Source organism: uncultured Dysosmobacter sp. (genome assembly GCF_947631635.1).
Taxonomy (GTDB): domain Bacteria; phylum Bacillota; class Clostridia; order Oscillospirales; family Oscillospiraceae; genus Oscillibacter.
This window is the reverse complement of sequence record NZ_CANRMB010000001.1, coordinates 57672-168894: the sequence shown is the minus strand read 5'-3', so window position 1 is coordinate 168894 and position 111223 is coordinate 57672. Positions and strand designations below refer to the sequence as shown.

Annotated in this window: 127 protein-coding genes, 4 tRNA genes and 2 riboswitches (1 of these 133 running past the window's edge); of the genes, 69 read left to right on the top strand and 62 right to left on the bottom strand. The window is 55.2% G+C overall.

Translation table 11 applies throughout. From position 1 onward, the window contains the following. Window positions 1–236: 236 nt before the first annotated feature. From Q0Z71_RS00880 to Q0Z71_RS00865, 4 genes are all read left to right on the top strand, one after another. Window positions 237–1895, top strand: coding sequence for a ribonuclease J (locus Q0Z71_RS00880; RefSeq protein ID WP_298016806.1), 1659 nt, complete (start codon window positions 237–239; stop codon window positions 1893–1895). Between the two features lie 726 nt (window positions 1896–2621). Beyond that, window positions 2622–2861, top strand: a complete 240-nt coding sequence (locus tag Q0Z71_RS00875) for a hypothetical protein (protein WP_298016803.1) — start codon at window positions 2622–2624, stop codon at window positions 2859–2861. A 59-nt stretch (window positions 2862–2920) separates the two neighbouring features. Next, window positions 2921–3487: a DUF305 domain-containing protein gene (locus tag Q0Z71_RS00870; protein ID WP_298016799.1), complete on the top strand. Its 567-nt coding sequence runs from the start codon at window positions 2921–2923 to the stop codon at window positions 3485–3487. After that, window positions 3478–3618, top strand: coding sequence for a hypothetical protein (locus Q0Z71_RS00865; RefSeq protein WP_298016796.1), 141 nt, complete (start codon window positions 3478–3480; stop codon window positions 3616–3618). The genes Q0Z71_RS00870 and Q0Z71_RS00865 overlap by 10 nt, the downstream gene beginning before the upstream one ends. Window positions 3619–3662: 44 nt before the next feature. Here Q0Z71_RS00865 and Q0Z71_RS00860 read toward each other — a convergent pair whose 3' ends face one another. The 3 genes from Q0Z71_RS00860 to Q0Z71_RS00850 form a co-directional block, all read right to left on the bottom strand. Next, window positions 3663–4613, bottom strand: a complete 951-nt coding sequence (locus Q0Z71_RS00860; RefSeq protein ID WP_298016794.1) for an SPFH domain-containing protein — start codon at window positions 4611–4613, stop codon at window positions 3663–3665. After that, the gene (locus Q0Z71_RS00855; RefSeq protein ID WP_298017290.1) at window positions 4613–5056 is read right to left on the bottom strand and encodes an NfeD family protein; all 444 of its coding nucleotides are present in this window, start codon (window positions 5054–5056) and stop codon (window positions 4613–4615) included. Before Q0Z71_RS00855 ends, Q0Z71_RS00860 begins: the two co-directional genes overlap by 1 nt. A gap of 160 nt (window positions 5057–5216) precedes the next feature. Then, on the bottom strand, window positions 5217–5786 hold the full coding sequence (locus Q0Z71_RS00850; RefSeq protein ID WP_298016791.1) for a hypothetical protein: 570 nt from the start codon (window positions 5784–5786) through the stop codon (window positions 5217–5219). Between the two features lie 247 nt (window positions 5787–6033). Between Q0Z71_RS00850 and Q0Z71_RS00845 the strand changes: the two genes are divergently transcribed. From Q0Z71_RS00845 to Q0Z71_RS00810, 8 genes are all read left to right on the top strand, one after another. Continuing rightward, on the top strand, window positions 6034–7143 hold the full coding sequence (locus tag Q0Z71_RS00845) for a class I SAM-dependent RNA methyltransferase (RefSeq protein ID WP_298016788.1): 1110 nt from the start codon (window positions 6034–6036) through the stop codon (window positions 7141–7143). 6 nt (window positions 7144–7149) lie between these two features. Beyond that, window positions 7150–7800, top strand: a complete 651-nt coding sequence (locus tag Q0Z71_RS00840) for a hypothetical protein (protein WP_298016785.1) — start codon at window positions 7150–7152, stop codon at window positions 7798–7800. Between the two features lie 14 nt (window positions 7801–7814). Next, window positions 7815–8741 (top strand): diacylglycerol kinase family protein, encoded by a 927-nt coding sequence (locus tag Q0Z71_RS00835; RefSeq protein WP_298016783.1) that lies wholly within the window; start codon window positions 7815–7817, stop codon window positions 8739–8741. 163 nt (window positions 8742–8904) lie between these two features. Continuing rightward, complete coding sequence (locus tag Q0Z71_RS00830; protein WP_298016781.1) at window positions 8905–9189, top strand: co-chaperone GroES; 285 nt, start codon at window positions 8905–8907, stop codon at window positions 9187–9189. A 187-nt stretch (window positions 9190–9376) separates the two neighbouring features. Next, window positions 9377–11002, top strand: coding sequence for a chaperonin GroEL (gene groL / locus Q0Z71_RS00825; protein ID WP_298016779.1), 1626 nt, complete (start codon window positions 9377–9379; stop codon window positions 11000–11002). Window positions 11003–11147: 145 nt separating this feature from the next. Then, window positions 11148–11224: transfer RNA gene (locus tag Q0Z71_RS00820), tRNA-Met, on the top strand. A gap of 47 nt (window positions 11225–11271) precedes the next feature. Next, window positions 11272–11346, top strand: a tRNA-Glu gene (locus Q0Z71_RS00815). A gap of 60 nt (window positions 11347–11406) precedes the next feature. Next, a tRNA-Val gene (locus Q0Z71_RS00810) sits at window positions 11407–11483 on the top strand. Between the two features lie 263 nt (window positions 11484–11746). On the opposite strand, the gene Q0Z71_RS00805 is transcribed toward Q0Z71_RS00810, so the two are convergent. The 6 genes from Q0Z71_RS00805 to Q0Z71_RS00780 all read right to left on the bottom strand — a co-directional run bounded on the left by Q0Z71_RS00805 (window position 11747) and on the right by Q0Z71_RS00780 (window position 15676). Beyond that, complete coding sequence (locus Q0Z71_RS00805) at window positions 11747–11923, bottom strand: hypothetical protein (protein ID WP_298016776.1); 177 nt, start codon at window positions 11921–11923, stop codon at window positions 11747–11749. A gap of 17 nt (window positions 11924–11940) precedes the next feature. Beyond that, on the bottom strand, window positions 11941–12825 hold the full coding sequence (locus tag Q0Z71_RS00800; protein WP_298016774.1) for an SDH family Clp fold serine proteinase: 885 nt from the start codon (window positions 12823–12825) through the stop codon (window positions 11941–11943). Window positions 12826–13006: 181 nt separating this feature from the next. After that, window positions 13007–14164, bottom strand: a complete 1158-nt coding sequence (locus Q0Z71_RS00795; RefSeq protein ID WP_298016771.1) for a site-specific integrase — start codon at window positions 14162–14164, stop codon at window positions 13007–13009. Next, window positions 14164–14481, bottom strand: a complete 318-nt coding sequence (locus Q0Z71_RS00790; protein ID WP_298016769.1) for a DUF6809 family protein — start codon at window positions 14479–14481, stop codon at window positions 14164–14166. The genes Q0Z71_RS00795 and Q0Z71_RS00790 overlap by 1 nt, the downstream gene beginning before the upstream one ends. A 149-nt stretch (window positions 14482–14630) precedes the next feature. Beyond that, on the bottom strand, window positions 14631–15323 hold the full coding sequence (locus Q0Z71_RS00785) for a CAP domain-containing protein (protein WP_298016767.1): 693 nt from the start codon (window positions 15321–15323) through the stop codon (window positions 14631–14633). 146 nt (window positions 15324–15469) lie between these two features. Further along, window positions 15470–15676 carry a helix-turn-helix domain-containing protein gene (locus Q0Z71_RS00780; protein ID WP_298016765.1) on the bottom strand — a complete coding sequence of 69 codons (207 nt, stop codon included), beginning with the start codon at window positions 15674–15676 and terminating at the stop codon, window positions 15470–15472. 216 nt (window positions 15677–15892) lie between these two features. On the opposite strand from Q0Z71_RS00780, the gene Q0Z71_RS00775 reads away from it, so the two are divergent. Both Q0Z71_RS00775 and Q0Z71_RS00770 read left to right on the top strand, forming a co-directional pair. Further along, entirely contained in the window at window positions 15893–16267 is a 375-nt protein-coding gene (locus Q0Z71_RS00775; RefSeq protein ID WP_298016763.1) for a hypothetical protein, read from the top strand. A gap of 30 nt (window positions 16268–16297) precedes the next feature. Then, on the top strand, window positions 16298–16684 hold the full coding sequence (locus tag Q0Z71_RS00770) for a Fic family protein (RefSeq protein ID WP_298016761.1): 387 nt from the start codon (window positions 16298–16300) through the stop codon (window positions 16682–16684). A gap of 71 nt (window positions 16685–16755) precedes the next feature. On the opposite strand, the gene mobP3 (Q0Z71_RS00765) is transcribed toward Q0Z71_RS00770, so the two are convergent. The 4 genes from mobP3 (Q0Z71_RS00765) to Q0Z71_RS00750 all read right to left on the bottom strand — a co-directional run bounded on the left by mobP3 (Q0Z71_RS00765) (window position 16756) and on the right by Q0Z71_RS00750 (window position 20236). Next, window positions 16756–18720 carry a MobP3 family relaxase gene (gene mobP3, locus Q0Z71_RS00765; RefSeq protein WP_298016758.1) on the bottom strand — a complete coding sequence of 655 codons (1965 nt, stop codon included), beginning with the start codon at window positions 18718–18720 and terminating at the stop codon, window positions 16756–16758. Continuing rightward, entirely contained in the window at window positions 18708–19127 is a 420-nt protein-coding gene (locus tag Q0Z71_RS00760; protein ID WP_298016756.1) for a hypothetical protein, read from the bottom strand. The genes mobP3 (Q0Z71_RS00765) and Q0Z71_RS00760 overlap by 13 nt, the downstream gene beginning before the upstream one ends. 558 nt (window positions 19128–19685) lie before the next feature. Then, the gene (locus Q0Z71_RS00755; RefSeq protein ID WP_298016754.1) at window positions 19686–20012 is read right to left on the bottom strand and encodes a helix-turn-helix domain-containing protein; all 327 of its coding nucleotides are present in this window, start codon (window positions 20010–20012) and stop codon (window positions 19686–19688) included. A gap of 62 nt (window positions 20013–20074) precedes the next feature. Beyond that, complete coding sequence (locus Q0Z71_RS00750; protein ID WP_298016752.1) at window positions 20075–20236, bottom strand: hypothetical protein; 162 nt, start codon at window positions 20234–20236, stop codon at window positions 20075–20077. Window positions 20237–20664: 428 nt separating this feature from the next. On the opposite strand from Q0Z71_RS00750, the gene Q0Z71_RS00745 reads away from it, so the two are divergent. After that, the gene (locus Q0Z71_RS00745) at window positions 20665–21633 is read left to right on the top strand and encodes a DUF6076 domain-containing protein (protein ID WP_298016750.1); all 969 of its coding nucleotides are present in this window, start codon (window positions 20665–20667) and stop codon (window positions 21631–21633) included. Window positions 21634–21826: 193 nt separating this feature from the next. On the opposite strand, the gene Q0Z71_RS00740 is transcribed toward Q0Z71_RS00745, so the two are convergent. The 17 genes from Q0Z71_RS00740 to Q0Z71_RS00660 all read right to left on the bottom strand — a co-directional run bounded on the left by Q0Z71_RS00740 (window position 21827) and on the right by Q0Z71_RS00660 (window position 35339). After that, window positions 21827–22651, bottom strand: a complete 825-nt coding sequence (locus Q0Z71_RS00740) for a TCP-1/cpn60 chaperonin family protein (RefSeq protein ID WP_298016748.1) — start codon at window positions 22649–22651, stop codon at window positions 21827–21829. A gap of 20 nt (window positions 22652–22671) precedes the next feature. Next, on the bottom strand, window positions 22672–23946 hold the full coding sequence (locus Q0Z71_RS00735) for an FAD-dependent oxidoreductase (RefSeq protein WP_298016745.1): 1275 nt from the start codon (window positions 23944–23946) through the stop codon (window positions 22672–22674). 19 nt (window positions 23947–23965) lie between these two features. Next, on the bottom strand, window positions 23966–25474 hold the full coding sequence (locus Q0Z71_RS00730; RefSeq protein ID WP_298016742.1) for a tripartite tricarboxylate transporter permease: 1509 nt from the start codon (window positions 25472–25474) through the stop codon (window positions 23966–23968). Between the two features lie 14 nt (window positions 25475–25488). Next, window positions 25489–25947, bottom strand: a complete 459-nt coding sequence (locus Q0Z71_RS00725; protein ID WP_298016739.1) for a tripartite tricarboxylate transporter TctB family protein — start codon at window positions 25945–25947, stop codon at window positions 25489–25491. A gap of 54 nt (window positions 25948–26001) precedes the next feature. After that, window positions 26002–27030: a tripartite tricarboxylate transporter substrate binding protein gene (locus Q0Z71_RS00720; RefSeq protein ID WP_298016736.1), complete on the bottom strand. Its 1029-nt coding sequence runs from the start codon at window positions 27028–27030 to the stop codon at window positions 26002–26004. Window positions 27031–27117: 87 nt separating this feature from the next. After that, window positions 27118–28146 carry a LacI family DNA-binding transcriptional regulator gene (locus Q0Z71_RS00715; RefSeq protein ID WP_235230031.1) on the bottom strand — a complete coding sequence of 343 codons (1029 nt, stop codon included), beginning with the start codon at window positions 28144–28146 and terminating at the stop codon, window positions 27118–27120. 724 nt (window positions 28147–28870) lie between these two features. Continuing rightward, the gene (locus tag Q0Z71_RS00710) at window positions 28871–30037 is read right to left on the bottom strand and encodes a site-specific integrase (protein WP_298016732.1); all 1167 of its coding nucleotides are present in this window, start codon (window positions 30035–30037) and stop codon (window positions 28871–28873) included. A gap of 84 nt (window positions 30038–30121) precedes the next feature. Continuing rightward, a complete protein-coding gene (locus tag Q0Z71_RS00705; RefSeq protein WP_298016729.1) occupies window positions 30122–30340 on the bottom strand; it encodes a hypothetical protein in 219 nt (72 codons plus the stop codon). A gap of 20 nt (window positions 30341–30360) precedes the next feature. Continuing rightward, on the bottom strand, window positions 30361–30771 hold the full coding sequence (locus Q0Z71_RS00700; RefSeq protein WP_298016726.1) for a helix-turn-helix transcriptional regulator: 411 nt from the start codon (window positions 30769–30771) through the stop codon (window positions 30361–30363). Then, window positions 30761–31168 carry a hypothetical protein gene (locus tag Q0Z71_RS00695; RefSeq protein ID WP_298016724.1) on the bottom strand — a complete coding sequence of 136 codons (408 nt, stop codon included), beginning with the start codon at window positions 31166–31168 and terminating at the stop codon, window positions 30761–30763. Before Q0Z71_RS00695 ends, Q0Z71_RS00700 begins: the two co-directional genes overlap by 11 nt. Window positions 31169–31426: 258 nt before the next feature. Continuing rightward, on the bottom strand, window positions 31427–31660 hold the full coding sequence (locus tag Q0Z71_RS00690; protein ID WP_298016722.1) for a hypothetical protein: 234 nt from the start codon (window positions 31658–31660) through the stop codon (window positions 31427–31429). A 32-nt stretch (window positions 31661–31692) separates the two neighbouring features. After that, window positions 31693–32022: a hypothetical protein gene (locus Q0Z71_RS00685; protein ID WP_298016720.1), complete on the bottom strand. Its 330-nt coding sequence runs from the start codon at window positions 32020–32022 to the stop codon at window positions 31693–31695. Between the two features lie 33 nt (window positions 32023–32055). Further along, a complete protein-coding gene (locus tag Q0Z71_RS00680) occupies window positions 32056–32844 on the bottom strand; it encodes a type I restriction enzyme HsdR N-terminal domain-containing protein (RefSeq protein WP_298016717.1) in 789 nt (262 codons plus the stop codon). Between the two features lie 66 nt (window positions 32845–32910). Then, window positions 32911–33567, bottom strand: a complete 657-nt coding sequence (locus Q0Z71_RS00675; protein ID WP_298016715.1) for a LexA family transcriptional regulator — start codon at window positions 33565–33567, stop codon at window positions 32911–32913. 415 nt (window positions 33568–33982) lie between these two features. Beyond that, entirely contained in the window at window positions 33983–34375 is a 393-nt protein-coding gene (locus tag Q0Z71_RS00670) for a hypothetical protein (protein WP_298016713.1), read from the bottom strand. A gap of 11 nt (window positions 34376–34386) precedes the next feature. Next, window positions 34387–34719, bottom strand: a complete 333-nt coding sequence (locus tag Q0Z71_RS00665; RefSeq protein ID WP_298016709.1) for a hypothetical protein — start codon at window positions 34717–34719, stop codon at window positions 34387–34389. Window positions 34720–35012: 293 nt separating this feature from the next. Further along, entirely contained in the window at window positions 35013–35339 is a 327-nt protein-coding gene (locus tag Q0Z71_RS00660) for a hypothetical protein (protein WP_298016706.1), read from the bottom strand. A gap of 99 nt (window positions 35340–35438) precedes the next feature. Between Q0Z71_RS00660 and Q0Z71_RS00655 the strand changes: the two genes are divergently transcribed. The 33 genes from Q0Z71_RS00655 to Q0Z71_RS00495 all read left to right on the top strand — a co-directional run bounded on the left by Q0Z71_RS00655 (window position 35439) and on the right by Q0Z71_RS00495 (window position 59780). Continuing rightward, complete coding sequence (locus Q0Z71_RS00655) at window positions 35439–35654, top strand: helix-turn-helix domain-containing protein (protein WP_298016704.1); 216 nt, start codon at window positions 35439–35441, stop codon at window positions 35652–35654. Between the two features lie 13 nt (window positions 35655–35667). Beyond that, window positions 35668–35883 (top strand): hypothetical protein, encoded by a 216-nt coding sequence (locus Q0Z71_RS00650; RefSeq protein ID WP_298016702.1) that lies wholly within the window; start codon window positions 35668–35670, stop codon window positions 35881–35883. Window positions 35884–35917: 34 nt separating this feature from the next. Further along, window positions 35918–36520: a helix-turn-helix transcriptional regulator gene (locus Q0Z71_RS00645; RefSeq protein ID WP_298016699.1), complete on the top strand. Its 603-nt coding sequence runs from the start codon at window positions 35918–35920 to the stop codon at window positions 36518–36520. Between the two features lie 94 nt (window positions 36521–36614). Then, on the top strand, window positions 36615–37364 hold the full coding sequence (locus Q0Z71_RS00640; protein ID WP_298016697.1) for a hypothetical protein: 750 nt from the start codon (window positions 36615–36617) through the stop codon (window positions 37362–37364). Continuing rightward, window positions 37354–38715, top strand: coding sequence for an AAA family ATPase (locus Q0Z71_RS00635; protein ID WP_298016695.1), 1362 nt, complete (start codon window positions 37354–37356; stop codon window positions 38713–38715). Before Q0Z71_RS00640 ends, Q0Z71_RS00635 begins: the two co-directional genes overlap by 11 nt. Continuing rightward, entirely contained in the window at window positions 38712–38900 is a 189-nt protein-coding gene (locus Q0Z71_RS00630) for a hypothetical protein (protein WP_298016693.1), read from the top strand. The genes Q0Z71_RS00635 and Q0Z71_RS00630 overlap by 4 nt, the downstream gene beginning before the upstream one ends. A gap of 27 nt (window positions 38901–38927) precedes the next feature. Further along, entirely contained in the window at window positions 38928–39695 is a 768-nt protein-coding gene (locus tag Q0Z71_RS00625) for a ParA family protein (RefSeq protein WP_298016691.1), read from the top strand. A 2-nt stretch (window positions 39696–39697) separates the two neighbouring features. Next, entirely contained in the window at window positions 39698–40687 is a 990-nt protein-coding gene (locus tag Q0Z71_RS00620) for a DUF3102 domain-containing protein (RefSeq protein WP_298016689.1), read from the top strand. Then, window positions 40684–41025 (top strand): hypothetical protein, encoded by a 342-nt coding sequence (locus Q0Z71_RS00615; protein ID WP_298016687.1) that lies wholly within the window; start codon window positions 40684–40686, stop codon window positions 41023–41025. The genes Q0Z71_RS00620 and Q0Z71_RS00615 overlap by 4 nt, the downstream gene beginning before the upstream one ends. Before the next feature lie 9 nt (window positions 41026–41034). Next, the gene (locus Q0Z71_RS00610; RefSeq protein WP_298016685.1) at window positions 41035–42858 is read left to right on the top strand and encodes a PcfJ domain-containing protein; all 1824 of its coding nucleotides are present in this window, start codon (window positions 41035–41037) and stop codon (window positions 42856–42858) included. A 255-nt stretch (window positions 42859–43113) separates the two neighbouring features. Continuing rightward, window positions 43114–43365, top strand: coding sequence for a hypothetical protein (locus Q0Z71_RS00605; RefSeq protein WP_298016682.1), 252 nt, complete (start codon window positions 43114–43116; stop codon window positions 43363–43365). A 242-nt stretch (window positions 43366–43607) separates the two neighbouring features. Next, on the top strand, window positions 43608–44006 hold the full coding sequence (ssb, locus tag Q0Z71_RS00600) for a single-stranded DNA-binding protein (protein WP_298016679.1): 399 nt from the start codon (window positions 43608–43610) through the stop codon (window positions 44004–44006). Continuing rightward, on the top strand, window positions 44003–44512 hold the full coding sequence (locus Q0Z71_RS00595; RefSeq protein WP_298016677.1) for a hypothetical protein: 510 nt from the start codon (window positions 44003–44005) through the stop codon (window positions 44510–44512). The genes ssb and Q0Z71_RS00595 overlap by 4 nt, the downstream gene beginning before the upstream one ends. Further along, window positions 44509–44832 (top strand): hypothetical protein, encoded by a 324-nt coding sequence (locus Q0Z71_RS00590; RefSeq protein WP_298016675.1) that lies wholly within the window; start codon window positions 44509–44511, stop codon window positions 44830–44832. The genes Q0Z71_RS00595 and Q0Z71_RS00590 overlap by 4 nt, the downstream gene beginning before the upstream one ends. Further along, window positions 44825–45535: a hypothetical protein gene (locus Q0Z71_RS00585; RefSeq protein WP_298016672.1), complete on the top strand. Its 711-nt coding sequence runs from the start codon at window positions 44825–44827 to the stop codon at window positions 45533–45535. Before Q0Z71_RS00590 ends, Q0Z71_RS00585 begins: the two co-directional genes overlap by 8 nt. Before the next feature lie 88 nt (window positions 45536–45623). Beyond that, on the top strand, window positions 45624–45824 hold the full coding sequence (locus Q0Z71_RS00580) for a cysteine-rich KTR domain-containing protein (RefSeq protein ID WP_298016670.1): 201 nt from the start codon (window positions 45624–45626) through the stop codon (window positions 45822–45824). A gap of 119 nt (window positions 45825–45943) precedes the next feature. Beyond that, on the top strand, window positions 45944–46375 hold the full coding sequence (locus Q0Z71_RS00575) for an HNH endonuclease signature motif containing protein (RefSeq protein WP_298016668.1): 432 nt from the start codon (window positions 45944–45946) through the stop codon (window positions 46373–46375). 261 nt (window positions 46376–46636) lie between these two features. After that, window positions 46637–47149 carry a P27 family phage terminase small subunit gene (locus Q0Z71_RS00570; protein WP_298016665.1) on the top strand — a complete coding sequence of 171 codons (513 nt, stop codon included), beginning with the start codon at window positions 46637–46639 and terminating at the stop codon, window positions 47147–47149. 3 nt (window positions 47150–47152) lie between these two features. Further along, a complete protein-coding gene (locus Q0Z71_RS00565; protein WP_298016662.1) occupies window positions 47153–48928 on the top strand; it encodes a terminase large subunit in 1776 nt (591 codons plus the stop codon). 36 nt (window positions 48929–48964) lie between these two features. Further along, window positions 48965–49144 (top strand): hypothetical protein, encoded by a 180-nt coding sequence (locus tag Q0Z71_RS00560; RefSeq protein WP_298016660.1) that lies wholly within the window; start codon window positions 48965–48967, stop codon window positions 49142–49144. Beyond that, a complete protein-coding gene (locus Q0Z71_RS00555; RefSeq protein ID WP_298016658.1) occupies window positions 49141–50424 on the top strand; it encodes a phage portal protein in 1284 nt (427 codons plus the stop codon). The genes Q0Z71_RS00560 and Q0Z71_RS00555 overlap by 4 nt, the downstream gene beginning before the upstream one ends. Window positions 50425–50455: 31 nt before the next feature. Then, window positions 50456–51229 (top strand): head maturation protease, ClpP-related, encoded by a 774-nt coding sequence (locus tag Q0Z71_RS00550; protein ID WP_298016656.1) that lies wholly within the window; start codon window positions 50456–50458, stop codon window positions 51227–51229. Between the two features lie 15 nt (window positions 51230–51244). After that, complete coding sequence (locus tag Q0Z71_RS00545) at window positions 51245–52441, top strand: phage major capsid protein (protein WP_298016654.1); 1197 nt, start codon at window positions 51245–51247, stop codon at window positions 52439–52441. 14 nt (window positions 52442–52455) lie between these two features. Continuing rightward, on the top strand, window positions 52456–52893 hold the full coding sequence (locus Q0Z71_RS00540) for an SH3 domain-containing protein (RefSeq protein ID WP_298016651.1): 438 nt from the start codon (window positions 52456–52458) through the stop codon (window positions 52891–52893). 3 nt (window positions 52894–52896) lie between these two features. Continuing rightward, window positions 52897–53226, top strand: a complete 330-nt coding sequence (locus Q0Z71_RS00535; protein WP_298016649.1) for a head-tail connector protein — start codon at window positions 52897–52899, stop codon at window positions 53224–53226. A gap of 9 nt (window positions 53227–53235) precedes the next feature. After that, entirely contained in the window at window positions 53236–53583 is a 348-nt protein-coding gene (locus Q0Z71_RS00530; protein WP_298016647.1) for a phage head closure protein, read from the top strand. Next, window positions 53580–53912 (top strand): hypothetical protein, encoded by a 333-nt coding sequence (locus Q0Z71_RS00525; protein ID WP_298016645.1) that lies wholly within the window; start codon window positions 53580–53582, stop codon window positions 53910–53912. The genes Q0Z71_RS00530 and Q0Z71_RS00525 overlap by 4 nt, the downstream gene beginning before the upstream one ends. A gap of 2 nt (window positions 53913–53914) precedes the next feature. Then, window positions 53915–54352 carry an HK97-gp10 family putative phage morphogenesis protein gene (locus Q0Z71_RS00520; protein ID WP_298016641.1) on the top strand — a complete coding sequence of 146 codons (438 nt, stop codon included), beginning with the start codon at window positions 53915–53917 and terminating at the stop codon, window positions 54350–54352. Between the two features lie 11 nt (window positions 54353–54363). Continuing rightward, on the top strand, window positions 54364–54951 hold the full coding sequence (locus Q0Z71_RS00515; protein ID WP_298016638.1) for a hypothetical protein: 588 nt from the start codon (window positions 54364–54366) through the stop codon (window positions 54949–54951). Window positions 54952–55009: 58 nt separating this feature from the next. Continuing rightward, on the top strand, window positions 55010–55525 hold the full coding sequence (locus Q0Z71_RS00510; RefSeq protein ID WP_298016635.1) for a hypothetical protein: 516 nt from the start codon (window positions 55010–55012) through the stop codon (window positions 55523–55525). Between the two features lie 4 nt (window positions 55526–55529). Continuing rightward, entirely contained in the window at window positions 55530–57161 is a 1632-nt protein-coding gene (locus Q0Z71_RS00505; RefSeq protein ID WP_298016632.1) for a hypothetical protein, read from the top strand. Next, the gene (locus tag Q0Z71_RS00500) at window positions 57158–57541 is read left to right on the top strand and encodes a hypothetical protein (RefSeq protein WP_298016628.1); all 384 of its coding nucleotides are present in this window, start codon (window positions 57158–57160) and stop codon (window positions 57539–57541) included. The genes Q0Z71_RS00505 and Q0Z71_RS00500 overlap by 4 nt, the downstream gene beginning before the upstream one ends. Beyond that, the gene (locus tag Q0Z71_RS00495) at window positions 57534–59780 is read left to right on the top strand and encodes a hypothetical protein (protein ID WP_298016625.1); all 2247 of its coding nucleotides are present in this window, start codon (window positions 57534–57536) and stop codon (window positions 59778–59780) included. Before Q0Z71_RS00500 ends, Q0Z71_RS00495 begins: the two co-directional genes overlap by 8 nt. 51 nt (window positions 59781–59831) lie before the next feature. Here Q0Z71_RS00495 and Q0Z71_RS00490 read toward each other — a convergent pair whose 3' ends face one another. Further along, a complete protein-coding gene (locus Q0Z71_RS00490) occupies window positions 59832–60218 on the bottom strand; it encodes a type II toxin-antitoxin system HicB family antitoxin (RefSeq protein WP_298016622.1) in 387 nt (128 codons plus the stop codon). Window positions 60219–60247: 29 nt separating this feature from the next. Then, entirely contained in the window at window positions 60248–60421 is a 174-nt protein-coding gene (locus Q0Z71_RS00485) for a type II toxin-antitoxin system HicA family toxin (protein ID WP_298016619.1), read from the bottom strand. A gap of 58 nt (window positions 60422–60479) precedes the next feature. Here Q0Z71_RS00485 and Q0Z71_RS00480 point away from each other — a divergent pair, with 58 nt between their 5' ends. The 9 genes from Q0Z71_RS00480 (at window position 60480) to Q0Z71_RS00440 (ending at window position 66225) form a co-directional block, all read left to right on the top strand. Next, complete coding sequence (locus tag Q0Z71_RS00480; protein WP_298016616.1) at window positions 60480–62198, top strand: hypothetical protein; 1719 nt, start codon at window positions 60480–60482, stop codon at window positions 62196–62198. Beyond that, on the top strand, window positions 62195–63460 hold the full coding sequence (locus Q0Z71_RS00475) for a glycine-rich domain-containing protein (RefSeq protein WP_298016613.1): 1266 nt from the start codon (window positions 62195–62197) through the stop codon (window positions 63458–63460). The genes Q0Z71_RS00480 and Q0Z71_RS00475 overlap by 4 nt, the downstream gene beginning before the upstream one ends. Window positions 63461–63470: 10 nt before the next feature. Then, window positions 63471–63728, top strand: a complete 258-nt coding sequence (locus tag Q0Z71_RS00470; protein ID WP_298016610.1) for a hypothetical protein — start codon at window positions 63471–63473, stop codon at window positions 63726–63728. 55 nt (window positions 63729–63783) lie between these two features. Continuing rightward, window positions 63784–63942 (top strand): hypothetical protein, encoded by a 159-nt coding sequence (locus Q0Z71_RS00465; RefSeq protein WP_298016607.1) that lies wholly within the window; start codon window positions 63784–63786, stop codon window positions 63940–63942. A gap of 106 nt (window positions 63943–64048) precedes the next feature. After that, the gene (locus Q0Z71_RS00460; RefSeq protein ID WP_298016603.1) at window positions 64049–64303 is read left to right on the top strand and encodes a hypothetical protein; all 255 of its coding nucleotides are present in this window, start codon (window positions 64049–64051) and stop codon (window positions 64301–64303) included. Next, on the top strand, window positions 64300–64689 hold the full coding sequence (locus tag Q0Z71_RS00455) for a hypothetical protein (protein ID WP_298016599.1): 390 nt from the start codon (window positions 64300–64302) through the stop codon (window positions 64687–64689). The genes Q0Z71_RS00460 and Q0Z71_RS00455 overlap by 4 nt, the downstream gene beginning before the upstream one ends. A 340-nt stretch (window positions 64690–65029) precedes the next feature. Beyond that, window positions 65030–65347, top strand: coding sequence for a hypothetical protein (locus Q0Z71_RS00450; protein ID WP_298016596.1), 318 nt, complete (start codon window positions 65030–65032; stop codon window positions 65345–65347). Then, window positions 65340–66023 carry a lysozyme gene (locus tag Q0Z71_RS00445; protein WP_298016593.1) on the top strand — a complete coding sequence of 228 codons (684 nt, stop codon included), beginning with the start codon at window positions 65340–65342 and terminating at the stop codon, window positions 66021–66023. The genes Q0Z71_RS00450 and Q0Z71_RS00445 overlap by 8 nt, the downstream gene beginning before the upstream one ends. 39 nt (window positions 66024–66062) lie before the next feature. Continuing rightward, window positions 66063–66225 (top strand) — tRNA-Ser (locus Q0Z71_RS00440). Window positions 66226–66452: 227 nt separating this feature from the next. On the opposite strand, the gene Q0Z71_RS00435 is transcribed toward Q0Z71_RS00440, so the two are convergent. The 12 genes from Q0Z71_RS00435 to Q0Z71_RS00380 form a co-directional block, all read right to left on the bottom strand. Beyond that, the gene (locus tag Q0Z71_RS00435; protein ID WP_298016590.1) at window positions 66453–67610 is read right to left on the bottom strand and encodes a site-specific integrase; all 1158 of its coding nucleotides are present in this window, start codon (window positions 67608–67610) and stop codon (window positions 66453–66455) included. Continuing rightward, window positions 67610–67918, bottom strand: coding sequence for a DUF6809 family protein (locus Q0Z71_RS00430; RefSeq protein ID WP_298016587.1), 309 nt, complete (start codon window positions 67916–67918; stop codon window positions 67610–67612). Before Q0Z71_RS00430 ends, Q0Z71_RS00435 begins: the two co-directional genes overlap by 1 nt. A 134-nt stretch (window positions 67919–68052) precedes the next feature. Next, complete coding sequence (locus tag Q0Z71_RS00425) at window positions 68053–68265, bottom strand: helix-turn-helix domain-containing protein (RefSeq protein ID WP_298016584.1); 213 nt, start codon at window positions 68263–68265, stop codon at window positions 68053–68055. A gap of 110 nt (window positions 68266–68375) precedes the next feature. Further along, on the bottom strand, window positions 68376–70133 hold the full coding sequence (mobP3, locus tag Q0Z71_RS00420) for a MobP3 family relaxase (protein ID WP_298016581.1): 1758 nt from the start codon (window positions 70131–70133) through the stop codon (window positions 68376–68378). Continuing rightward, window positions 70121–70450 (bottom strand): hypothetical protein, encoded by a 330-nt coding sequence (locus Q0Z71_RS00415; RefSeq protein ID WP_298016578.1) that lies wholly within the window; start codon window positions 70448–70450, stop codon window positions 70121–70123. Before Q0Z71_RS00415 ends, mobP3 (Q0Z71_RS00420) begins: the two co-directional genes overlap by 13 nt. A 348-nt stretch (window positions 70451–70798) precedes the next feature. Next, complete coding sequence (locus tag Q0Z71_RS00410) at window positions 70799–70966, bottom strand: hypothetical protein (RefSeq protein ID WP_298016575.1); 168 nt, start codon at window positions 70964–70966, stop codon at window positions 70799–70801. A 368-nt stretch (window positions 70967–71334) separates the two neighbouring features. Beyond that, window positions 71335–71496 carry a DNA-binding protein gene (locus Q0Z71_RS00405; protein WP_298016573.1) on the bottom strand — a complete coding sequence of 54 codons (162 nt, stop codon included), beginning with the start codon at window positions 71494–71496 and terminating at the stop codon, window positions 71335–71337. 329 nt (window positions 71497–71825) lie between these two features. Next, entirely contained in the window at window positions 71826–72983 is a 1158-nt protein-coding gene (locus Q0Z71_RS00400) for a molybdenum cofactor guanylyltransferase (protein WP_298016570.1), read from the bottom strand. Beyond that, window positions 72980–73426 (bottom strand): hypothetical protein, encoded by a 447-nt coding sequence (locus Q0Z71_RS00395; protein ID WP_298016566.1) that lies wholly within the window; start codon window positions 73424–73426, stop codon window positions 72980–72982. Before Q0Z71_RS00395 ends, Q0Z71_RS00400 begins: the two co-directional genes overlap by 4 nt. Next, complete coding sequence (locus Q0Z71_RS00390; protein ID WP_298016563.1) at window positions 73423–74148, bottom strand: hypothetical protein; 726 nt, start codon at window positions 74146–74148, stop codon at window positions 73423–73425. The genes Q0Z71_RS00395 and Q0Z71_RS00390 overlap by 4 nt, the downstream gene beginning before the upstream one ends. After that, a riboswitch (molybdenum cofactor riboswitch) is annotated at window positions 74127–74236 on the bottom strand. Its footprint overlaps the gene before it by 22 nt. 46 nt (window positions 74237–74282) lie before the next feature. Next, window positions 74283–77159 (bottom strand): DMSO/selenate family reductase complex A subunit, encoded by a 2877-nt coding sequence (locus tag Q0Z71_RS00385; RefSeq protein ID WP_298016560.1) that lies wholly within the window; start codon window positions 77157–77159, stop codon window positions 74283–74285. Further along, window positions 77149–78894 carry an FAD-dependent oxidoreductase gene (locus Q0Z71_RS00380; protein ID WP_298016557.1) on the bottom strand — a complete coding sequence of 582 codons (1746 nt, stop codon included), beginning with the start codon at window positions 78892–78894 and terminating at the stop codon, window positions 77149–77151. Before Q0Z71_RS00380 ends, Q0Z71_RS00385 begins: the two co-directional genes overlap by 11 nt. A 482-nt stretch (window positions 78895–79376) precedes the next feature. Between Q0Z71_RS00380 and Q0Z71_RS00375 the strand changes: the two genes are divergently transcribed. From Q0Z71_RS00375 to Q0Z71_RS00340, 8 genes are all read left to right on the top strand, one after another. Further along, entirely contained in the window at window positions 79377–80414 is a 1038-nt protein-coding gene (locus tag Q0Z71_RS00375) for an AraC family transcriptional regulator (RefSeq protein ID WP_298016554.1), read from the top strand. 157 nt (window positions 80415–80571) lie between these two features. Beyond that, complete coding sequence (locus Q0Z71_RS00370) at window positions 80572–81189, top strand: pyridoxamine 5'-phosphate oxidase family protein (RefSeq protein WP_298016549.1); 618 nt, start codon at window positions 80572–80574, stop codon at window positions 81187–81189. A 15-nt stretch (window positions 81190–81204) separates the two neighbouring features. Then, window positions 81205–82425 carry a PLP-dependent aspartate aminotransferase family protein gene (locus Q0Z71_RS00365; protein ID WP_298016546.1) on the top strand — a complete coding sequence of 407 codons (1221 nt, stop codon included), beginning with the start codon at window positions 81205–81207 and terminating at the stop codon, window positions 82423–82425. Between the two features lie 62 nt (window positions 82426–82487). Then, on the top strand, window positions 82488–84014 hold the full coding sequence (locus tag Q0Z71_RS00360) for an AbgT family transporter (RefSeq protein ID WP_298016543.1): 1527 nt from the start codon (window positions 82488–82490) through the stop codon (window positions 84012–84014). A 48-nt stretch (window positions 84015–84062) separates the two neighbouring features. Next, window positions 84063–85241 carry a M20 family metallopeptidase gene (locus tag Q0Z71_RS00355; protein ID WP_298016540.1) on the top strand — a complete coding sequence of 393 codons (1179 nt, stop codon included), beginning with the start codon at window positions 84063–84065 and terminating at the stop codon, window positions 85239–85241. A gap of 84 nt (window positions 85242–85325) precedes the next feature. Beyond that, complete coding sequence (locus tag Q0Z71_RS00350) at window positions 85326–86504, top strand: Na+/H+ antiporter NhaC family protein (protein WP_298016536.1); 1179 nt, start codon at window positions 85326–85328, stop codon at window positions 86502–86504. A gap of 216 nt (window positions 86505–86720) precedes the next feature. Next, a complete protein-coding gene (locus Q0Z71_RS00345) occupies window positions 86721–87617 on the top strand; it encodes a DMT family transporter (RefSeq protein ID WP_298016533.1) in 897 nt (298 codons plus the stop codon). 451 nt (window positions 87618–88068) lie between these two features. Further along, window positions 88069–88284, top strand: a complete 216-nt coding sequence (locus tag Q0Z71_RS00340) for a hypothetical protein (RefSeq protein ID WP_298016531.1) — start codon at window positions 88069–88071, stop codon at window positions 88282–88284. A gap of 544 nt (window positions 88285–88828) precedes the next feature. Here the strand turns inward: Q0Z71_RS00340 and Q0Z71_RS17045 are convergent. The 6 genes from Q0Z71_RS17045 to Q0Z71_RS00315 all read right to left on the bottom strand — a co-directional run bounded on the left by Q0Z71_RS17045 (window position 88829) and on the right by Q0Z71_RS00315 (window position 95312). Then, the gene (locus Q0Z71_RS17045; protein WP_363316663.1) at window positions 88829–88969 is read right to left on the bottom strand and encodes a transposase; all 141 of its coding nucleotides are present in this window, start codon (window positions 88967–88969) and stop codon (window positions 88829–88831) included. 503 nt (window positions 88970–89472) lie between these two features. Further along, window positions 89473–90213 (bottom strand): SDR family NAD(P)-dependent oxidoreductase, encoded by a 741-nt coding sequence (locus Q0Z71_RS00335; RefSeq protein WP_298016528.1) that lies wholly within the window; start codon window positions 90211–90213, stop codon window positions 89473–89475. 20 nt (window positions 90214–90233) lie between these two features. Further along, entirely contained in the window at window positions 90234–91601 is a 1368-nt protein-coding gene (lpdA, locus tag Q0Z71_RS00330; RefSeq protein ID WP_298016525.1) for a dihydrolipoyl dehydrogenase, read from the bottom strand. Between the two features lie 11 nt (window positions 91602–91612). Beyond that, window positions 91613–93217 carry a 2-oxo acid dehydrogenase subunit E2 gene (locus Q0Z71_RS00325; protein ID WP_298016522.1) on the bottom strand — a complete coding sequence of 535 codons (1605 nt, stop codon included), beginning with the start codon at window positions 93215–93217 and terminating at the stop codon, window positions 91613–91615. Window positions 93218–93252: 35 nt separating this feature from the next. Further along, window positions 93253–94329 (bottom strand): alpha-ketoacid dehydrogenase subunit beta, encoded by a 1077-nt coding sequence (locus Q0Z71_RS00320; protein ID WP_298016519.1) that lies wholly within the window; start codon window positions 94327–94329, stop codon window positions 93253–93255. A 5-nt stretch (window positions 94330–94334) separates the two neighbouring features. Further along, entirely contained in the window at window positions 94335–95312 is a 978-nt protein-coding gene (locus Q0Z71_RS00315) for a thiamine pyrophosphate-dependent dehydrogenase E1 component subunit alpha (protein WP_298016516.1), read from the bottom strand. A gap of 241 nt (window positions 95313–95553) precedes the next feature. On the opposite strand from Q0Z71_RS00315, the gene Q0Z71_RS00310 reads away from it, so the two are divergent. Further along, window positions 95554–96630, top strand: coding sequence for a LacI family DNA-binding transcriptional regulator (locus Q0Z71_RS00310; RefSeq protein ID WP_298016513.1), 1077 nt, complete (start codon window positions 95554–95556; stop codon window positions 96628–96630). Between the two features lie 68 nt (window positions 96631–96698). On the opposite strand, the gene Q0Z71_RS00305 is transcribed toward Q0Z71_RS00310, so the two are convergent. The 5 genes from Q0Z71_RS00305 to Q0Z71_RS00285 are packed head-to-tail and all read right to left on the bottom strand — an operon-like array spanning window position 96699 to window position 101634. Continuing rightward, entirely contained in the window at window positions 96699–97196 is a 498-nt protein-coding gene (locus Q0Z71_RS00305; RefSeq protein ID WP_298016510.1) for a TRAP transporter small permease, read from the bottom strand. 22 nt (window positions 97197–97218) lie between these two features. Then, window positions 97219–98280 carry a TRAP transporter substrate-binding protein gene (locus Q0Z71_RS00300; RefSeq protein ID WP_298016506.1) on the bottom strand — a complete coding sequence of 354 codons (1062 nt, stop codon included), beginning with the start codon at window positions 98278–98280 and terminating at the stop codon, window positions 97219–97221. A gap of 47 nt (window positions 98281–98327) precedes the next feature. Further along, window positions 98328–99605 carry a TRAP transporter large permease gene (locus Q0Z71_RS00295; protein WP_298016502.1) on the bottom strand — a complete coding sequence of 426 codons (1278 nt, stop codon included), beginning with the start codon at window positions 99603–99605 and terminating at the stop codon, window positions 98328–98330. Window positions 99606–99644: 39 nt separating this feature from the next. Beyond that, window positions 99645–100478: a sugar phosphate isomerase/epimerase gene (locus Q0Z71_RS00290; RefSeq protein ID WP_298016499.1), complete on the bottom strand. Its 834-nt coding sequence runs from the start codon at window positions 100476–100478 to the stop codon at window positions 99645–99647. A 28-nt stretch (window positions 100479–100506) separates the two neighbouring features. Continuing rightward, window positions 100507–101634 carry a GNAT family N-acetyltransferase gene (locus Q0Z71_RS00285; protein ID WP_298016497.1) on the bottom strand — a complete coding sequence of 376 codons (1128 nt, stop codon included), beginning with the start codon at window positions 101632–101634 and terminating at the stop codon, window positions 100507–100509. 1109 nt (window positions 101635–102743) lie between these two features. Between Q0Z71_RS00285 and Q0Z71_RS17040 the strand changes: the two genes are divergently transcribed. The 3 genes from Q0Z71_RS17040 to Q0Z71_RS00280 all read left to right on the top strand — a co-directional run bounded on the left by Q0Z71_RS17040 (window position 102744) and on the right by Q0Z71_RS00280 (window position 103402). After that, a complete protein-coding gene (locus Q0Z71_RS17040) occupies window positions 102744–102878 on the top strand; it encodes a HEPN domain-containing protein (protein WP_363316658.1) in 135 nt (44 codons plus the stop codon). Window positions 102879–103137: 259 nt separating this feature from the next. Next, window positions 103138–103257 (top strand): nucleotidyltransferase domain-containing protein, encoded by a 120-nt coding sequence (locus Q0Z71_RS17035; protein WP_363316662.1) that lies wholly within the window; start codon window positions 103138–103140, stop codon window positions 103255–103257. Between the two features lie 22 nt (window positions 103258–103279). Continuing rightward, entirely contained in the window at window positions 103280–103402 is a 123-nt protein-coding gene (locus Q0Z71_RS00280) for a hypothetical protein (RefSeq protein ID WP_298016494.1), read from the top strand. A gap of 1287 nt (window positions 103403–104689) precedes the next feature. Here Q0Z71_RS00280 and Q0Z71_RS00275 read toward each other — a convergent pair. The 7 genes from Q0Z71_RS00275 to Q0Z71_RS00245 all read right to left on the bottom strand — a co-directional run. Further along, window positions 104690–105751, bottom strand: a complete 1062-nt coding sequence (locus Q0Z71_RS00275) for an NTP transferase domain-containing protein (protein WP_298016491.1) — start codon at window positions 105749–105751, stop codon at window positions 104690–104692. A gap of 79 nt (window positions 105752–105830) precedes the next feature. After that, entirely contained in the window at window positions 105831–106289 is a 459-nt protein-coding gene (locus tag Q0Z71_RS00270) for a hypothetical protein (RefSeq protein ID WP_298016489.1), read from the bottom strand. Window positions 106290–106327: 38 nt separating this feature from the next. Continuing rightward, window positions 106328–106861: a hypothetical protein gene (locus tag Q0Z71_RS00265; RefSeq protein WP_298016487.1), complete on the bottom strand. Its 534-nt coding sequence runs from the start codon at window positions 106859–106861 to the stop codon at window positions 106328–106330. After that, window positions 106852–106966, bottom strand: a riboswitch (molybdenum cofactor riboswitch). Its footprint overlaps the gene before it by 10 nt. Before the next feature lie 48 nt (window positions 106967–107014). Beyond that, window positions 107015–108454 (bottom strand): [Fe-Fe] hydrogenase large subunit C-terminal domain-containing protein, encoded by a 1440-nt coding sequence (locus tag Q0Z71_RS00260; protein ID WP_298016485.1) that lies wholly within the window; start codon window positions 108452–108454, stop codon window positions 107015–107017. Further along, window positions 108455–109702, bottom strand: a complete 1248-nt coding sequence (locus Q0Z71_RS00255; RefSeq protein ID WP_298016483.1) for an NADH-quinone oxidoreductase subunit F — start codon at window positions 109700–109702, stop codon at window positions 108455–108457. It lies immediately after the preceding gene. A 1-nt stretch (window position 109703) separates the two neighbouring features. Continuing rightward, the gene (locus Q0Z71_RS00250) at window positions 109704–110147 is read right to left on the bottom strand and encodes an NAD(P)H-dependent oxidoreductase subunit E (protein ID WP_298016481.1); all 444 of its coding nucleotides are present in this window, start codon (window positions 110145–110147) and stop codon (window positions 109704–109706) included. Between the two features lie 27 nt (window positions 110148–110174). Further along, window positions 110175–111223, bottom strand: the 3' portion of a protein-coding gene (locus Q0Z71_RS00245) for a molybdopterin-dependent oxidoreductase (protein WP_298016479.1). Its footprint extends 1270 nt past the window's final position; the window shows 1049 of its 2319 coding nt (coding positions 1271–2319); the start codon falls outside the window, past its right edge — the gene reads right to left on this strand; it ends in the stop codon at window positions 110175–110177.

The following is a 111223-nucleotide window of genomic DNA, read 5'->3' as shown; positions in this document are numbered from 1 at the left end:
CCGCTGTTTTTTTCTTGTATTTCACCGGTCTGGAACGCGCTTTTCCCCCGGTCAAATAGATCGACAGCTCCCCATACACCCTCTCGACATGACGTGAACGAACCCCTGCCGGCGAAACGGGGCCGCGCAGGCGACGGACGTCTCTTCTTTGTGTGCGCTTTTTCGCGTATCGTGTTCTGTCCTGTTTCCGGGAGCTGCCATTACATATTTTTGAATTTAAAGGAGTTCTTTTATCTATGGCAGAAAAACTGAAAATCATCCCTCTGGGCGGTCTGAATGAGATCGGCAAGAACATGACCGTCTATGAGTACGGCGGCGAGATCATCGTGGTGGACTGCGGCATGGCCTTCCCCGGGGACGACATGTACGGCATCGACAGCGTGATCCCCGACGTCACCTACCTCATCAAGAACCGGGCCCGCATCCGGGGATTGTTCATCACCCACGGCCACGAGGACCATGTGGGCGCCATTCCCTACGTGCTCAAGCAGGTCAACATGCCCATCTACTGCACCAGCTTCACCGCCGGGCTCATCAAGCTGAAGCTGGAGGAGCATCAGCTGGTAAAGAGCACCAAGCTCATCACCGTGGAGCCGGGCAAATCCGTCCGGGCGGGCAAATTCAATGTGGAGTTCATCCACGTGAACCACTCCATCGCGGACTCCGTGGCCTTCGCCATCCACACGAAGATGGGCACCGTGGTGCACACCGGCGACTTCAAGATCGACTCCACCCCCATCGACGGGGAGGTCATAGACCTGGCCCGCCTGGGCGAGCTGGGCAAGGAGGGCGTCCTCTGCCTGTGCGCCGACTCCACCAACGTGGAGCGCCCCGGCTTCACCCCCTCGGAAAAGACGGTGGGCGCCACCTTTGTGCGGCAGTTCCAGAACTGCGACGAGCGCATCATCGTCACCACCTTCGCCTCCAACGTCCACCGCATCCAGCAGGTGCTGGACGCCGCCGCCCAGTGCGGCCGGAAGGTGGCCGTCACCGGCCGGTCCATGGAGAACATGATGAAGGTCTCCACGGAGCTGGGCTATATGAAGGTGCCCAAGAACACCCTGATGGACCTCAACAAGATCAAGGGCCTGCCCAAGAACAAGCAGATCATCGTCACCACCGGCTCCCAGGGCGAGGAGATGAGCGCCCTGTACCGCATGGCCTTCTCCACCCACAAGCAGGTGGAGCTGGGCGCGGGCGACAAGGTCATCATCTCCGCCTCCGCCATCCCCGGCAACGAGGTGACGGTGGGCCGGGTCATCAACGAGCTGTTCCGCAAGGGCGTGAAGGTGGTCTATGACAAGGCCGACATGCTCCACGTCTCCGGCCATGCCTGCCAGGAGGAGCTGAAGATCGTCCACGCCCTGACGAAGCCCCGTTTCTTCGTCCCCCTCCACGGCGAGCAGCGGATGCTGCAGATCCACAGCCAGCTGGCCCAGGACATGGGCATGGCGCGGAACCACATCGCCATCGCGGACAACGGCTCCGTCATCGAGTTCACCGCCAAGACGCTGAAGCTGGGCGGTTCCGTCCCCGCCGGTGAGGTGTATGTGGACGGCTCCGGCGTGGGCGACGTGGGCGCCGTGGTCATGCGGGACCGCAAGCGCCTGGCCGAGGACGGCATGGTGGTGGTGGTCCTTCCCATCTCCGCCCACAACGGCGACCTGCTGACGCCGCCGGAAATCGTCACCCGGGGCTTCATCTATGTGAAGGAGTCCGGGGACCTGATGAAGGAGCTGCAGACTGTGGCACTGGACGCGGCGGACGCGGTGTCCCGCAAGCGCGGGCGGGACGACGGCGAGCTGAAGGGCGCGGTGAAATCCGCCGTCAGCAGCTACCTGTTCAAAAACACCAAGCGCAGCCCCATGGTCATCCCCGTGGTGACGCGGCTGTAAGCGGACGATACGCAGAGGACGCGGAACGGTCATCCCCGTTCCGCGTCCTTGTTGCATAGGAGCGTGCAATTTTCTCAGAATTCTGCAAGTTTTTCAAAAACCTGCAAAATTTTGAAAATCCTGCAGGTTTCTGAAAATTTTATAAGTTTCTGAAAATTCTGCAAGTTTCTGCGGTTATGGTAAAGGTAATGGTAAAGGTTATGGTTAAGGTTATGGTCATGGTAAGGCAGCAGTGATGGTTACGGTTATCAAAAGCAGCCGCCATATCGATTTCCAACAGGTCTTCCTGATCACAGCGGCATTCTCTCGAAGGCCCTTTTCTTGTGATTTGCTCTTGCAATCTGCCCCAAAAGCGGTTATGATGAATCTGGAAATCAAAAATGCGGTAGCCGTGAGGTGCTGGAACCACCTCACGGCCTACGTAGAGTGTATGCGCACTCATACAAAGCGGCTCGCGCCGCACCGCAACGTTTATTATAGTGTCTTTCACCGCTTTTTACAAGCGGAAAAGGCGCTTGATTTCGTTGTGTTCGCATTTTGTCGCCTTTGACAGACGCGGTGTATGAGATCCTCATACACCGCGTTTTGATTTCCACCGGGGGCCAAGGGGGGATTTCCCCCTCTTCGGCCGCCCTCCCGGTGGAATACGGGCACGGCCCGATCAAAAGGAGGCAACTAGGATGCAAACACAACGAACCTTTTCGCACGCCGCCATGAGGGGGATCCATGAATACCACTGATCAGCCATCCGGCATCTCGCTGCTGGACTATCTGGCCCAGCAGGCAAACTGCAAATACCTCTCAGACCTCCGGTATACGGACCGTCAGCTGCTGTATATGCTCCTCACCCCGGTACCGGAGCATGCGTTCTCCCCCCGCCACTGGGCCGACGCCATGGCCTATCTCGCCGGGGTCCCCTGTGCCGCCTGCACCAAAGGGGAGCTGCTGGACTACCTGTGCCGGTGACCGCAGCGGGAACCTCCGGCCTTTCCGCCGCATAAACTGGGCGGAAAGGAGGGTTTGCCATGAAACCCTTATCCAGTGAGGCAAAGTCCTATCTGACCCGGTTTTACGAGATTTTGGATGAGATGATCCAAAACATGACCAGCGCGAAGCTGACGGACAGCATCTCCCACAACTTCATCGTCCAGATGATCCCCCACCACCGGGCGGCCATCGAGATGAGCCAAAACGCCCTGCCCCTGATCCACAGCTGCGCCCTGCGGCACATCGCGGAGCGGATCATCCGGGAGCAGACAAAGAGCATTGCGGATATGGAGGCGGCGCTGTCCCCATGCAGCTGCCCCTGCAGCCCGGAGCGGGACCGGACGCTTTACCAGCGGCGGATGGATCAGATCTACCAGACCATGTTCCGCCGGATGGGCAGCGCTCCGGAGACCGGCTGCATCGCCGCGGACTTTATGCGGGAGATGATCCCCCACCACGAGGGCGCCATCTGTATGGCGAAAAACGCCCTGAAATACGGCGTCTGCCCGGAGCTTGTCCCCATCCTGTGCGCCATCATCGTCTCCCAGGAGCGGGGCGTGCGGGAGATGAAGTCCCTGCTGCGGCAGGCAGGCCCATGCCGCTGACCCGCGAAAAGCAGACGCACGGCGTTGGCCGTGCCGCTTTCCAGCAGGCAGTCAGGAGCACCGTGGAGGCCGCCGGAAACAGCAGCCTCTGGTACATTCTCTCCATGCGTCTCCTCCGTCGATATCTGTAAAAACAGGCGCGCGGCTTCCGCCGCGCGCCTGCCGTGTTTGCATGTCACTCCGCCTTGGGGTCCTCGCTCTCAAAGACCGTCTTGGCGCTGGCGGCCAGGCCCGCCAAGCCCTGCAATTCGCTGGGGATGATGATCTTGGTGGCCTTGCCGTCCGCCACCTTCTGCATGGTCTCCAGTGCCTTCAGCTTCACCACCTGGTCGTTGGGGGCGGCGGCGTTCAGCAGCTTCAGGGAGTCGGCCATGGCCTGCTGCACCTTCATGATGGCCTGGGCCTCGGCCTCGGCGGCCATGATGCGGGCCTCCTTCTCGCCCTCGGCCCGCTTGATGGCGGCCTCCTTGGCGGCCTCCGCCTTCAGGATGGCGGACTGCTTCTCGCCCTCGGCCACCAGGATCTGGGACTGCTTGGTGCCCTCGGCCTGGAGGATGGACTCACGGCGCTCCCGCTCCGCCTTCATCTGCTTCTCCATGGCGTTCTGGATCTCCTTGGGCGGGATGATGTTCTTCAGCTCCACCCGGTTGACCTTGATGCCCCAGGGGTCCGTGGCCTCGTCCAGAATGGCCCGCATCCGGGAGTTGATGATGTCGCGGCTGGTCAGGGACTGGTCCAGCTCCATGTCGCCGATGATGTTCCGCAGGGTGGTGGCGGTCAGGTTCTCAATGGCGTTCATGGGGTGCTCCACGCCGTAGGTATACAGCTTGGGGTCCGTGATCTGGAAATAGATGACCGTGTCGATCTGCATGGTCACGTTGTCCTTGGTGATGACGGGCTGGGGGGCGAAATCCGCCACCTGCTCCTTCAGGGACACCTTTTTCGCCACCCGCTCGATGAAGGGGACCTTCAGGTGCAAACCCACGTTCCACACCGTGCGGAATGCGCCCAGGCGCTCCACCACGTAGGCCCGGGACTGCTGGACGATGACGATGTTGCTGACGATCAGCGCCAGCACAATGATGAGCAGGACCACCACGGGGAGAATGCTGAATAACAGATCCATTACTTTACCTCCACTTTTTCCTCACATGTTTTTACAAAGAGCTTGACGCCCTCCATACGCTCGATCTCCACCTGGGTCCCCGTGGGGATCACGGTGCCGTCCGCGCTGCGGGCGGTCCAGGTCTTGCCGTCCACATAGACGGCGCCGGCGGCGCGCTCGTTGTCGATGGCCTCCGTCACCCTGCCGGTCTCGCCGATCACCCGGTCCAGGTTGGTGGGGATGGCCCGCTCCCCCGCGAACTGCCGCACCAGCGGACGGGTCAGCGCCAGAGCCAGGGCGGAAACGCCAACGAACAGCACCAGCTGCACTGCCAGGCCCGCGCCCGCGATGGTTCCCAGCAGCGCGCCCACGGCGCCCGCCACGAACCAGATGGACACCAGTCCCGCCGTCGCCGCCTCCACGGCGCCGAACAGCACGATGGCGCCCAGCCAGATCCAAATCATCAGATCCACTGGTAAACCTCCTTTCGGGATCACGATATCTTTTATGATCATTTTTAGTGTATCATATCCCCATACCGAAAAACATTTCAATTCGGTTACAATTTGCGATCATATTGAAAACAGGAGCCGTCCTTTTCAAGACGGCTCCTGTTTTGACCGCTCAAGCGGCCTCTTTCGCCTTATGGGGCTCTCCGTTTCGCCGGAACAGCGCCTTAAACAAGGTGCGCACCAGCGGCTGAATGAAAAACAGCTGTGAGAAAAACGCGAAGGGGAAATTCAGGCAGACCAGCTTCAGCCAGTTGGCCAGCAGGGTCATCACATGAAAACCGGCGTAATACGGATAGTACAGCAGCGCCGCCAGAAAGCTCATGGCCGGGCACATCAGCCCCACGGTGGCGCAGATGACAGCGGTTTCCAGCATCATGGGATGGCTTGTCCGGGGATCGAACACCCGGCAGGCCAGCTTGAAGGAACAGGGACTGCCCATGGTGACCTCCAGGCCGTAGGCCAGGCAGAACTCCACCAGGACCACCGCCCAGACCGGCAGATACCGTCCAAACATGTAGACGCCGCCCTGGCTCGCAATGGCGGCCAGAACGCTGTTCGTCCCATGGAGCGCCATAAGCAGCTCGCCGTTCACAACATACAGGCTGTAAAATACATAGCCATGTACTGTGATCACAACGGTGAGCAAAGCGAAGATCATTCTTTCAAATTGGTTTCTCGGCATGACATCTCTCCTTTTTGCGCGCAAAAAAAGCACACATGGGGCTGCAGAAAGTCCGGTTACAAGGTCAGGTCCCGTAATCAGCTTTACGTGCAGATAGCACCACGTGTGTCGTCCATGCGCATATAAAATTTGTGATTTCATTTTAGAATAAGCCGCTTTTTTTGTCAAGCCGTCTACGCATTGCACATCCCGCCGTTTCCTGTTATACTGAGCTATATCAATGATGTTTTAAAAGGAGGTCCGGACCATGACACTGACGGTTCCCTGCCTGTTCGGGCTGGAAGCACTGGTGGCGGATGAGATGAAGCGCCTGCAATTGCAGAATGTCCGGGCGGAGAACGGCCGTGTCCACTGCGACGGCTCCCTGGCCGACATCGCCCGCCTGAATATCAACCTGCGCTGCGGCGCGCGGGTCCTGATGGAGTTGGGTTCCTTTCCGGCCAAGGATTTTGAAGCCCTGTTCCAGGGCGTGCTGGCCCTGCCCTGGGAGGACCTCATCCCCCGGGACGGCGAATTCCCCGTCAAGGGCTATTCCCTGAACTCCACGCTGCACTCCGTCCCCGCCTGCCAGGCCATTGTGAAAAAGGCCGCCGCCAAGCGGCTGGGAAACGCCTACGGCTGCGAGACCCTGCCGGAGACCGGCAGCCGGTACCAGATCCAGTTCGCCATCGTCAAGGACATGGCCGCGCTGTATCTGGACACCTCCGGCGAGGGCCTGTACAAGCGGGGCTACCGGGCGCAGAACATGGGCGCGCCCCTGCGGGAGACCCTGGCGGCGGCGCTGGTGACCCTGTCCCGCTACCGGGGCCGGGACCCCTTCTGCGACCCCTTCTGCGGCAGCGGCACCATCCCCATTGAGGCGGCGCTCATCGCCAAGAACCGCGCCCCCGGCCTGGACCGCAGCTTCGCGGCCCAGCGGTGGAAGAACATGGACAGCAAGCTGTGGCTGGACGCCGCCGATGAGGCGCAGGACGGGGAGTTCCACGGGACCTATGACATCTGGGGCGGCGACATCGACCCCGCCGCCGTGGCGCTGGCCCGCCACAACGCGGAACTGGCCGGAGTGGAGGACTGCGTCCGCTTTGAGACGGCGGACGCCGGAAAATTCCACCGGGACAGCCAGTACGGCCAGCTGGTGACCAATCCCCCCTACGGCGAGCGCCTGCTGGAGAAAAGGGAGGCGGAGGATCTGTACCGGATGTTTGGACACGCCCTGCGGGACCTGCCCCCCAAGTGGCGGGTCATCATCCTCTCCTCCCACACGGAGTTCGAGCGCGCCTTTGGCCGCCCCGCGGACAAAAAGCGGAAGCTGTACAACGGCATGCTGAAGTGCGACGCGTTTATGTACGGGAGGTAACGGGGCATGGAGTATGTTCCCAAGGGATGGCACTTCTTCCGTTTCATTTTGACTCCCGGGGAGCTGGCCCAGGTGCTGGAGCCCTTCCATCTGGTGAAATGCAACTGCCACGTCCCCGCGGGCTACCGGGAGACGATGCCGGAGGCCTTTCTCACCCCCTATGGCCAGCTATACGGCAAGCTGGCCCGGGGCGAGGCGCTGTCCCATGAGACGGACTGGCCGCTGATGGAGCACACCGGCCTCACCACAGACCTCTCCCGCTGCCCCTACGGCAGGGAGCACACCTTCCAGGGGCGGCAGTTCCTCCTGCCGGTCTTTCCGGAGCCCTGCGCCGCCCTGGCCCCCTTTTCTATGACGATCGACCCGGAGAGCCGCCGGGTGAGCCTGCGAAGCTCCTATGTGCAGTCTCCCCAAAACATCGTGGGCTGTGAGGCCTCCTATCCCAAGGCGATCTGCCGCCGGGAGGGCGTCTGGCAGTCCACGGCCTCCCTCCCCGGCTATCAGGACTTTCTGCTGCTGAAGCGGCGGGTGTCCGCTGTCTCCTGCGGCCTGCGGTTCGAGCTGGACGGACACGTTTACCGTCCACCTGTGAAGATCGGCCGGGCCGCCCAAAGGGATTTTCCCCGCTTTTACGCGGTGTCCCAATTCTGCAAGTAAGCGAGGTATCGCCTATGCGTCACATTTTCATCATCAATCCCTATGCGGGAAAGCAGGACCAGACCGCCCGCATCTACGGCATGGCGGACAGGCTGCGGGACGTCCACGGCCTTGACTGCGCCTGCATGCTGACGGACCGCCCCGGCGGCGCCAGCGCCATGGCCCGGAAGCTGGCGGAGACCGGTGAAGCAGTGCGCCTTTACGCCTGCGGCGGGGACGGGACCGTGTCGGAGGTGGCCAACGGCATCGCGGGCTTCCCCAACGCCGCCATGACCTGCATCCCCGCCGGTACCGGCAATGACTTTTTGAAAAATTTCGGCCCGGACAGGGTGAAATTCGCCGACGCGGAAAACCTGTGGGCGGGCGAGGTCTTTCCTCTGGACCTCATCGACTGCAACGGGCGGTACTGCGTCACCATCGCCTGCAACGGCATCGACGCCCGGGTGGCGGACAGCGTGCACCAGTTCAGCAGGGCGCCCCTGCTGAGCGGGCGGGGCAGCTACCTGGCCTCTGTGGCGGCGAATTTTCTCTTCCGCCCCATCGGGCGGCGCTGGACCGTCTGGCTGGACGGGGAAAAGCTGGAGGATGACTTTGCTCTGGTCTCCACCTGCAACGGGCGGCATTACGGCGGCGGCTCCACGCCGGTGCCCGAGGCCCGGATGGACGACAGCGTGCTGAACACCGTGCTCATCAAAAACGTCAGCAAGCTGACCTTTGCCCGGCTCTTCAGCGCCTATTCCGCCGGAGAACACAGCAAGCTCCCCCCGGAGCTGATCCAGGTGGTCACCGCCGGGGAGGTCCGCATCCAGGCGGAGCAGGACATCATCTCCTGCGTGGACGGCGAGTGCTTCCGGAGCCGCGAGGTGGTCATCCGGCTGGCGGACAAACGGCTGAACTTCTTCGGTCCCAAGGGCTGCGACCCAAACGCCACGGCCCGGTAGCGGCCCAGGGCCAACATTTACAAATTCTTCATAACTTTTGTGAAATTTCCCCTTTACAAACTCTGGTAACTGTACTATGATATCAGCGTTAGCACTCGAGAGAGTTGAGTGCTAACGCTGAATTTGTTTTCAAAATTTTTATATTCATAAGGAGGAACCCCAAATGAAACTCACTCCGCTTGCAGACCGCGTCATCCTGAAGATGGTGGAGGCCGAGGAGACCACCAAGGGCGGCATCATTCTCACCGGCTCCGCCAAGGAGAAGCCCTCCATCGCTGAAGTCATCTCCGTCGGCCCCGGCGGCATGGTGGACGGCAAGGAGGTCAACATGACCGTGAAGCCCGGCGACAAGGTCATCACCAGCCAGTACGCCGGCACCAAGGTCACCCTGGAGGACGTGGAGTACGTGGTCGTCCGTCAGAACGACATCCTGGCCATCGTCGAGTGATCGTCCCCGCGCAGCTTTTCGCCAAAGGCGAATCCCACTGGAATGGTTTTTGACGGCGTGTGCGCCGTCAGACCCGCCGCTCAGGCCGCAGACACGCAGGCGCAGTGCGTGCGCCGCGGCGGCCCGGCGGAAATCGAAACGGGGAGTCCGCTCCCCCTCTCAGGAAATTTATTGGAGGTAATCTATTATGTCTAAACTCATCAAGCGGGGCGACGAGGCCCGCAAGGCTCTGGAATCCGGCGTCAACCAGCTGGCCGATACCGTCAAGGTCACCCTCGGCCCCAAGGGCCGCAATGTGGTCCTGGATAAGAAATACGGCTCTCCTCTCATCACCAACGACGGCGTGACCATCGCCAAGGAAGTTGAACTGGACGATCCCTTTGAGAATATGGGCGCCCAGCTGGTGAAGGAAGTCTCCACCAAGACCAACGACGTCGCCGGCGACGGCACCACCACCGCCACCCTGCTGGCCCAGGCCATGATCCACGAGGGTCTGAAGAACCTGGCCGCCGGTGCCAACCCCATCGTTGTGAAGAAGGGCATGGCCAAGGCCGTTGAGGCCGCCGTGGCCGAGGTCAAGAAGCAGGCCAAGACCGTGGACGGCTCCAAGGATATCGCCCGTGTGGGCGCCGTGTCCTCCGGCGACGACGCCATCGGCGCCCTGATCGCCGACGCCATGGAGAAGGTCTCCGCCGACGGTGTCATCACCATCGAGGAGTCCAAGACCGCCGAGACCTATTCCGAGGTCGTGGAGGGCATGCAGTTCGACCGCGGCTATATCACCCCCTATATGGTCACCGACACTGAGAAGATGGAGGCCGTCATCGACGACGCCTATATCCTCATCACCGATAAGAAGATCTCCGTCATCGCCGACATCCTGCCCATTCTGGAAACGCTGGTCCAGTCCGGCAAGAAGCTGGTCATCGTGGCCGAGGATGTGGAGGGCGAGGCCCTGAACACCCTGATCGTCAACCGTCTGCGCGGCACTTTGAATGTGGTGTGCGTCAAGGCCCCCGGCTTCGGCGACCGCCGCAAGGAGATGCTGCAGGATATCGCCACCCTGACCGGCGGCACCGTCATCAGCGAGGAGGTCGGTCTGGAGCTCAAGACCGCCGACATCTCCATGCTGGGCCGTGCCCGTCAGGTGAAGGTCACCAAGGAGAACACCACCATCGTGGACGGCGCCGGCGATGCCGCCGCCATCAAGGACCGCGTTGCCCAGATCCGCTCCCAGATCGCCAACACCACCTCCGAGTATGACAAGGAGAAGCTGCAGGAGCGCCTGGCCAAGCTGGCCGGCGGCGTGGCCGTCATCAAGGTCGGCGCCGCTACCGAGACCGAGATGAAGGAGAAGAAGCTCCGCATCGAGGACGCTCTGAACGCCACCCGCGCCGCCGTTGAGGAAGGCGTGGTCGCCGGCGGCGGCACCATCTTTGTCAACGTCATCCCCGCCGTGGAGGCCCTGCTGGACACTGTGGAGGGCGATGAAAAGACCGGCGTCCGCATCGTTGCCAAGGCTCTGGAGGCCCCCATCCGTCAGATCGCCGCCAACGCCGGCCTGGACGGCTCCGTGATCCTGGAGAAGGTTCGCACCTCCGGCAAGAACGGCTACGGCTTTGACGCCTATAAGGAGGAGTACTGCGACATGGTGTCCGCCGGCATCATCGATCCCGCCAAGGTGACCCGCTCCGCTCTGGAGAACGCCGCCTCCGTCAGCTCCATGGTCCTGACCACCGAGTCCCTGGTCGCCGACAAGCCCGAGCCCCCCGCTCCCGCCCCCGCCGCTCCCGACATGGGCGGCATGTATTGATCCGCTGATCCGCGAGAAGGGGGAGGCACTGCCTCCCCCTCTCTTTTATAACTCAAAAAGTTTTTTAAATTTTTCAGGACAAGGACTTGACAAAATAGGGCAATCTCTGGTATATTAATTCGTGCCCGTCATGGGTGTTTGATTTGGCGGCATAGCTCAGTTGGCTAGAGCATGCGGTTCATACCCGCAGTGTCCCCGGTTCAAATCCAGGTGCCGCTACCAGATGTTTCTTGAAGCGCCGCAGGGCGCTTCAAGAAACATGAAACTGTGGCCCGTTGGTCAAGTGGTTAAGACACGGCCCTTTCACGGCTGTAACATGGGTTCGAATCCCGTACGGGTCACCATCCCATAAGGTGTCGTGAGGCGCGGCGCCTTATGGGCCCCAAAAATCGCATATCCGTTATGGAGGCTTAGCTCAGCTGGTTAGAGCGCCTGCTTCACACGCAGGAGGTCACTGGTTCGAGTCCAGTAGTCTCCACCAAAAAGTTCCTGATTTTGCAAGAAATCAGGAACTTTTATTTGTTTTATGCTTCTAAAAATTTTCTCCGAAACTTGGCTTTTGCGCCGACCAATACACTGACCAATACGGCGAAAGCACCCTATAGGGCAAGGCAGCACTGGGCAGGATTTCCCGTCTAGTTTTCCTTGCATTTACTGCTGGGCCGATAATACTTCAGTTAGTGCCGACACATTCTTTTTCGAGCAGAAAAAATCCCGGAGGTTCATCTCCCCCGGGATTTTTCTTTACTTCACATATGATACATCACTAATAATTTGCTCACATTCTGCAAAAGCCGATGGTGGCTCTATTTTGGCCGGAAATCCTAAAACATCTAAATTTGGGATATCTTGTTTTGCATCAACGAGAAGTGCATCAACCTCATATAAAGAATATATTTTTTGAATCTCAGCAATATCCATGTTGACCTCCTAATGTGCTATTGCCTACAAAGGCTGATAAAAGCTTTCCCATTTTGGTTTTCTATTATTTTCACCGCAGCAGTTGCAGCAAATGTATGCACATAGCAATGGTGTACACTTAACACCGCGTCTTGCAAGCATTGGTCTTCTTCCAAATCTATTATATGCAACCCAATACCTTTACAAAACGCTGCATCGAAGTGTCTTGCATGTACTTTTGAGTCAACATGTTCATTTAGTGAATTGCAGACTCTTTCAATCGTCTTGTCCCCTGCACCTTCTAACATTCCGGATGTCAGCCATTCCTTAAGCAATGTGTCAGATAAAGCGATTGCATCTGATGCCATTTTTACATATGCCGCGGGATATTTAGACAAGAGCAATCTCCAGTAATTAAAATTTCCATTACCAGCAGCCAAGTCTGCTTTTGCGTCCTCAAACTCACTCTGAATGCTATATGCTGGTATGCCATTCAACTGCGGATCGATAGGTCCAAGGCTCGACTGTTTTCCCATTACTATTTCTTTCGCCGAACAAGCAATCATTGTGCCAGCAGACATAGCTAACTGAGGCACAATTACTCGTATGTCTTTCCCAAATTTGCTACGTAGATATTTGACGATGGCTTCTGCAGCCATGGGAGATCCACCTGGAGTATGCAGGATCAAATCAAGGCTCTTTGAGCAGTCCAATCCTCGAACAGTATTCATAAAACCGTTCATATCATTATCATTAATATCTGTATTCTCAACTTGTCTTGTTAACCAGGAAGAGTAATATGCAATAGTATTTCTCCCAGTTAATTCTGACAAGCGTCTCAAATAAGAATGGCGCGTCTCATCTACTGCATTTTTTAAAGGGCTGTTTTTTATTTCATTTAAAATATCATCCCAACCAGCCAAAATACCACCCCTTATTTGTAAGCCTCTCCACAAATGGTTGCATAACATTATGCAACTATTTGTAATCATAATTGCATTATAGTCGCACTAACTCAAATCCGTCAATAGCAAGGTGGATTTTCCATCACTTTTACTGTAGGTTTTCCATCGCTTTTACTTGCTGGTAAAAAACATCTTCTTTCTACATGACCCCACCAATCACATCTCCCATGGTATCCGCTGCCTCGCGCATCATTTCCGGCGTGGCGTGGGTGTAGGTGCTCAGGGTGAATCCCGCCGAGTAGTGGCCCAGGGTGCTGGACAGGGTCTTGACATCCACGCCGTTCTTCAGAGATAACGTTGCGAAGGTATGTCTAAGATCATGGAACCGAATGTGCTCCGCGCCGATGGTTTTAAGGATCTTCTCATGGGTGTGCCGGAAGGAATCCGGGTCGAACATTCCTCCTGTCTTGGGCGACGGAAACATATACGGATTCCCCGGATGCTTCTTGTGCTCCTCTACCATTAAGTCCACCGCCTGCTGTGAAACGGGCAGGACACGGACGGAGTTCTGTGTTTTCGGCAGGCTCACTACCAGTTCTCTTTTGATGCGGTTTACCTGCTTCGTGATGGAGATCGTCCTGTTCTCCACATCCAAGTCCGTCCAGAGGAGGGCAAGGAGCTCTCCCCGCCGCAGGCCGGTGGTCAGTTCCAGATAGAAGGGTGCCAGCAGGCCGCGCTTCTCCGCTTCCATTAGGTAGGGCTTGATCTTATCTTCCGGCAGGACCTTCATCTCCCGCTTCTCCATCTTTGGCAGCTTGCAGCCCCTTGCAGGATTCACTAGAATCAGCCGCTCCGCCACCGCCTGTTCCAGGCAGTTGTTCAGCAGCGTGTGGATGCCGTGGACTACTCTGACGCTCAGGCCCTTGTTTTTCAGCTCGATGTGCTTGTATCGCTGCACCCGGCCATTCTTCTGGAGATTGTTGTAGAATTGCTGGATTTGAATGGTAGTCAGCTTATCTAGCTTAATATCGCCCAGCTCGGGGATAATGTGCTTGTCGATGTAGTTCAGGTAGTAGTCCTTGGTTTTCTCCCGAAGCCTGGGTTCGGCGTAGACCTCGTACCACATCTTCACCCAGCTTTTTACCGTGTGGGTGCCACTGCGGTTCATGTCCAGCCGCTGGCTATCCGCGATTGCTTTCTTTAGCTTCTCCTTGACCTCTGCCTGGGTCTTGCCCAGCACGTTCTTGAGCTTCTGCTTGCCGGTCTCCGGGTCATAGGCCGCCGTGTAGAAGCCCTCCCACCGGCCATCTTTCCGTTTGCGGATACTGCCCTCGCCATTGGCGCGTTTTTTTGCCATTATTCCTCACCTCTCCTTTCCCAGCTTTCACAGGCCTGCCGCTCGTCTTCCGCTTCGAAGCTGTATGGCGGCTGATCTGCCAGCAACTCTTGCTGGATGCCCTGGGCCAGACGGTAGCCGGACATGAAGCTGTTCAGGCAGGCTTCGTCCCGCAGTTCATCTTCCATGTCCGCTATCCGCAGGAGCAGTTTTTTCTCTGGCTTATTCAGTAACCGAGCAAGCTGGCTGTGTGTCCTTTTGATTTTTCTGTCCATGTATTCCATCTTTCGGGATGGGGTCTCGAACCTGTGGTACAAGGCTTTCATATAATCGCGCATCGTGTGCCACCTCCTGTCAGCGACACACAATACCATCCCCTGACCTTAATAGCCATCCCAACCGGGGAGAGTTATCAATTTGTTATCAATTTCGGATTGAACTGCTATGGGCCGCATCCGATTTTGGATGCGCCCCATCTATGGCGCTCTTATGCGTAGGGATTATGCGCTGCCGGATTGCCTACAAACAAGTAGCAGAATGCTCTGCCGTTATCGATGGTAACGCCGACGCCGACGGTATCGCAGTTTGGGTCAATCATCGTTGCCAGATGGCCGGGGGAGTTCTCCCAGTTCGCCACAGCCTTTTCGGAAATCCTTTCGGGAGCTGCAGCGGTGAACACCGTCAGATTGGAACCGAAGCCATGGGGATACCCAGATGCCGCCACAGTCTCACATTCCGCCCGGTTATTATGCTGAGTGTACAGGCGGGCAGAACATTTCTGCGCCGCATCCATGAGGGACTGATTGACTGTCAGTTCCGGAACACCGTGCTTCTTCCGTACCTCGTTGATGCACCGGATCATTTCCTCCCGAATCTCCATATCTGTCGGCTGAGAGTTGACTTCCTGCACCGGGGCGACTCCGGTATACGGCGCGTCTGTGTCAATTTGCACGCCGTCACTCCAGTACACATTGAACCCCACCTGCTGACCGATGTCCCTAAGCCGCACGAAATTGTTCCCCGCAATGTTGTAGGCCGTCATGGAGACCTGCCGGCCATCCACATAGATTTTCTGCCACGTAGGTTCTGCCACGATTCCCGCTGCGGCTTCGCTTACTAGGGCTGCGCCGATAACCATGCCCATCACCATGGCCGTGATGTTTCTCTTATCATGCTTCATGCTGATGCTCCTCTCTGTTTTGTAACACAAAGCAATACCACAACCAGAGGACAAAAGCTATATGATTTTGCGAAAGTGGTCTGTGATAAAACGTAGGCATTACCTCCGGGCGAGAGTTTCAGCGTTCAACGACAGACGCAAAACCATCACTTTCCCCCAACATTCTGATCCACCCATTCCTTGAGCTTGTCCTTCGGAATCACGATGCGGGTGCCGATCTTCAGTGCCGGGAAGCCCTCAGTGCGGACCAGTTCGTATGCTCCGGCGCGGGAGATGCCCAACGCTGCCGCCATCTCCAGGACCGAGAGCGTCAGCGGTAGTTCCTCATAGGATCTGAACGTTACTTTTTTCATGTAGTATCCTTTCTCCCCCGCTTCGGGAGGGGCTTTTATTTGTTATCCTTCGTTTTGTTTATCTACTTCCCCACCATCTGGTGGAGGGGAGTATCCGCAGGAGCTGCGGTCAGTCCATGTAGGGTTTCAGAAATATCTTTGAATCCGCAAAAGATTTTTCCTGTTTCGTGGAATCTTATGGTATAATTGGTCCATCACCATGACGGAGGTGTTTCTGTGAGCCGATACGACGATGCTGTGAAGAAGTGGCAGGAGTGGGAAATCCGAACCACGGCAGACCTGAACCTGCGGCTGGACAGCTTCCGCATCCTGTTCGCCTACAACTCCGGTAAAATTGAAAATGATGAGATCAATTATCACGATACCCGCGAGATTTTTGAGAACGGGAAGGTCGTCGGCTACACCGGAAGCACCCGCACGCTGTTTGAACAGCAGAACCAGAAGACCTGTTACGAGCTTTTGCAGGACAAGATCATTTCGAGAGAACCTCTCTCCATTGACCTGATCCGTACCGTTCACCGCGCTCTGACAGAAGGGACCTACGACGAGCGCCGCTACATCGTGAACGGTGAGCGCCCCGGTGACTTCTAGAGGCATGACTATGTCACCGGCAGAAACGAGGTGGGCTCTCCGCCCGATGAGGTCGAAGATGACCTTGCCGAGCTGATCGACGAGATCAACACCATCGGGCAGAAGGCTCCTCTGAGGGCCGGAGCATATTTCCATGCCCGCTTTGAAAATATTCATCCCTTTGCCGACGGCAACGGGCGTGTTGGCCGGACGCTGCTGAACTACTGGCTGATGATCAACGACTATCCGCCCATGATCATCTACGAGGAAGACCGCCGCGCCTACTACGATGCCTTGCAGGCTTATGATGAGCAGGAGAACTTAGACCTGCTGACTAAATTCTTCGAAGAGCAGACGGTCAAGACCTGGACACGGTCTATGGAGCCGAGCGACAGCGATGCTCCAAAGCGCAAGGGCCTCGGCTTTTTCATGCTGTGATTTATCTGCACCCCGCCGAATCGTCGGCGGGGTGCTTTCGCCATTCTGCGCGCCGGCTATTTTGCAATCCACTATCTCATGGTCATATTCCAGCCACCGTACTGCTGTTCCTCGTGGTCATTCTCCTTGTGGCCGTGGGCGAGGCGTTTCTCCCGTAGCTCTTGACGCCGCTTGCGGTCAACGTGGATGAGTCCTGTGCCGCTCTGCGGCAGGGAGTTGTCCTGAAAGATATTTGCCATGTGGTGGAGCAGCCTCGTCACCGCCAGGAACACCTCCGGCGCTGTCGAAGCACTTTGCCTTTCCAGGAGGCACTGTGCGTAGCTGTGTCCCTGCTCCGCCGCCCGAGTCAGCCATTGGATACCTTCCTCCTTGTCACGGTCAATGACCTTTCCTTGGAGCAGCAGCTTTCCCAGCAGATACTGCGCATGGGAATTTCCAGCCTGGGCGGAGGTGTAGATGTGGTCCATGGCTTTACGGGTATCCCTTCTTACCGATTCGCCCTTCAGATATTCCTTACCCAGACGGTAGGATGCATAGTGGCTTCCGTTGTAGGCGGCGTGTTCCAGCCACTGGATTCCAAGCTCGGAATCATGGACGCTGGCATCATCAGAGAGCAGTAGTTTTCCCATGGCATACTGGGCGGGAGCGTAACCGCTGGTGGATGCCTTGTGGAACCAGTTCATGGCCGCTTCGCTGTCTGGTATCACAAGGCTGCCATCCAGATACAGCTTTCCCATGAAGTACTGCGCATGGACATCGCCACTCTCTGCCAGCTCCCGCATACTCTCCACGGCGTCATCCCGCTCCGCCAGCGGTAAGTATTCATCCTGAACATCCACGCGAAGTGTCCAGAAGTCCCAGGACACATCTTCATCTTTGTCCACCTCATCGATCTGGCACTGATCCAGGGCTTCGTCCTCAAAGGTGATTTCTCCCAGGCGGATGGTCTCCGCCTCCTGGATGACCACGTTTTTGATCTGGCGGAATTCCTTCTGCCGTGACAGCGGCGGGCGGTGCCGCTCCTTCTCAGAATAAAAATCTTCCACCTGACTTTGCAGTTGCCACCACTTTTCGTAGCACTCGGCCACGGTCGGGAGCTGCTCCATCTGGTCCACGATCTCATCCACCAGCGCCTTCTGCTTCTTCGGAAGGTAGCCATAGGACTTCTTCCCCTTGACTGTTTCCAGCTGAAGAGCCAGCTCCTGCATGAGCCGCTCCGCCTCCGGGTGGTCGCAGATTCTGGTTCGCATCTGCTGGACCAACTCACGCATGGCTTGCCGTGCTTCCCGCACCAGCTCGTCACGGGAGACCGTTTTCTGCTCATAGAGGTGTAGCATTTCTTGCTGGAAAATATCGTTGGTGAGCTTGGATTTGATTTGGCGGATGCCGTCCGTGGAAAGATAGGCTTGGCCGGGTTTTACGGACCATGCCATCATGTGCACATGGGGATGGTCGCCCTCGTCATGGAAGGCTGCGTACCAACGGAAGTCCTGGGGCGGGATATTCATAGCGGCGGCAATATCGTTGCGGTGGGCGCGGAGAAGATTCCTCCACACCCCGGCATTGTCGTAGCCCAGCCGCTCCGCATCCTCCCGCTTCAGGGAGATGATATGCGTCCACACGTTACCTGTGTAGTTCTCCAGCTCAGCCATGGCCTTGTCCAGCTCCACGCCATCCGTGTCACCGAAGAGACCGTGGGAGCCGAGCCGCTCCGCTCTCGGCCGCGTTGCAATGTACTGCATGTAGCCATCCGATTTCTGAACGTCGCTCCAGTTTTCCTCCAACGCCTGAGAGATGAACGCCGAGGCGTTGGCCTTGGTGGGGTGCTCCTGGTAGTCACCGTACTCATCCAGCTCCCTTGCGGCAGGAAAATCCTTCATCAGTTTTACGATAAGCTGTTCCTGCTTTCTTGTTGGTGGACGGTCATTCTGGATCAACTCGACCCGCTCACGGGTGGCGATGTACTGCATGTAGCCGCCTGCCGAGTTACCGCCTCCGCATTTGATGTACGGACTTTTGACGATCAGCCTTGCCATCCGTCATCATCCTTCACGGATTCCCGCACCCGTTTTTCGAACGAGATGCGGCCATTGGTCTGCTTCACATTTCGGACGCTTTCCGCGCGACGTCGGCGCAAATCCTCCTCGCTGAACTGAAAGCTGTCCGCAATAATCCCCGATAGCATATCCAATTCCACCGCCTGTTTGTAGGCCAGCGACGCCAAGTGGTTTTCCATTTGCCCCACCCGCCCATCCAGATAGGACTGGATGGAGGTTGGAAGAAACAGCCCAGCTTCATTGGCGCTGAGATAGTCCAGGTAGAAATCGATGGCCCGCTCAATGAATCCGGTGATGCTGCGGCTGCCGTCCTCCTGATATCGTCGCTCCAAGCGTGCCTTTTTCTCAGGGGTGAGATAGAGGGCAAATTTTTCTTTTTTGCTCAAAATAGCTTCCTTTCCGGGGTATGACCCCCATTTTTCCCTTGTGGTTGTAGGCCTTCAGGGATAACGACCGCAGAAGTGATATCACACCTTCGATTTTGACCCCACTTTGGAACTCCCCGAAAACCTCCGTAACTGCCCGCACTTCGGGCAGAAGTGACCGAACAGGGCGTCGCGCTTGACGCCCGTTCTTTATCCTGCTTCACGTCGTCGCCAGCTCCACATCCCTCGTTTCCGCCCCAAATGGGCGAAAACTCGCTCATTTCGCTGCTCCTCCTTTTCCCACCGAACCCGCTTCGCTGGGCTTCGGCGGGAGCCCTATATGGTCCTCGTAGGCCCCTTCAAAACCGGCCCAAATCTGCTCGAATAGGGCTGGCCGGTGTCTGTTCTCGCTGCTCCCGGCAAAGTCGCACACAGCGGCTCACAGAGCCAAACAGGGCGGAAGTCGCGTGCCTCATCCAGTTCTCGCTTTCGAGGATACTAACCTGGCAGCAGGACTTTTTCTTGTTACTCTTCGTCTTGTTCATATACTTCCTCACCATCTGATGTGGGGCTTTCCCTTCATGCGCTGTGATCTGCGGCTGGAAGCTCAGGCAGCGGCAGGATGTAGTAGTGGTTGTTCCCCTGAAGCCACTTGCCGCTTTTCACACACCGCGAGGTCTTGACCTTGCTGATGAACCCTCGGTCAACCAACAGACTGACCGCGTCCCGCGCTGCGTTTTCAGAGCAGCCGCAGTGGAGGGCGATGGTCTTCATGCTGGGCCAGCATACATCCTTCTGCCCCGCGCAGCAGACCAGATAACTGTACACAGCCAAGGGAATAGGCTTCAGGTCATAGCAGAAAATAGTGTTGCTCATTTGATAAAATCGTTCACCAAGGACAGGCATACGGAACCTCCTGATTTTGAAATTCAGAGATAAATTTTTCTTGCGTTCCGAGAGCCTCCCTGTTAAACTGTTCGCAGATGGAGTCTGCGTTTTTCGGAACGCGGCGTGCCGCCGGACTGTTGCAGCAGTTTCGGCGGCTTTCCTTTTTGATAGGGGCGTCGAGATATTTGTTGGCCTGAGTACAGATGAATATCATCACCATTCATAAAAATTTTGTCAGCCACACGCCATACACCTTCCTGCCCTGTGATCTTTTCTGACCTCCACGGCGTTTTCTTCCCCGTTGGTACGCTCTCACATCGTCGCCGCAAACTTTGTATCACTCGTTTCCGGATTCATCCGAAAACTTGCTCACGCCGTTGCGGCTCCTCTTTCCCACAAAGTCTTCGACTTTGCGGGAGCCCTGATGATGTAGTCCTGGCGATACTTCTCCCGGTGAGTATGAACTTTGGCTGTGGGTATTCAGTTGTCGAGGTACATCGAACGGCCAATAGAATCTGCTTGACATTTGGCCCTGTATATTTTAGACTTATTTTTAATATCACAGTTTTATTGGTCGCCGTATTCTGAGTCTAACACGATAGGTCGCCTCTTGTCAAGACCCATTGTTTTATTAAAAAATAGTAAGTCTAATTTGAGGGAGAGTTTTTTCATGCCCGAGTATATGTTTAAGACCTATATCGCTAACGGCAGGGAATATTTTATTTACAGCGATGATGTTTCTGATGCCCGCTTTACACAAAAAATAGACTTTCCGTTTTCAGAAAGTCTTTTTTCCCTGCTCGACCTGGACATCTGGAAATGGGAACCCCAAATCAAGAAGATCGACCGTGCGCTCTTAGAGTTGTACAGGACCCGCGACGCCAGATACACCGAAGATGTATTCTTTACCTTGCAGAGCTTATCCGATGTGCATATATTCTTTAAGCTGCTGTTCCTGGATTGGTCCAAGAGACTGAACGAGGCAGAGAAGGATAACTTCGCTCATGCATCTGACATGCTGCCCCACAAGGCCATTGCGCATATCCCCAGCAATATTGATTACGCGCAGAAGCAGATCAAGGATCTGCTGGAGCGTGTGTTGGACATGGATGCCAGCAAACGTTCTGTTTCCAGCAGGCTCTATGACTATTACAAGGACCCTTATCACGTAGACCCACGTCCTTTTGACTTCCAACCGCTGACAGTATCTTTTGAGATGATCGACCGAAACGCCTATGCGGAAGTCCTTTATCCGAAGAGCATCTATGACTTGATCGATTACTATCTGCGGGAGTGGGTCAGGCGGGAACAGAAGATGCGGGTCTGCAAAAATTGCGGGAAGTATTTTGCGATCACTGGGCGAACCAACGCTGAATACTGTGACCGTGTGTTTGACTCGAAGGGGCGCACCTGCAAGGATGTCGGCGCCATTGCGAAGTGGACACGGGAAAAAGATACGGACGATGTCTTCAAGGCATACCGCCGGGAATATAAAAAACGATTTGCCTGGACGAAGTCCGGGAAGATTTTGCCGGAGGAACTATACGCCTGGGGTGAACGCGCCAGAGAAAAGAAGGCCGAGTGTGATAGCGGTAAGATATCCTTGGAAGAGTATGTTACCTGGTTGAAAGATTCCTGATTAAACAAACATAGTATAGCTCAAATTATCAGGCTACGCTGTGCTTTATCTGTAAGGAAGCCGTGCTAATGGGCAATAAAAAGGTGCAGCCCTGCGGCATTCACGCAGTACTGCACCCGGAGAAAAGAAACTGATTAAATTCTAATAATGACTGTTCAGTAATATTTGTATATGGTATCCGCAAAGCAGACAATCAAATTGCACTGGCTACATCCAGTACTGCTTTTACGCTCTGCTTTACAAACTGCAGTACCTGCTGCACCGTCTCTACATTTTCCATAACACCGGCTGCCTGGAGATCCCGGATAGTTCCCTTTTGGAGGTCAAGCCCTACCCGGATGTAATCTGTATGGGCAGCATCGACGCGAATGGAATTTTCAATGCCGACCTGATGTAGGCTGAAAAACTGGTTGGGGGCCAGCGCCTTGACACGCTCGAACACCTCATAGCCATCGAAGCCTGCCGCTTCTGCCAGCTTCAGCAGAGGCTGCTCCAAAGCGTAGATGACCACATCTGCCGCCTGCTCACACTGGTGGTCACGGCCATATTTCCGCATCGGCCTGCACAGTGTCAGCAGGGTCAGCCCGCCGCCAACCACCTGACCATTATTTTCTGCCGCTACACGCGATGCAAACGAAATGCCAAAATCCAGCATGGCAGAAATCTGCTGCCATGTATCCTCCGTGCACCCTACCTGCGCACCACGCTCCAAAAGTGCGTTCAGCATGATCAAAGCAGTCTTGACGCCCTGTTCCGGCACATCAGCTTGGCTGAGGGCAGCCGCTGCCCGGGCCATGCTTGCATCCTCAAAGGAGGCTTCCTTTAAAATCTCCGCAAAAGAAGCTGTAGATACATAGCTTCCGTCTTTGCTTCGATATTGGATGGTTTTTCCTGTGCCGTATGTGGCTGCCGCTGCATAGCTCAACGCTGCAACGCCATTGCGAAGTACCTCACAAGGTACTACCGGTTTCTTCATTCTGTTCTGCATATTATTATGATGCGGTCTGTTTATGCGCAAACCGCCGTCTCCTTTCCAGCTTATAATGTTACATTCGTCCGGCGCAGCTGCTCGTGGATCTCATCAATATCCAGTTCCAGCGGCTTTTTGTTCTGCGCCACGCACATCGACGCAACAATTCCCATGGCATGGCCCATATTCATCACGATGGGCATGACACGATAGCTGGAATGCGCTTTGTGGGTGCCGGAGATATTTCTGCCGTTCAGTAGCAGACCTTCGATCTTTCTGGGAATGAAGCAGCGCAGGGGAATGGTGTAGGGCTCTGGCTGCTTGAACGTCTTGTATTCGGCAATCGCGTCCAGTCCGGCGCCTTCCACATTGTGCAGATCGAAGAAGAAGTTGGACTTGGTGACCACCCAGTCATCGAATACTCGGGCCTGAGAGATATCGTCTTCGTTCAACTGATACTGTGCCTCAAACCGGCGGGTCTCGCGGACGCCGATGACATCCGCGCTGTCGATCAGGTAGCAGCCCTCATAGCCCGGAACATTGCGCTGCAGGAATTCGATAATCTCAGGGATCTGATTTCTGCAAATGTACTCCGCATGGTTCAGGTCCCGCACGTTCGTACCGTCCATATCAATGGCGTTAGTCATATTGATGGTGACAACACCGGGAATGGAGGAGGGATAGAGCAGGATATGTCCCGCAGGCTTCGGAAGCTTTTCACGCCCCAGCGTCTGCAAGTCGCCCTCAGGGAGCTGGACGGTATCCTCCATGCCCCAGAAGAACATGGCACGGTCCATGTCCACGCCAGCCACCTTGAACATAATGGTCATCGGCTGCATGCCGCCGTCATCCCGCCCCTTTTCAAAGGGCGCTCCGGCTCTTGCCGCCACATCACCATCGCCGGTGGAGTCGATCAGCATCTTGCAGGTAATGGCCTCTCTGCCGGACTTGCTCTCCGTGATCACACCAGCAACACGATTCCCGTCCATGATGACATCGCTGAAAGCCGTGTAAAGCTGAACGTCGACTCCGGCCTTATACAGCATATCCAGCATCAGGATGCGGAGCTTTTCCGGGTTGATGACCTGCTCACTCTCGCAGTCCCGGGCCTTTTCCCGCAGTTCCGCAAAGCAGCCGCCCTCCTGCCTGCCGGTCCAGTGGCTCATAATGCCGCTGGTGGCAACACCGCCGATGGCGCCATACTGCTCGATCAGCATGACTTTGCTGCCTGTCCGAGCCGCATAGAGCGCAGCACCGAAACCGGCAGGGCCGCCGCCGACGACCAGGACATCTGTCTCCGCTACCACAGGAATCTGTCTGCTAGGTTCAGTTACGTAATTCATATTGCTTACCCTCATTTTGTTACTTCTGCTCAGGGGCGGTCCCCTTCACATGTTTTTTGATGGATTTATAGAAGAACGAGCCGATGGACACCAGTGCCAGCAGCAGGAACAGCAGGCTGAAAGGTCGTGTCACGAAAATGGACAGGGATCCGCCCGACAGGATCATGGAGTTGCGGAAATTTGTTTCCACCAAATCTCCCAGAACGACGCCCAGGATGATCGGCACCACGGAAAAGCCCAGCTTCCGAAGCAGGAACGAGGCGACACCGATGCATGCTGCCAGCAGCACATGGAAGGTGCTGCCCTCATTGGAATAGACGCCTGCGATGCAGTAGACGATGATCAATGCGCTCATCAGCTCATAGGGAATCCGGGAGATATTGGAGTACAGCGGCGTCAGGGCCAGGCCGAACACCAGCATAAGAACGTTGACAAACAACAGACCCAGCATGATTCCGTACAGGGTACCCGGGTGATCCCTGAACAAAGCGGGGCCAGGGATCATGCCCTGCAGCATAAAGGCGCCGATCAAGATAGCCGTGCAGCCGTCGCCGGGGATGCCCAGGGTCATCAAAGGAATCAGCGTAGAACCGGTAGTGGCGTTGTTTGCTGCCTCGGAGGCTGCCACGCCCTCAATCTCACCCTTGCCGAAGTTATCGCCGTGTTTGGACATTTTCTTGGCCTGGTCATAGCTGATAAACGCGGCGATGCCGCCGCCGGTGCCGGGCGTTGCGCCGACAACCGTGCCGATGACGCTGGAGACCACCCACGCCCGGAAGCATTGCTTGATTTCCTTCCAGGTGACCCGCTCCTGACTGATCTTAATCTTCGCCTTTCTGGCAGGGTCGTTTTTGGGGTCATAATTGGAACGACTCAGCAGTTCGGCCAGCGCAAAGAGACCCACCAGGACAGCCAGAAGCGGAATGCCGCCGGCCAGCTTGCGGTTTCCGAATGCGAAGCGGATCACACCGCTGACGCTGTCCTGGCCAATCAGGGCAATGAAGATACCGATGACGCCGCCCATGATGCCTTTGATGATGTTGTCGCCGGAGATGCTGGCGATGATGCTCAGCCCGAAGAAGGTAATGCAGAAGTACTCAGGCGGGCCGAAAGTCTGCGCCACCCGCGCAATAGCGGGCGCGGCAAACAGACAAATCAGCGCACTGACGATGCCGCCGAAGAACGAGGAGTACAGTGCCATTTGCAGAGCTTTCAGCGACTTCCCCTGCAGCGTCATGGGATAGCCGTCCAGCGTGGTAGCTGCATTGGCAGGAGTACCGGGGGTATTGATCAGAATCGCGGTGATGGAGCCGCCATAAGTACCTCCGCAGTAGATGCCCAGCAGTAGCATCATGGCGGGGATCGGATCCATTGCGTAAGTCAGCGGCAGGCAGAGGATAATGCCGATATCCGCCGTCATGCCGGGGATCGCGCCGATCACAATGCCGGACAGAAGGCCGAGCGCAATCATCAGAATGCTTTGCCAGGAGGCGGCCATCTCAAGGCCAGCCAGAATATAGTCTAACATTTCTCAGCACCTCCCTATGGCAGTGTGACGTTGATGGCTCGGAACGCAAAGTACGCAAGAAACACATTTGCACTGGCAATCAAGTAGAACCACCACTTCCGCGTACCAAAATAGGCCAGAATACCGTTTGCCAGCAACAGCGATGCGATGATGAACCCGATTCGGGGCATCAGGACTGCATACGCCAGCAGCATAGCGATATAAATAGCAGGCTTCAGCCGCTTGAGAGATTCCTTTTGGAATAGTGCCGTGCTGATGTAGTATTCCTTTTTGTCTTTGGACAACAGCCCCTGCGCCAAAAGGATCACACTGCATGCAAGCAGAATGCGGATCAGTAAAGTAGGGACCGTTGCCGCAGTCATGCTGCCCGTTTCATAGGTTTTGATCTGCGACGGGATCAAAACATGCAGGATAACGGATATGACCAGAAATATCGCGCCGGTGACCATGTTGGAGTTTAGTTTGATTTTCATGTTCTCACCCTTCACATGCCACTCTCTCAAGCGGCTTTGCTTTTCTGCTGCCGTTTATTTGCTCTCCAACAGCTCTACGTACCGCTCCATGCTGTCCATCTGGTTTTCAATAAAGGTCTGGACTTCATCACCCTTGGCATCCCACAGGTTATAGCCCATCTCCTTCAGATAGTCGGTGAAGTCGGGATCGGCATAGACCTCATCCAGCATGGCGTTGAGCTTGTCAATGATCTCCTGAGGCGTGTCAGAACGAATGGCGAGGCAGTCCATACCACCGAAGATGGCGTCAATGCCCCAGTTCTCCATACACTTCACGGTACCGAACTTGGTTTCAACATCCTCGGGATAGAAGGTAGCAACGGCCAGAGCGGTGCCCTCTTCCTGGAACGCATAATAGGAAGGAGGCGTGCACAGGCCCAGGTCCACCTGACCGGAGGCAATGGCGTTCACAACCTCAGCCTCGCTGCCAAGAACAACGGGTTCAGCTTCAATACCCATGGAGATGAAGGCAGCGGAAGACACCACATACTGGTCACCACCCGGGCCGGAGGAAGTGGCATAGGTGAGCTTGTGGCTCTTACCATACTCCAGAATGTCGTCAAAGGACTGGAAGCCCGTGGTCTTGGGATTGGTCACGACCATCAGAGACACGGTACGCATACCGCGCAGCATGGTGAAGTCATCCAGCGTATACTGCACGTCCACGTATTTGGGAGTCAGAGAGAACAGAGGACCGTTGGCAGTGACCAGCGTATAGCCGTCTGCTGCTGCGTCAAAAGCGTCACCCATACCAATCGTGCCGGACGCACCGGTATGGTTCTCAACGATGATAGGCTGGTCAAAGTATTTTTCAGCAACCTGCGTGATCTTACGGGCAATGGTATCGGCACCGCCGCCTACGCCCCAGGGGCAGATGATGGTGACCGTCTTGTTGGGATAGTCGCTGGAAGCGCTGGGTTCTTCTGCCTGAGAGCTGCCGGAAGTATTTTCGGGTACTGTGCTGCTTGCTGTTTTTCCGCCGCAAGCCGTCAATGCCGTCAGCATGAGAGCCAGGGCCAGCAGGAATGCAAATCTCTTCTTCATTTTCATTGTTCCGCTCCTTCATAAAATTTATATCTGCATCGCTCTCGCGATTGCATACGTATTCATGTGCATAAAAAATGAGAAATCTCATTTTTTATCAAGTAAGAACGTGTCCCGCACGATCAGCTTTTCGTCCAGAAAATGGCGATAAGATTTCGGCGCCTTTTTCTCGGTCACGCTCAATACCCACTCAGCTGTCATGGATATGATCTGGTCGTAGTCGATGGCGACCGTAGTCAACTGCGGGTGGAACCATCGCCCCATTACCACATTATCCACGCCGATGACCGCCACATCCTCCGGGACACGAATTCCGCTCTGCTTGAGAGCTTCCAATGTTCCCAGTGCAAGCATATCGTTCTGCGCAAAGACAGCCGTGCCGGGTGTAAATAAGTCGGTGTGCGCAAGTGTGACCTGCTCCGCAGTCTCCAGCTGATAATTGGCGCAAAGTATATGGTCCTCCGGCATCGTAACCCCATATGCAGCCAGAGCCGAAGCAAAACCAGCGTGCTTATTGACCACGTCAATACGCTGTGCAGGACCTGTGATCTCCACAAAGTTTCGATATCCGGCTTCGCAGAAACTCTTTCCAACCAAATAACCGATTTTGGTATGGCGGGGAGCAATCATAAAAGGCTCCTCCGAGAATTCATTGGTGTCGTAAATAAAAATATAGGGGATGCGTGTTTCCTCCAGCAGCGTTCTCACGCGCTCACTGACACTTTGCCGGTTAAAAATCAAGGCATCGTAGCGCCGGTTGCCGATGCTCTTTTCGATGGAGGATGTCTCCCCCTCCACAAGATCATCAAACACAGGAACAACGTCAATGCCGTGCTCCAGAAGCTGCATACGTATGCGATAGTATAAATCACTTTGGATATAGTGATTGGCAAAGCCGGAAAAATCCTCGGAAAAGACGTATCCAACCACTCCCGTACGGTTTGTTTTCAGACCACGGGCATTAGTGTTGAACTGAAAGGAATATTCCTCGGCGATCTTTTTCACCCTGGCCTTGGTCTCGTCGGACACCAAGGGGCTGTCATTCAGGCAACGCGACACGGTGGACTGGGATACGCCGGCAAGCTTTGCCAACTCAACAGAAGTAATGGTCTTCACAGATACGCCTCACTTTGCATACGTATGTAATTCCTTTGACTGTGTTATAACACGGCCTAACCAAGAACGCAATCCCCTTTTTGCTTATTTCTATTTTTTCAGCCTTGTTCACAATGTCTTTTGACTTTTTTATACATTTTGGATAATAGTGCGCTTTGCATTTGAATGGTATGCTTTCGATAAATTTACAGCTTTTATTGTTGCATTCGTTTTGTTGAAATAATTTTCTATCATTTTCTGGGGTATGGAAGGTGCAGTACGCGTAATCAGAGCCTTGATCCTTCTCTCGACATTTGCTCTATCATTTTAAGTGACTGCGAGGTTTACTTGCTTTTGTTACTATTCGTCTTGTTCATATACTTCCCCACCATTTGATGGAGTAGGGGTGGTACAGAGCAAGTTGCCTGAGCCGGGAAGAAATACTTGACAATCGTTCCGGTTCAAGTTACTATCACGGCGACAAGGTTTGCTCTCGAGAAAAAGCCCCGGCTCCGCCTGATTCGGCGGAGCCGGGGCTTTGACCAATACGCTGACCAATATCAGAAAATCAGCGGGTGGACACAGTGGACAAGGCACTTGCTATGCCCTTCAAAAAGCGGGGTCAAAAGTGCCGGAAAGCACCCAATAGCAGGGCTTTGACGTCCCGACGTATCTTCACACGCAGGAGGTCACTGGTTCGAGTCCAGTAGTCTCCACCAAAGGAAACCTTAGAACCGCAACGGTTCTAAGGTTTTTTCCTTTTTCCAGTTTTCTTGGTTTGGTCGCTCTCTGGTCGTTCTTCTTCAAGTTTTGACATTTCCGCATGGAGCTTCTCCAGATCGGTCTGGATGTAGATATCGCTGGTCACGTCAAAGTCCGCGTGGCCGAGGATCTTAGTCAGGGTATCGTTATCAATGCCCAGGCTGTGGCCCCGGGTGGCCAGCGTATACCGACAGCTGTGGGGCTTCATGGGCCGCTCGGCGGTCCGTATGCCCAGCCGCTCCAGTGTGGGGTAGTAATCCCGCCTGCGGAAGTTCCCGGCCGCCTGGTTGCCCTCGTAGCCGCTGAGGAACAGCTCCCCGCTGGCCCTCTCGTAGAAGTACCGCACAAAGGGGCGGATCTTCGGCACGATGGGCACGATGCGGCCCTTGCCGGCCTCCGTTTTCTCGCCGCCCTGGAACGTCCACTTTTCTATGTCCACCCCGCTGAGGGGCATCCCCATCAGCTCCTGGATGCGGAAGCCGGTGTAAAGGAAGATGGCGATGATCTTGGAGGTTTCACAGGTGGCGGCATCCTTTATGATAGCCTCGATCTCAGCCTTTGTAAATACATCCCGCTTGACCTTTTTCTGCTTTGACAGCTTCAGGAAATTGGCATAGTTCCGGTCGATCACATTTTTCTCCATGGCCAGCTGGCAGAGCAGGCTGTACATGCTCCGTATCTTTTCCTGCTGCGACCGGGAGCGCCCCTTCTCGATCTCCAGATCCACCAGAGGCTGGATCGTCTCGGTGTTGACCTCCCGCATCTTCATGCCCTTCACTGATTCAAACTTGGGCCAGATGGTGTCATAGCTCTCCTTCCCTTTTTCGCTCAGATCGGGATAGTCCCGCTGCAGCCAAAGTGCGTGGAAGTCATCCAGCGTCATGTTGACGGTCTCGGGGCGGTACTGCTTGCCGTTGATCTTGTCCAGGAATTTCTGGGCCTCCTCCATCGTGGGAAAGTCCCCCAGGCGCTTACCGCCCTTCTCCACGCGGTACGGCTTCGTCCGGCGGACGTCGTTCAGCTTTCGGATCGAGCCGGTCCCCCGGGGCCGCAGCCGGGCGCGGCGCTGCTTGCGCTGATAGACTTTTCCACAGTAGCAGCACAGGGCCGCATCGTCGGGGATCTCACGGTTACACTTTTTACAGACCATTGTGCCGCCTCCCTTCTGCCCAAAAATAAAACGTTTGTTCGATTGCATGATGATAGAAAAGCCGCCCGCCTGGGGCGGCCTTTTTTATTCTTTAGTGAGCAAGTTACTAAGAGACTTTGCAAGATTTTCAGCAAATTCGCCCGTCATCACCAGTCCAGCAACAGGGATGACTTGGACTTCAAATTCATCTGGAGAGACTGTAGCGGACTCAGGAATAGTAGGAACATTTTGAGCAAAGTTAATTATAACTTCACTCTTATCCTCATTCATAGCGATGAAAAATTTGTTTACATACTGTTGCATGGTAAATACCTCCTATCGCTTCATGCTCGCATCAATGAATAATTGTTGCTGGTACTCTGAACTGACCAAGTTAAATTAGAAGAAGAACTAGAGCGGCGCCAAGTTTTTGCATAGGAAGTTCCACTAGCAGCAACATGGTATGGAGCGTCGGCTGATACATATGGGGATCTCATTTTGATTCCTAATTTAAGCGCAATATTTACGAGGGTTTTGAGGGTAAAATTCACATCACCGGTTTCCCAACGAGAGACCAGTGCTTGAGTGACATCCAATGCGGTTGCTAAATCTTTTTGACTCATGCCCTTTGCAATTCTGGCGGAGGTAATAGTAGCAGCAAGTTCACCTTGTATAGCCGATAGAAGAAGATCTGCATCTGAGATACTTTCTGTGAGTGCAGAAAGCAATGCCTTCAAGTTTGTATTATTTTTCATTCCTGTACTCCTTTTGCCGTTCGCTGAAGCGCCTTCTCGCAGTTGGGATTTTCGAGGTATAGTCGGTTTTTTTCTTGCCTCCTCTTTCATAAAAAGCTAAGAGCAATGTCGGGGATCCATCTGGGAAAAAGGCATATAAAATTCTGATGTTAAACGGTGCACTTGATACATGCATACTATAAATACCGTCCTCAACACACTCGTACTCCTTATGAAGATTTATAGCATTCGCTCCGTGCTCCAAAAGAAAAGTTAATCTAGCCACCAGTAAAGCGAAAAATTTAGCCTCATACCCAGATCCAACAATTTTAGAAACTACTTCACTGACAAGGCGGGGATGGATGTCGATATCAGAGAATACCTCAATTAGATATTCTATTATTTCTTTCTTATTCATAGTGTTTCCCTTATTTGCATTTTATAACTTAAAAGTTATAAATGCAACTGTCAAACAATCTAAAATATTACTTGGAAATCTATGCGTACTTCTGATATCCCACAGATTTTGCTGGTGATATTGACCACTTCTCTCATAATCTAGGCATCATGGGGCCAGAATATGCATGCTTCCGTACAACAAAGCAATTAGAGGTTGCCCTATTTTAGCTAACGAAAAGCCGCCCGCCTGGGGCGGCTTTTTCATTGATCGGGATTTTTATTGAAGTTCTTCCTCTTCCAGTTCCCGCAGATATGCTTCCCGTTCCAGATGCTTTTTCAGCTCAATACTCGCTTCGATCCGCTCTTTTTCGGCGGCTTCCTCCGCGGCCCGCCGCTGCTCCGCCCGGCGCTCCAGGTCGGCCACAAAGGCCCGCATACAGTCCGGGCACAGCCCCTCTTTGGAGATCCGGAGGAAAAGCCCTTGCTTTCCGCACTTTACACACTTGCCCATATGTACCCTCACCTGTGCCCGATTCGAACACGTTATTGCGCTTTCTTCAGCTCGGCCACTTCCTGGGACAGGGCCTTGATGACGGACTTCATAAAGGCCATCTCGTCCTCCAGCGCCTCCACGCGGCTCTTGGGAGCCAGAGTCTCCAGGATGGTCTTCTGGCCTTCAGCCAGGGCCTGGAGCTGGGGGAACACTTGGTTTTCCAGCGTGAGGTTGATGTTGCGAAGCTCGTCGCCCTGGCGCTCAAGCAACTCACTGTGTTTTTCCAGAAGTTCACTATGCTTTTCCAGAAGTTCACTATGCTTTTCCAGCAATTTACCTTGGTTTTCCAGCAGGGATAGAATCTTTTCTTCGTTGGTCATGTTACGTCTCCTATGTAAATGGACGAGAGGATATCATTCTTCGGCAGGGTTTTCCTTGGGCACAGCGGGCTTTGCGACGGGCTTCAAAGCCTTGGCAACCTTCTTCTTGGCCTCTGCGGCCTTGTCAGCGTCCAGCACTTCCCGTTTGAGGATCTCATTGGCGATAATATCATAAATCTCTTCATTGCTTACCTTGCTGTCAGCGCCCATTTTCTTTAGGACTTTTTTGACCGCGTCGGTGACCGGCTCACTGAGCAGGACCTGACCGATAGTAAACTTATTGAGGAGCTGTTTCTGGGTGTGATAGTCTTCCAGGAAAGATGCCTTACTGGATTTCGTCATGGCCTCTCTGGTCAGGCAGTAGATCTGCTCCAGATCACCAGCCTTTTTGACGCTCATAGCAGTCAAGTCAAATTCATATACAAGCTCCGTGTTGATAGGCTTAGCGAAAATGATTTTATAAATCTTCCACTGGACGCCGTTGGTGAGAACGACCCAATCTACGCCGGAGTTGGAGCCGTAGTCCACCGCCTGCTTGATATGCTGCGCTTTCAGGTCCAAGCCCGCCGCCTTGACCTCAATGAGGATGCGGGGGGTGTTGTCCAGCTTGATGGCAAGGTCGCAGTAAGTGTGCTTGATAGCGTATTCGGAGGTGATTTCTACGTACTTGTTATACCCGAAAATATCAGCGAGAATATCCATCAAGATCGTGACAGTGTCGCTCTCGTTGATATCCTGATCTCTGGCCCGTATCAGAATTGGCTGATAGCGTTTTAAACCAGCGGCAATGCGGTCCTTGACTTTTGCGGGGACAGTAATCATAAAACTTCCTCCCACCCGTGCCCGATTCGGGCACATTTTTTATTTTGTCCGCCCTCCGGCGGGGAATTACAGTGTGAACTCGACCTTGACCACACGGCCGATGACCCGGACCTTCGTCTTTGCCGTGTCGTAGATTTGTGGAATATGCTCCGGATTGGTAGACTGCGGCATCAGCGTGACAGTGCTGCCGGTGGCGTAGAAGCGCTTTACAGTGGCATCCTCCTCCCCCACCATGACCACGGCCACCTGGCCGTTCTCCACCTCGTCCTGCCGCCGGGCGATGATCAGATAGCCGTCCAGTATCCCCAGCGCGTTCATGCTGTCGCCGTGGACCCGCAGGGCAAAATACTCTGCGCCGCCGTTAAGATCTGTGACGGTGTAGCCCTCGATATGCTGCTCGGCATAGAGCGGCAGACCGGCGGAGATGTAGCCCAGGATCGGGATGCGGTGGAAGGTCCCAAGGTCCAGCTTTACGGCGTTGCTGGGCAGTCCGTCTTCGGCATCCAGGGCAGGCCTTGTTTTGGGGCCGTTGCCAGTCAGCAGGTATTCTGTGGTGGTATTCAGGACCTCGGCGATTTGAGCGAGATACTTCGAATACGATGCAGACTTACGGCGGCGCCAGTTGCTGGCAGTGTCATCGGAGACACCAACCGCCGCTGCAAACGCCTGTTGCTCCATATCTGTCTTATCCAAGAGGGCAAAAATGCGGTCTACTGTGTCCATTGGAATCACCACCTAAACGCAAAATTTTCGGTTACTAGATTGTTTACATTTCACAAAACCGAAGAAATTTCTATTATAAGATTGACAACCGAAGAAACTTCGTTTATATTTATAGCCACAAGGTAAACAGCTTCAAGAAAACAAACAAGAAAGAAAGGAGGCACGACAATGGATTTGAAATCAGCTATTGAGCAGGCATCCGTAGGCGGGGAAGAAATCAAACGAGCCAATTGGCAGCAGGCCAGTATCCAGATCCTCAATTTTGCAGGCAGAACGGAACTGTGCTGTTATGGTCAGCCATGGGCACCAACGTATGAGGACATCCTTGCAGCAGATTGGGAGCTTGTCTCTTCCAGAGGCAGAACCACGGAGCCTCATGACAACAGAACTGTGGAAATTCAACCGGTCAAACCGGTTAAAGAGCCGGGTTTTCTGCTGCCCATTTTGCTATCAGCCGCAACAACTCTGGTATTCCATGCAGTGCTGCAGTTGTTAGGATGGTTACAACAATGGGCGTAAGAATGCTTTTTTTTAAAAACGCCGCGGTATCCAGTCTTTGCAATTCCCGATAATGAAGCCCTTTGTGATCGAGGGAGAACCGAAGCGGCCGGCCATGCTGATCGCAGGTATAGATGATATAGTTTCCGGCATTCAGGCTGCGGACAGCGGCCCGCACGGTTTCTTTGTCCGTGCCGATTTTGTCCGCGATTTTCTTCAAATCCTCGTCAAAATCGTAAAAGCGTTTGCTGGGGCATTCCCCGTTGGCATTCATGTATTCCAAAATTTTTCTGTTGGTTTTATCAAGCATAGCAAACCCCCTTATTCCAGGCCCAGCACACGGCGGACAGCGGCTTGCAGTTCCGGCGCGGCCTGCTGGTAAGCGTCCAGCATCTGCCGATCCGCTAGGGACAGCGTGCCCGAATTGGACACAGCGGCAGCTTTAGACTTAGGGCCGTTGCCGGTCAGCAGGTATTCTGTGGTGGTGTTCAGGGCCTCGGCAATCTGAGGTAAACGCCGATTGTAGGATTTTGTAACACCTATGCGCCACTGGCTTACCTTTGATGGGGTCTCTCCAATAGCTAAAGCAAATGCCTTTTGTTCAGGGTACAGCTCGTCGACCAGGGCGAATATTCTTTCTGCAATGGAATCCAATGGACTCACCTCCAGAAATTCAACAAATTGCAATTATTGAATTTGTGAGATACAACAAACATTCAATAATTGAAATAAATTAATTGACAGATTCAAAAATTGCGATTATATTTATAACCACAAGGCAAACAGCTTCAAGAAAACAACCAAGACAGAAAGGAAGCACTTTTATGGAAAGGTGTGTACATATCTCCATCGACACTGTGGAATTGGACATTGCAATCAAAAAGGCCGAACAGCTTGTTGAAATTCTTCGGGAAGCGCAACAGCTTACAGGCATCTCTAAAAATGGGTCAGAGACCTAGCTTTTTGCAAATGTATTGCTCGGTTGCTTCACCCAGCATCTCTTCCCAGTTTTTGAACTTTGTTACTGAAGCAATATGCTTGTCAAAATCCGCATCAGGAATCGCTTCAAAATCCTCATTGGATTTGACTTTGAAACCGCCTGCTGCCAAGAGTTCATCAAACGAAGAAAATTTTGTGAACTTCTGCATAAAAGGCACAGTGAAAAGTTCACTAAAGGAAACATCATGTTGACCGTCCAACTCTTTGGCGCCTTTTTCCATTCGTTTTAATTGCTTTTCCAGTTTATCAAATCCCTTAATTTCAAAAGTTCCCATGGTGCAAACTCCTTTTGCCGTTTTTTGTAAACGCAGCTACAAGCTAAATATAACACAGGGGAACAGGGGTTTCAAGAAGAAAAGAAAGGGGGTGGGTTTATGACCAGAGTTAAGCAGCTACGGGAGGCCGCCGGTATGAAGCAGTACGAGCTGGCGGCCAAGGTGGGCGTCAAGGGTTCCTCCGTTTTCAAGTGGGAAAACGGTGTGGGTTTCCCGTCCGCTGAAAACCTGCTGGTGCTGGCCGATATTTTCGGCGTCAGCACGGACTACATTCTGGGCCGGGAGCCGGTCCAGGAGGGACAGAATACCGCATGAGAGGAGAATTATTATGCTGATTATCGAGACTATGACCCTGAATCAAGTGGTGGCCCGGCTGCGGGCCCTGGGCATCCGAACGACGGAGCTGAAGGTGGAGGCGGCGCTCCAGCGGGGCGTGTATCCCTGGGGTGTTTACATTCCCGGCGAAAAGCACGGCTGCTATGAGATCTACACCAAACTGTTTGACCAGTGGGTGGCTGAGCGGGCCACGGAAGTGGCCTCCTGAATATCACCATACCACAAAAAAGGAGGAATTGACCATGCCGGAAAACGGCACGAATATCTATCAAAAGGCCCGAAAAGAGGCCCATCTGACCCAGGAGCAGGCCGCTGAGCTGCTATACGTATCGGAGAAAACCGTGAAGGCTTGGGAGCGGGGCCAGCGGATACCGGGCAACGAGACGGCAGGCCGGATGGCGGAGGTCTACGGAGCGCCCTGGCTGGCCCTGGCTCACGCCCTAGCAGTGGCGGAGCCGCTGGGGGTGCTGCCGGATGGGATCTGCTTGAAGGACCTGGCCCAGGCGGTCCTGGGCTATGCGGATGCGATTTGGGCGGAAGCGGACAGGCTGCGGCTTCTTATGCGAATTGCGGCGGACAATGTGGTAGACGATCATGAGCGGGGCGAATTTCGAGAGCTTTGTACTGGTATCCGAAGAACGATTGCGGCCGGATATCAGGTTCTATACGCGCAGGCCCCGCCGAAAAGATGTCTGGGCATAAAAAGAGACCGCCCCGTGGCTGGCACCACAGAGCGGTCAAGGTTCCAGGACTTGCATCACAGGAACGATAGCAAAATTATTATAGCACATCTGTACGAGAATGCAAGCCCTAATTTTGCCGGGGAGGGGGTGACCTTCCCATGAGCGGTGAGGCGTTTGTATTCGTGCTGATTGGCGTGGCCTGGGCTGTGGCCCAGCTGTTCCGGATCATTGATGTGATTGAGAGAGGGTGAGGACTGTGACCTACGAGGAGCTGGAATCCGGGTATTACGCAACGATCCCACGCCCAGTTCTGGATGACGCGGAATTGCGTTGGCCTGCCATGGTCTTGTATGCGCATATCACAAGTTACACAAAAAATACCGGGTTTTGCTATGCAAAAAATGAAACGCTGATTCGGGAAATGACCAGGATAGACCCCAAAACAGGAGCGGTTAACGCCATAACAGAGCGGACGCTGCAATCACTGCTGGCAGAACTTCGGGAGCGGGGGCATATTCACATGGATACCGGTCCAATTCCCAAGAAAGACGGCGGCTTTAGGACCGGGAGAAGGATATTCATCGGCGCTCGTTTGGATGATATTCCAAAGGGTGAAGAAATTTTCACCCCCGAAAATAATTTCACCCAAGGGGTGAAAAAATCTTCACCCCATACTAATAAAGTAAAACAAAGAAGTAATAACCCCCTACCCCCTGCGCTGATCTGGGACGCGATTGAGGCGTACATCGGGGATGATCCGGAGTACCGTGCTGCCTTTGAGGCGTTCCTGGCAAACCGGGCGGCGCTGAAGAAACCGTTCAAAACCAAGCAGGCCGTCAGCATAGTCATCAACCGTCTGCGAAGGGTCAACAACCGGGAGGTGGAGATTGCCATGCTGAACAAAGCGGTGGAGTATGGCTGGATGACGGTCTATCCCCTGAAACCGGACGAGCTGCCACAGAATACAGCGGAATTATTCAACGAGGAGGGCGTCGATGGAATTTGAAAAAGCGATGCATGCGGCGTCACAGTACCTGACCTTCACAGATCGGTTTCTTGATCCCAAACTACCGCAGGGCCTTTGGTTTTGCGGCAACGTGGCGGAGGTGTCTGACATCCAGGTCAACGCCGTATGTCTCGGCTCCGGCTGTGAGTGGAACGACGTGGTAAAATGCCAGCCCTTTTTTGAGCACTGGGAGTACATCGTCATTGTGGAGCCCAATGCCATCGCCCGGGAGGAACTGGTCCGGGAGTTGCGGCCCTGGCTTCCGGCATCCCGCCTGTATGTGGTGCAGGACAGCGGCTTTCAAAATTGCCGGAGCATCCGCGAGTACATAGAGGCCCACGGTATCGCGGATCTCCCCCGCATCCTTTCTGGTGCGGTAGAACTTCCGGCCTACGGCATTTTGAATCTGGCCGACATCCAGAAGCGGGATATGACCAAGGTTCCCCGGACGCTGTCCCGCTTCGACCGGCTGGACAAGAGTATCGGCGGCTTTTTCGCCGGAGAACTGTCTGTCTGGACAGGCAAGCGCGGCTCCGGTAAGAGCACGATCCTAAGCCAGATCCTGCTGGAGGCGGTGGACCAGGGCCACGTGGTATGCGCATACTCGGGGGAATTGGATCAGTCGCAGTTTCGGGAGTGGGCATATCTTCAGGCCGCCGGACCGGACTATATCACGTACCGTGCCGATCCTATGACCGGGAAGCGGCTCCCCACCGTGGATGAAATGGCGGACCAGATGATCTCCGAATGGCTCAGCGAACGGTTCTGGCTCTTTGACCTGGAAAAAAACACCCGCCACGACCCGGAGGCGATCCTCAAGCAATTCGCGTATGCAAAAATGCGGTATAACGCAGATGTGTTCCTGGTGGACAACATCATGTCCGTGGATTTTGACTATAAGCGGGATTCGGATTTCAACCGCATCCAGTCCCAGTTCACGCAGATGCTGGCGACGTTTTCCAAGCGGCAGCATGTGCACACCCACCTTGTGGTACATCCCCGGAAAAGCACCAGCGACCAGAACGGCAAAGTTTCCGCCGATGATGTCAACGGCAGCGCCGATATTACGAACCGGGCGGATAATGTGTTTTTCCTGACAACCCATGCCTCTACAGATGACAAGGGCCAGCCGGAGACCAAGCCGCTGCTGATGACCCTGAAAAACCGGGACTTCGGTTCCCACATCAACCAGTGGCTGGATTTTGATAAGAAGTCCCGGCGATTCTTTGTGGACCGCACAGGAGATTCCAAGCGGCCCTATGGGTGGGATGCTGAGGCCAGACAGATGAAAATCACAGAAGATCGGGGCGACATCGACAGGGTTTTTCCAGAGGGTGAGAACAGTACATGAATATTGGGGACAAGCGGACGGAGCTTCCGTCACTGAACACCACATTTGGGGCTATCAAGTCCACGCCCATGGAGGGGCGGGTGGTGTACATCCACCCAGCAGGGCGGTTCTACACAGTGGAATTCACCTTTCCCCTGTCGGGTGAGAAGTTCCGGAAAAGCTATTTTTTTGAGGACCGGGCATAAGGCCCGGATGAGAGAGGATGCGAAAACATGCGAACGATAGCGATCATGAACAACAAAGGCGGCGTCGGCAAAACCGTCACCGCCATCAATCTGGCGGATATCCTGGTGCGGGAGCACCACAAGCGGGTGGTCCTGGCGGACTGCGACGGACAGATGAATCTGACCCGGTTCTATCTGCCGGAGTTTGACCCGGATATGAACTTTTCCATAGAGCGGCTGCTGGTGGGAGAATCTGAGCCGGTGTGGAGCGACAACCTGACGCCGCTGTCCCCTGGTCTGGATCTGATCCCCGGTTCGTCGGGGCTCTATGAGCTGGATGTGCGGGCCATCAAGGACGGGCTATCCTCTCCGGAACTGCTGCGGGGTTTCTGTCAGGCAGCGGCTCACGACAATGAGACGGATTTCTTTGTTTTTGACTGCCCGCCGGGATTTACCACAGCCTCCATCGCGGCCTTGATTGCGGCGGATGAGGTTGTGATCCCCATGCTGGTGGATGGATTTTCGTTTTCTGGCATGATGGATATGGCCGCGCAGATCCGCAGCATGCGGCGGGCCAACAGCTCCATCCGGATTGCCGGTGTCCTGCTGACCCAGTGGCGCAACACGGAGGTGGTCCGCCAGGGAGAGGCGCTGCTCCGGTCCCTGGATGTGCCGGTTTTCCGCCAGACGATCCGCCGGACGGAGAAGGTGCCGGAGAGCACTTTTGACCGCACGCCCATCTGGCAGTACAGCCCCGGCAGTGCGGCCAGTCAGGATTACCGGGCCTGGGTACGGGAATACCTGGGGGAGGTGTGAGCATGTCTTTTGATATTTCCAAATTTGCTGAGAGACATCAGGCACCCTCTGCAGAGCGCAGCATCGAGGCCATTACCGCGGAGATCCTTCAGATGAAACAGGACGCAGGTAATGCTATTCTTGGCATTGGCCAGCGGTTGAATGAGGCCAAGGCCATGCTGCCGCACGGGGAATGGCTTCCCTGGTTGGAAGAACAGGTGGAGTTTTCCGAGCGTACGGCCAGAAAGTTTATGAGGCTGGCAAGAGAGTGGACAAATCGGCAGGCGCTTGCCGATTTGGGGGCCACAAAAGCCTTAACTCTGCTGGCTTTGCCGGCCGAAGAGCGTGAGCAGTTCATGGCGGAAAACCACATTGTGGACGGTGAGGAAAAGACCGTTGTGGACATGACCTCCCGGGAGCTGGAAAAGGCCATTCGGGAACGGGATGAGGCCAGACAGGCCGCCGAAGCCGCCAAAGCGGAGGCACAAGCCGCTGAGGACAGCTGCTCCAAGATGGAGGCGGATATGGCTGTCTTGAAGCAACTGCATCAGAGCACCCAGACCGCCGAGGAACAGACCCGGCAGGAGTTGAACGAGGCCCGGGCGGAACTGAAGGCCCTTCAGGAGAAACCGGTGGATGTGGCGGTGATGGCTGTGGACCAGGAGGCTCTGGATAAGGCCCGACAGGAGGCCGTGGCCGAAATGCAGGCCAAGGTGGACAAGGCCGTTGAGGCCCGAAAGAAGGCTGAGGAAAAGCGAAAGGCTGCTGAGGAAGCACTGGAAGAGTCCCGGCGGAAGCTGGAAGCGGTTCGTGCAGAAGAGCGAAAAGCCATGATCTCCAGCGATAAGGATCTGGCCGCATTTGAGCTGCTGTTTACACAGGCTCAGGAGGAGATCAACAAGCTCAACGGCCTGCTGCTGAAGATCCGCAATCGGGGTGACGAGGACCTTGCCGGAAAGATCCGGAAGGCGCTTCTGGCCCTGGCGGATGCCACAAGGAGGTGCGCGGAATGACCGATCGGGCTATTGAAAAGCTGCGGGAGCAGCAGAGCGGAGTGAAAGAGCGGTCGGCTCCATGGATGGTCGCGGAGCAGCTGATGGACATCTGCCGGAGAGAGCCGGCCAGCGCGGATCTGATCGCCCAGGACCTGGAAAATGCGTCCATGTCCATCGTGGAGGCGGAGAAGAAGATCAAGGCTTTTGCGGACAAGCACAAAACCGGTAATTTCGCCTGTGTGACACCGGCGGAGGCAGAGAACATCCTGCGGGAATTCTATGGCCTTGGCACCAGCGAAAAAACCGGCCTGGGGGATCGCCGTCCAAATCTCATTGATTTGGCGGACTTCCTGTGAGGTGGCGGCATGGATCGAACATGGAAATCCATGGCGCAGAAGCTGCCTGTGGAGCCCTGCGGTGATCTGGTCGAGGATGTGCTGAAAGGCATCTATATGGAGGAGGGCAATCTTGGTGATGCCATGCTGCTGTACCACCGGGAGGCCGTCACGCTGATGGAGGAAATCAAACAGACGATGTCCCCCGAGGACTGGGAGCGCCGGGAGCGGACGGCAAAGCACCGCTGGGGCGCCCGCTGTACCTGCACGGCCTGCGGAGAGGATTTTATTGCCGGTTACACCAAAGGCGGTATCGTGCTGAGGGAGGGACCGGATGGAGTGATCTATGACGGCTATGCGGAACCAGGCGTGGACGCCAATGTGTATCTGGATGGGGAAACGGTCCTGTGTCCGTACTGCTGGACCTCTCTTGAGGTGACACGCCGGGCGGAGCTGCGCAGGGGGCGCACTTATCAGGTCCTTCAGGCGGAGGTGGTCAATGTGGAGGCGTACACCGTGGTCATGTACTGGCTGGTGAGCCGCCATTTTGATGACACCGGGGGCGACTACACGATGTTCTGTCCCCATGCCGCGCTGCTGATCGACCTTGACGGAAAGCTCCGCCGGTTCCGTGCCGAGCGCGTCGGACGCGAGGTGCGGGATGTGATTTGGCATCCCTGTACCTACACCCGGGACCCGATGCAGATCCCCTATTATTCCTGGGAGGCAAATAGGCATCGAAAAATAGGGGGATGGACATTGGCTTACGGCCCAGACCTGGGCGGGCACACCGGAGAAAAGAGCGCTCTGGATGAATACATCGGGGAAGGCGGAGTCTGGCCGGGGGCGTACCTCCATGTATGGGAAAAGTACCCGCAGGTGGAAAATCTGGTTCGTCAGGGTTTTTCGGCCGCGGTCTATGAGGCAATAGACGGTTTTCTGGATCGTGCCGCGCAGTTACAGGGTCTACGCGACGCGCCCCCTATCAACTGGGTGGACTGGAATGAGGTCAAGCCTCACCGGATGCTGCATATGAGCAAGTCCGCGTTCCGGGAGATCAAAGAGAAGCGGTGGCGCGAAGGGGACGCGAAATGCTGGGACAGATACCGGCGTCAGATCCAAAAAGCGGACGCCATGGATTTTGAGTATTGCCGGGAACGCATTGGTAGTAAAGCCGTCGGGCAGCTTCTGGAGATGATCGCCGCCGGGTGGGAGGACCTTCTTCCTCTGCGTGCGGTGCGGTATCTGGAGAAACGCCGGATGCTGGAGGATGGGGTGCAGCTGTTGATTGACTACCGGAAAATGCTGCACGACGCGCATATGGCGGAGACCGAGGAAACGCTCTGGCCCCGTGACCTGATGGCAGCCCATGAGCGGATCACCCAGTACTGGGCCAATCACTTTAAGACGGCGTATCAGCTGGGCTTCACCAGCACGTTTATCCGGTACAGAGACCTGGAGTGGACAGATGGAGATCTGTGCATTGTCCTTCCGCGGGTGGAGGCGGACCTCGTATCTGAAGGGAAGATCCTGCGCCACTGTGTCGGCACGTATGGAAAGGACCACTGTTCCGGGAAACCGGTGTTCTTCGTCCGGCACCACCGACGCCCAGAGCGCAGCTATTATACGCTTCAAATCGATATGACCAGAGGGATACCCAAAGAGATCCAGCTCCATGGTTACGGAAATGAGCATCACGGAGAGCACAAGCAGTACAAGCATAAAATCCCGCAGAAGGTCCGTGATTTCTGCGACCGTTGGGAGCGTGAGGTGCTGATGCCCTGGTTTGCGCTTCAGCGCAGTAATCCGCCCAAAAAGCAGAATCAGCGGAAGAAGAGACAGGAAATCGCCTGAGCATATATACCCGGCTCCCGGCCGGTGGCATTGGTCGGCCGCTTTCCTGAGCTGTTTTGCCGACATGTATTCATGCTTCGGCGCCACCTGCCGGGACCAGGGATATCATGATATCAAGATTAGGGAGGCAAGTAATGACAAGGAATCAGCAAAAACAGCACCGGGCGTTTATCGCCCGGATGCTGCTGGCCATAGTGGCCATCGTACTTGTGATACTGTACATCGGTTTGGCGTAATGAGCGCTGGAAAGGAGTCATGATGATCCTTGAGAATTTGGCCCGGAAGGGCGATTTTGTACGGCGGGAGCTGTCCCGCTGTGTGGCGGCCATGTGTCCGGGCGTCGTCCGGGTGGAATATCACTGCCACGATGAGGGAGACCTGCTGAACGAGCTGGCGCTGATCCGCTGCGCCGATGGCGTTACCCGCCGGGTGGATGTCACCGGCCTGGGCCTTCTGGAGACCACAAATGCCGTACTGAAAGGCGTTACCCAGGAGGCGGCCGGATGAAACGCGATACAGGATGGAGGCCCCAGGCAGTATTGGGCGGTCTCCTTCTGGCGGCTTGGGTGATCGTGCTGGTGATGGTGTCCGGCTCCATGGGGGCGGTGTCCTGATGGGTTTGATCTCTTCCCCCTGCCAGTTCTGCCAGAAGCACCGCCCAGGCTGTCATGATCCCAAGACTTGTCCAGCCTGGGCGGACTACAATACTGCCAGACGGCGATATCTGCGTAATACGAGGAGAAAAGAACATGCTGAATAAAATCATCATTATGGGCCGTCTGACCCGTGACCCGGAGCTGCGGCATACGGGGACCGGAACGGCAGTGGCAGCTTTTTCTCTGGCCGTGGACCGGGACTTTAAAACCCAAAGCGGCGAGAAAGAGACGGATTTCATTGACGTAGTGGCCTGGCGGAACCTGGGCGTATTTGTCAGTAAGTACTTCACCAAGGGCCGGATGGCTGCGGTGGAGGGGCGCTTGCAGATCCGCGACTGGGTGGACCAAAACGGCGGCAAGCGCAGGAGCGCTGAGGTAGTGGCGGAAAATGTATATTTCGGTGACAGCAAGAAAGTGTCCGATTCGGACACACCGGCCGCCGGGGAGATTCAGGAACTGCCGGAGGATGAGAAAGGAGAACTGCCGTTTTGATTACTATGGACTATGGTGCTACTCTGCAGGCGTTACGGCGTCTGAAGGTGGAGACGGAAAGCCTGGCCTGCCTGAGCTGCGGCTATGAGCATAACTGCAGCGTCCACGGCTGCGCCGTCCTGCGGAACGCCGTGGAGCATATGGAGACGGCACTGGATCGCTGCGACCATTGGTCCGCGTTGCTGGACCAGCAAGAGGAAGCAATTAATTACCTGGAACGGTGCGCTGATGGGCTTGACCCCGATTTTGATAATGCAGTTTCGTTGGCTATTGCAGCCCTCCGCACCCAGCAGGAGGCGGAGAAGGGCGAGCCGCTGACGCTGGAAGAGCTGCGGGAGATGGACAGATTCTCGCCGCCTGTGTGGGATGATTGTCTACATGATTGGTGCGCGGTTCGACCAGATGTATGCGCAGGCCGACAAGGAGTACAGTATATTGGCGGTGGGTGTAGACCGCTGGAAGAAGGACGTTTCTACCGCCACAAGCCGAAGGAGGAAACGACATGAGCAAGGGAGAGCTCTCCATCAGAATTTATTATGGTGATGTATTGATCCATGACTGCGTTCTTTGCAGAAACAAAGATGGAAGGATTGGATGGTATGACGCTGTTCCCGAAATATTCCATGATTCTGGCGATAATGATACACAGTACATTGACACAGGGTATCGACCAACAAGAGCTGACCGCATCCGGGCCATGAGCGATGAGGAGTTGTCCGCTTTCCTCGCACAATGGGCCCAAAAGCCTTTAGCCTGGAAGTGCGATGAGAAGGGAGAACTTATATATTGGCTCCAGCAGCCAGCGGAGGAGGATGACCATGCCTGACGGGCCCTTTCTCGTTATCCGGCAGCGGGCCGGACCTCTGGTAAAGGTGCTGGTCACAGATCGGTGGTGTTTCATCCGCCGGAACTGTGATTCTAAAATGACCATTCGGAAACGCTGCGGACCGGCTATGAGCCGCACCACTGTGGATAAGCTGGAACTGCGGCTGGCGCTGTTTGGATATGACGGCGTGTTTTATACATTGACCTTTGCCGACGAGTACCTCCCTCCAAATCGGGCCGGTGTTATGCGGATCTGGGATGCCTTTGTGAAAAAGCTGAAACGATGGCGGAAAGGGAAACCACTGGAGTTCTATGTGTACCGCATCGAGGGCCTTCACGGGGACAAGCGGTATCACATCCACGCTTTCCTGCGGGACAGCGACTTTCCGCCGGCAGTGGTGCGGTACCTCTGGAACTGGGGTGAGGTGGACGACGAGCCGTATAACCGAAAGCGGGTGCTGAAGGAGCAGGGTTACCGGGGACTGGCTGTCTACTTCACAAAGGAACTCCCGGAAGTCGGCACCCATCCCTGGGGCTGTTCCCGGGCGCTGAGCCGGATGCTCCCATTGCCGGATGTGCGGCTCTCCAGTACTGGCGCAACGACAACGCCAAAGGGGGCCGTGATGCTGCCGCTTCCGCCTCGAGATCGGCCGGACACAGGGCGTTGGGGTGTGTTCCAGTACAGCAGATATCTGTCGTGGTAAAACGGTACTTTTATTTTAAATTAATGATTCTTATTCTTGAAACCTTATGAATATTTACGGACATGCTTACAAAAGGAGGCCAAAGGTATTGAAATCACAGACGGAACCTGTTAAACTAATCATAAAGAACGGATGGGTGATCTGCCCGGTATGCGGCAAGGGGAAGATTCTGAAAATCAACCCAGACACCAGTGTTCACCATCTGCCGAGACCGTGCAAGCGGTGTGGGCAGGAGACCATCGTGAATATCGAAGCGCCTGAGCCAGCGTCCAAAGAGACCAGCGCCTGAGCCATGAAACATCCCAAGTGGGTGTGGAAGGCTCGGGCGCTTTTTGTTTTGCCCGGAGGTGATAGCCCGTGGCCATGAAGCCGCTCCGTCCCTGTCGACACCCTGGATGCACTGTCCTGGTGCCCGATGGCTACTGTGATGCCCACCGGCCGCGGCGGACCTGCGACCGCAGCGAGGAGGCCAAGTCCTGGCACTGGATGTACCTGACACCGGAGTGGGAGCATCTGCGGGGCGACCAGCTCCTGCGGGAACCCTTCTGCCGGGTGTGCGCCAGGAAGGGCCTGCGGGTACCAGCCACCGACGTGGACCACATCGTGGACCACAAGGGCGACTGGAGGATCTTCACTGATCCGGCCAATCTGGAAAGCCTGTGTCACTCCTGCCACAGCCGCAAAACAGCGCGGGAACTGTGGCAAACCCGAGCAAAAAAAACGGCGGCGGTGAATACAGGACCCGTTCCAGCTTTGGGCGCACGGGCGCGGCGCGGGCTATGCGCGGCTGCGCCTGCGGGGTTCCTTGCCGAACCCTCCCCCGGGGTCAAAAAGTTTTGATCCCCTCGCTGGAGACCGCAGGCCCCCCTTCACGAGGAAAAATTCCCCCACAGGGGAAGCCCGGCGGCCTGCCCGGTCTTTGACCGGTTTTCCCTCCTTGTTTGGTCAGTCCGGCTCTCGCTGTATCGAGGGCCGGGCAGACCGCCGGGAAAGTCCATGTGTCAATATGCATGCGGGTTGCCGAGAGCATGGCTCTGTTGCGCGGGTATATCTGCGTGAAATCTATGATGGTACCTGGCCGGTACGGAAAGGAGACGCCTTATGCCAGGAAAACGACAGCCCACAGCGGTGGTACAGGCCAACGGCCGGAAGCACCTGACGCAGGCGGAGACTGACCAGCGGCTGGACCAGGAGGTCCATGTGCCGCCGCCGGACAAGGCGGTGCCTCCACAGTGGCTCCCCAAGCGACTCCATCAGGAATTTGAGGAGATCGGTGAAATTCTCCGGGCGGCGGGACTATACGCCGAGTTGGACCGGGATGTGCTGGGTCAGTACTTTCTGGCCAGGGAGCGGTGGCTGAAGGCGGACAAGAAGGCCGCGGCGGCCATCCGGGCCGACGATGAGAAGCTGGCCCGGGAGTGGACCGGCGTGCAGGGGACCTACTTCAAGCAGGCCCGCCAGTGTGCGGAGTCCATGGGCCTGTCAGTCACCAGCCGGTGCCGCATCGTGGTTCCGGCGGCGGTGGTCAACGCGGCAGGCGCCGCGCCGGAGAACGAGGATGACGAATTCAGCCTGCGGCTCCGGGCCAGGCAGGCGGCCGCCCTGGGAGGCTAACAGATGTTTGACCAGGCGGCAGGCTCTTTTGTCTGCGATTTTGTGGAGCGGCTGCCCCGGACCTCTGACGGCAAGCCCCTTGGCCTGTTCCCCTGGCAGCGGGACGTGCTCATGGAGTTTTACAGCACCATGGAGGCCGACGAGGGCACCGGGGAGCTGCTGCGGAAATACTGGTATCTCTATCTGGAGATCCCCAAGAAAAACGGCAAGAGCGAGCTGGCGGCTGCCCTGGGGCTGTACCACCTGTTTGGCGACGGGGAGCTGAACGCCGAGGTCTACGTCTGCGCGGCGGACAAGGACAACGCATCCATCGTGTTCAACGCGGCGGTGTTTATGGTCCAGACTGCTCCCTGGACCGCCAAGATGGTGGCCAGGGGCGAGCTGAAGATCCGGGAGTCCCAGAAAACGATTGTCTACCGCCAGCGGGTCCGCACCGGCAACGGCGGTTTCAAGTGGGTCCAGGTTGGCGTGATGAAGGTGCTGTCCGCCGAGGCTTACAGCAAGCACGGCTACAAGCCCAGCTGTGTCATCTTTGACGAACTTCACGCCCAGCCCAACCGGGATCTTTGGGACGTGATGACCGGTCAGGCGGGCGACGCCCGGAAACAGCCGGCGTGGATCGTGCTGACCACCGCAGGCGACGACCCGGACCGCTGCTCCATCGGCTGGGAGGTCCACGAAAGGGCTGTGGCTATCCGGGATGCCCGGCAGCTCCGGCGCATCCGGGCCGAGGACGGCGACGTGCGGCAGGTGCTCTCCCTGCGGCATGTGGAGGAGGCGGACCTGCCGACGGCGGAGGAGGACCTGCTGGCCCGGGATCTGCCCAACTGGCTGCCGGTGCTGTACGGCCTGACGGCCATGTTCGGCGACGACCCGGACGACCTGGCCAAGGTGGACATCTACGACGAGAAGATCTGGTACCTGTGCAATCCCTCCCTGGGCCTGAATCTGCCCCTGCGGAAGGTGCGGGCGGCAGCACGGGACGCCAAATTGAGCGAGGCCAACGAGAAGCTGTTCCGATGGCTGCGGCTGAACCAGTGGATCGCCGTCAAGGCGGTATCCTGGATCTCACTGACACTGTATGACAAATGCCAGTGGGGTCCCAGCAAAAAGGCAGAGCGGGAAACGTTTCTGGAGCAGCTGAGGGGAAAGTTGTGCTACGGCGGCGTGGATCTCTCCACCAGCCGGGACATGACGGCCTTTGTGCTGCTCTTCCCTCCCCAGCCGGGTCTGGACACGGCAGTGCTGCTGCCCACCATCTGGCGGCCGGGCGGCACCGTTTTGGAGGCGGAGAAGCGGGACCACGTCCCATACAGGGATTGGGAGCGGGCCGGCTTCCTGCGGCTGTGCGGCGGGGACACCATCGACTATGACGACATCGAGGCGGAGATCAAGCGGGCGGCGGAGATCTACGATTTGAAGCTGGTGGGCTTCGACCCCTATCTGAGCCGGACCATCACCCAGCGACTGACGCTCTACGTCAATGTCATTGAGATCCCCCAGGACCTGAAGAACATGAGTCCCGCCATGAAGGAGATCGACATGCTGATGGCCAAGCGGGAGCTGCTGCATGTGCATAACACCTGCTTCCGGTGGACCTTCGGCAATGTGCGGTGCTACGAGGACGGCAACGGGAACCTGAAGCCCCAAAAGCACCGTTCCATCGGCCGCATCGACCCCGCGGTGGCGTCTATCATCGTGGTGGCCGTTTGGATGATCGCGAGAAATCAGAAGCCGGACCTGGCGGAGGCCCTGGCGCGACCGGGATACAGTTTGTAATGTTGTGTCCGATTTGGACACGGGAAGGAGCACAATATGCAGAATCTGAAAAAGGCCCTGGCAAAATACGCCGCGGACCTGGTGATGCTGGCTGGCGCCGCCGCCATCGTGGTAGGCGCGGGGATGATCTATCTCCCGGCGGGCGTCATTGCCGCCGGTGTGCTGGCCCTGGGCGGCGCGGTGCTGGACAGCCTTGGGGGAGGCGGTGAGGCATGAGCGTGAGCAGCGGCCTGCGGGCCATCTCCCACGCCCAGCCCCGGAACGCTGTGACTGTTCAGGCCCTGACGGCGGCAGGCCATCCCTCCAGCGGCGTGACGATGGACGAGACCACGGCCCGGAAACTGAGCGCCGTGGATCGCTGCATGGAGATTTTGAGCGACAGTATGGGCAAGCTACCCAGCTTTGTCATTGACAACCGGACTATGGAACGTATCCCCCATGACATTCTCCGGCTGCTGAACATCCGGCCCAACGAGGCCATGACCCCCTTTATCCGCAAGAAAGTGCTGGAGAACAGCCGGAACGAGGGCGGAGCGGGATATGACTGGATCATTAAAGATCCCAGGACCCTGCGGCCGGTGGAGCTGATCCCGGTGCCCTGGTGGCTGGTGACGCCCTGGCGGGACCAGGCCGGGCGTGTGTGGTACACCGTGACCCATCCGGCGACGGGGGCGCCCATGGTATTGCCCAATGAGGACATCTGCCACTACAAGGCCACCACCCGGGACGGGCTGAAGGGTATCGCTCCCCTGAAACGTGCCCAAGAGGTACTGGCCATTGCCGGGGCTGCCCAGCAGTATGAGCGGGGCTACTATGAGCGTGGTGGCCAGCCCTCCGGCGTGCTGAAAACGGAATCGGACCTGGGCGGTTATGCCAAGGACGCCCAGGGTAAGCTCCTGACCGATCCGGACGGCACCCCTGTCAGCCGGAAGGAGCAGCTGCGCCGGGAGTGGGAAAAGGTCCATACCGGACCCAGCAAAAGCCACCGCATCGCCATTTTGGACCTTGGCCTGACTTATACCCCCATGGCGGCCACCAACCGGGACGCGCAATTCGTGGAGAGCAAGGAGGTCTCCGTCAAGGATATCTGCCGGTTCTTCGGCATACCGACACATTTTCTGGGCGAGGGCAAGGAGTCGTATGCTTCAAATGAGCAAACAGCCATTGAATTTGTGATGAACACACTGCAGCCCATCGTGACCCAGTATGAGGAGGAGCAAACGTGGAAATTGCTGACGGACAGCGAGCTGGCGGCGGGCCTGGAGATCCGGATCAATATGCTGGCGGCTTTGCGGGGCGACAACGCCAGCCGGGCCGCCTGGTACAAAACCATGCGGGAGGTGGGCGTGTTCTCCGCAAACGATATCCGGCGGCTTGAGGATTTTGGAGATGTGCCTGGCGGAGATACCCGCTACGCTTCTCTGAACTATGTACCATTGGAGGATTTCAAAGAACTGAGCCGCCAGAGAGCTGGCGGCCAGCAGGCGGGCAAGTAAGTCTCCCCATTATTTTTGAAGGAGGACAGACATGAGAGTGACATTGAACGGCATCGTAGCTGCGGACGATGATCTGGAAATTTACGAGTGGTTCGGTTACCGGGCCTTCTCACCCCAGACGGTGCGGGACGCGGTGGCCGGCAATCCGGCCGGCGAGGAGCTGGTGCTGGAAATCAACAGTCCCGGCGGCAGCGTGTTCGCCGGCAGTGAGATGTACACCGTGCTGCGGAGTGCCCAGGGCGTCCGCACCCGGGCGGAGATCCAGAGCCTGGCGGCCAGCGCCGCCAGCTACCTGTGCCTGGGATGCACGGAGGTGATGATCTCGCCGGTGGCCCAGATGATGATCCACCTGCCCGCCACCGCCACCCAGGGCGACCGGGTGGAGCACCTGCGGAGCGTGCAGATGCTGGACAGCACCCGGGAGGCCATCCTGAACGCCTATGAGCTGCGGGCCGGGGATAAGGCCGACCGCGGGGCACTGCGGCGGATGATGAGCCAGGAGACCTGGCTGACGGCCCAGGAGGCCGTGGCCTGCGGCCTGGCGGACGGCGTCCTGTTTGAGGACGGCCAGTCCCCCGCTCCCCAGGATCTGATGAACGCGGCGGCGGCCGGCATCCGCGCCTTGGGTTCCAGCGGCGTACCGGATATCGTGACCCTGCGGGCGGAATACGCCAAGGTAAAGCACACCGACATCCCCCCGGCTGAGGAGCCGGACGACACAGCGTCTACGGGCGGAGCGCCCGAGGCAGATACACAGGACTGGCGGGCACAGGCCCGCCTGGACCTGGAAAAAATCAGATTTTAACGGAGGTAATCGCAAATGAGACGCAAACTCACTGATTTGGCAAACCAGCGCACTGCCCAGCTGACGGCCGCCCAAACAGCTTTGGAGGCCAATGACCAGGCGGCCTATGACGCCGCCATGGAGCAGATCCGAAACCTGAACACGGAGATGCAGCGCATCCAGGACCTGATCGCAGAGCAGGACCGGCAGGTGCTGAGCCAGCAGCCCACGCCGGGTGAGGCCCGGGATATGGCCGAGGAGCGCGGCAGCATCCTGATGCGGGGCGACGCTGTGAATTTCAGCGCCACGGAAATCCGCCGGGCCTTTAACCAGGTGACCCTGGCCACCGGTACCATTGTGGAGCCCACCGGCGCGGGCAGCACCATTCGGGACAGCCTGAACGGTACCGTCAGCTCCATCGTGGATCAGGTGTATGTCCAGGACCTGACCGGCATGGGTGCATTCCTGGAACCCTATGTGATCACGGAACTGGAGGCCAACGGCGGCAAGGTAACGGAGCTGGCTGGTAAGGCCCGGACTGCTTCCACTGATCCCACCTTCGGTGTGGCGGAGATCCGCCCCTATGAGCTGAATGTGACCAGCTTTGTGGACCGGAACATCTCCCGCCTGAGCCCCGCCAGCTACTACGACAAGATCTATGGCATGGCTATGCGTGCCCTGCGCCGGAAGATCGCCGCCATGATCGTGGGCGGCGACGGTGCCGCCAGCCCCACCATGTACGGCATCGTCAACGCCAAGAACAAGGCAGGCGCGGCCATCTATGCCGAAAAGGCCCTGTCCGCCATCAATGAGACCACACTGGACGAGCTGTATTTTGCCTACGGCTCCAGCGAGGAGATGGGCCCCTCCGCCCGCCTGCTGCTGACCAAGCCCAACCTGAAGGCCCTGGGTGCCCTACGGGGCGCCAATGAGAAGCGCCGCCTGCTGGAGATCACCCCGGATACGGGCAATCCCAACACCGGAGTTATCCGGGACGGCGGATTGGTGCTGCCCTTTACCCTGTGCGGTGACGTGGGCGACGGGAACCTGCTGTACGGCGATCCCCTGAACTATGAGCTGGGTCTCTTTGGCGAGTTCTCCATCCGGGTGGATGAGAGTGTGAAAGCCGTGGAGCGGATGGTGGCCGTGCTGGGCGACGTGTTCGTGGGCGGTAACCTGATCGTGGACAAGGGTTTTGTGGTCGGCAAGGTCGGCGGCAGCGCCGCCGGTTGATGGGAGGTATCGTGATGGGAAAGAAAAAAATGGCCGCTCCCACGGCGGAGCCGGAAGCGAAGCCTGCGGCAGTTGAGAATCCCGGCCAGGAGGCCGTGCAAACGGCACAGGCGGGCAGAGATGCCCCCACTCCCCTGCCCCAAGCACAAACGGCAGCAGAACCGCCTGTGGAGGGCGAGCATGGCGTTTCTGTGGAGAGTATTTTCCCGGAGGATGTTGACACCATCGAACTGGTGGCGGTAGACGCCGACTGTGGACTGAACCTGCGGGAAGGGCCCGGCGTGGGCTTCCCTGCTGTGGAGGTCCTGCCGGAGGGCGCTGTGCTGGCGGTGCAGGCCCTGCCCTGCGGTGCGGTGGTTCCCGGCTGGGCACTTGTACACACGGGACAGCGCGCCGGCTGGGTGGATATCCGTTATCTGCGGGCCTTGGAACCCGCAGAACCGGAGGGCTGAGCCATGACGGAGCTGACGGAGGCCCGGCGGGCGGAGCTGCTGGCCTACTGCCGCATCGACGAGCTGGGGCCGGGCGAGGATGTCTTGCTGGCCGCGCTGTACAGCAGCGCGGTGGGCTATATGTCCCAGGCCGGTGTCAGTGAACCGGCGGCGGGAACGGACAGGCGGTGCCAGTATGACCTGTGTGTGAACTATCTGGTCCTGGACGGTTACGACCGGCGGGAGGTAACGATCACGGGAACCATCGTTGCAGCAAATCCTGTTTTCCGCCAGCTGCTGAACCAGCTGAAATTCACGGAGCCGGTGTCCGATTCGGACACATCCGGGGAGTAAGGAGGGCCTATGGAGGTCAATGCTGGAAAACTGGATAAGCGCATCCAGATCCTGCGGTATACCGAGGATGAGAACGGGGCCGGGTATCTGGCCCCGGCCGCGGAGCCAGAGGTGGTGCATCGCTGCTGGGCGCAGTTCACCCGGACCTCCGGCACAGAGGCCCAGAGGCAAGGGGCGGATCTGGGAGAGGTAAAGGCCCGCTTCCTGATCCGCTATACCCGCAAACCCATCTGCCGGAAAATGTTCGTCCGGTACCGGAGCACAGACTATGAGATCGAGTACATCAATGACTATGAGGATGCCCACGAGTACATGGAGCTGATCTGCAAGTGGACAGGAACAGGAGGCGGCGTATGAGTCTTGAGGACCGGATCGCGGCGGCGGTGACACCCACCGTGGCGGAATTCGCCGCAGACGTCTATACCGGAGACGCCAGGGAGTACTGCGTATACAACATGACGGAGATCCCCATCGCTTTTGGGGATGGCCGCCCCCGTGCCATCCGGTACCTGGTGCAGGTCCATTGGTATTTCCCCCTGCGGCGGGACCCCCGTGCGGCCAAGCGAACCCTGCGGGCGGCCCTGGGCGGCCTGCAGGGATGCACCTGGCCCACGGTGGAGGATGCCGGAGACCGGGAGGGCGGCCACCTGGTGTTTGAATTTGAGGCTGTGGATGGAGGTATATAACAATGGCGGATTTCCGGTGTGACGGACTGGACTCTCTGCTGGCGGACATGCGGGCCTTAGCGGAGCTACCGGACGAGGTGGTCGACGGGATGCTGAACGCCGGAGCGGATGTGGTGGTTGAAGCCCAGAAGCGGAAAATCCGCAGCTATGGAATCTATGCCACAGACAATCAAGCCACCAAACATGTTGCGGATTCTGTGAAAAAAACAGATGTAAAACTCCAAAGGGACGCCCGGGTCATTTACGTCTATCCTCAGGGAACTCGGCGTAGGGGAAAATCGACTACTAGAAACGCGGAAATCGCTTTCATCAACGAGTACGGCAAGCAAGGCCAGAAGGCCCGCCCAGCCATTCGGGACGCCAATGAGGAATGCGCTGAATCGACCACGGCGGCGCAGGCGAAAGTCTATGATGAGTGGTTAACATCCAAAAATTTGTAAGGAGGAATCATATGGAATACGGTGCAAAAGAACCCAAGTGGGCTCCCTTCGCCGCCGAAAATCCGGAGCCTGCGGGCGCACTGCCCAACTATGGCACCCCGGTGATGCTGGGCGAATTCAGCAACTTGAAGGATAACCCGTTCTTCGTGGAGGCCAGCGCCGCCGGCGACAACGACGCCACGGCCCGGTATGTAAAGCGGTTCCGGCAATGCCAGGTGGACCTGACGGTGCTGGATATGGCCAACGAGGTGGCCTCCTCCGTGTTCGGGTCTAAACTGGACACCACGGAGGGCAAGCGGGACCTGCACTTCAGCAAGGACGATAATCCGCCCTATGGCGGTCTGGCCTTTTACACAGAGAACGTGATGAAGGGGGATGTGACCAAGTACCAGGGTGTTTTTTATCCCAAGCTGAAGGCCAACATGCAGGGAAAATCCTACAGCACCACCGGCAGCAGCATCACCCTGCAAGACACCGCGCTGCAGATGATGGGCATGGCCTGCAACAGCGGTGACTGGAAGATCCTGTCCGAGCTTTTCGACACCGAGGCGGAGGCCGCGGCCTGGCGGGACGCCAAGCTGGGGGGCACATCCACCTGACCGAACACTGACCGGCTGGGCGGGACAGCCCGCCCAGCCTACAAATAGGAGGCGAACCATGAAAACCGTTGAATTCTCCGTGGAACATATGCGCTGGCACCTGTGCATGAACGGGACGGCGCTTTTTGACATCTATGAAAAGTTTGGCCGGAAGGGACAGGTCCTGGACCACATCCAGGGCAATGACAAAAAGGCCTTTGACAACACCTGCTGGTTCTTGTGGAAGCTGGGCGAGCAGGGGGAGCTGGTCCGCCGGTGGCAGGGATACACCCCCGCGCCCATGCCCACGGTGGGACAGGTGCGGGCGGTGCTGGCCCCCGGCGACGTGCTGCGGGCCAAGACCGCCATTGCCGAGGCGGTGCAGCTGGGCTTTACCATGGAGCGGCCGCCGGAGGAGCCGGAGATGGTGGACATGGGCCTGCAAAGATGGCGGGAACAGCAGGGAGACCAGCGGACGGAGGCGGAGTATCTGGCGCCGCTGGTGCGGCTGCTGGGTCTGAGCATCCGGGAGGCCCTGCTGCTGACACCGGGACAGACGGCGGATCTGCTGGAGACTTTCACGCGGAAGGAGTGATCCCATGGCGGTGCGGACCATCTCCACCAGCATCAAGCTGGACGGAGAAGCGGAATTTAAAAAGCAGATGTCCCTGGTTAACAGCGAGCTGAAAACACTGAAAACGGAGATGCAGTATACCGAGGAGTCCTTTAAAGGGCAGGCAAACACCATGGAGGCCCTGACCGCCAAGAATGAACTCCTGCGGCGGGAACTGGAGCAGCAGACGGAAAAGGTGAAAGCCCTGGAGAATGCCGTGAAGGAGTCCAGCGAGGCTTTCGGAGACAATGACAAGCGGACAGACGAATGGCGTCAAAGCCTGAACCGGGCCAAGACTGACCTTTTGAAGCTCAACGGCGAGCTGGATGACAATGAGCGGTATCTGGATGAGGCCCGCAGCAGCGCCGACAAGTGTGCAAAGAGCATCGACGGCTTCGGGAAAGAGGCAAAGGACGCGGCAGGCGACGCCGGCGGCCTGGATTCGATCTTACAGAACCTTGGCGGCGGAGATGGTCTGGCGGGGCTTTTGGATGGGCTGGGCGGCGTCAAGGGCCTTTTGGCCGGCGGTGCGGTGGGCCTGGGCGTCGACGCTTTGAAAGAAATGGGCAGCGCCATCATCGATTTAGAGGAATCCACCCGGGAATACCGCCAGATCATGGGCGCTTTGGAGGTGTCCAGCCAGCAGGCGGGCTATACCGCAGAGCAGACCGCCGACGCCTATAACCGACTCTACGGCGTGCTGGGCGACACCCAGACAACGGCCACCACCGTGGCAAATCTCCAGGCCATCGGTCTGAGCCAGGAAGATCTGATGACGGTCGTCGACCAGGCGACGGGGGCCTGGGCCACCTACGGCGATTCCATCCCCATCGACGGTCTGGCGGAGAGTATCAATGAGACCATTCAGGCGGGCACGGTCACAGGCACCTTTGCGGATGTGCTGAACTGGGCCGGGACCAGCGAGGACGAATTCAACGCGAAGCTGGCGGCCACCTCCGATAAAACGGAGCGGGCAAACCTGGTGATGGAGCAGCTGTCCGAACAGGGCCTGGCGGCGGCTGGTCAGGCCTACCGGGATCTGAATGAAGATGTGATCAACGCCAACGACTCCCAGCGGAAATTGGAGGAGGCCTGGGGCAAACTGGGCGAAGCGCTGGAGCCCGTGGCCAGCTTCCTGCGGAATGTCATGGCAGGTGCCTTGACTGCTGTGGCTGGAGCGGCGGAGAAGCTGGTGGGCTGGGTCGGGAAAGCCTATGACAAACTCAACGATTTTCTGGGCCTGGAAGCCCGGGAGTCACAGCTCAGCGCACAGATCAACGGCTCCCACGCCGGCGGTCTGGACCGCGTGCCCTACAACGGGTATGTGGCCCAGGTGCACAAGGATGAGGCCATTTTGACGGCCCAGGAAGCCCGTGTGTGGCGCAGCATCAAGGCCGGCGGCCAGCTGCCCCAGCAGGGCGTGACAGCGGACCAGATGCAGGCCATGCTCACCGGCGCCGTGAACGCCATGGGCGCACTGCAGCAGAGCCGGGACAACGGCCCCATAATTGGGGAAATCACCGTCCGGACAGAGGACGGCACCCGGCTGGGCCGATGGCTGGTACCCTTCAGCCGCAGTGAGGACAAATCCAACCCGGAGGTGGTGAGCGACCGATGAGTGAAAATCTGTTTTTGACCATCAACGGCATATCGCTGCCGGAGCCGTCCATCGACGGCTACCACGCCTATGAGGAGCGGCTGAAGGAGCAGCTGGTCATGATCTCCGGCAGGATCGTGGAGGAGGAGCGGGGCCTGGTTTGGCGCATCGACTACACCTCCGGTCAGATGCTGACCAGCACCCTGACGCAGGTGCTGGCGGCTCTCCGGGCCAAGGGTGCCAAAACCGTCAGTTTCCTGCCGGACAACGGTCCGGAGCTGGCCTCCGGGTCCTTCCTGGTGACCTCCATCACCCAGCCGACCCTATCCTTTTTCGACGGCGCGGAGCTGGTCTGGACCGGCTTGGGCTTCTCCCTCCGGGAGGTGCGGCCCCATGCTTGAGATGACCGATGGCTACCGCAGCGCCATTGTGGGCGATGTGCGGCGGATGTACATCAAGGCCATGCTGGAGATCGTGGACCCGGATATCGTGTTCCAGCCCGCCTCCGGCAGCACCCAGGCGGCTTGGAGCAAGCCGGACCAGCTCCATGACAAGGAGATGTCCGCAGGTCCTCACTATGCCACGCTGGAGGTGAACCGGTGGCTGCTGGATGGCTCCTTTAGCCTGATTTCGGATCAGCCTGCCCTGCTTTCCGGCCAAGTGGGATATGTGGGAGACTCTCTGAGCGGCGCGAACGGCACCTTTACAGAGCCTCAGACAGCGGAGCTGCGCTTTGCCCATGTGGATGTGCTGCAGGCGCTGTCCGTCTATTTCAGCGACGATCCCATAGACGGGGTGCCCAGGGACTTTAAAGTGGAAGTCCTTTCCAGCGGACAGGCGTTTTATACCAAGGAATTTACGGACAGCAGCGCCGTCTCCGTCAGCCTGGACGGCTTCACCGTGCAGATCCCGGACGCCATCCGGGTGACGGTGACAAAGTGGTCCCTCCCCTCCCGGCGGATGCGGGTGATGGAGATCATTCCCGGCCTTTATGAGGCGTGGACTGACGATGTGCTGGCCTCTGTGGACATCCAGCAGCGGGGGAATTTCGCCTGCCTTGCCACCCCCTACGGCGTATGCACCCTGCGGATGGACAACCTGGACCGGCGCTTTGAGCCGCGCAACAAGAGCGGCGTGTTCCAGTCCATTGAGGACCGGCAGGGAATCCCCATTGCCATCGGCGTAGAGCTGGTAGACGGGTCTGTGGAGTACAAGCGGGTGGGCGTTTTCTTCCAGCATGACGGCGGGTGGACCACCGGCGACAACGACATCTCCATGCAGTGGGAGCTGGTGGATATCATCGGCCTGCTGGCAGAGCGGGATTTCATCGTCCCGGATACTCCCCTGCCCACCACCCTTGCCGGATGGCTGGCGCTGCTGGCAGGACAGTTGGGCGTGAATTTCGCCGACAAATGGCATGTGGACCCGGCCTACGCCGACGCGCCGGTAACGGCGGCCAGCAAGGACGCTGTGGCGGATAAGCGCTGCGGCGATATCCTTCGATTCGCATGCATGGCCTCCGGTACCTGGCCTAGGGCGGACGCGCAGACGGGGAACCTGACGGCGGAGCCGTTCTGGGACCAGGGGAACAAACTGGACCTGGACAACATGAACCGCTATCCCACCATGAAGGCCAATGACCAAATCGCTAGCTTGATTTTCAATTTGTCCGACGGCACCACGGAGGTCATCTCCGGAAACGAGACCAACAGCGGCAAGGTGCTGACTGTCAGCAATCCCTTTCTGCACACCCGCGAGCAGGCATTGACAGCAGCCAGGCAAATCCTGAGTCAATACGGCGGCATCAAGCTGGAGACCACCGGACGGGGCGACCCCACCAGCGAGATTGGCGACGTGGACACCGTGTGGTTGGATGAGAGCCAGGCCACGACCGGGCGGCGGATGGAGCAGGGCTTCTCCTTCTCCAACGGCGTGCTGAGGGACTGCAAGAGTGTCCTGCTCCAGGCCGATGGCTCGTATCTGTTCGCGGAGTCCGCACTCATTACGCAGAGCGGCAGATGGAAGGCCCCGGCGGGGGTATCCAGGCTCCGGGTGGTGGTCGGTCAGGCAGGCCAGGGCGGCATGCGGGGGCAGGACGGCTATCTGGAGCGGGGCGAGCGGCCCCACATGAACGCGGAAACCGGCGTAGTTTCCCAGAAAGGCTCGTACACCGCGGGCTATGGCGCGGACGGCGAGCCGGGTATCGGCGGCAAGATCTGGTACGGCACCATCGACATCAACCCGGAGCAGGAGTTTGACGTCCACATCGGGCAGGGCGGCGCGCCCTCTCAGACATACGGCACCCCCGGCGAGATGGGCGAGGAGACCACCTTCGGGCCGTACAGCAGCGCCAACGGCAAGGTCTATCCCCTGGGGTATACCGATATCGCCAACGGCGACAGCTATGGCCGCACAGGCGTGCAGAAGCCCAGAGACGGCACCTCCGACGGGGCCGCAGGCGGCAAGGGCGGCGAGCCGGGTATTGGAGAGTGGGACAAGGCGTCCCTTATCATCCCAGGGTCCGGGGAAAAGATCTACTATTCCTGGTGGCGGGTGGTAAAGGACCCCGGCCCCGGCCACATGGCCAACAAGGGAGCGGACGGCTTTGTGCTGGTGTTCTGGGACAAGCCGGAGACGTGATGTGCCCGAATCGGGCACAAGAAAACCGCCCCGGTCAAGGGGCGGCTGAGGTCACTGGACACCCAGGCGGGCTTTCAGCCCCTCCTGGAGGACCTGCGAGAAATTGATGCCTGCTTTGTCGGCCATGTCATTGAGATAGCTGGGGAGCGTTACGTTTTTTCTGACGGTACGCATATCATTTGCGCGGCGGTATGCGTCGAAATCCACAAGTGCGAATGTGGCAATCTCTCCTTTTTCGCACATTGGCAAGGACGGAGACGCAGGAGGGACAGCCTTTCCCATGTCCTGCGCTGTGATCCCCCACAAGCCGATGGCATCAGTGGCCATCTCAATGGCGTTGGCAATGGAGTCACCCTCGGTATTGATATCGAGATCGGGAACATAAACGACAAAGCCGTGTTCAGCGGGAGTAAGAACGATGGGATAAGCGGTTTTCATTGGTAATTCCTCCTTTACTGGGAGGGGGCTTATTTCAGCCCCCTGCGCCGTATGATCGATTTTGCAAGCTGTTCGTTGACTTCTCTATGCCGTGGTACAGGTTCAATGTCTTTCCCATTTGTCATGATGATGTGGTTTGCGCCCTCTCGGAGTATCCACCATCCATTGTTGGAAAAGAGCTTGAGCAAATCTTTTTGTTTCATTGTTCCCACCTCATGATTACATTATACGCATTTAATGTGCATTTGTCAAGAGGGTTTTATGACAGATTTTGATTTTTCAACCCTGGTGACGGATCGCACCAGGGCGGATGTGGAAGCGCTGGCGGCGGCTCTGCTTTCCATCCAGAGCGGCAGCGCCACCCCGGAGCAGATCGCGCTGGCGGCGAACCCCTTTGCGAAGGGGGGCTACAACTACACGGATCTGAACCGGGTGACGGCGGCCATGGAGTATCTGGTGGCGCGCCTGCAGGCGCTGGGGTACGCTGTGCCCTATACAGACGCCAAGGGCGCGGCGGCGATCCTGCCTTCCCCCAGTCCTGACCGGCGGCTGCCGGAGGGGTATACGGAGCTGGCCTATATTGAGTCCAGCGGGACGCAGTATGTGGATACAAATTTTAAGCCTGACCAGAGCACAAGGGTGGTGTTTGACTATGCACCAGTCAGCACGCAAAATACCATCCTTTTCGGCGCAAGGACCTCCTCCGGCAGCAGCGACCTTTTTCTGGTCCTCCATGCTGCGGATATAGATTCACTGCGGGATGACTACCGGTCCAATAAGTGGGGGAGCGGAATTAAGCCCACAGAAAGGACCGTCATTGACAAAAACCAAAATGTGACGACGATTGGGGACGCCACACATACGCACCCCAGCGGATCATTTCAGTCCACATTAAATTTGTACCTTTTCGGTGGAAATACCGGCGGTTCTATTTCGCAGAACACTTCTGTGAAGCTGTATTCCTGCCAAATCTACGATAACGGAGCATTAGTCAGAGACTACATCCCTTGCATGGACGCTGCTGACAATATCGGCTTGTACGATGTTCAAAACGGCGTGTTCTATCCCAATTCCGGGACTGGTACATTTTCCTCCGGCCCTCCAATTGTGAGGCTGCCTGACGGTTATCAGCAGGTGGAATACATCCAGAGCAGCGGAACGCAGTACATCGATAGCGGCGTAATTCCTAATGCAAATACGAAAACGGTTATGGACTTCCAACTGGTTTCCCCCGCTTCAGCAAATGAATGTATTTTCGGGGTGAATGGACAATACTCGTTTCGCTGGTATGGAACTAATAAATGTTTTCGTTCAAATGGAGCAGAAAATGCCAACTTCCCAACTACTATTTCTAGTACAGACCGCCACATAGTTGAAAAAGAGCCTCTTATTTGCACCATTGATGGGAGCAATTCTGTCTCAAATACTTTGGGCACAGTCACAATGCATATGTACATATTTGCGCAAAAGGGGGCAAGTAGCGCAGCAAACTATGCAAAAGTACGTTGTTTCATCATGGGGATCTACGACAATGGCACACGCATCCGGCACTATATCCCGTGCATCAATCCTGACGGTGCTGCGGGGCTTTATGACCTTGTAAACAGCACCTTTTATCCAAACGCAGGAACAGGCGAGTTTACAGCGGGACCGGAGGTGCCGCCGTCTGCCCAGACAGAGCCGGAATCCCCGGAGATTCCCGTGGAGTCTGCTAATGCATGGATGGAGTCCGACCACATGGACCCCACCCAGGCCAGGCGGTATCTGGGCAATATCGCGGCGCTCCGGGCGGCGCTGGCACTCCCAGCGGGTATTCCCCAGGTCCCGCCGGATATGGAGCAGCTCAACGAAACGGAAGCCAACGCCATCGAGACCATCCTGGGGGAGATCCAGGCGGCCATGGACCGCATGACCCGCACAGTCAATCTGGGGTGGGCCATGGGGATGGCAGACATCGGAATATATGGAGGGTCAGCATGAAAGACAGACAACCATTACATCCCGGCAGAGTCAAGATGACGCCTGTGGCGGGACAGGAAAACACCTTTGATATGGTGATGGCCGATGAACCCACGGAGGCCGGAGATGCGCCGGTCAAGGTAAATCTGCTGAAAGATCAGACGGCGGCGCTGTTTGGGCAGGGCGGTGACGCGGTTGTGGATGACGTCCTGCATCTGCTGGGCAACTACATCCCCACCAAATACGGCCTGCTGATTATCCGCTGCACTGATGCAGCGGGAAACCCGGCGGCGGGGACTGTGACCGTCTCCCCGGCGGTTGAAGGCTCTAACTTCATTATCATTGGAGACCGGGGCTATTTCAGCGCCCTGGTGACGCCGGGCACCTATACCATCACGGCGGGAGCGGCTACTATTTTTGAAAAGTTGACTGTTTATACGCCGTCTGTGACGGTGAGATTCGGTGAGCCGGTCATTGCCAGTGTTACGGCGGAACGGGTGGAGCACGGTGAGGTGGACTTTACAGCTGACATTACCATCGCTATTCCTTCATGGCTTACCTCCATTGATTTGTTTGGTGTTGGTGGAGGGGCGAGCGGATATTCTTCTATTGACAATACGTCGGGCACTGGGGGAGCTGGAGGGCATACCACTACTCTATTAAATCAAAATGTAGCGGGAAAAACTTTAAATATTAAAATCGGCGCAGGAGGGGCTTCTTCTGTCTCGAAATATGGCACTTCCAGCAAGGCTTCTAATGCTGGGGGAGAAACGAGTGTCACTATATCGGGGGGAAGTAAGATTTTAACCGCCAATGGTGGTAAACCTAGGAGCAGTTCGAGTCTGATCTCAGATGGTGGATCTGGAGGTGGCGGGTACCCCACACAAACCGGCAGCGGAACTATGTCCTCTGCAGTTGGTGGAAGTGATGGTGCCGCGGGGACCGGGCAAAGCGCCGGAAATGGACAAGGATCCACCACAAGAAAATTTGGAGATCCGAATGGAACATTATATGCTGGTGGAGGCGCCGGAGCTAGTATTCTTAGCGGAAATACATATTTAGGAACCCCAGGATCAGGCGGAGGCGCGGCGTATGCTCACTATTACGGAACTGGTAGTCCTCCCGTGACTGGAAAAATTCACAAAGGAACCGACGGACAGACCTATGGGTCTGGCGGAGGAGCATGTATCACATCCCTTAAAGTCGCTGACTGGGACTACGATTATAAACCAGAATGCCATAGTGGCGCTGGTAAACAAGGCCTAGTTTCCATCCGCTGGTGAGGTGATTCAAATGAATGCTGCAATTGTAGAAAACAACATGATAACCAATGTAGTGGTCCTGCCGGAGGGCGCGGACCCCGCCGCTTTCGGCGCGTATCCCCTGCCGGATGGCAAGTGGATCGGAGACCCCTACGATGACACCCCGGACCGCATCGCGGCCCTGGAGTCCGAAAACCGCCTGCTGCGTGAGCAGGTGACGGCCCTGGGCGATCAGAACGATTTCCAGGAGGAACTGATCGTGGAGCTGGCCAACATCGTCTATGCGTGAGTTCTGCGCCGGTGTGGCGCTCTCAATCTATTTTTTACTTACTGGAGGTACAGAAATGATGGCTATGTTATTTGCGCAGCGCGTGATCCTGGGCAAGACGGAGTTTAACGCCGTGCCCGCCAAGCTGAAGGCTCAGGTGGCCGATATCCTGGTCAACGAGTGCGGCCTGCCGGAGCTGGTGCCCGCTGAGTTCGGCGGTACCGCCGAGGCCTGACGGACAAGCCCCCGCTCCGGCGGGGGCCATCCCAAATAAAGGAGATAGGAATGTACATGCCTATTGATCGTATAGAGGACCTGGGGGCCGCGGAGGAGGTGCAGACGTGAGCGAGGCAATTATCGTGGCGCTGATCACGGGTGGGCTGAGCCTGCTGGGCGTGGTCATCGCCAACAACAAAAACGCCCGTGAGATGGACGCCAAACTGGACAAGCAGCAGGCCATCAACGCCGAGCGGATCGAGGAGCTGACACGGGAGGTCCGCAAGCACAATAATTTTGCGGAGAAAATCCCGGTCATTCAGGAGCAGATTAAGGTCATCAACCACCGCGTCGGAGATCTGGAGGCGTATCACAAATGAACGGTCTGTACATGATGGCCGCCATATTCGCCGCTTTGCTGGTCGGCATGGTGTGGGGCGTCAAACTGGAGGACAGCGCTTGGCGGCGGGCGGGAAAGCACCGGAGCCGCAAGCGGTGGACCACCTCCAAACTGATCGCTGTGGGAGTCCTGGTCATGGACAGCATGGCAACGATCATCGTCCTGGGCCTCTGCGGCCTCGCTATCCTGCGGCAGTTCAGCGGGGCGCTCCCATACCTCACCACGCTCATCGGGGCCTTGCAGGCCGCCACAGGCTACGTGCTTGGGCACTATTTCAAGAAGAGCTGCAAGGAAAACACAAAAGGCGGCATCACCTACGACGCCGCCCTGGGGAATGTGCCCGATTCGGGCACGGGAGATCTATGAAAAAGGCCGTCTCTGTGACGGCGAAAATTGACAACCAGCGGCGCTGATGGTATGATAGCTCTGGCGCTGCACAACGGCAGGCGGTTGGTCACATCCTCCGAAAGGAGGTGAGGCCGATGCGTATCACGTTACATATCGGACGGTTCACCGTTACGATCATCGTGAAAAGCAGAAACCGCCACCCGGCACGGTGACGGTTTCAAGGCTTTGTTCTTGATACACTAACTCGCACGGGCTAACCGCTTGTCGCAGCGCCCTTTCTATCTTCATTATACCGCCCTGCCGTGGATTGTCAAGTGCAAAACGGCAGGGCGCTTTTTTGCGCCCGGAAAGGAAATATATGAATATCGTAACGATTTTGATGGTTCTGCCTCTGCTGGTGGCGCTAACCAACATGCTCACCAACGTCATCAAAGGCCTGTGCGGCGTATTTGCGGACCACGCCAAGCTGATCGCTCCGGTGGTGGCCGTGGCCCTGACGCTGGCGGCCACGGCTGCCTATCTGGAGATCTTCAGCGTGACGGCCACCTGGTACTGGTACGCCAGCGGCGCAGTAGCGGGCCTCGTGGTGGCATATGTGGCCATGAACGGATATGATGGACTGTATGAGGATCTTATCAAGCACTTGAAAGGACTGGCGGGTGGGAGCAATGAGTAGACCTATTGGCGCCGCTGGACTGGCGCTTATCAAAAAGTTCGAGGGATGCCGTCTGAAAGCGTACAAAGCCGTCCCAACGGAGAAATACTGGACCATCGGCTGGGGCCATTACGGGCCTGATGTAAAAGAGGGACAGGTCATCACCCAGGCCCAGGCAGACGCCCTTCTGGTGGCGGACTGCCAGCGGTTCGCAAATGCGGTGGATAATCCGGTTTATTGCCCCCAGACCGCCCAGTTGAACGCCAATCAGCGGGACGCACTGATCTCCTTTACCTTCAACTGCGGCGTGGGCAGTCTGAAAACGCTTTGCAAAGGCCGCACGCTGCCCCAGATTCGGGATGCCATGGCAAAGTATAATCGGGCCGGAGGCGAGATCCTGGTGGGCCTGATGCGGCGCAGGGCGGCGGAGCAGACACTTTTCAACACACCTGTTACAGAGGAGGAACGCAACGTGAATACCTACAAATACTTGAAGGATGTCCCGGAGAAGTTCCGGCCCATCATCGAACAGCTTATGACGGCCGGGATCATCCAAGGCGACGGCTCCGACCCCGACGGCAACGGCGATATCATCAATCTGACCCACGAGCAGGTGCGGACGCTGGTGTTCGTCTACCGAGGCGGCGGTTTCGACAGAAAGCTACAGGCTGCGGGGATGGAGGCGGCAGTGGGATAAACCGTGTCCAAATCAGGCAAATCGGCCTCATGCGTCATCGGAAGTGGTCGGAAAAGTGGTCGTACATGAAAACAAATAGAGCAACATATTATGGCGAAAAGTGCCGTTTTCCCCGTATTATTCCCTCTGATTTGCTACCATTTTTCAACAATTCTGCTTCACACGCAGGAGGTCACTGGTTCGAGTCCAGTAGTCTCCACCAAAAAGTTCCTGATTTCGCTAGAAATCAGGAACTTTTCTTTGTATTCCACCGTCAAAAGTCAACCCTAAAATTTACACTTCTGTGCCGACTAATACGCTGACCAATACGACGATAGTACCCGACAGAACAAGGCAGCACCGGACAGGATTTTCCCTGCCCGGTGCCGCTTTTTCGCCGTTTTTCCGTGGTTCCGCCATATAGAATTTTGGCCGTCTTTTTTGTGGATTCTATATGGCCTGCCCAATCACATTCCCCATCGTATCTGCCGCTTCCCGCATCATATCCGGCGTGGCGTGGGTGTAGGTGCTCAACGTGAAGCCCGCGCTGTAATGTCCCAGGGTGCTGGACAGGGTCTTCACGTCTATGCCATTCTTCAGCGATAAGGTTGCGAACGTGTGTCTGAGGTCATGGAACCGAATGTGCTCTGCGCCGATGACCTTGAGAATCTTTTCATGGGTGTGCCGGAAGGAATCTGGATCAAACATTCCGCCTGTTTTGGGTGACGGGAACATATACGGATTTCCTGGATGCTTCTTGTGCTCCTCCACCAGCAGGTCCACCGCCTGCTGTGAGACTGGCAGGACGCGGACGGAGTTCTGCGTTTTCGGCTGGCTCACTACCAGCTCGCCCTTGATGCGGTTTACCTGCTTTGTGATGGAGATTGTCCTGTTTTCCACGTCCAGGTCTGTCCAGAGGAGGGCGAGGAGTTCCCCACGTCTCAGCCCCGTGGTCAGTTCCAGATAGAAGGGAGCCAGTAATCCGCGCTTGTCCGCTTCCATCAGGTAGGGCTTGATTTTGTCTTCCGGCAGGACCTTCATCTCCCGTTTTTCCATTTTCGGCAGTTTGCATCCCCTCGCAGGATTCACCAGAATCAGCCGTTCCGCCACCGCCTGTTCCAGGCAGTTGTTCAGCAGGGTGTGGATACCGTGGACCACCCGGACACTCAAGCCCTTGTCTTTCAGTTCAATGTGCTTATATCGCCGCACCCGGCCATTCTTCTGAAGGTCGTTGTAGAATTTCTGAATCTGGATAGTAGTCAGCTTGTCCAACAGAACATTTCCGAGGCTAGGGATGATGTGCTTGTCGATGTAGTTCAGATAGTAGTCTTTTGTTTTCTCCCGAAGCCGAGGCTCGGCGTAGACCTCATACCACATTTTTATCCAACTCCCCACTGTGTGGGTGCCGCTTCGGTTCATGTCCAGCCGCTGGCTGTCCGCAATAGCCTTTTTCAGCTTTTCCTTGACCTCCGCCTGTGTCCTACCCAGCACGTTCTTGAGCTTCTGCTTTCCAGTTACCGGATCATAGGCCGCTGTGTAGAAGCCCTCCCAGCGTCCATCCTTCCGCTTGCGGATGCTGCCCTCGCCGTTGGCGCGTTTCTTTCCCATTATGTGGCCACCTCCTGTCCTGCCAGTTCGCTGGCTTTTTGTTCATGCTCATCCTCGAAGCTGTATGGCGGATCCAGTTCCTGCTGGATGCCCTGCGCTAGTCTGAATCCCGCAATGAAGCTGTCCAGCCTGGCTTCGTCCCGCAACTCGTCCTCCAGATCGGTCAACCGCAGGAGCATTTTCCTTTCCGCCTTGGATAGCTTGCCAGCAAGCTGCCTGCAGGCCTTAGCCACTTTCTTTTCCAGCCAGTTTGTCCTATGTGACGGTAAATCGAACCGCTCTTGCAAGGCTTTCATATAGTCGTGCATCGTGTGCCACCTCCTGTCAGCAACACAACATATCATGCACTGACCTTAATAGCTATCTCAACGGCGTCGAGTTATCAGATTGTTATCAATTTCAGGGCTGCACCCTGTTATCTGAGTGCAGCCCCATTTTTGTATCAGGTTTCCTTTTTCCCAGTATTCTGGTACACCCACTCCTGAAGTTTGTCTTTGGGGATGACGATACGGGAGCCGATCTTCAACGCAGGGAATTCCTCTGTCCGAACCAGTTCATAGGCTCCGGCGCGGGAAATGCCCAGTGCAGCCGCCATCTCGGGAACCGAGAGCATCAGCGGAAGCTCTTCATAGAATTTAAACTTTACTTCTTTCATGGATATCCTTTCTCCCTTCCAATCAAAAGGGCCTTTTATTTTGTTATCATTCGTCTTGTTGATTTATTTCCCCACCATCTGATGGAGGGGACCTCCCGCAGGAGCTGCGGTCATCCCATGGTCATGTTCCAGCCGCCATGCTGCTGTTCCTCATGGTCATCCGGCTTATGGCCCAGGGCGATCTTCTTTTCCTGGAGCTTTCTGCGCAGCTTGCGGTCCATCTTAATACCGCCAGGGATGACAGGGGCAGGGAGCTGCTCTTGGAATATCCTGCTCATGTGATAAAGCAGTTTGGTTACAGACAGCATGACGGATAGCGGACGGAGCGCGTCCTGCCGGTCCAGGAAGAATTGCGCGTACGCATTCCCCTGGCCAGTAGACAGCGTGAGCCAGTGGATTGCTTGTTCCTGGTCCTGCGGCACACTCTGGCCCATGAGGTACAGTTTACCCAACATATATTGGGCGTACTGGTTTCCCAGTTGGGCAGAGGTGGTCAGGTACTCCAGCGCTCTGGACACATCCTTCGGGACCTGTTCTCCTTGGAGATACAGCTTCCCCAACCGGTAGGCGGCGTACTGGCTGCCGTTCTGGGCGGCCCGCTTCAGCCAGCGGATGCCCTCGTCCGGGTCCCGGACCTCTGGATCGTCGGAGAGGAGCAACTTGCCCAGCGCATACTGTGCCGCCCCTGATCCCTGCTCTGCTGCCTGCGTGAACCAGTATCGTGCGTTTACCCAGTCCGGCGTCAGCAGAGGACCGTCCCGCCACAGCTTCCCCATGAGATACTGCGCGTGCGGGTTGCCGTCCTCCGCCAGACGCTGCAGCCGCGCCACGGACTCGTCTCGCTCCGCCATGGGCAGATCATCATTCTGAATGATGTCCCGCAGCGCCCAGAAGTCGTAGGAGATACCTGCAGTTTCCTCCGGCTCATCCTCTGTCGCAATACCCCCGTCCTCGAAGGTGACCACACCCAGACGGATGTTTTCCGCTTCCCGGATGACCGCGTTCTTGATCTGGTGGAATTCTTTCTGCTGTGACAGCGGCGGACGCTGACGTTCCCGCTCCGCATAGTAGTCATCCACCTGGCACTGAAGCGTCCACCATGCTTCGTAGCATTCGTTAACCACCGGGAGCTGCTCCATCTGATCTACGATCTCGTCCACGGTTTTCTTCACTGACTTGGGCAGATAGCCATAGGACTTTTTCCCTTTGACCGTTTCCAGCTGCGCCGCCAACTGCATGACTAGTTGTTCCGCTTCCGGGAGATCGCAGATGCTGTGTTGCATCTGTCCGGTCAGTTCCCGCATGGCTTTGCGGGCCTGACGCACCAGCTCATCACGAGACACCGACTTTTGTTCATACAGGTGGAGCATCTCCATGTGGAAGATATCGTTGGTCAGCTCGGACTTGATCTTGCGGATGCCATCCTTATTGAGATATGCCTGTCCTGGCTTTGCTGACCAGGCCATCATGTGTACGTGTGGGTGATCGCCCTCATTGTGGAACGCAGCACACCAGCGGAAGTCCTTGGGCGAGATGTGCATCGCCGCGGCGATGTCGTTGCGGTGGGTGCGGAGCAGGTTGCACCATGCCTTGGCGTTGTCGTAGCCCAGCCGTTCTGCGTCCTCCCGCTTGAGCGAGATGATGTGTGTCCAGATGTTGCCTGGGTACTCGTTGAGCTCCTGCATGGCGGCGTCCATGTCCACGCTCTCTTCGTCACCGAATAGCCCGTAGGACTGGGGGCGCTCCGCCATGTACGCCATGTAGCCGGAGGGCAGCAGCTCCACACCGTCACGGGTGCCGATGTACTTCAGGTAACCTCCCGCACCCTTGCCCTGGATGTAGGGACTTTTGACAATCAGTCTTGCCACGGGTCTCCGTCCTCCCAGCTTTCCCGCACCCGCTGCTCGAACGAGATGCGTCCATTGGTCCGCTTCACATTTTTGACGCTCTCCGCACGGCGACGGCGCAGGTCGTCCTCGTCGAGCTGAACACTGTCCGCAATAATGCCGGAGGGCATATCCAACTCCACCGCCTGCTTGAAGGACAGCGCCGCCAATCGGTCCTCCATCTTTCCCAGACGGCCATCCACGTAGGACTTCAGCGCCGTGGGGAGAAAATCTCCGGCGCTGCCAGTATCCAGATAGTCCAGATAAAAATTGATTGCCTGCTCAGCCAGTTCGTTCATGCTGCGGCAGCCGGATCTTTTGTATGCAGCATGCAGTCGATAACTGGTCACCGACGAGACCCGCAGGCTTAACCGCTCTCGTGTGTCTTTGTTCATAATACCTCCGAAATTCTTGAAATGTGGGGCTCAGACGCCGCTCAATCCCTTGGAAACAGCGGAGTTGAGGGGCATAGATGCCAGAGGCCATTTTTGTTGCTAAAACAGACGTCACCTTTGATATCCCGGAAATCCCCGTCAATTGCCCGCACTGCGGGCAGAAGTGGTTTGGGCAGGGGCCGCTTGCGGCGTCTGTCCTTTATCCTGCTGTTCCTTCGTTCCCCGCTGTTCCTTCGTTCCCCGGAAACGGCCCTATGTTGGCCTTGCCATCTCCAGCCGGGCTCTGGGCCCCTGGGCTTCCATCAACGCTCCGCACAGCGGCTCCTGGGGGTGACGAGAGGCGGACACCTTGGCTTGGGTGCTTTGCCGTTCTACTGCCGCTTCCAGGGCTTGCATCTGCCGCTCGTTGTGGAAGTCCACTGCCTCCTGAATGGGCCGGATGTGATACTGCAGAGCGCAGTTGCGCTTCCGGCCATTCTGCGTGATGACTGGGGTCGATTCTGTTCAGATGAGCTGCCGCTCTTCCAACTCCCGCACATATTTTGCCACCGTGTTGATGCTTATGTGTCCCGCTCTGTCAATGATTCTGTACCTGGATACACCTGAAAGGGCTTTCTCTTTTCAATGCAGAGGAGATACCCATAGATGGCGATGGCGCCGTGAGACAGACCGAACGCATATATTTCGTTTGGCAGCAGAAAACAGTTGCGCAGCGGATCATGCTTTGCACACACTCGGCACTTCACTTCGTCCCCCGTGTGCTCCTCCGCCCAATTAATAAACGCCTCTTATGGGGCCACCACCCTGCTGCCGTCTCTTAGCACCGGGAAGCCCGGCTCATGCATCAGCTCATACCCTCTGGACAGCGATATGCCCAGTATCTTAGATACCATCTCTGCGGTGAGAACCAGCGGCAGGTCGTTGTAGTTGTTGTAAATCGATTCTTTCATAAAGAAAGGTCCGAGGCAAGATCAGCGTGGATGAGTGGAATGCCTCCGCAGCCCAGGCGCAGAAGATCCTGGAGCAGGCTGAACGGGGAGAGCTGACGGATGGGGAGTTGAAGGAAAAACTGGCGGAGCTGTGAACAGCAAAGCGCCCCTGGCAGTTCATTTGTAACTGCCAGGGGCGCTTTTTTCATTGTATATGCGGCGTAAATTTTACCCATCTTGCATATGGGCATAGATGATATTGGACGATATTGACAGCGTATCATGGACATTAGCTTGCTGCCGCTCAGAATGCTGCTGGTCTTTGAGCGACTGAACCAGATTATTTTGTATTAGATACACATATAACTGTATTGCCCAGCAATACGCCTGACATAGTGCTCTGCTTGAGCAAATTCTTCCGGCGTGTTGCAGTTTAAAATCAACTCCTCCGGGCCGTCATATTCAAATGCAGACCAATCAACCCGTTCCCACAGTTTGCGGACAGGTGCGCTATGCTCTGCGATCAATGCGGCGATTGGTCCGGCGACATCGCTGTTATACACACCAACCAAAGGCTCCTGCATTCCGCCATGCTCCAGCACTGTCACTTCCGTTTCGTGACAGCGGCACATCTTTGCAAGCACAGATTCCGGAAGCAGGGGCATATCTACGGTCAATACGACGCATTGCGGACACTTTGCAGCTTGCAGGCAGGCGTGAAGTCCGCCTAATGGCCCGCGGTCCGCCAATAAATCCGGTATTCTTCGGGTGCCAGGTATCGTGGGACAGTTGGCTCCGGAAAGAAGAATATCTGTAATTTCCAAGGACCTGAGTTTCTCAATCTGCCACTCTAAAAATGTCTTGCCGCATAAGCATAATCCGGCTTTGCTGCGCCCCATACGGCTCGAACGGCCGCCTGCCAATACGATTCCGGAAAACGCCTTCCGCCTTCTCTTCTCTCTGGCCTGCTGCAGGCTGATACGTGCCGCATGGATCGCTGAAGCTGACGCATCCAGCCGCTCTGTGAGCAGTGCAGCTGCTGCTTGCTTCACGGGGGTATCGGAGGGCGTATACTCCAGCAGCACGGCAATCAGCGATGCTCCACATTGGCTTGGCAAGGCCGGGAGGTAATTTTCAAAATCGATCCCCCAAATGGTTCTATGCTCGGCATCCCATAAAAAGTTTCTCAGATTGCCCTCAGAGGGCAGCAGCCCGACTGTGCGTTCGCACCCAAGGAGCCAATCTGAGAGTGCATGCCAGGGAGCGGGGTCAAACCCGGCAGATTCCTGCCTCTCCAGCTCCTCAAGCATTGTGGGCTGCGGGCAAAGCGCTATTGTCAAAACCTTGGGCGCCGCTTCCAACAATTCCGGATGCGGCATTTGCATGATGCGATAGATATCATATTCCCGCTGCCAGTCCTCTATGTGCGTAAAATGTTTTTCCACGGCGCCGCGTCCATTCCAGACAGCCGGATAGATCTGATTGCGATGGCTAAAGAATGGGATCATACGACATCTATTCTCACAACATGGGATACGTTGCGCTTACTGTTGGCATCGCCAAACACGATCAATCTTGCCTGTTCTCCTTCCGCGACAAGGTATACCTCCCGTTCGCCGTGCAGTTCCGCAGCGGATAAGTCCGCGTGATACGCATCGTCCGAAATAATAGAAACCGTGGTATACTCTGTGATACCAATGTCGGCAAGAAGCTTTTCCAGCGGAATTCCCAAGGCATCTACTGCGGTGATGTCCCCTTTTGCGTTGGAGATCGTTCCCTGTACAGAGCGCAGATCCAGGTCGGATAGACAGACCTCCGCTGTTTTTTCGCCAGAGATGACCTGCACCACCCCCGTTGGTGCGGCAGACCGCGTAGTCAAATAAACAAACGCGACTGCGACAGTCATCAGAAAGATTCCAACCAGCAGAATGCGTACCCGTTTCTTTTTCATATAGAGAGCTCTTCCTTTCCTTTTCGTGTTTTAAAACTGTATTTGACTTCTGCCCGAAAGACCGGTGCCAAACGCTGTACGATCTTTGAGCCCAGCAGTCCGCAGAAGATGCCGGAAGAAAACGCGGTACATACATACAGCAGCAGCACGATCCCTCTCAGATGAAATACGATACAGTTGGCTGTAAAAGCTGCGCTGGCAGCAGCGATACCGTTAGCCAGCGCCATACGGTCTGCACAGGGGAGCGCCCCCCCTGCTGTTGCCATCAAAACGAGGTCGATCGCAAATCCAGGGACAATATATCCGATGGGGGCCAGTAATCCCATACTGCCCACCATTCCGAAGGAGAAAGCGATCACGCTTTGAGCAGCGCTCATGATCGTACTGCAAAAACCTCCGGGCATCAGAATCGCCGCAATGACTAAAAACATCAGGGAAAAACTGGTGGCGATCCCACCGGGGATATGGAGCGCGTCTGTGATCATATTGGTCAAAGGGGCGATGAGCCGCTTGGCAAACAGGCCGAAGTCGCAGCACAATGCAAAAAAGATTATTCTCTTTAATCGGTTATTTTTCAAAATACGATTTCCTTTCTTTACAAGAAGCAAGAGCCGGAAGAATACATTCTTCCGGCTCTTGCTGACTAAAAGAGAAAAATAGGCAATCGGGATAAGGACGCTTCCAGCGCGGAAGGCCTCGCATGATCCCAGTCCCCTTTTCAAGCACGGAAGGCCGCCCTGTTTCCGGAACGGCCCAGGCCAGACTGCCATGGTTTCCTTTAGGCAGAAAGGCTCGGAGATGTTTCAGGTTATGAAATTGTCAGGATTTTTGCAGCTTCATCGCAGACGGAGAAAAATCAAAAATACCGCCGGACCTCCACCAGATTGGTGTGCTGGGGATTTCCCTTTGCAAGGGGCGTTGGACGGGTGGATGTCAGCACGTTGATGGACCCCCGCGTATCGATGCCATCCTTGCCAGGGGTGTACCACGCCCCCTCCGGGATGGCCACTACGCCCTTTATCACCCGGGGGGTGACTATGACAGGGATGCGCAGCAGGCCACGGTCATTATAGACCTCTGCGATATCCCCGGTGGAAATTCCCCTGGTCCGGGCGTCATCCGGGTGCATCCACATCCGCTGGGGTTCCACCTCCTCCATCCACGGGTTGTTGTCGTGGATGGAATGGCAGCGGCGCTTGGTGTGCCAGCCGATCAGTTGGAGCGGATATGTTTCCCGAAGAGGATCATCAGGACCCTCAGGGCAGGGCACATAAGCGGGGATTGCCGGGATCTCTTTGGGGTTATTCATATCGTACAGCCGCTTGGAGAATATCTCGATCTTTCCGGAGGGCGTTCCAAATTTATAGTGCTCCGGGTCACGGATCTGGTCCGCATAGGCAATATAGGATACGGCGTTTTTGTATGTGTGGCCTCCGTTTCTGCAGAAAGTCTCATAATCCGGCAGCTCGCTGTTCTTCTGGCGCAGTTCATGATATAGATGCTCCAGCCATTCCTGCTGTGTTTCACGCCCCTCGGACCAAGCCTCCCACAGGCCCAGCCGCTTTGCCACGTCTGACAGCCAGTCGTACTCTGTTCTGCACCCAAAGATGGGGGCGATCACTTTGTTGTTGCGAAGCAGGTAATGGCCCAGCCGCCAAGGAGCGGCAATATTGTCATCCTCCAGGAATGAGGGGGCGGGGAGAAGCAGATCCGCGAATTTTGCACTGGGAGTCATAAAGACGTCCGAACAGACCAGGAACTCGCACTTGCTGGTGTCCTCAAGCACACGGATGGAGTGATTGATATCTGCGTGCTGATTGATCAGTGCATTTCCGGCCAGGTTGAACACCAATTTGACATCGCTTTCCAGCTGTTCCATTCCCTGCACGCCGTCTTTCAGGCGGGTCATTTTGGAACCCTCCTCAATGGCCTTTGTCCACAGGAAACAGGAGATGACGCCTGGATACCCGCTTTGTCCCAGAGGAAATACCGGCACAGGCTCCTCCCGGCCAAATCCCATGCCCGCGGCACTGCCGCCTGGAATTCCCACATTGCCGGTCAGGCAGGCAAGCATGGCCATGGCCCGAACCGTCTGTTCACCATTGCCGATGCGCTGATTGCCAAGTCCCGGCAGCAGGCAGGCGGGCTTCGTGGTAGCATACTCTCTGGCCAGCTCCTCGATCACAGCGGCGGGCACCCCGGTGATGGACTCCGCCCACGCCGGTGTTTTTTCCACGCCGTCCAGCCTGCCGAACAGGTAATCGTGATAGTTCAGCTCTTCAGGAACACCGTCCGGCATGTGACTGGCGTCAAAACCGAGGCAGTACATATCCATGAAATGCTGATCCTGCAGTCCCTCGGACCAAATGACATAGGCCATGGCCGCAGCCAGGGCGCCGTCCGTGGAGGGTTTAATGGGGACCCACTGGTCAGCAATGGCAATGACCGTGTCACTTTCTCTGGGATCGATCACAATGACCTTGGCCCCCCGCTCCTTTGCCTGAGCAATGAAATAATTGCCTTGCGGAGAGTATACGGTTTCTGACGGATTGTGGCCCCAGAGAATCAGGAGCCTGGTATTGGGAAGATCCTCCACGCTGTTTCCGCTGAAAGCGTCTCCATAGATATAAGGTGTGACGAACTGGGCACAGGCAAAACTGTAAGAGCCGTAAAAGCCCAAGTAGCCGCCGTCTTGATTGAGAAGGCGCTTGACCAGCATGTCGGGACGGATCACCGCATTTACGCCGAGGCCGTAGTTGACATATCTGGATCCCGGCCCATAGGCGTCACGGATCCGCACCCACTCTGAGGCGATCAGGTCCGCAGCCTCCTGCCAGGAGATGCGCTGGAACCGCCCCTCGCCGCGCTTTCCGATACGCTTCATGGGGTAGCGAAGCCGCTGGCCGCTCAGGTACGTCTTGCGATAGCCGCGGCCGCGGACACAGGCCCGGAGCTGAGGCAGGCCGATATCACAGCCAGTCTCCACATGGAGAATGCAGCCGTCCTGTGCAGTTGCCCGAATGGCGCATTTTCCGCCGCAGTTGTTCCGGCCGCCGGTGCGAATCACGGTCTGCCGGCCATCCGCGATCTCCCGGCCGCGGCCAAGGCGGTAGCTGTCATAGCACTCCAGAAGTTTTGCATATACCTCGGGCTTTTCAGCAGCGAGGCATTCAGAGCCATCCCGCCGGACCAATGCCACCAACGCGTCCGCGACTGTGGAAAACAGCTCGCTGGCAGCAAAGCGCCGGAGCTCCCGCGCAATCACGCGGACTGTGTCCAGCAGATACAGGGTCGTAAATTCTTCCGCCGCGGCCAGATATGGAGCCGTGTCTCCGCCCCGTTCCGCCTCATGGAGCGCGCAGGCATACAGATAGCACAGGAAGCGGGTCTGCTGACCAATATAGTCAGGGGGATTGCCGTCCATCTCCACGGGGGCGTATCCCCACCTGTGATAAAACTGCACCACTTTCAGCGTGGTCTCATCCAGCAGGCTTCCATCCTCAAATTTGCAGACAGAGGCCCACAGGGGAATATAGATCTCGGCGTTCGTTCCTTTCATCAGGTCGTCATATTCCTGCTGGAGACATGCGCTGTCCCTGGAGGAAAGAAGTTCATGCCAGGGCTTGGCAAAGAGCGGCGCCTGTTTTGCTGTGCTGCACCAGGCGGGAAAGTCGGAGAAGAATTGTGTGAACCAGCTGCAGCGCAGCCAATCTTTCAGAATATCACTGGGCATGGATCATGATCCCCTTTCTTTCCGCGGCTTCAAAAAACTGCGCTTCACTCCACTGCTGTCTTACGGCATCCTGGATCAAAAGCATACTGCCAAGATCGCCGATCAGAGTGGCTCCCACCATGTGGTCATCGTGGAAACACAGGGCATAATATGTCCCCTGCCGCTGGACGGCTTTGGGATTGACGGCAAAGCGCCCTGCATCCTCTTGCGCGGCAGCATATACCAGACGGTAGACCTTGTCCGGATGTTTACCCATATCGCCGATGGACAGCAGGGAGATCCCCGCGGTATGTACCATGGCGGGTTCCGGTTCCGCATGGAACTCCAGCGTATCTCCCGCGGCGTTGGCACCGGCTGTCTCTCCCTGCCGGACGCTCTGCATCCAAGTGGACATGCTCCGGTCTGTGCAGTCACCGCAGGCGTAGATATCGGGACAGCTGGTCTCCATCGCGGCTGTGACCGTGATGGCCCTGCCCACGTTCAAGCCCGCCTGAGCAGCAACATCTATATTGGCTCTGAAGCCGGTGGAAAGCACTACCAACTCCGCCGGGAACACACGTCCATCCTCCAGCAAGATGGATTCCACAGCGCTGCCGCCCTCCAAGGCCTTGATTTGGACACCGGTGACGACATCCACACCGGCCGCCTCTATGCAGCGGCGCAAATACTGGGAGCTTTGTTCATCTAACAGGCGGCCCATCAATACCGGAGCCATCTCCAGAACCGTCACATGCAGGCCCGCTTTTTTCAATTCCCAGGCAAGCTCCAAACCGGTGATCCCGCCGCCGATGACCGCGGCGTGGGAGGCGGTAAGCATCTGCCTGCGGATGGCCCGCAGGTCCGTATCGCAGCGCAGGGTAAACACGCCGACCTTTTCATGGCCGGAGATGGGAGGCACAAAGCATCTGGCTCCCAGCGCGTAAATACATTTGTCAAAGGGAATCTTCGTCCCATCATCCAGCGTCACGGTATGCGCGGCGCTGTCTAATGTTGAAACCGTTCGGCCCAGAGTCAACGCAATGTTGTTTTCCTCCAGCCACTGGAGGCTGACCACAGGGTAACGGTCCTCGGAAAAACTGCCCAACAAGCCTTTGGACAGCATGGGCCTGCAATAGGGGAGGCGGTCTTCACAGCTGACCATGCGGATGGCGGCTGTGGCGTTTCTGGCACGAATAGCTTTTGCGGCGGAGACCGCGGCCACACCGCCGCCCAGGATCAGAAAACGCTGATCGGTATCGCGGCGGAACGCCCCGTACTCTTTGTGTGGCTGAACGGCCGGCGAACCGCAGCTGGCGCCGCCCGCAGAGACGGGCGGTGTGTCAGTCTTGCGGCGCAGGAGAAAAGAGGGAGAGGTGCGGGCAGCTGGCGGGAGGAAGGACAGCGTATCACTGGGGACTACGCCCTTTTCCCCCTGAAACTCTTTCAGTGGACCGAATCGCAGGGCCCGGGTAGGGCATGCCGCTACACAGACCGGGTCCTGCCCAGCTTGACGCAGTGCTGCGCAGGAGTCGCATTTTTGCGCATAGCCAGTGACTTTATTGAGAGAGGGGGCGCCGTAGGGGCAGTGATGGACGCAGCGGCCGCAGCCCACGCACAGTTCGTCATTATGCTGTACAGTGCCGTCCGCGGCGATATACATGGCACCAGTGGGACAGACCGCCACACAGGCGGGATCTTTACAGTGATTGCACGCGCCGGAGAAATGGACCTTTTTACCGCTGGTGGCATCGAACATGGTATCTACTCTCCGAAAAAAGTCGCCAGTGCCAAGCTTGTTTTTTTCCTTACAGGCAACTTGGCAGGCCTTGCACCCAACGCAGCGGGTGGTGTCATATAAAAAACCGAGTTGTTCCATCGTGGGCCTCCAAAGCAATGAGTCAAAAAATTGGCGCAGGGGGAAGCGCTATCCGGCGGACTCTGCCGCAGGTGCTATAAAAACTGTATAAAATGTGGAGTTCGTTATCAATCCAAATGTTTTGTTCTTTATCTGCCAAACACAAAGGTCAGAACCGGAACAGGGCGAATGTTCAGATTTCGGACGATGCGTTTCTCCAAAGGAATCACCTGTCAGAACTCAACAAGAAATATGGGATCCAAAACTGAGTCGGGAACATGGAGGGAATGGAAAACAGATCTCGTAAAATTGAAAAGAAAACGTTGCTGATAAAAGCAAAATCCGATATACTATAAAAAAATTGATCGGCAGGAGGAGACTGGATGGAAACGCGGTATCATGCGATGGTACAGCAGGACGGGCAGCTTTTATTGGAGCACTATTTAATGAGCGGCGGCAATTACCAGTTCTGCTGGCATAAACCACTGGAATTTATGCTGGTCCTCAAGGGGACCGCTGAAGTATTCGCTGACGGGCGGTGTTATCTGCTGGAACAGGATGATATGCTGCTGATCAATTCCAATTGCGGACACTCCATGTTCCTGCGGGATTTGGAAAGCCTGGTATTGATTTGCGAAGTGGCTCCCTCCTTTTTCCAAAGACAATTTTCTATGGAGGTCAGCACATTGCAGATCGAATGCGCATCATCGCCGGCTAGCAGAAGAGAACCCATGTTCGCGCAGCTGCGGTTCCTGCTGGCACGTTCCTTTGTCTATGCTTTTGAGGAGGATCCGCTGGCCCATAACCTCTCTATCCACTATATGACCGCGCTGCTGGGTGAACTGATGCTCCACTTTCCGACCCACATCACCGAGCAAAAACAGGGCAAGGGCAAGGAGAAGGAAACATTGCAGCGGGTCATGAGCTACATCGAGACCAATTTTGACCAAAAGCTGACGCTGGAGGAGGTGTCCTCCCATGTGCAGTATAACCGCACATACCTGTCCACACTGTTTAAGAAAAGCACCGGCATCCTCTTCAATGACTATATCATTCGGGTGCGGCTTCGCCATGCGCTGGAGGCTTTGGGCGACGAGGATCGTTCTATTGTCAGTATCGCGCTGGATCACGGCTTTCCGGACAGCAAGTCCTTTTCTGCCAGCATGAAAAAGTATTGCGGGCGGACACCGCAGGAATACCGTCAGGCACTGAGACAGAATTCCGCGCTTCGAATACCGCAGGGGGCGGATAAATATCTTCCCAAGCCGGATGCGGAGGCTGAAAAATTGCTGGTGCGGTGCGGCATGGGGCTTGAAGGAACCGTGCAGCCGCAGCCTGCTGAAGAGGGTAATAGGGCCCTTTTGCGGGAATATTGCGACCAATTGGAGGAGATTGTGGACAGATTGAGGGGATTTTTATAAATACCGCATGTTTTGTTCAAACATTTCCCCTGTTTAGAAATTATGGCAGAAAAGTACCAAAGGAAAGAAATGAATCGACAAAAAAAGGAATGTACACTTTTCTCAAGAGGGAGATGTGTACATTCCTTTTTCTAAATTGCAAAGGGAGGCCAGCACTTTGCTGCGATATGAACAGTTTGTCTATGATCCAGCGGTTATTTCCGCGATTTTGGATCAATGCGAAATCGTACATATTGGATTTCAGGACAGGCGAAACGCCTATGTTGTCCCCATGTGTTATGGCTATACGGCCACAGAGGAAAATCTGCTGATTTTCATTCACACTGCCAAGGAAGGCTATATGTTAAAACTCATTGAAAAATCCCCCTTGGTGTGCTGCTCCTTTGCGGCATGGCGAAACTTTCCGGATCGCCCCTATAAAGGCCATGTTCACGACTACCGCTCTGTGATGGCTTTCGGCCGGATACGGAAGATGGACCTTGACGCGGAGCCGGAAGCCTGCGACGCGGCACTGCAGGCGCTGTTTTGCAAAACCCACCGGAAGGACTGCAAGAATCCAAAGGGCATTGCCGGCATGAACATGTACATGATCACATGCGACTGGCAGGATGTGTCCGGAAAAACGGAGACCCCTGTTCGCTGCCCGGAGGATGTTCCCTTTCCGGACGTATATGGTGTGCCGGAGGACAATACACCATACGATATCACTGATTTGCTATCAGAAAGACCTGACGAGATCCGCAACAAACGGTATTTGGGATATTTAGACGATTGAAAGGAAAGTGTGATTATGGAAAAGTTTGATCTCTCTACCGCAGGCTTTGATACGGCATTCATCCACGCTGGCCAGCACCGCGACAAGGAGTGGGGGGCTTTGGCGACTCCCATCTACCAGACATCCACCTTCTGCTATGAGACGGTGGAAGAGGGGCAGAAGAAGATCATGCGTGAGATCCCCGGCTATTATTATTCACGCTCCGGCAACCCCACAAACTCTGTGCTGGAGGAGAAGATCGCTGCCATCGAGGGCGCGGAAGCCGCGGTTTCCACCGCGTCCGGTCTGGGCGCCATTGGCTGTGTGATGGTGGCATTCCTGAGGGCTGGCGATCATGTGGTATGCGGCCAGTGTGTCTACGGCGGTACAAACCACATCATGGGCACGAACCTTGCACAGTTCGGTATCGATGTGACCTTTGTGGACACGACGAAGCCGGAGGAGGTGGAGGCAGCCGTCCGTCCCAATACGAAGATGCTGTACTTTGAGACGGTGGCCAACCCCTTGATGACAGTAACGGATGTGGCGGCCATGTCCAAGATCGCCAAGGCGCATGGACTGAAAATGGTGGTGGACAGCACCTTCACTCCGCCCCCGATCCTGTTTGCTGTAAAGCTGGGTGCCGATATTGTGGTCCACTCCCTGACGAAGTACTACAATGGTCACGGTGATGTTATCGGTGGTGTGGCCGTGGGTTCCAAGGAGGACATGGACAAAGTCCGCAACAGCGCCATGACTCGCTTCTGCGGTACGGCGCTTGCTCCCTTCAATGCCTATCTGGTCATTCGGAGCATGAAGACCATGGGCATGCGGGTCCGCCAGCACTGTGCCAACGCTATGGTGATGGCCAGATACCTGGAGGCATCTCCCTTTGTGGAGCGTGTGTATTACGCGGGCTTGGAGAGCCATCCCCAGCATGCTTTGGCCGCCAGCCAGATGCAGGAGGGCCTCTTTACCGGCATGATCTCTTTCGAGCTGAAGGACGGCATCAACGGTCTCTCTGCTTACGATGCCGGCGCCAAACTGCTGAACAACCTGGGCCTGGCGCAGATCGCTGTTTCTCTGGGTGATCCTGATACTCTGATCGAACATCCCGCCAGCATGACACACGCCCGCGTCTCCAAGGAGGACAAGGAAAAAGCCGGTATTTCCGACGGCCTGATCCGGCTGTCTGTGGGCCTGGAAAATGTAGAGGACCTCATTCGTGATTTTGAGCAGGCATTTGCCGCGCTGTAATACTACTTTCAAATCAGGAAAATCAAATTCACGCGGCACGGCAACAAAAGGGGAGGAAAATTATGAGAATAAAAGAAAAAACTGAAACCAGCCTCATTGAGAAAATTACAAAGTCCGTTCCTGATCCGTTTATCATCTTTTTTGTGCTTTTGGCAATTGTCGCTTTAGCGTCTGCGGTATTAGCCGGCATGGGAGTCGGGGCAACTAACCCCGGAACGGGAGAGGAAGTATTTGTTGTCAATCTCCTGTCCGTTGACTATATCGGCTCATTTATTGCCAACATGGGAGGAACGTTTATTAACTTCGCCCCTATGCTGACGGTGCCGATCTGCGCCCTGGGTATTGGCGTTGCCACACATTCCGGTTTTTTAGGCAACACATTAAAGCTGGCAGGCGACTCTATCAAATCAAAATGGATTCTCACGTTTATTATTGCAGTTATTGGATGTAATGGCAATCTGGCCGGCGATGTTGCGATGTTTATCTTTCCAATTCTGGCTGCACTTTTGTTTTACGGTGTTGGTAGAAATCCAATTGCAGGTATTCTCCTGGCGCTTGCCTCCACATCCTTGGGCTTTTGCACATGCTTTATCACCGCGTCCGGCGAGCTGATTTTAATTGGCTTTACGGAAAAGGCGGCTCAGGTTTTGGATCCCAGCTTTACTGCCAACGCGCTGATGAACTGGTATTTCCTGGCTATCTCGGTATTCTTTGTCGCCGCCATTTTGACGGTTCTTTGCATCAAGGTTGTCGAGCCGAGACTTAACCGCCAGGGAATCGCCACCGATACAAGCGCCTTTGAAATTGGCGAAAATGAAGGAGCCTTTTTGACAGACAATGAGCGAAAAGGCATCAAAAACGCCTGTATTGCACTGCTCGTTTTCGTGGTGATTGTAGTCGTCCTCGCGCTGCCGAGAATGCCTCTTGGCGCTACCGCGGAAAAGCCCTTCAGCCAGTCCTATTTCTTTAAGGCTGTTGCCGCTCTGATCAGTATGCTGTTCTTTGTCACCGGCTTTGCCTACGGAAAAACGGTGGGAACCATTAAAACCTTTAATGACGCATCCAAAATGATGGCGCAGGGAATCGCGGATTTAGGCCCGTTCTTTGTCATTTCGTTTGCGGCTTCCATGTTTGTCAAGGTGTTCACCGACAGCCAATTGGCGAGTGTGCTTGCAATCAAGGGCGGCGAATGGCTTGCCAGTACTGGGCTGCCGACGATTGTCATGCTGATTGTGCTTATGCTCTTTACCGCTCTAATCAATGTGTTTTTCAACAGCGCCACCGCTAAATGGGCACTGTTTTCCATGATTTTTGTACCGATGCTTATGATGAATGGAATCGGTCCCGCCGCGATTCACTCCGCCTACCGGATTGCCGATGGAATGACAAACGCCATGACGCCCCTGGCGCCCTGTGTGATTGTCGCATTGACCTACTGTGCAAAATTTGACAAGAAGTTTACAATGGGCAAGCTCTTTAAGGAACTGGCGCCGTTGACCTTAGGAGGAGGCGTTCTGTTTATGCTTTGGTTTGTTGTGTGGTCCCTGCTGGGTATTCCCTATGGTCCCGGTTTTTACTTCAATGTGTAATTTGAGCATACATATGTGCCGCCTTCATATTCGGCGCAGAAAGGAACGATGATGAGTATCAAAACACTTGCGGAAAAGTATTCGGAAGCTATGCTTCGGGATTTCCATCACCTGCACCAGCATCCGGAGCTTAGCTGCCAGGAGAAAGAGACCACAGAGTATATTGCCAATGCCTTGCGTGAAATTGGCTTAACCCCGTGCACGGATTACCCGGAGTATGGCGTATCAGCGATAATTCAGGGTGGGAAGCCGGGAAAAACCATTCTTCTGCGGGCGGATATTGACGCCCTGCCGATTACAGAGGAATCCGGCTGTCCCTATTCTTCCCAGGTTCCCGGCGTGATGCACGCCTGCGGACATGACATTCACACCGCAGGACTACTGGGCGCCGCCCGCATCCTCTATGACTTGCGGGAAGAGTTGTGCGGAAATGTAAAACTGTGTTTCCAGCCTGCGGAAGAGGTGCCGCATCACGGCGCATCCAAATTGGTCGAGGCAGGAATTTTGGAAAACCCCAAGGTAGATATTTCTGTCGGAATCCACGTGGATGCCGCAAATCCGTTGGGGCAGATTACATTTCTGGAGGGACCCGCCAGCGCGTTCGGCGACCGCTTTACCGCAACGCTCCACGGAAAGGGCGGACATGGTTCCGAGCCTCACAAGGTAAACAATCCGATTGACGCCGCGCTCGCAATCTGTCAGATGATTCAGAGCTTCCGATGCAAATTATCTCCAACTGACATTGCGTTGATCCAAATTACAAAGATCCAGGCGGGCAGCGTTGAAAATGTTATCCCCGATACCTGCGTGTTAGGCGGCTGCATCCGAACCGTGTCCAAAGAAATCCGGCAGCAAATCCGCAGCAAGATTACCGATATCATTGACGGTGTCTGCAAAATGCAGGGTGTCTCCTATTCTCTCAGCGGCTTCAATTCCGATTTCCCGATTGTCATCAACGATGAAACCGCGGTTAAATTGGCTGAGACCAGCGCTGAAAAATTAGGCCTCCACTGTATCAAGGGGAAAATATCCCGACTGGGTTCGGAGGACTTTGGGTGGTACGCCAATGAGTCTGGCGTACCGGGTGTTTTCATCTGGGCTGGCTGCGGTTCACCTTATCCGGCTCATAATCCCCGGTTCCGGGCGGATGAGCGCTCTTTGCCGCAGAATGCCGGCCTTCTCGCCCAAATCGCAATTGATTACTTAAGGGAAGGACTGAGCCTTTGAGCGAAGTTTTTGAAGCTGGAATGATTATTTGATTTGAAATATCCTGGCCGCTGTTCTTTACAAATCCATCGTTTCCCGTATTGCATGAGCAAGCGCGGCATCAGCAAAGCGGTGGATGCCTTTTCCGGCCACTGCGCCAACCCCGGCATCATGCTGATGTGCCTGATTTTCGTCTTGGCCGGCATGTTCTCCGGTGTCACCAAGGGCATGGGTGCAGTTGATTCTACGGTGAATCTGGCCCTATCCTTTATCCCGGCCCGCTTCATCACCGCCGGATTATTTCTGATCTGCGTGTTCATTTCTACGTCCATGGGTACCTGCCTGGGCACCATTTCCGCAATCGCCCCCATTGCCCTGGGCTTTATTGAGGCCGCCGGACTGGATCCCGCCATCACCATGTCCGCAGTCATCGGCGGCAGTATGTTCGGCGACAACTTGTCCGTGATCTCCGATACTACCATTGCCGCCACCCGTGGCGCGGGCTGCGAGATGAAGGATAAATTCCGCATGAACTTCAAGATCGCCCTGCCTGCCGCCATCGTCACCACCATTATCTACTGCATCATCGGCGGAGGGGCCGAGCTCGGCGGTACATACGAATTCGAGCTCATCAAGGTCATCCCCTATCTGGTGGTCCTGGTCTGCGCGATCTCCGGCATGAACGTCATCTATGTTTTGCTGACCGGCACCGTCCTCTCCGCCATCATCGGCATGGCTACGGGCTCCATGGGCCTGGTGAGCCTGTCGGCCTCCGCGACCAGCGGCGTCAGCGGGATGCTGTCCCTGGTGCTCATGGCTCTCTTTATGAAGGGCCTCAGCGGCATGGCCGCCGACATGGGCGGCATGGAATGGCTGACGGGCCTCTTCACAAACATCAAGAGCCGCAGGGGCGCGCAGTACGCCATCGCCGCCATTGTCTCTGTCATCGATTTCTTCATCGGCAACAACACCATCGCCATCATCATCAGCACACCTCTGTGCAAACCCATTGCGAAGAAGTTCAAAGTCGCACCTGAGCGGCTGGCATCCCTGATGGATATCTTCGGCGTCATTGTGCCGGGCTTTTCTCCTCTGAGCTCCGCGTTCCTGGTGGTCACCACAATGAGCACCGTTACGCCGCTGCAGTTGATGACCCGCGGTTATTATCTGTTCTTCCTGTTTGTGTTCACCGTGATTACTATCCAGTTTAATCTGCTGCAGACCAAGGAAGAAAAGGAAGGCAGAGAGTTTTATCCTGAACTGGATGAAGCCATTGCGGAATAATATACAGTCTCCGCCTTTTGCAGCACAACATATGTAAAGCGAAATTGAAAGAGGAGGGGACAGCGGGCGCTGTCTCCTCCTCAAAATGTTGGCAAATCAGTACGACCGCTTTGTCGGAGCTGCTTATTTGGTATAGACTTCCGCACGCTTCCATGGTAAGGTGTTTGCAGCAGCCTATATTTCCAAAACTTGAGTGATGAAGGAGAAAATAGATAGATGGCTCTTTCAGAAGAAAAGCGTGCGTCATGGATGCTTCTCATTGCAGCCTTTCTGTGGGGCAGCAGCTTTGTGGGATCCAAAATCTGCTTAAATGCGGGAATACTGCAATTTGAAACCATATTTTACCGTTCCGCTATCGGTACGTTTTGTCTTGCCCTCATTTTCTGGAAGCAGCTGCAGAACATGGAACGTGGAGCGCTTCTGGCGGGTGCAGTATTGGGAATTCTCTCCTCCCTGGGATACACCTTTGAGCTATATGGGATCGCCGTTACGGAAACCACAAAGGTGGCATTTCTCAGCTCCACAAATATTGTGATGATGCCCGTGCTGTGCGTTTTGTTTTTCCATACCCGACTGCGGCCACGTACCATTTTCGCAGCACTATTGACCATGGCAGGCGTTGGATTTTTGAGCCTCACCGGGGAGGGACTATCCTTGACGCCGGGGGATTCCCTGATCCTGTTCTCGGCACTGATGTATGCGCTGAACAGCATCGCGATCGTGAAGCTGGGAGGAGATCATTCACGTATCCAGATCACCTTTATCCAACTGCTGGTTATTACGATATATACCGGCGTGATGACGCTGGTCCAGGGGCGCTGTGGACACTATGAGATAAAGACGGTGGGCGCCATTTTATATCTGGCTATTGGCCCCACACTGGTCTGCTTTGTCTTAAAGAATTATGCCATCAAGTATGTAGGGCCTATCAAGTGCACGCTGATCCTCGCCAGTGAGAGTATTTTCTGCGCACTGCTGTCCATGGTGCTGCTGCACGACCAGGTTACGTTGAGAATGCTGATGGGAATTGTGCTGATCATGTGCGGTATTTTCATGGAGGAATTGGGCGATACTCTGTTCAGTTATTTTGCAGACCATCGCTCCCGGTTTTGATGCAACGATAAAAAAGCAGAGATTTGAAAAACACGAACTTTTATCATGCGGACGATATAACGTCAGATGCCGGTGCAAACAATTTAAGGAAACGATATTCGTTGACTATTGCGAATCAATTTTGCACCTCGATTTCTCTTCAGGAGGTAGAACTGACACCCTGACCACACGATTCACCACAGGCTTCCCTGACGCACATGGAAAATCCGCCGTTCAAGAGCTTTAAAAAGGGGAAATATTAGCAGAAACAGCCAAAAACATCTGCAAACGAGTGAAAAAGTTTGAAATTTCCGCTGACGTATAGGGGGAGCACAGGTTCGAATCCTGCTTCCGTGACTATAAAACTCTGTAACCGCAATGGTCTTTCCTTTTTATAGTTCGTTTTGTTGATATATTTCCCCACCATCTGATGAAGTAGGGGTGGTGCAGGACAAGCTACCAGAGTCCGAACATGGTGCTTGACATTTGCCCCGTTTCAAACTACTATCACGGCAAAGAGGATTTATGTCTGAGAAAAGCCCCTGCTTTGCCCAATTCAGCGGAGCCGGGACCTTTGACCAATACACTGACCAATATCAGTAAATCAGCGGGTGGACACAGTGGACAATGTGGTTCCTTTGGCTTTCAAAAAGTGGGGGCAAAAGTGCTGGAAACCAATGAGTATTAAGTCTTTGACATCCCGACGTATCTTCACACGCAGGAGGTCACTGGTTTTCGCCCCGGATTCTCCGTCAAAAAGTTCCTGATTTCTAACGAAATCAGGAACTTTTCTTCATTTTCTGTTCAAATAATTTTCTTCAAATTTTTGCTTTTGCATCAAGGAAAGCTCGTAAAAAGAGCTCCGGCAAAATAAAATTAAGCTGCCTGCTGCAGTAGAGTTTGTATAGACTGCTTGCTAAGGTAGGATCCGAAGGCAAATCGGTCCTCAGCGTATTTTATGAGGCAAGTAGCCACCTGTCTGGTGTAGGCATCGGGGCAGGGAAGAATCCCCACCTCGATGGGGCGCCGAGTACCCTTTTGTGGATGGCTGCGGCTAGGCCAGCATGGGCGTTGGAAACACCCAATTCAGGAGTGGACAAACCACTTTCCTGAAGTCCTCGAAACAGCAGCAGATACGAGTCTCTGCCATCAGTTCTACGCCAAAATATTACGTCGTTCCTGCTCGTCCACACCGCAAGCCGATAAGCCCACCATGCTGATGAGCCTACCGCCTACGCGCATTTTTCATATAATGCGTCTACCCATAGTACAGAATAATGGCTTTCAGAAAGGAATCGATTGCAGAAAGCGCTTACTTGCTTGTTGAGGCCTTTTGCCATCTCGCTGACTTGGCTGCGGAACAGATTCTCAATGCCCAGACTTTTGGCAACTTCTCCATTTTACGGGCGAAACTGCCCTGCACAAAGGCCTCTTGAACAACCTGGATCAACGCGGTCTCGCTGCGCTTGCGCTTGATGGCAAAGGAAGAAATGTGCCTGCCCCGCTGTACCTTGACGCCATGAGATATATTGTGTCCATTCTCGTGTCCAACCGCCTCGGTCGGTAGCCGCAGCGATACCCACTGCGGCTATTTGTACGCTCCCTCTTTTCCGCCCCAGCTGTCGGCTGACTTCTGTCTCCAGCAGTGGTACGCACAGCTACTCTGGCATGCTAAGCATGGGGTCCAGCTGTGCCATACATTCCAGCAGCAACTCTGTCAGATTTGTGTGATTCCCTTTTCGAGGCATTAGGGACTCTCCTTTACTTCTTGAATGTCTAGCCCCCATTCATCGTACAGGAACCCTAACGGCTCTTCTATGACCTTTCCACTTTTGCAAGCTCGATTATAAACTATTGCATCCGTTACGGGAAAAACTCACATATACAGACCGCCGTTGACATTCATAAAGTCACCAGTGACGTAGTCGGAAAGATCACTCGCATAGAATAGGACCGCATTGGCAATATCCTCTGCCGTTCCGTACCGCCCCATGGGAATGTAGGTCTTAGGATCCACCTTTGACCAGGAGAGCGTCTTACCCATAGGCGTTAGAATGTTGCCGGGGCAAACGGCATTGGATGTGATGTGATACGGTGCCCCCTGCAGGGCAAAGCATTTGCTGAGGTTCAGAATGCCGGCCTTGGCACAGGCATAGGAAGCATCAGAGCTCCGACCACCCCGGAGCGCCGCCAGGGAGGACATATGGACCAGCTTACCGTAGCCCTGCTCCTTCATAATGGCAAATACCGCCTGAGTCACAAAGAACATGGACTTGAGATCGATATCCATCATCCGGTCCCAACTTTCCAATGTGATCTCCTCAATGGGCGTAGAGCCAGTGATGCCTGCCACGTTCACCAGAATGTCGATGCGGCCGAATATGGCCTTTGCTTCAGCGACCTTATCCGGAATGGCTTGAAATTCCGCAACGTTAAATTCCAGTGCGCGGGCTTCGCCGCCGTGAGCGTTGATGTCATCCGCCACGCCCTGAGCCGCCTCCAGATTCACATCCGCCAGAATAACCTTAGCGCCGTATTCCACCAGACGCCGGGCACTGGCTTCACCGATCCCCCGGCCGCCACCAGTGATCAACGCTGTCTTATCCGTCAATAGCATGTAAAACGCTCCTTCCTGTTTTACCCTTTATGGACCGAGATGCCGAAAGCATCCAAGGCGGCCTCCCGCACCATTTCGCACAAAGACGGGTGCGCCACAATCATCCGCTGCCACTGCTCCAGCGTCAGCTTATCCCTGACGGCGTCAGCGGCAAACGCAATCATCTCGGAAGCATTCTCACCTACGATGGTCACGCCAAGCGTGGTTTTAGACGCCTTGTCCATCACCACGTATACACTGCCAGAGGCTCCTTCCGCCAGGGCCATGCCGTTGGCACTGTAATCAAAGCTGCCCAGACAGGGTTCAAAGCCCGCTTCCTTCGCGGCTTCTGTGGTCAGCCCCACAGAGGCAAAGCAGGGAATGGTATAAGTGCACACCGGCACTGGAACGGTACCGTAAGGCTCATCCTTGCCCTGCATATCCGACAGGGCAGCTTCTCCCTCAGCATAGGCGGCGTGGGCTAGTTGATAGCCGCCCACCACATCGCCGATGGCGTATACACCCTCCAGATTTGTCCGCTGGTGGTTGTCCACAGCGATAAACTTGCCGTTCATAGCGAGGCCAAGGGCCCCGGCGTCAATGCCGCTCAGGTTGGGCTTGCGGCCTGCGGCCATCAGAACCTGCTCCGCGTCTACGGAGCTCTCTTTTCCATTCTGTACATAGACCGCTTTCAAACTGGAAGCAGTTCTTTCCACCCGCAGCATTTTCGCGTCGGTCAGCAGACGGATGCCCTGCCGTTCCAAATCCTTGCGCACGATGCGGACAGCCTCCCGCTGTTCCCTGGGCATCAGCTCCGGCATCAACTCCACAACGGTGACCTCGGTGCCGTAGGCTGCGAAGGCGCAGGCCAGTTCCAGTCCGATGACACCTCCACCCATGACCACCATGGACTGCGGCAGAGTCTGGAGATTCAGCGCCCCTGTTGAGTCGATGCACAGTTCATGGCCGGGAATGGGGATCATCATGGACTGGGACCCGGTGGCGATGACCACGTATTTCCCCTGGTACTCTTTGCCGCCACAGGCAACCACACGGTCCTTTTTCAGTACAGCCTCGCCGGTGACGATCTCTACGCCGTGCTTTTGCAGCAAAAATCGAACACCGTCCACCAGCTTGCTGGTGACCTCTGATTTTCCTGCCTGGATTTTTTTGAAGCTGAAGGTTCCGGCATCCCGGAAAATATCTTTCTTTACCAGAGCCCGCACCTTTTCTATAGCCAGTGCTTTATCCACCAGATACTTGGTGGGAATACAGCCCACATTCAGGCAGGTGCCGCCCAGATGCTCCTTTTCAAACAGAGCCGCCTTCATTCCCTGCTTGGCTGCGGCGATGCCCAGAGAATAGCCCCCCGGGCCGCCGCCGATGATCAACACATCAAACCGTTCCATCATGTTCCTCCTTATCCCAGCAGCAGCGACGGATTCTCCATCAGGATTTTCAGTTCCTGCAGGAACTGAGCGCCATAAACGCCGTCAATGATACGGTGGTCGAAGGAGCCGGTGATGGTCATCTTCGGTACTGGCTGGAAAGCGGTACCGTTCCACACAGGCAAAATCTCGATCCTCCCCACAGCCAGAATGCAGCTCTCCGGCGGATTGACAATAGCGATGAAGCGATCTACATCGTACATCCCCAGATTGGAAATGGTAATGCTGCCACAGCCCATCTCGCTGGGAGTCAGATGGTTGTTCCGTGCCTTCTGAATCACATCCTTGTAGGCAGCGGCGATCTCCTCCAGGCTCCTGCCATCAACCCCCTTCACTACAGGCACCACCAAAGCGCCATCCAGGCCAACAGCCAGCCCCACATTGGCATGCCTGTAGATTCGAACCTCGTCCTCCTCGTACCGAGCCCGAACCAGGGGGAACTTCCAAGAAGCCACAGCAATGGCCTTAGCCATGATATCGTTGTAGGAGATCTTGACCTCCCGCTTTGCCTTGTATGTATCCCGCAGAGCCATACAGGCAGTCATATCTACGCTGACCGTACACTGCCAGGCAGGAATGTTCTGCATGGATTCCTGCATTCGACGGCCGATGACCGCCCGGATGCGGGTCATGGGCATGACTTCATACTCCGCTTCTGCAGGACTTACTGTTTCGGCAGGGGCAGGCACAGCCCTGGGAGTCTGGGCCGCTAACTCCACGTCACAGCGCTTCACAAATACGCCGTTGGAAGCCGAAACCGTGGTAATGTCTACCCCCAGTTCCCTGGCCACCATCTTGGCGTTGGGCATGGCAGGCAAATTCAGATGTGCAGCTGGGGCAGCAGAAGTCACAGGAGCCTCAGCGGATGCCGCAGGGAGCGCACTCTGGCCCTTGATAATGGGCAGATACTCCTCCTGTTCTACAGCAGGAGCTTCTGCTGGTGCGGAAACTGCAGCAGCAGATACTCCTGCTGCACCTCCCCGATGATAGGATGCAGCATCAGCGGCTTTGCCGATGACAGCCAGCACAGATCCGGCAGTGACGATATCTCCCTCGGACACCAGCACATCGAACACCTGACCGGCGAGGAAGCTCTCTACCGGCAGGATAGCCTTGTCGGTCTCCACCTCCAGCAGTTCATCGCCCCGCTTGACGAGATCTCCCACTTTTACATTTACCTTTACAATGGTGGCTTCATCGGTGGTCTGACCGGCTGAAGGCATTCTGATCTCCTGGCCTACGCTGGCCCCGCCCGCAAGTTGGGCCGGAACAGGCGTATGGGCAGGCGGAGCAGCCGACTCTGCCGCCGCAGGGGCGCTGCTGCCCTGGTACTGCTCGCCGTGCCGGCCGATGGCAACCAGAACGGTCCCGGCAGTGACTTCATCGCCCTCCTGGACCAAAACAGCCAGCACCTCACCGGCAGCAAAGCTTTCCACCGGCAGAATGGCCTTATCAGTCTCTGCCTCCAACAGTTCATCGCCCCGCTTCACGGTATCTCCTACTTTTACATTCACTTTTACGATGGTGGCTTCATCAGTAGTCTGACCGGCAGCGGGCATTTTGATTTCCTGGATCATGCGTTTTTCCTCCCTTTCTGACCCGACGGGCCGCATTACAGCTTGGCCAGCTTCCGGGCGGCCTCGGCGATCCGCTGCTGGGAGGGGATCACATAGCTTTCCAGCGTGGGGCAGAAGGGGATCGGGGTGTCGGGAGTTGCCACCCGGACCACCGGCGCATCCAACAGCGTGATGGCATTCTCCGCCACCCAGGATGCCAGCTGCGCACCCCAGCCGCCGGTATAAGTGTCCTCATGGACAATCATCAGCTTACCGGTTTTTTTCAGAGACTTGGTCACAGTATCATAGTCGAAGGGGACCAGAGTGCGGGGATCGATGATCTCACAGCTGATGTTCTCCTTTTCCAATTCCTCAGCGGCCTGCATGGCCTTGTACCACATGAGCATATTGGCCACGATGGTGATATCCTTGCCTTCCCGGCGGATTGCCGCCTGGCCGAAGGGAATGGTGTAATCCTCCTCCGGGACCTCACCGGTGGCACTGAGCTGACCGGCCTCTTTCCGCTTGCCGCCGTAGAGCAGCTTGTGCTCAAAGACCAGCACCGGGTTCTCATCCCGAATGGCCTGCTTCATCATCCCCTTGGCATCATAGGGGGTAGAGGGGCAGATGACCTTCAGGCCGGGGACATGGATGAAATAGCTCTCCAAGCTCTGAGCGTGCTGGGCACCCCGGTTGGTGGCGCCGCAGGGGGCGCGCATGACCATGGGCACGTGAACCTTGCCGTCAGACATATAGCACATCTTGGCTGCCTGGTTCACCAGCTGGTCCATCATGCAGAACAGGAAGTCGCCGTACTGCAAATCCGCCACCGGCCGCATACCGGCCATGGCGGAGCCTACACACACACCGGAGATCAGAATCTCGGAAATGGGAGTGTTGATGACCCGGTCATCCCCGATATTTTCTGTGCCTTTAAACGCAAAGCCGCCGCTCTCCAGGGCAACCCGCACATTGGCGCCGAACTCGTCACCCAGGCCCTTGGTCACGGTGAAGGCACCGCCCATGCCGCCGGGGATATCCTCGTCCTCGCCGATGCAGTATACGGAGGGATCTCTGCGCATCTCCTCCCGGATGGCGCTCTTGTACGCATCCGCGATCGACATAATAGCCATTATTTTCAGCCCTCCCAATAAACGTTTTTCAAAGCGGATTCATAAGACGGCAGCAGGGCGTTCTTGGCGTATTCCACCGCCTCCTCGATCTCCTGCTCAATACCGGCTTCTACCTTCTCCAGCTCCTCCTCGGAGATAACGTTGTGCTCCAGGATCACCTTGCGGAAATTTTTCACAGGATCCCTGCCCTGAATCCATAGCTTCTCCTCGTCCTTGGGACGGTAACCGCAGGCATCATTCCGGGAGTGGCCGCCGTGGCGGTAGGTCTTGACCTCGATGATGGTGGGGCCTTCTCCGGCGCGGGCACGGGCAATGGCACGGGCGGCCGCTTCATTGACAGCCAGCACATCATTGCCATCCACAACCTCGCTGGGGATACCATACACGGCGGCACGATCCGCTGCTACGTTCTTCTGGCAGCAGGTAAGAGAAATGGAGGTGTTGGCAGAATACATATTATTCTCGCACACATAGACCACCGGAAGTTTCCAGATGCCTGCGGCGTTCATGGTTTCGTGATAGGAACCCTCATTAGATGCACCGTCGCCGAAAAAGCACACTACCACATTGTCCTTTTTCTGCATTTTGAAAGCCAGCCCCACACCTGCGGCAATCGGCAGGTTGCCGCCCACGATGGCGTTGGCCGGAATCACGCCCACACTGATGTCACCGGTGTGCATAGCGCCGCCCTTGCCGCCGCAGCAGCCCTCAGCCTTACCGAACATCTCGCACATCATGGCCTTGACACTGATGCCCTTGGCGATATCATGACCGGCGGGACGATGGGTGGAAGCCATCCAATCATCCTTACGCAGATCGTACAGCATCCCCACTGCGCTGGCCTCCTCACCGGTGCTCTGGTGAATCGTCCCGGGCATGATGCCCTCTAAGAAGAGATAGTAGATGCTCTCCTCATATTTGCGGATCTGGTACATCTTCTTGTACATGCCCAGAGCCTTTTCATTGGAAGGAAAATTGCTCATGACCGTTCTACTCCTTCTATCCATTCAAAGTTTTGGGGACATCTTAAAGTTTTGTTATTTTAATTAGTAATTTATTCCTAATATTTTATTATTATAATTTATAATATAATTTTGTCAAGATATCTAAGCGTTTTTTCTCCCTTTTTACAAAAAAGTTTTTAGAATTTTTTCTCTGTCCTCTTTACATTTATTCGTAATTTTTTTATAATGAATTTATTATATAACAGCAGAGGTGATTCATTTGTCCCCCAAAAAAGTGACTATGACAGATATTGCCAAAGCCGCAGGGGTCTCGCAATCCACCGTTTCCAATATCCTGGGGCGAAGCAAGGCATCCTCTTTCCCAAAGGCAACCGTAAACAAGGTCTTTGCCGCAGCGGAGGAGCTAGGCTACACACCACAGCAGCGACAATCCAAAGCAAATGTCCTGGCCTCTAAGCGCATCCTGGTCCTGGCTACCCGCCTGACCAATCCGTACTACCCCTGCATCCTGCAAAGCATCGAGCATGAAGCCCACAAAAACGGGCTTCATGTGGTCTGCGGTGATACATATCACCTGCCGGAGCTTGAAAAGGATTATCTGGATATGGCGCTGGAGATGAATTTTTTGGCAGTCATTTACCTTTTCCCGCCGGACAATCCACAGGCACTGGAGCACGCGTTGGAGCATATCCCCATCATCACCATCTGCGACAATATGCCGAATTCCAAGGCAGACCAGGTAGAGTTGAACAACTTCCGCTCCGGCTGCATCGCCGCAGAGCACCTGATCTCCCTGGGCCACCGGAACATCGTCATGCTGACAACGCCCATGGACCGGAATATTGCCCGACTGTCCCGGGTCAAAGGTGTGGAGAATCTGATCCACACCAGCGAACACTGCACACTGCACATCATCTCAGACTTCATTGACACCCCTGAAGGGGAAATGGCCATTGAGAACAACTTCGATTACACCGTTGGTTATCATCTGGCGCAGGATCCGCACATTGTCAAATGCGGTGCCACTGCCATCATCGCCACCAATGATATGGTAGCCATCGGTGCCATGGACGCTTTACTCGAAAAAGGCTACCGTATCCCGGAGGACTATTCCATCATCGGCTTCGACAATCTGTTTTACACCGGCCTGGAACGTATCTCCCTGACCACTGTGGACCCCCACGCGGATATGCTGGCCCAGTCGGCCATGGATGTGCTGTTACATCGTCTGAACATCCGGGCGCCCAACTCTCTGGTGTCCAACATGCGCTTCAAGGCGGAGTGCCAGCCCCGGCTCATCGTCCGGAAGTCCACCATAGCCCCCAGAAGTAAATGATTCACTATCGATAAGTAAGGGCTGCCAGAAAATTCTGGCAGCCCTTGGCTGTTTTGGAGCTGCTCTTATTATCCGGCAGTCTTGTCGCCCTTGCACAGGTAACGGATGATATTTCGGATTGACAGGATCACGATCAAAACAAAGCCGATTGCCATCCCCAGAATCAGCACCCAAGCGGGCACGTTACTGGTGGATGAGGTCGTTCCTTTTTGAATATATGAGAATATCAACTGGAAAACATAGTAGGACATGAACGAGAAGAAACCGACCATACAAAGCTCCACGAAGATCCCGATGGCCTTTTTTGCGGTGTGGTATCCATGGCCGCTCAGATAGTCATCCAGCAGTTCCAGACGCATTAATCCTCCGGACGACACCATCATGGCAGCACCGATGAAGTACGACCAGACAAACATCGTTCTCAAGAACTCGTCCGACCAGTTCAGTGGAATCACCAGAACATAACGGGTAAAAACGCCAATGGTCATCACCGCAATGCCTGCGAGCCCCATCAGCCCCAGAAGGCCATTCAGCCCGCTTTCTATTTTCTGAAAGAAACGATTCATGAGCATTCAACCCTTTGCTTAATTATTTCAGGTTAGCGACATAGTCCTGAACCATCTTCAGGATCTCATCAGATCCCATCGCCTTGTTGAACACATCATAAGCAGCCTGCGTGTAAGGCTTGAAGGATTCGCGGTCAGGATCGCGGTTGACCTCCAGGCCGTAAGCCTCGATGTCGTTGACAATCTGCTCCTCGGCATCAGCAGTGGCCTGGCGCTGCCAGTTGGCGGCGTCGGTCAGAGCTTTCTGGACCCACTCCTGCTGCTGTTCGGTCAGGGAATCCCACTTGTTCTGGTTCATGATCACAGGCATGGAGGTATAGCTGTGTTTGGTCAGAGAGAGATACTTCTGTGCCTCGTAGATCTTAGAGCTGTAGATATAGGTCAGACCGTTCTCCTGCGCGTCAATGGTTCCCTGCTGCAGAGCGGTAAAGGTCTCGCTGGAAGCCATGGCCATAGGGATAGCGCCGAAACCTTCCCAAGTGGCCAGCTGGGTCTCGGAGGGAGCCACGCGGATCTTGATGCCCTTCACGTCTTCCACGCTGTTGATCTGGTTGGAGCTGTTGGTGATAGAACGCAGGCCGGAGTGGAAGTAGGTCATCAGCTTCACGCCGGAGCCCTCAAATTTGGAAGCGATGTACTGGCCGGGATCGCCGTCCAGCGTGGCGTTTATCTGATCATAGTCATCGAATAGGAAAGGCAGATCAAACACCTGGATCTCAGGCACATAGCCGGAGAGGTAAGAGGGGCCCAGGCAGCAGACATCAATGGAACCGGTCATGACAGCCTCCAGCTGGGAGTCAATGCCGCCCAGCTCGGTATCATAGTAGGATTCGACCTGGATCAGTCCGCCGGAATACTCTTCCAGCAGCTCCTCGAATTTGGTGGTGCCTTGGCCAAGGACGCTGTCTGCAGTAGAACCGGCCTGGGTGGAAACCAGGGTAATGACTTCTTCTGCCTCGGCAGGTTCGTTCGTCTTAGCGTTGGTATCGCCGTCAACAGCAGGGGTGGTGTCCTTGGAGCCGCCGCAAGCGGAAAGGCCCAAAACCACGATCAAGGACAGCATGAGTGCAAGTAATTTCTTCATCATTTTTTCCTCCATAAATTTTTATAACAATGTCATTGCGACATTTGTCACTTCATCAGGCCGGGCAAGAATGTGGTGATCTGCGGAACCAGGGCAACCAGGAGCAGGGACAGGACCGTGATTCCGATAAAGGGCCAGATTTCCTTTATAACCCGATGAACCGGGCGTTTACCCACCTGACTGGCCATGAACAGGTTCAACCCCATAGGCGGCGTGATGTTGCCGATGGAAGTCGCGCAGATCATATAACCGCCCAAATGGATCAGAGAAACGCCATATTGCTGGGCAATTGGGGCAAAAATCGGGGTCAGGATCATAACGGCGGGTGCCGCGTCGATAAAGCATCCCGCGATCAGCAGGACCACCAGCGTGCAGAAAATGAACCAATACCGGCTGTCGCTGACAGACAGCATCGCGTTGGCCAGAGAGGACGCCATGCGCTCACGGGTCAGGACCCAGGAGAACGTGCTGGCACCTGCAACGATCATCATGATACCGCCCGTGCTGCGAATAGAAGAGGACAGGCAGGAAAACAACTGCCTGAAGTCCATCTCCTTATAAACGAACACGCCGACGAGGATGGAATACGTGCATGCGATAGCGGCGGATTCTGTGGGCGTGAAAATGCCTGAGTAAATACCCCCCAGAATGATAAGCGGAGACAGCAATGCCCAGATGGCATCCTTAAAATTGGTCCATACGTTTGCCGCACTGAAGGAGTCCTGTCCTCTAAATCCCCGCTTATGGCAGGAATAGATCACATAGATGATAACCAAACTTGCCATGAAAAGTCCTGGACCCGCACCTGCGATCAACATAGTGCTGACTGACTGGTTCGCTGTAACGGCGTAGAGCACCATAGCGATGCTGGGCGGGATCAGGGGACCGAAAATACCACCGGTGGCCTGAAGCGCACAAGCGTAATCCTTGTCATAGCCCCGTTCATACATGGCGGGAATCATAATGGCGCCGATGGCGGCCGTAGTCGCTACCGCAGAGCCGGACATGGCGGCAAAGAACACGCTGGCAACAATGACCACCATGGCCAGGCCGCCGGTGAAGTGGCCCACCAGGGACATAGCAAAGCTGACCAGCCGTTTAGAGATGCCGCCATGCTCCATCAAGGAGCCGGCCATCATAAACAGCGGCACTGCCAACAGCGTAAAGCTGTTCACACCGGAGAGCATCTGCTGGAAGACCACAACAGGAGACATGTGGGCAATGAATAACAGATACAGCAGAGATGAGCCGCCCAGAGCCAATGCGATGGGCGCACCGACGAACAGCAGCGCAAAGAACATGAGAAATAGCAGCAGCGCATTCATATGTGAGATTTCCTTCTTTCTTATTGAGATTCAGAGCCGTTACCGGCGGTTTTCCTCCATGAGCCGGGCAATCCGGCGAATATCGCTGTGCATCTGTTCTGTGGTAATCTTGTCCCCAAACATGTACTCCAGAATCAGATCGGCATCCGGAGAATACTGCGCGATCGTGGCAATAATCTCCTCCATTTTTTCCGGTGGAAGATAGCCCTCCGGATCGAAAGCAGGATAATGCGCATCGTTCTTTCCGTCGTTATTATTCAGGTGATAGCCCCGAATCCGGGGTCCCAGCGTTTTAATCAGTTCGACCATATCCCAGTCGTTCAGCATGGCGTGACCGGTGTCGATGAGGCAGCCGATCTCCTCCGGCAGTTCGCTGAAAAGCCGGATAAATTGCTCGTAGTTGAACAGCAGATTATCTTTTTTCGGATAGCCCACATTTTCCACGGTCATATGAATCCCCTGCTCCCTGAACTTTTCGTACCAAAACAGGATCATCTCTTTGGACCGCTCCCGCATCGCCGCACGCTGTTCTTCCGGAAAAGAATGCTCATTGGTGTGTATAACCATGGAGGTCGCCTCACATTCATGGTATACGCGGCAGGCTCGGTTAAAGGTTTTCAACATCTCCTGCTCTTCCGAACTCCCAGGCTTGTTGCAAATCTCATGGAACGGAGCATGAATGGTGGTAGGCATTCCATAGAACATCGGCTTATTTGCATCCAGCACATCTGGCAGTTCCGGCTGAAGTCCCCACCAAGTTCCATGCTCAACGCCCACCGGAAAATCATGGAACGTATCTAAGCAGTTTTTCAGCCAGTGATAATCTTCAAACTTGACACAAAGTGTTGAAATGTAGATATGTTTCCCGTTCATAGCGTTCCTCCTTCATGTAAATGATCTCTCAGGCTAAAATCGGATAAGGGCATGGCGGAGAATAAAGATCCAATTCCTCATATTCCGGGTGCCCTCTCATTTCATGAAAAGTAAACCGTTCCAGCGAACGCCGCTCCTCTGCGGAGCAATTCTTCCTGAGAATCAACTTGGTTTTGCCTGCATAGCGCATCTCATGTGCCGCATAGCCAAATAACTGTTCGCCGTACCCCCGGCCCTGAAGATGGGGAATTACGTAATACCGTTCCAAAACGCCGCATTCATCCGGCAGTTCGGCATCCGCGCCAAGCTGGACAAAACCAACGGGTCCCCCCTTCAAATAGGAAATCGCAACAGATCTTGGTTGCCCCTCCATCTGTTCACGGACAGCGTTAAGATAGGCCGACCGGTCAAACTCCGCCCCCCGTTCCCGGTGTTCTGCTTCCGCCAATTCCGACAGGACGTCCGCCTGGCGTTCCAGATCACAGGACTCGATTACCATGTTGATGTTGCTGCCGGCCACGCCGCTCCATGTTCTGCACAGCCGCGGCGGCAGGTGGGATGCATCATTGGTATACTCCACATGGATGGTCCCATTCGGCATGATCTCCAACAGACTGACTGATGTATTTTCGCCGTGGCCCACCTCTGCCACCCGGTTCATAGGCTTTCCCTGCATCACACAAAGCGAGGCTTTGATACTGCAGGAATGGGACGCCACCAGCGCTGTCCCATCCCCTATTTCCGCTGCGATGCGGCGCAGGCAAAAAACCATGCGGTCAGCTGCCTGCTGAAAAGTCGTAGCACCAGGTGCCGTCGTGATCCATGGCGTTTCTGTCCATACCTTATGCTCTGCGGGATAATCCTTGGCGATGTTTCCCCAGGCGCAGTCCTCCCAAATGCCGGTGGTTACCTCTCGCAGAGAAAGGCGGACCTTAATCGGCAATCCACGCTCCTTTGCAATGGGAGTTAGCGTCATGATGGAACGAAAGGCATCACTGCTGTAGAGCGCATCGATATGGATCCCTTTAAACCGGCGGCGCAGCATTTCGTTTTGCTCATATCCCTTCCTTGTAACCAATGCATCGGTCTGCGCCTGCGCACGCCGACAGGCGTTACCCTCAGATTCACAATGGCGGATCAAATAAATCTTTGCCATAGTCTCGTCTCTCTTTATTAGTAATTATTTATTCTTTTATCTGATAATGCAATTATAGTCCCTTTCCGCTTATTATTGCAAGAGATTTCTCAATTACTGCATTTTTTCGCCCAATTGCACATTTTTATCATGTAAAATTATGAAAGTTACTTTTTCTGATTATAATTATTAGTAATAATCAAATTGCCAGAGCCTAATAAAACTCCCGAATATCTTGATAGCTCTGTAATGCGCCTGCATATCCCCTCATCCATACTGAAAAAACAGCTGCGATCAATAATCTCAGCTCAAATACCAGAAAGTCCGGGGGCAATCAGATAGTTGGTTGAAATATTAGAATAACGAACTCCACCGCCCGCGGCATCTATATTCAGCCCGAGCATCCGGCCGCGCATCGCAGGCATCTGCCTCTGGGAATTGTGTTGGCTGGGCAGAATCTTCCGCTAGAGTATCCCTGGATCATCTATATTCAGCGGTCTCTGCATGAGGGCATTTCAAGAACATCCGAAAGGGTGCCCACGGCAGCCGTAAAAGATAGGAGCGCAACAGTACTCATCAGCAACACCTTCAGCCTTGATATAGGCATCTTCCTATCATCACATATTTATAAATTATCGAGGCATACCAACAGCCCGCGTGGTTTATTTTATATTATCCAATTCAGGATAAAACAAACTCTATAAGCGGCGTTCTGCGACTTAGCGCAAGAGCGAGCAGCAGATTCGGAAGCTGTGCAAGACGTATGGACTCTCTTAGGAATCGCTTGCTGAAAAAAGTAAATATTTCAACCGTTCACATGTGTTACATAGAAACTGGCAACACGAGGCTATGCCTTCCGATTTTTACAGGCCTTGCATCCGTATTGGAGATCTGCACAGGCGGACCTGCTATACGATGGTGAATCAGTGGTCAAAAGCGCGTCAACGCGTCAATTTGGGCAATTATCCGCCTTTTGGATACCTGTCCCATATGACAAATTGGGATCATAGAAGATATCCTGCGCGCCACGGAAGTTAAGTTCAATAAACATTTGTAAATCTGTGCTGCCTCTGCTTTTATTTCCTGTGTTTTTATGGCATACCTTGTTTACATAGTAAAGAGATGATGGCATGAGCAATTTGGGTAAGTCCGAATATTGGATTAGAAGCGCCGAGTACGATCTACAGACCGCTCGTACCATGTTGGAGACACGCCGTCTGCTGTATATGGGATTTATATGCCACCAGACGATCAAGAGGCTTTGAAGGGTGTTTTGCCTCCAGGAAGCCAGCGGAGGGAGCTGCCATACATTTGCAAACCGATGTTTCTGAAATATTTACCAAAAAATCTCAAGTAAAATGAGCGAAAAGCAGGTTCTCTGTTGGATATGCGTAATCCACTGAACATGAAAGCCCGGTATCCTCTGTGTAAAGCTAAGCTGCTGGAATCTCTGACCGCCGAACGTTGGGAGCAGATGATTCGGGAACCAAAGGCGGTATTCTTACGGATCAGGAAAAGTGCTGAATACTGCGAAAAGTTGTGGATGCCGCTGCGGTCTTTCTCTACGGCTCCTACACCAAAGAAATCGCCACCAAGGACAGTGACATCGATATCGTTGTTGTGAACAAGATCCCTGGCGATTGATTATCTGGCCTACCTGAATACCATGACATTGCTCTGGGTGCTGCTCCATACCACCAGCCATGGCCTTGAGCCTGTCCTGCTGACGACGGCCAATGATGAGGACGGCCATTTCAGTACCATTCAAAAGACCGGAATCGCCGCCTGACTCAAACGCTGACCCAGGCCAGGAAATGAGCGGACAGAATCCAGCGGAAACCACGGAATCTTTGATGCAATAAACGGTTTCAAAAGCACAGGAAACGGTGTGAAATCACACCGTTTCCACCCCTTACCTATCTTCACACGCAGAAGGTCACCGGCTCGAGTTCAACGGTCTCCACCAGTTCAGGAATTCCCAACACCGTTCCGTTTTCGGCAGAGCCGGAAGCGAAACGGTGTTGGGAATTCCTTCGCTTTCAGCCGCGGACCGCTTCACTGGATCCGCGGCTGAGTAGGACAATGGTGCGATATCCAGATTGTCCGGCTGTTGCACGTCAAAGCCCTGGGGCCGTATGGCTCCAGGGCTTTTTATTTTTGCTTCTTCATGATGGCCTTCAACGCCTGCCCGGTATAGTTGGCAGCCTTCTCCATATCTCCAATACCACTTCCAGGCTCGAATGAAGTTTTTATTGACCAAGGGCTTTCCGTCTGGGTCGGGGAATAGATCCGAAGAAATTATCCCCGCCTCTTTGAGCATGACCCGCTGTGTCTGAACTTCCGCCCCCTGCTCCGGAAACCGAAAAGTCCGCCTCGCATTGTCATTCTTGCTGCCATGCCTCTTTCGTGGTAGAAGAAACGGACGCGCCTCCTCTCGGACGCTCCTTTCGATTCTTCTTTTGCAGCGGTTAGAGGATCCGCTGTGCATCGACATCCTGGTGCTGGTCCTTCAGGCCGGCGGCCGGGAACTTGAAAGCTCTGCCGCGGGACCTGGACCGGGTCTGCGTGCAGATCAACGCTGTCTGGACGGACCAGCGGCCGGAAGCCGGCGGGGCGGATATTTCCGCGGACGACAGCTATTCGCTGCATGTCCGGTCGGACATCAAAGGGGGAACCAGCAAACCACGTTTCACTGGTGACGAAAATACGAGGAGTGCCGCAGCGGAAGAGACATCTGTGCTGCGCTGCTGGATGGTACGGTGCCCAATGTGGAAAAGAACCTGCTCACCGCCCGATATGATGTGAAACGGATGAAGGGAATGCGCAGCAAAACCAGGGTGAAGGCTGTTAAGGCCACCCGGGCAAAAAAATAGAAGCCCTTCCCGAGGGAAAAGCTTCTATGCAAATATCATTGACATAAAGAGGGAGCACAGCAAGATGATTCCGATGGCAATACAAAATGTCACTTTCATGCCTGTATTCATCTAAGCTCTTCCCTTTCGAATTGTTTATTATTACGTTTACACATCTTCAAAATAAGTCAAGGCTGTGGCGAAAAAGCCCGAAACATCTATTGTTATTGTAATCCTACATAATCCTCTTGAGGTAATACATTCAAAGCTTTATGAAAGGCCTCCGGTGTATTACAATTAATAAATTGATCTTCATTTCCGCTGCAGTTTAGTACTCCGTATCCGACAGTTTCCGCTGCTATCTGAACTTTATTCACCCCGCATTCCAGCAGTCTTTCAATTGCGGCCGCACAATCCCTATCATATACCGCTATAAGCTGTTCAAATCCACCCTGATGCGCAACCAGCGTGATCTTGAATGGGGTCTCTCTGTGCTTATCAATAAGTTCTTGTAATATCTCCTCTGTTATCAGCGGTACATCAACCGGAATGATCAGGCATCTATCATGCCTGGCTTTTCTCAAACAAGTTGCGATCCCGCCAAGCGGACCGCACCCTGGCTTTTCATCGGGTATCATTCCTTCAGCGCTGCCGGATATCAGGATATCTGTTATTCCCAGATGCTGAAGCTTTTCTTTTTGATGTTCAATCAAGGTCTTTCCGTTCAATTCCAGAAACGCTTTATCGACACCCATGCGTCTGCTTTTGCCGCCTGCAAGAATCATTGCCGAGAATTGTTTTCCGTTTCTTTGCCTGGAAATATCCTTCATCTCATTTCGCACAGATTTGTTGAGCTCGTCCTGACACAGCAGAAAGTCGTGGCAAGCTGCTCTCATTACGCAATTTGTAATGCATTCACGCCTTTGGGGAGCCCAGTCATCCATAAGCTGGATATAGGCAAGAAGCCTGCCTATCATTTCAAGCGGCCGCCCTTCTTTACAATCCTCAAAATCAATGCCAATAACTTCGTTGTTTTCGGCATTATACAGAAAATTCCTGAGATTGGGGTCCTTCTGAACAAGTCCTGTTTCCTCGTAGAAGTCTCTGAGCCATCTAACAAGCAGCCTCCATGCAGTAAGTTCCTGGGTGGCGCTGTTTAGCAAATCAGTAAAGAGAACGCCCCGCTCAAAGGTAAACCAAACTTTCCCATCGCTGCTTCCAAGCACAGTCGGTCGTCTCAGATTTGATTTTTCGAGTTTACGGTACACTTCCAGTTCGCTTACCATTGCCTCCCGTGAGCCGAAACGTTTCTCGACCGTTCCATGATCTGTCAGGGCAACCACATTTTTCTTACTTATAAACGCTTTACTGCACATCTAACTTAACAACCTTACGAACATTGCGTTTGGCATTTGTGTCGCCAAATACAATAAGTGCTGCGCCCTCATCCTCAACAGCCATGTACACCTTGCCGCTCTCCCTGACTTCATCTCCCGCAACATCTGCCAAAAATTCGTCATCTGCTGTTACGGTCACAGTTTCAACGGTCATTGCATCAATGTTCGCCTCCGCAAGGACATCTGCCATTGCTATGGCCTGAACATGGATCTCTTTTGTCTCGCCTTTGCCGTTCACAAGTGTGCCGGTCACTTTTTCTGTGGCAAGTTTTTCAATATTCACCAAACAGGTATCTCCCTGATAATTGATTGCCAGCGAGCCTTCCGGGACTTCCTGGCGAAAGGCTCCATGTACTGCTGCCAAAATCGACACCAATGCCATAAGCACTGCAATCATAAGAATTGCCGCTTTGTTGTTCTTCTGCACTTTCATTACTTCCTTTCATGGTTCGTTTAACCCTCTATTTATATCACCGCAAGCGCTAACCTGATGGGGGGAACAAGTTCTCCTGCCAGCATTCCGCAGATGGCACCGCTCGTAACCGCAACAGCAAGATAGAGCGCAAGTACAATTCCACCCAAATGAAAAACGATAACGTTTGCGGTTATGGCCGCTGCCGCCGCCGCGAGCATATTTGCAATCATCACGCCAAGGCCCATAGAAAGATGAACTTTTCTGGACAGGTAAAGCACTCCGTCGATTACCATCCCCGGAACGATATACCCGATCGGCGAAAGAGCACCCATACTCCCCACCATCCCCATTGAAAGCGCAAGAACACTCTGCACAATTCCCATAATTGCCGCGCAGCCGAATCTAGGTATAACCGCCGCGCAGATGACCAGGAACATCAGTGAAAAACTGGTTCCTATGCCACCCGGAATATGCAGAGCGTCTGTAAAAATATTTGTCACCGGTGCGATCAATCTTTTGCTCAAAAGGCCAAGATTGCAGCACAGAGCCATATAAATCAAATGTTGTAATCTGTAATGCTTCATATAGAACCCCTTTTCAAATATGGAAGGCGCGAAAGTTTCCTTTCGTGCCCCGGCTGTATGGCCATGGCACACGCTTTAGGCCATACAGCTCGGAGTAGTACGATTTTATTTCAATATTAAGTTGAGAAAGCGCTTCCCCATCATTTCCCCCGACTATGCCATCAGGCGAACGACATCATATTTGGTATAGCTGCCCTCCAAAAGCAGTCTCACCTGTCCGAGGTTGTGTGCAATGGCGCATTTGCGTTTCTTGCCGTTGACGGTGACTGTCACCTCTTCCGGTTCTTTCCCAAAATTCCAGTCTGCTTCTCTGAGCAACTCTTCGTATCTGATAGGTGGATCCTCCCACACCTTGTCAAGCTCCTCCTCATATTTACGGGCAGGCGCACCACCGGTTCTGAGGAACAGGCGGTACAGTTCACGCGCATTCAGCACAAAATCAATATCGGCCTCTTCCTTTGCTTCCGCAGCCTGTTCCAGCACATTGGTAATGAGCACGCTTTTTACCGGTTTGTCCCCTTCAAGTCTCTTGACATACTTTGCAAACTGTTTTTCACTCCCCTTGCAGAAATAAATCTGCGCCTCCATATCCGGGAAGAATTTCTTCACGAAATTTTTGACAGCAAAACTATTAGAAACAATTACCGGTCCATTCTCTACATTCCGCTCAATCGTGTCAGCCATCTCATCTGCTGCCAGCTTTTCAGCATGCTCGCTGCTCATAACTGTCTGGAACCCCAGTTTGTGGAGTGCTGCGCAAACCTTTTTGAGGGTGATTTCCCCCAGTCCAACCTTATACAGGGCCGTGAGTTCCGGTATAACATTTGCGGAGAGCTGTACGACCGTATCGTGGTCATAGGAGTGGGCATAATACAGCACCTCATCCTTATGCTCCTGCATGAACACAGCGCCAGTGGGGCAGACCTCCACACAGCGCCCGCAGCGTACGCATGCGCTATCAGCCATAAGCTTTCCCAGTTCCGGAACGACCATCGTAGCCCTGCCGCGGTTCGCCATAGAGAGGTTATGCACCGTTTGTACCTCTCCGCATACCTCCACACAACGGCGGCACTTTATACACTTGTTCGGGTTTCTCACCACACTGCCAAGTGACAGATCCAATTCATGGTCCTTATCGTGCTGGATATAAGGGAGAACATCCACATGATACGCTCTTGCAAGTGTCTGCAGCTCGCAAAAGCCATCTCGCTCGCAATCACACCAGAAACACATCTCACAAAACCGCGGATCCAGGTCAGGCTCTTTCGTCGAACCGATTCGCAGGCAATGGTGGCAGTCGACCGAGTGATTGGCAAGGAGCAGCTCCAATGTCGTCTTTCTCGCCGCTCGAACGCCATCGGAATCCGTATGAATGACCATTCCCTCGCTGACTCTGGTTGCGCAGGCCGGCTGATAAGCCCGCATTCCTTCAATCTCAACCATACAAATCCTGCAGTTCGCCTTGTCGGGAAGCCCTTCAAAATGGCAGAGCGTCGGGATCTCAATTCCGTTTTCACGGGCCGCCTGTAAAATCGTGAGACCAGACTCGACCGTCAGGTTTTTGTCATTGATCGTAATATGAACGGTGGGCATTTATGCATCCTCCTTTGCAGATTCTGGAGCCTTTCCCCTAAAATCATCCGGGAATAGCCTCAACGCCGAAAGAATGGGATTGCCTGCGCCCTGTCCAAGCGGACAAAAGCACGACATACGCATTCCCTGTGCCAGCTTCTGGATCAGTCCGATGTTCTTTTCCACGTCTCTGCCCTCGCAAATCGCATCCATCGCCTCTTCCAGGCGGGAGGTGCCTTCGCGGCAGGGCGCGCATTTTCCACAGGACTCATGGGCAAAGAAGTGGGAGGTGCCGCGCACGAATTCTGCCATATTGTGTTCTTCATCCAAAACAAGGATGGCGCCAGAGCCCAATGATACGCCCGCAGGACGCAGCGCGTCATAATTCAGCGCCAGGCCCATGTTTTCAGCCGTGATAAACCCGCAGCTTCCGCCGCCCATCTGGATCGCCTTCACCTGATGGCCGTCAATAACACCGCCGCCGAAACCGTTGACAAGATCATCGATGGTTGCATCTGTCGGAAGTTCATAAACGCCCTTGTTTTTCACATCGCCGGAAAGGCAGAAAACTTTTGTGCCCGGATAGCTTGGATCTCCGATTTTACGGAACCATTCAGCGCCCTTATCTACGATCACCGGGACCGTTGCAAAGGTCTCAACGTTGTTCACCACCGTCGGCTTGCCCAGATAGCCCGCAACTGTGGGGAACGGCGGCTTGAGTCTCGGCTCACCGCGCTTTCCCTCAAGGGATGTCAAAAGCGCGGTCTCCTCGCCGCAGACATAAGAGCCTGCGCCGCTTGTCACATGGATCTTCACACCATCCGTCAAGCCCTTTGCCTCTGCATCGGCAACTGCCTTTTTAAGCAGTTCTATACAATGGCCATATTCACCTCTCACATAGATGAAGCCCTCCCTTGCGCCAATCGCATACGCGCAGATCAACATGCCTTCAAGGATCGTGTGCGGGTCATTTTCGATGATCGTGCGGTCCTTAAAGGTCCCCGGTTCCCCCTCGTCCGCATTGCATATAACGTACTTCTGGTCACATGCCGTTGAATAGGCTCCCCTCCACTTATAGCCAGTGGAGAAGCCGGCGCCGCCGCGGCCGCGAAGCTGACCCGCATGTTCAATTTCATCGATCAGCTTTTCCGGTTCCGTTTTTTTCGCCTTTGCAAGCGCAAGATACCCGCCCGCCCGAATATAGTCCTCAATAGACTCCGGGTCAATCTTCCCTGCGTTGCGCAGAGTCACTCTGATTTCCTTTACCATATCAGCCCCTCGCCTCTCTTATCCTGGCGACCACAGTATCCGCATCGGCGTTCGCAAGGAGTTCTCCATCAAACAAGACATTCGGTGACGTTTCGCAGCGTCCCAGGCACTCGCATCTTGTCAGCGACCACTTCCCGTCCTCGGACACTTCACCCACTGCAATATGTAACTCAGCAGACAACCTCTCCAAAATTTTCGCAGCACCCGCAGCGTCGCAGCAGGTACTTCCGCAAACCGCAACCTCATGCTCTGCCTTTTTCCCAACGCGAAGCATGGAATAGAACGTAGCTGTCTCAAAAATCTCGGACGGGTATTTTTTGCTGACTTTAGCAACGAGACGAATCCCCTCTTCTGTTAAAACCCCGTCCGCCTTTTGCACTTCTCTCAGAAGATCCAAAATGCTTGCGCCATTCAAATACTTTTCTGCCAATATCTGCTCATTCATTTTTGTTCTCCTTTTTTACGGTCGAACTCATTCATTTGCATCCAATGCTTCAACACGGCACGGTGTGTACCGCCAGGTAGCGTTTCCGGTCATTTCTTCCATATCCTCATGCGAGGTCAACATATTAACTGACTCACCGTACTTTTCTCCGCCAACAGTCAGCCCGAAATGATGGGGGATCAGGCAATATCCCCGCGATACCTGCCAGCTGCACTCCACAGGGATCGTAAGGGAGCCTGTCTTTGTCGACACGCGGACCTCCTGCCCCTCAATAAAGCCAAACTCTTTCGCATCCTCCGGATTCATCGCAAGGGTAAAGGGCTGATGGTATTGATAGGTTTTGGGATCCCTCATGCTGTTATTGGCCCCATCTTCCGAATGCCGTCCTGCTGACAGGATCATGTTGCATCCATCTGTCAGCTGAAGGGCCTTCTCCTCTTTCTCAGGCGTGATTCGCTCAAGATACTCCTCAATTTCCCTGCACCACAAATGCAGCTTCTTATCTTCATGCTTGATGTACTTATCCAGCATGGTATCTCTGTCAACATATCCGACAATGACGCCTTCCGGATGATCCAACGCCTGCTGGAACACTGCATCCATCTTACAATGAGGTCTTAAATCCGGCGCCACTTTGAGGATGGGATATTTCTCCAGTGTCGGTTCAGCCTCGACCAACGGATCACCCAGCAGGGCCCCTGCAACAAATCCGATCCATGCCACTGCAAGACCGGCCGACCCCCATGCCTTTCCAAGCGTAAGCGCAACAATCGTTGTGACCTGACTTTTATATTGCTGATTGCCGTTTTGGATCCAGTTCATAAGCGTTGCAAAGTACGTCATGCGGTCGCCGGTCTCAACTGCCTGTTCTGCCGCTTTATACAGAAAATCCGGCAGTTCAGGCACATAGCCCATCGCCTGCGTAATCTCCGCATAGATCTGCGATGCTTCTTTGGCCTCACCGCGTCCGGGCAGCACCCTTCTTCTGAAATGAAGGACTGCCTCGGGGAAATTAAAATGGAATGCGTTGATATCGCCGTCACTTTCATACATGTTTTTGCTGGGCAGCACATAGT

Coding starts and splice junctions, on each gene's coding strand:
- Q0Z71_RS00880 (WP_298016806.1), top strand. CDS start 237: ATGGCAGAAAAACTGAAAATCATCCCTCTGGGCGGTCTGAATGAGATC.
- Q0Z71_RS00875 (WP_298016803.1), top strand. CDS start 2,622: ATGAATACCACTGATCAGCCATCCGGCATCTCGCTGCTGGACTATCTG.
- Q0Z71_RS00870 (WP_298016799.1), top strand. CDS start 2,921: ATGAAACCCTTATCCAGTGAGGCAAAGTCCTATCTGACCCGGTTTTAC.
- Q0Z71_RS00865 (WP_298016796.1), top strand. CDS start 3,478: ATGCCGCTGACCCGCGAAAAGCAGACGCACGGCGTTGGCCGTGCCGCT.
- Q0Z71_RS00860 (WP_298016794.1), bottom strand. CDS start 4,613: ATGGATCTGTTATTCAGCATTCTCCCCGTGGTGGTCCTGCTCATCATT.
- Q0Z71_RS00855 (WP_298017290.1), bottom strand. CDS start 5,056: ATGATTTGGATCTGGCTGGGCGCCATCGTGCTGTTCGGCGCCGTGGAG.
- Q0Z71_RS00850 (WP_298016791.1), bottom strand. CDS start 5,786: ATGCCGAGAAACCAATTTGAAAGAATGATCTTCGCTTTGCTCACCGTT.
- Q0Z71_RS00845 (WP_298016788.1), top strand. CDS start 6,034: ATGACACTGACGGTTCCCTGCCTGTTCGGGCTGGAAGCACTGGTGGCG.
- Q0Z71_RS00840 (WP_298016785.1), top strand. CDS start 7,150: ATGGAGTATGTTCCCAAGGGATGGCACTTCTTCCGTTTCATTTTGACT.
- Q0Z71_RS00835 (WP_298016783.1), top strand. CDS start 7,815: ATGCGTCACATTTTCATCATCAATCCCTATGCGGGAAAGCAGGACCAG.
- Q0Z71_RS00830 (WP_298016781.1), top strand. CDS start 8,905: ATGAAACTCACTCCGCTTGCAGACCGCGTCATCCTGAAGATGGTGGAG.
- groL (WP_298016779.1), top strand. CDS start 9,377: ATGTCTAAACTCATCAAGCGGGGCGACGAGGCCCGCAAGGCTCTGGAA.
- Q0Z71_RS00805 (WP_298016776.1), bottom strand. CDS start 11,923: ATGGATATTGCTGAGATTCAAAAAATATATTCTTTATATGAGGTTGAT.
- Q0Z71_RS00795 (WP_298016771.1), bottom strand. CDS start 14,164: ATGGCAAAAAAACGCGCCAATGGCGAGGGCAGTATCCGCAAACGGAAA.
- Q0Z71_RS00790 (WP_298016769.1), bottom strand. CDS start 14,481: ATGCGCGATTATATGAAAGCCTTGTACCACAGGTTCGAGACCCCATCC.
- Q0Z71_RS00785 (WP_298016767.1), bottom strand. CDS start 15,323: ATGAAGCATGATAAGAGAAACATCACGGCCATGGTGATGGGCATGGTT.
- Q0Z71_RS00780 (WP_298016765.1), bottom strand. CDS start 15,676: ATGAAAAAAGTAACGTTCAGATCCTATGAGGAACTACCGCTGACGCTC.
- mobP3 (WP_298016758.1), bottom strand. CDS start 18,720: ATGGCAAGGCTGATCGTCAAAAGTCCGTACATCAAATGCGGAGGCGGT.
- Q0Z71_RS00755 (WP_298016754.1), bottom strand. CDS start 20,012: ATGCCTGTCCTTGGTGAACGATTTTATCAAATGAGCAACACTATTTTC.
- Q0Z71_RS00745 (WP_298016750.1), top strand. CDS start 20,665: ATGCCCGAGTATATGTTTAAGACCTATATCGCTAACGGCAGGGAATAT.
- Q0Z71_RS00735 (WP_298016745.1), bottom strand. CDS start 23,946: ATGAATTACGTAACTGAACCTAGCAGACAGATTCCTGTGGTAGCGGAG.
- Q0Z71_RS00730 (WP_298016742.1), bottom strand. CDS start 25,474: ATGTTAGACTATATTCTGGCTGGCCTTGAGATGGCCGCCTCCTGGCAA.
- Q0Z71_RS00725 (WP_298016739.1), bottom strand. CDS start 25,947: ATGAAAATCAAACTAAACTCCAACATGGTCACCGGCGCGATATTTCTG.
- Q0Z71_RS00720 (WP_298016736.1), bottom strand. CDS start 27,030: ATGAAGAAGAGATTTGCATTCCTGCTGGCCCTGGCTCTCATGCTGACG.
- Q0Z71_RS00710 (WP_298016732.1), bottom strand. CDS start 30,037: ATGGTCTGTAAAAAGTGTAACCGTGAGATCCCCGACGATGCGGCCCTG.
- Q0Z71_RS00705 (WP_298016729.1), bottom strand. CDS start 30,340: ATGCAACAGTATGTAAACAAATTTTTCATCGCTATGAATGAGGATAAG.
- Q0Z71_RS00700 (WP_298016726.1), bottom strand. CDS start 30,771: ATGAAAAATAATACAAACTTGAAGGCATTGCTTTCTGCACTCACAGAA.
- Q0Z71_RS00695 (WP_298016724.1), bottom strand. CDS start 31,168: ATGAATAAGAAAGAAATAATAGAATATCTAATTGAGGTATTCTCTGAT.
- Q0Z71_RS00690 (WP_298016722.1), bottom strand. CDS start 31,660: ATGGGCAAGTGTGTAAAGTGCGGAAAGCAAGGGCTTTTCCTCCGGATC.
- Q0Z71_RS00685 (WP_298016720.1), bottom strand. CDS start 32,022: ATGACCAACGAAGAAAAGATTCTATCCCTGCTGGAAAACCAAGGTAAA.
- Q0Z71_RS00680 (WP_298016717.1), bottom strand. CDS start 32,844: ATGATTACTGTCCCCGCAAAAGTCAAGGACCGCATTGCCGCTGGTTTA.
- Q0Z71_RS00675 (WP_298016715.1), bottom strand. CDS start 33,567: ATGGACACAGTAGACCGCATTTTTGCCCTCTTGGATAAGACAGATATG.
- Q0Z71_RS00670 (WP_298016713.1), bottom strand. CDS start 34,375: ATGCTTGATAAAACCAACAGAAAAATTTTGGAATACATGAATGCCAAC.
- Q0Z71_RS00660 (WP_298016706.1), bottom strand. CDS start 35,339: ATGGGAACTTTTGAAATTAAGGGATTTGATAAACTGGAAAAGCAATTA.
- Q0Z71_RS00655 (WP_298016704.1), top strand. CDS start 35,439: ATGACCAGAGTTAAGCAGCTACGGGAGGCCGCCGGTATGAAGCAGTAC.
- Q0Z71_RS00650 (WP_298016702.1), top strand. CDS start 35,668: ATGCTGATTATCGAGACTATGACCCTGAATCAAGTGGTGGCCCGGCTG.
- Q0Z71_RS00645 (WP_298016699.1), top strand. CDS start 35,918: ATGCCGGAAAACGGCACGAATATCTATCAAAAGGCCCGAAAAGAGGCC.
- Q0Z71_RS00635 (WP_298016695.1), top strand. CDS start 37,354: ATGGAATTTGAAAAAGCGATGCATGCGGCGTCACAGTACCTGACCTTC.
- Q0Z71_RS00630 (WP_298016693.1), top strand. CDS start 38,712: ATGAATATTGGGGACAAGCGGACGGAGCTTCCGTCACTGAACACCACA.
- Q0Z71_RS00625 (WP_298016691.1), top strand. CDS start 38,928: ATGCGAACGATAGCGATCATGAACAACAAAGGCGGCGTCGGCAAAACC.
- Q0Z71_RS00620 (WP_298016689.1), top strand. CDS start 39,698: ATGTCTTTTGATATTTCCAAATTTGCTGAGAGACATCAGGCACCCTCT.
- Q0Z71_RS00615 (WP_298016687.1), top strand. CDS start 40,684: ATGACCGATCGGGCTATTGAAAAGCTGCGGGAGCAGCAGAGCGGAGTG.
- Q0Z71_RS00610 (WP_298016685.1), top strand. CDS start 41,035: ATGGATCGAACATGGAAATCCATGGCGCAGAAGCTGCCTGTGGAGCCC.
- Q0Z71_RS00605 (WP_298016682.1), top strand. CDS start 43,114: ATGATGATCCTTGAGAATTTGGCCCGGAAGGGCGATTTTGTACGGCGG.
- ssb (WP_298016679.1), top strand. CDS start 43,608: ATGCTGAATAAAATCATCATTATGGGCCGTCTGACCCGTGACCCGGAG.
- Q0Z71_RS00590 (WP_298016675.1), top strand. CDS start 44,509: ATGAGCAAGGGAGAGCTCTCCATCAGAATTTATTATGGTGATGTATTG.
- Q0Z71_RS00585 (WP_298016672.1), top strand. CDS start 44,825: ATGCCTGACGGGCCCTTTCTCGTTATCCGGCAGCGGGCCGGACCTCTG.
- Q0Z71_RS00570 (WP_298016665.1), top strand. CDS start 46,637: ATGCCAGGAAAACGACAGCCCACAGCGGTGGTACAGGCCAACGGCCGG.
- Q0Z71_RS00565 (WP_298016662.1), top strand. CDS start 47,153: ATGTTTGACCAGGCGGCAGGCTCTTTTGTCTGCGATTTTGTGGAGCGG.
- Q0Z71_RS00560 (WP_298016660.1), top strand. CDS start 48,965: ATGCAGAATCTGAAAAAGGCCCTGGCAAAATACGCCGCGGACCTGGTG.
- Q0Z71_RS00555 (WP_298016658.1), top strand. CDS start 49,141: ATGAGCGTGAGCAGCGGCCTGCGGGCCATCTCCCACGCCCAGCCCCGG.
- Q0Z71_RS00550 (WP_298016656.1), top strand. CDS start 50,456: ATGAGAGTGACATTGAACGGCATCGTAGCTGCGGACGATGATCTGGAA.
- Q0Z71_RS00545 (WP_298016654.1), top strand. CDS start 51,245: ATGAGACGCAAACTCACTGATTTGGCAAACCAGCGCACTGCCCAGCTG.
- Q0Z71_RS00540 (WP_298016651.1), top strand. CDS start 52,456: ATGGGAAAGAAAAAAATGGCCGCTCCCACGGCGGAGCCGGAAGCGAAG.
- Q0Z71_RS00535 (WP_298016649.1), top strand. CDS start 52,897: ATGACGGAGCTGACGGAGGCCCGGCGGGCGGAGCTGCTGGCCTACTGC.
- Q0Z71_RS00530 (WP_298016647.1), top strand. CDS start 53,236: ATGGAGGTCAATGCTGGAAAACTGGATAAGCGCATCCAGATCCTGCGG.
- Q0Z71_RS00525 (WP_298016645.1), top strand. CDS start 53,580: ATGAGTCTTGAGGACCGGATCGCGGCGGCGGTGACACCCACCGTGGCG.
- Q0Z71_RS00520 (WP_298016641.1), top strand. CDS start 53,915: ATGGCGGATTTCCGGTGTGACGGACTGGACTCTCTGCTGGCGGACATG.
- Q0Z71_RS00515 (WP_298016638.1), top strand. CDS start 54,364: ATGGAATACGGTGCAAAAGAACCCAAGTGGGCTCCCTTCGCCGCCGAA.
- Q0Z71_RS00510 (WP_298016635.1), top strand. CDS start 55,010: ATGAAAACCGTTGAATTCTCCGTGGAACATATGCGCTGGCACCTGTGC.
- Q0Z71_RS00505 (WP_298016632.1), top strand. CDS start 55,530: ATGGCGGTGCGGACCATCTCCACCAGCATCAAGCTGGACGGAGAAGCG.
- Q0Z71_RS00500 (WP_298016628.1), top strand. CDS start 57,158: ATGAGTGAAAATCTGTTTTTGACCATCAACGGCATATCGCTGCCGGAG.
- Q0Z71_RS00495 (WP_298016625.1), top strand. CDS start 57,534: ATGCTTGAGATGACCGATGGCTACCGCAGCGCCATTGTGGGCGATGTG.
- Q0Z71_RS00490 (WP_298016622.1), bottom strand. CDS start 60,218: ATGAAAACCGCTTATCCCATCGTTCTTACTCCCGCTGAACACGGCTTT.
- Q0Z71_RS00485 (WP_298016619.1), bottom strand. CDS start 60,421: ATGAAACAAAAAGATTTGCTCAAGCTCTTTTCCAACAATGGATGGTGG.
- Q0Z71_RS00480 (WP_298016616.1), top strand. CDS start 60,480: ATGACAGATTTTGATTTTTCAACCCTGGTGACGGATCGCACCAGGGCG.
- Q0Z71_RS00475 (WP_298016613.1), top strand. CDS start 62,195: ATGAAAGACAGACAACCATTACATCCCGGCAGAGTCAAGATGACGCCT.
- Q0Z71_RS00470 (WP_298016610.1), top strand. CDS start 63,471: ATGAATGCTGCAATTGTAGAAAACAACATGATAACCAATGTAGTGGTC.
- Q0Z71_RS00465 (WP_298016607.1), top strand. CDS start 63,784: ATGATGGCTATGTTATTTGCGCAGCGCGTGATCCTGGGCAAGACGGAG.
- Q0Z71_RS00455 (WP_298016599.1), top strand. CDS start 64,300: ATGAACGGTCTGTACATGATGGCCGCCATATTCGCCGCTTTGCTGGTC.
- Q0Z71_RS00450 (WP_298016596.1), top strand. CDS start 65,030: ATGAATATCGTAACGATTTTGATGGTTCTGCCTCTGCTGGTGGCGCTA.
- Q0Z71_RS00445 (WP_298016593.1), top strand. CDS start 65,340: ATGAGTAGACCTATTGGCGCCGCTGGACTGGCGCTTATCAAAAAGTTC.
- Q0Z71_RS00435 (WP_298016590.1), bottom strand. CDS start 67,610: ATGGGAAAGAAACGCGCCAACGGCGAGGGCAGCATCCGCAAGCGGAAG.
- Q0Z71_RS00430 (WP_298016587.1), bottom strand. CDS start 67,918: ATGCACGACTATATGAAAGCCTTGCAAGAGCGGTTCGATTTACCGTCA.
- Q0Z71_RS00425 (WP_298016584.1), bottom strand. CDS start 68,265: ATGAAAGAAGTAAAGTTTAAATTCTATGAAGAGCTTCCGCTGATGCTC.
- Q0Z71_RS00415 (WP_298016578.1), bottom strand. CDS start 70,450: ATGAACGAACTGGCTGAGCAGGCAATCAATTTTTATCTGGACTATCTG.
- Q0Z71_RS00405 (WP_298016573.1), bottom strand. CDS start 71,496: ATGAAAGAATCGATTTACAACAACTACAACGACCTGCCGCTGGTTCTC.
- Q0Z71_RS00400 (WP_298016570.1), bottom strand. CDS start 72,983: ATGATCCCATTCTTTAGCCATCGCAATCAGATCTATCCGGCTGTCTGG.
- Q0Z71_RS00395 (WP_298016566.1), bottom strand. CDS start 73,426: ATGAAAAAGAAACGGGTACGCATTCTGCTGGTTGGAATCTTTCTGATG.
- Q0Z71_RS00385 (WP_298016560.1), bottom strand. CDS start 77,159: ATGCCCAGTGATATTCTGAAAGATTGGCTGCGCTGCAGCTGGTTCACA.
- Q0Z71_RS00380 (WP_298016557.1), bottom strand. CDS start 78,894: ATGTTCGATGCCACCAGCGGTAAAAAGGTCCATTTCTCCGGCGCGTGC.
- Q0Z71_RS00375 (WP_298016554.1), top strand. CDS start 79,377: ATGGAAACGCGGTATCATGCGATGGTACAGCAGGACGGGCAGCTTTTA.
- Q0Z71_RS00365 (WP_298016546.1), top strand. CDS start 81,205: ATGGAAAAGTTTGATCTCTCTACCGCAGGCTTTGATACGGCATTCATC.
- Q0Z71_RS00360 (WP_298016543.1), top strand. CDS start 82,488: ATGAGAATAAAAGAAAAAACTGAAACCAGCCTCATTGAGAAAATTACA.
- Q0Z71_RS00355 (WP_298016540.1), top strand. CDS start 84,063: ATGATGAGTATCAAAACACTTGCGGAAAAGTATTCGGAAGCTATGCTT.
- Q0Z71_RS00350 (WP_298016536.1), top strand. CDS start 85,326: ATGAGCAAGCGCGGCATCAGCAAAGCGGTGGATGCCTTTTCCGGCCAC.
- Q0Z71_RS00345 (WP_298016533.1), top strand. CDS start 86,721: ATGGCTCTTTCAGAAGAAAAGCGTGCGTCATGGATGCTTCTCATTGCA.
- Q0Z71_RS00340 (WP_298016531.1), top strand. CDS start 88,069: ATGGTGCTTGACATTTGCCCCGTTTCAAACTACTATCACGGCAAAGAG.
- Q0Z71_RS00335 (WP_298016528.1), bottom strand. CDS start 90,213: ATGCTATTGACGGATAAGACAGCGTTGATCACTGGTGGCGGCCGGGGG.
- lpdA (WP_298016525.1), bottom strand. CDS start 91,601: ATGGAACGGTTTGATGTGTTGATCATCGGCGGCGGCCCGGGGGGCTAT.
- Q0Z71_RS00325 (WP_298016522.1), bottom strand. CDS start 93,217: ATGATCCAGGAAATCAAAATGCCCGCTGCCGGTCAGACTACTGATGAA.
- Q0Z71_RS00320 (WP_298016519.1), bottom strand. CDS start 94,329: ATGGCTATTATGTCGATCGCGGATGCGTACAAGAGCGCCATCCGGGAG.
- Q0Z71_RS00315 (WP_298016516.1), bottom strand. CDS start 95,312: ATGAGCAATTTTCCTTCCAATGAAAAGGCTCTGGGCATGTACAAGAAG.
- Q0Z71_RS00305 (WP_298016510.1), bottom strand. CDS start 97,196: ATGAATCGTTTCTTTCAGAAAATAGAAAGCGGGCTGAATGGCCTTCTG.
- Q0Z71_RS00300 (WP_298016506.1), bottom strand. CDS start 98,280: ATGAAGAAATTACTTGCACTCATGCTGTCCTTGATCGTGGTTTTGGGC.
- Q0Z71_RS00295 (WP_298016502.1), bottom strand. CDS start 99,605: ATGAATGCGCTGCTGCTATTTCTCATGTTCTTTGCGCTGCTGTTCGTC.
- Q0Z71_RS00290 (WP_298016499.1), bottom strand. CDS start 100,478: ATGAACGGGAAACATATCTACATTTCAACACTTTGTGTCAAGTTTGAA.
- Q0Z71_RS00285 (WP_298016497.1), bottom strand. CDS start 101,634: ATGGCAAAGATTTATTTGATCCGCCATTGTGAATCTGAGGGTAACGCC.
- Q0Z71_RS17040 (WP_363316658.1), top strand. CDS start 102,744: ATGAGCAATTTGGGTAAGTCCGAATATTGGATTAGAAGCGCCGAGTAC.
- Q0Z71_RS00280 (WP_298016494.1), top strand. CDS start 103,280: ATGACATTGCTCTGGGTGCTGCTCCATACCACCAGCCATGGCCTTGAG.
- Q0Z71_RS00275 (WP_298016491.1), bottom strand. CDS start 105,751: ATGGTAAGCGAACTGGAAGTGTACCGTAAACTCGAAAAATCAAATCTG.
- Q0Z71_RS00265 (WP_298016487.1), bottom strand. CDS start 106,861: ATGAAGCATTACAGATTACAACATTTGATTTATATGGCTCTGTGCTGC.
- Q0Z71_RS00260 (WP_298016485.1), bottom strand. CDS start 108,454: ATGCCCACCGTTCATATTACGATCAATGACAAAAACCTGACGGTCGAG.
- Q0Z71_RS00255 (WP_298016483.1), bottom strand. CDS start 109,702: ATGGTAAAGGAAATCAGAGTGACTCTGCGCAACGCAGGGAAGATTGAC.
- Q0Z71_RS00250 (WP_298016481.1), bottom strand. CDS start 110,147: ATGAATGAGCAGATATTGGCAGAAAAGTATTTGAATGGCGCAAGCATT.